The sequence below is a fragment of the Bosea sp. PAMC 26642 genome (assembly GCF_001562255.1).
In the GTDB taxonomy this organism is placed as follows: Bacteria; Pseudomonadota; Alphaproteobacteria; order Rhizobiales; family Beijerinckiaceae; genus Allobosea.
Genome location: NZ_CP014301.1, coordinates 730,476 through 841,070, shown reverse-complemented (window position 1 = coordinate 841,070; position 110,595 = coordinate 730,476). Strand labels below are relative to the sequence as shown.

Here is a 110,595-nt window from a genome sequence, read left to right as displayed (position 1 = left end):
GTGCATTGCTTTCGCGACATAAAGGCAGATTGCCGAAGCGGCGCCCGACCGGGATGTATTGCGAATCGGCCGGCCGCGTCTCCTGCACGAAGGTCTTGCTCTCCTGCGGGGTCGTCGCCAGCCCTGTCGCCTCGGCCAGGCCCTTGACCGGACCGTCGGAGGCGCAGCCGGCGAGCCCCAGCGCGAGCAGGATCGCGAGGGCGGGAACTAGGGGCGACTTGGGGCGTAACGGATCGAGCGGCATGACCATCTGGTGCGGTCCAGAATTTTCTTTGTCAATCATATCGGCTACGTCGTTAATGGGACCAAAATGGGGAGCCTCCGGCGACCCCGCATAAAATGCCACGGGAGACGCGCCATGAGCCGGAAAGCGGACGACACGCAAAAGGACCCGGCCGGCCCCACCAATGCGGCGGAGGGCCCGATCGCTCCCAATCTCGATCAGTTCGCGCAGAACATGGGACGCCTCGTCGAGGAATACGGCAAGGTCACCGCGGCCTATCTCAAGCCGATCGAGCGCGGCGAGGCCAAGAGCGGCCAGGCCGAGGAGGCGAGCGAGATGGTCAAGACGCTCGGCCGGGTCGCCGAGCGCTGGGTCAGTGATCCGCGCAAGATCATCGAGGCGCAGGCCTCGCTGACGACCGATTTCCTGAGCCTGTGGAGCGCGACGCTGAAGCGCGCCGGCGGCGAGGCGGCCGAGCCCGTGGCCCAGCCCGATACGCGCGACGGCCGCTTCAAAGATCCCGACTGGTCGGAGCACCCCGTCTTCGACTTCGTCAAGCAGGCCTATCTGATCGGCTCGCGCTGGGCCGAGGACATGGTCGACCGGGCCGAGGATCTCGACCCGCATACGCGCGAGAAGGCGCGCTTCTACGTCAAGCAGATTACAGGCGCGCTCTCGCCCTCGAATTTCGTCGCGACGAATCCCGAACTGCTGCGCGAGACGCTGGCGCAGAACGGCGAGAACCTGGTGCGCGGCATGAAGATGCTGGCCGAGGACATCGAGGCCGGCAAGGGCGAGCTGAAGATCCGCCAGTCGGATGCGCGCGCCTTCGAGGTCGGCGTCAACATCGCGATGACGCCGGGCAAGGTGATCTTCCGCAACGAGATCATCGAGCTGATCCAGTACGCTCCGTCGACGCCCGACGTGCTGAAGCGCCCTCTCCTGATCGTACCGCCCTGGATCAACAAGTTCTACATCCTCGACCTCAATGCCGAGAAGAGCTTCATCCGCTGGTGCGTCGCCCAGGGCCTGACGGTGTTCTGCATTTCCTGGGTCAACCCGGACGAGCGCCACGCCGCCAAGGATTTCGAGAGCTACATGCGCGAGGGCATCTTCGCCGCGCTCGACGCGATCGAGCAGGCGACCGGTGAAAAGAAGGTCACCGCGATCGGCTACTGCGTCGGCGGCACGCTTCTGGCGGTGACGCTGGCCTATATGGCGGCGGTGAAGGACAAGCGCATCGAGAGCGCCACCTTCTTCACCACGCAGGTCGATTTCTCCGGGGCGGGCGAACTTTCTGTCTTCGTCGACGAGGAGCAGATCCGCTCGGTCGAGGAACAGATGTCCAAGACCGGCTATCTCGACGGCTCGCGAATGGCGGGCGCCTTCAACATGCTGCGGCCCAACGACCTGATCTGGTCCTATGCGATCAACAACTATCTCAAGGGCAAGGCCCCGACCGCCTTCGACCTTTTGTACTGGAACTCGGATTCGACGCGGATGCCCGCGGCGAACCACTCCTTCTATCTGCGCAACTGCTATCTCGACAACACGCTGTCCAAGGGCGAGATGAAGATCGGCGGCAAGCGGCTGGACCTGAAGAAGGTGACGATCCCGGTCTATAATCTGGCCGCGCGCGAGGACCATATCGCCCCTGCCCCGTCGGTGTTCCTCGGCTCGCAACGCTTCGGCGGCCCTGTCGACTATGTCGTCGCGGGGTCCGGCCACATCGCGGGCGTGGTCAACCCGCCGAGCAAGGTGAAGTACCAGTACTGGACCGGCGGGCCGGTGACGGGCGCCTTCGATGACTGGATCGGCCAGGCGCAGGAGCATCCGGGCTCGTGGTGGCCGCACTGGTTCGCCTGGATCGAAGCCCAGGCGCAAAAGCGCGTGCCGGCGCGCGAGCCCGGCAGCGGCAAGCTGAAGGCGATCGAGGATGCGCCGGGGAGCTATGTGCGGATGAAGGCTTAAGAGGTTTGGGAAGGGAGACGACGGGTTCGGACCTGTTGCGGAAATTGGTGCATTGCTGCTCCCACCCTTTGCAGGGATTGCTCCGGCAGTTGAAGCGGTTAAACCGATCGAACCATGTTCGGTATCACCTTGCGCACAACGTCGGATGCTGGCCCATTTTGGCAGTGGGTCGCTAGAGCTTCTGCGTTCGAGCCGTCGCCTTCGATCCGGTCGCTGGGCTATCACCCGCATATCACGCTTACGCGCTATCCAGATGTTTCTATAGATCTGCTTCTTAGTGTCGCAAGAGCATTTGAGGGCGAAACGCCGATCTCACTTACATTCGATCGAGTCAGCGTCTTTGATACTGATCCACTTGTTCTGTGGTTATCGCCGCGACGGAGTCAGCGCCTGTTAGATCTACATGCGAGGGTTCATAAGATCATTACCCCCCGTCTGTGCGACCCGCACTATCGACTGCGCGAATGGGTGCCTCACCTGACGATTGCGCTGTCTGTTGCGATCGCTCAGCGGAGCCAATCTCTCGAACTTGCCGCGCAGCCGTTCGAGCCATTCGTCATGACCTTCGACGCTATTGACTGTGTATCTTGGCCGCCGGTCCGTGTCCTCAGTACGCAGCGGCTGTGGTGATCGCGCGTCACCCAACGAGGACCTCGTTAGCGTCCACCTCCCGCATCCTCCAACAAAAAAGCCGGCCCTAAGGCCGGCTTTGCGAGCTCTGACTCGTCGTCTCAGTATTTCCGCACTGCCGGCTGGACCATGGGAGCCGTCTCGGCGGGATTGTCCCAGCGATAGGTCACGGCGGCCGATACGACGTGGATATAGGGCTTGGCTTCGGCGGTGTAGAACACGCCGAGCTGTCCCGGATGGGCGCCGCTATAGTTCACAGAGGCCTTGTTCACGGTGATGAAGGTATAGCCGAGATCGAGCTTCAACTTTTCACTGACCTGGTAGCTCGCGCCGGCGCTGAGCCAGAGACGATCATTGTCAGAGATATAAATCTGGCGATTCCGGTCGTTGACCGCCGAAAGCTCGTAGCCGACGCCGGCGCGCAGCGTCAGGTCGCGGTTGTAGCGATACTCCAGACCGGCGGTGAAGAACCAGCTGTCATCGTACTGGAAATTGAGGCTGGTCGCCGGCACGCCGGTGAGTTGGCTGACGATCGGGATGTTGCGGAACCGGCTCCAGTTCGTCCACTCGACACCCAGATGCGCCTGCCACTGGTCGTTGATCACCTGCGAAACGCCCACCACGACCGAATCGGGCAGGTTCAGGTTGGCCTTGACGGGGATGACCCCGCCCGGCGTCCGCAGCGTGCCCTCCAGCGTCTGGCGGATCGACGAGCGATAGCCGATGCCGATCGTGGTGCCGTCGCGCGGCGTCAGCGTCGCGCCGACGCGGTAGCCGAAGTCGATCGTGTCGCCCTCGATGATGTTGGGCGCCGCCGACGGGGCAACACCCGAAGCCGTTTTCAGCTTGGCGTCGAAGTACTGGATCTGCACCGCGCCGCCGATCGACAGCCAGTCGTTGACCTTGTAGCCGACGGTCGGCGAGACGTTGATCGTCGAGACCTTGGCTGAGCGGCCATAGACCTGCGCCGCATGGACCTGATTTTCAGGCTTGGAGCGCAGACCGTAGGGCGCGCCGGTCGTCAGGCCGACCCAGAGCCGGTCGTTGAGCTGCCAGGCCGAATAGGAAGCAGGAATGAAAGAGCCGTCGCCGCCGATATTGCCGGTGCCGTTCTGGACCGGGCTCGCGGGGCCGACGGGCGAGCCCAGACGGGTCACCGAGGTCGGCTCGTAGGAGGCATTGGCGTACAGATAGGTGAAGTTCCACTGGCTGTTGCGGCCGGGGAACATGGTGATGGTCGCCGGGTTCCAGGCCATCGAGCCCATGCCTATGCCGCCCGACGCCGCACCCGCATAGGCCATGCCGAGACCTTCGGCACTCTGGCCGCTGCGGATGGCGAAGGAACTGGCAGACGCAGCGCCCGCCGCCAGCAGGGCGGCGGCGGAAACGGTGGCTGCGGCGGTGTAGCGAGCGACGCTGTTCATCGGGTCCATCCCAGAATTGTTGTTTCTTCAGGACCTGCAACGGCCTGCTTCACGGAAACATGCCGTGGCGGATTTCCGGCGGCAATCCCGCGCCAAAACTTCTTAATTTGAAACCTTTCGGCTGCTTTACCTACCGGAATGGTTAAAATGAGCTCAAAACGCGCCCTTTCCGGAGGCTCTCCCAGCGCCTCTCCGGAAAACGGATCGTTTATATGAGAACTATCGGTATTTTGGGCGAAAGGCTGACGCTGCAGGCCGCCGAGACCGACTCGCGGACGAGTTCCTTTCGTGGTCGCCGTTGCATTCACGCAACAAATTCGTGACGGCCCGAATGCAGGCGCGCCATGCACGCGAACAGACTTGCCTCCCGCCTACGATCCTGTTCAGGATCGCAGCATCAATTTAAAACGATCCAACTGGGGGAAACGACGTGAAACTGGTTCGCTACGGCACGTTCGGCCAAGAGAAGCCTGCTGTTCTGGATTCCAACGGCGTTCTGCGCGACGTCTCCGGCACCGTCCCGGACTTCGCCGGAGCGGCGCTGACTTCGGCCTCGCTGGCCAAATTGAAGGCACTTGATCTGGCCGCGCTGCCCGCGGTTTCAGGGTCGCCGCGCATCGGCGCCTGTGTCGGCGACGTGCGCAACTTCATCGCAGTCGGGCTGAATTTCGCCGACCATGCCGCCGAGACGGGGGCCGAAATCCCGAAGGAGCCGATCCTCTTCAACAAGGCGCCGAACTGCATCGTCGGCCCCAATGACGACGTCATGATCCCGAAGAACTCGGTCAAGACCGACTGGGAGGTCGAGCTGGCGATCGTGATCGGCGATGGTGGCTCCTATATCCCGGAAGACAAGGCGATGGCCGCGATCGCAGGCTTCTGCGTCTGCAACGACGTCTCGGAACGCGAGTTCCAGGCCGAGCGCGGCGGGCAATGGGCCAAGGGCAAGGGTTGCCCGACCTTCGGCCCGCTCGGCCCCTGGCTGGTGACGCCCGACGAAATCGAGGACATCCAGAATCTCGGCATGTGGCTCGAAGTCGACGGCGAGCGCGTCCAGAACGGCTCGACCAAGACGATGATCTTCGGCGCCGCCTATCTGGTGCATTATATCAGCCAGTTCATGCGGCTCGACCCCGGCGACGTGATCACCACCGGCACGCCTCCCGGCGTCGGCCTCGGCTTCAAGCCGCCGCGCTTCCTGAAGGGCGGCGAGGTCGTGAAGCTTGGGATCGAGGGGCTGGGCACGCAGCAGCAGAATTTCGTGCCGTTCCAAGGCTGAGGCGTTTTTCCCTTCTCCCCTCCGGGGGAGAAGGTGTCTGCGCAGCAGACGGATGAGGGAAGGGTCGTGAAAGCGGCCCCTTTCTTGTTTGGGATGAGGCGCTGCCCTCATCCGTCACGGCTTCGCCGTGCCCCCTTTTCCCCCGAGGGGAGAAGGGAGACCGCCCTACCCCTCCGTAAGCCCCAGCATCAGCCGGATGTTCTGGACGGCGGCGCCGGACGCGCCCTTGCCGAGGTTGTCGAGCCTGGCGATCAGAACCGCCTGGCCGAGTGCATCGTCGCCGAAGACGCGCAGTTCCAGCTTGTTGGTCTCGTTCAGCGCCTCGGGCTCAAGCTTGCCACCGGCCTCGGCGCCTTGGACCACGCTGACATAGGTGGAGCCGGCATAGCGGGCGGCGAGCGCGTCATGCAGGTCGGCGACCTTCGGCTTGCCCGGAAGCAAGTCGAGATGCAGCGGGATCGAGACCAGCATGCCCTGCCGGAAATTGCCGACCGAGGGCACGAAGATCGGGCGCCGCGTCAGCCGCGAATAGAGCTGCAGCTCCGGCAGGTGCTTGTGATGCAGGCCCAGGCCATAGAGTTCGAAGGCGGGCGCGGTGCCGGCTTCATAGGCCTCGATCATCGACTTGCCGCCGCCGGAATAGCCCGAGACCGCATTGACCGCGACGGGATGATCGGGCGCGATCAGCCCCGCATCGACCAGCGGCCGCAGCAGCGCGATGCCGCCCGTGGGGTAGCAGCCGGGGTTCGAGACGCGGTTAGCGTTGGCGATCCTGTCGGCATGACCGGGTTCGAGTTCGGCGAAGCCGTAGACCCAGCCGGGCGCGACGCGATGGGCGGTCGCGGCATCGACGATCTTCGGCGAACCAGCGCCGAGTTCGTCGGCCAGCGCGACCGACTCCCGGGCCGCGTCGTCGGGCAGGCAGAGCACGACGAGATCGACCGAGGCCATCATGTCCTTGCGGGCCGCGGGGTCCTTGCGCTTGTCCGCTGCGATGCTCTTGACCGCCACCTCCGGCACGGCCGCGAGCCTGTCGCGGATGCCGAGGCCGGTCGTGCCGGCCTCGCCGTCGATGAAGATGGATTTCAAATTCTGGCTCATCTGGACCCCCGATGGGTGCGAAAGCTGGGTGCTTGCAAGGTCGAAGTACTTGGTCGGCTTCAGGCATAAAAAAACCGCGCTTGGGGCGCGGTCGCGAACGATCGGACTAAAAGCCGAGCGTCATCGCAAGCGCGCCGGGGCGGCCTGTTCGTTGCGACGTCGGGTCGGGTTCGTGATCATGACGCGTATATGTTCGCGGATGGCGCGCCTGTCAATCGGCTGATGCGGCTAGCGCGCATTCAGGCGCGGCGCCGGCTCGTAGCGGCCCTCCAGCCGGTTGGCGTGACGATGCAGCAGGCGCCAGCCGCCCTGCTCGAAGCGGAAGACATGCGTGACCCGGTTGGTCCAGCGCGAGGGCTCGGCGTTTTCCGCCATCACAACCTCGAACATCTCGATGTCGGTGACGAGGGCAAGCTCCGCCCCGACCACGGTGGTGACGTTGTCGTGCCTGACCGTGCCGCCCCTGAACTGCTGCTGTGCCCAGTCCCAGCGGTTCGAGACCGCGTCCCAGCCCTTCTCGTAGCCGCCCCAGCCGTAGAAACTCGTGGCCTCGTCGCTGTGCGAGTACAGCGCCTTGATCGCCGCGACGTCGCCATTGGCGACATCGCCGAGCGCGGCCCGCAACCGTGCGAGCGCGGCGGGGAAACTCTGCTCCGGCGTCAGGTCAGGCATCATCGCGGTACCCTGCCGATAGCGCCGGCGAGCGTTCGAGCTGTAAATTCTGGACCTGGATTAGAGACTTGGCGCGGTTTGTTCGCAAGCCGATTCCGCCCTTTAGCGGATCCGTTCGGTCATCGGTGCACCGAGCATTCAGCGTCAACGGCGCGGGCGCGACAGCCAGACGTAAAGGCACCAGGGCAGGATCAGGGCGAGCGACGAGAGCACGAGCCGCAACGTCGTCCAGACGACGGGATTTTGCAGCGCCCGGCCGTCGAGCTCCGGCACGCCATGGATCAGGCCAAGCGCGATCGCCGGCGTCACGAAGATGATCAGCGCGTCGGCGATGCGGCGGCCGCGGGGCCGGTCGCCGCGCGAGAGCGCCAGCAGGGCCGGCACGGCGATCATGCCGAAGGCGATGAGGATGAGAATGACACGCATGGATCACCGGTATCGCAGTGGCGCGTGCGTGAAAACCCACCGACAATGCGAGGAGCGCAGCGAAGCAATGAGCTAACGCCCGCCGGCGACGCGCAGGACGATGCCCGTCGTGTAGGCCGAGGCGTCGGACATCAGGAACAGGATCGACTCGGCGATCTCGTCGGGCGTCGCGACGCGCTTGAGCGGGATCGTCGGGGCGATGCGGGCGACGCGGCCGGGCTCGCCCGAAGACATCGCGTGAATGTCGGTCTCGGTCATGCCGGGCGCGACCGCGTTGACGCGAATGCCGGCCGGAGCCAGTTCCTTCGCCAGCCCGATGGTGAGGGAATCGATCGCACCCTTGGAGGCGGCATACCAGACGAATTCGCCGGGCGAGCCGAGGGTGACCGCTGCCGAGGAGATGTTGACGATGGCCCGGTTGGGCGCATCGGCGTTGGCGGTAAGCGCGCGCGACGCCTCCCGCGCCACCAGGATCGCGCCGGTGACGTTGACGTCGATGCAGGCGCGGATCACGGCGGTGTCGGCCTCGGCCAGGGAGCTCGCCTTGCCGGTGATGCCGGCATTGTTGACGACATGGGTCAGGGGCCCCAGCCCGGCCTTCGCCTCGGCGAAGACGCGGATGATGTCGGTGGCGCTGGCCATGTCGCCCTGGATCGCGAAGGCTTTCGCGCCTGCCGCCTCGCAGGCGGTCACGACTTCGGCGGCGGCCTGGGCGTTGGCCTGATAGTTGACCGCGACGTCGTAGCCGCGCTTGGCCGCCAGGATGCAGGTGGCGGCACCGATGCCGCGGCTGCCGCCGGTGACGAGGAGGACGGGGCGGGTCATGGGCGGCTCCTTGGGTCGGTCACACTTGCGGTTTGCACGATTCCACTTCCGTCATTCCGGGCGAAGCGGAGACCCGGAATCCATCATAGGGAACGGTGGCTTCTTATGATGGATTCCGGATCGGCGCCGCTTGCGCGGCTTGTCCGGAATGACGGCGGCGGGCCGATCGATCTGACAGAGAATACGAAAAGGGCGGCTCTTGCGAGCCGCCCTGATGCATACCGAAAAAGCGTGAGCCGATCAGCGCTTCGAGAACTGGAAGCTGCGGCGGGCCTTGGCCTTGCCGAACTTCTTGCGCTCGACGACGCGCGAGTCGCGGGTCAGGAAGCCGCCCTTCTTGAGCGGGCTGCGAAGCTCCGGCTCGTAGAAGGTCAGGGCCTTCGAAATGCCGTGACGCACCGCGCCGGCCTGTCCGGAGAGGCCGCCGCCCTTGACCGTGACGACGACGTCGTACTGGGTCAGGCGCTCGACCAGGATCAGCGGCTGCTGGAGAACCATGCGCAGCACGGGGCGCGCAAAGTAGACCTCCTGGTCACGGGTGTTGACCGTGATCTTGCCCGAGCCGGGCTTGATCCAGACGCGGGCGATGGCGTTCTTGCGCTTGCCGGTGGCGTAAGCGCGGCCCTGGGCGTCGATCTTCTTGACGTGGACGGGAGCGTCGGGCTGGGTCGACTTGGCGACCTGGCCGAGCTGCTCGAGAGACTGGAGAACCTCTGCCATGATCAGACCCTCGCATTCTTGCGGTTGAGCGCGGCGACGTCGAGCGTCTCCGGCGACTGGGCGGCATGGGGATGCTCGGCGCCCTTGTAGACGCGCAGATTGCCGAGGATCTGGCGGAACAGCGGACCGCGCGGCAGCATGCGCTCGACGGCCTTCTCGACGATGCGCTCGGGGAAGCGGCCTTCGAGAATGAACTTGGCCGACCGCTCCTTGATGCCGCCGATATAACCGGTGTGGTGGTAATAGATCTTCTGATCGCGCTTGCGCCCGGTCAGAACCACCTTATCGGCGTTGACGATCACGATATTGTCGCCGCAGTCGACGTGCGGGGTGTAATTGGCCTTGTGCTTGCCGCGCAGGCGCAGCGCCACCAGGGTGGCGAGACGGCCGACGACGAGCCCGGAGGCGTCGATCACAACCCACTTCTTTTCGACATCGGCGGGCTTCAGCGACATGGTCTTCATCGCGGCACCCCTTCGGTTGGTTCGAGAAAAAAGGACAAGCCGCCGGAGACCGGCGGCGATGTGAGGCGGTGGATAGGGTGCGGGCCGCGGGCTGTCAAGCCGTCATCATTGCAGTCAGCGGAAAAACCGCAATGTTTTCATGGCAATGACAAAAACGGTACCAAGATACCGCTTAACGATCCGCTGGGATCGAATAAGTGCCGGTGGCGTGGCAGACCATCTCGCTTTCCCCTTGCGAGAACAGGCAGACCTCGCCGACCGCGAGCCGCTTGCCGAGCTTGAGCAGCCTGGCCTCACCGATCAGGGCGGCCTGTCCGGGCTTGCGCAGGAAGTTGAAGTTCAAGCTCGTGGTCACGGCGAGCGCGACCGGGCCGATCTGGGCGAGGATCGCGGCATAGAGCGCCAGATCCGCCAGCGCCATCATCGTCGGGCCCGAGATCGTGCCGCCGGGGCGCAGATGCTTCTCATGGTAGTCGCAGCGCATCCGGGCGGTCATCGGACCGACCTCCTCGACGAAATAGGTCCGCCCGCCATGGTGGAGTTGCGGAAAGGTCTGGTCGAGGAAGGCCTCCAGTTCGGAGACGGTCATGCGGGTGGCCATGCGGGAAACCGGAGAGGATGGAGTTCCTCCCCTTGCAGCATGACGCCCCCGCTCCGACAATAGGGAGGATTGCGAAAGGCGCTGCCATGAATGCCCACACCAAGCCCGAAGCCGCGCCCGTGCTGCTGCGCGAAGACGCAGACGGCGTCGCAATTCTGATGTTGAACCGGCCGCAGGCGCGCAACCCGCTCGGCGAGGCGCTGCTGGCGGCGCTGGGGCAGACGCTTGGCGAGATCGCGGCCGACCGCAGCGTGCGGGCGGTGATCCTGGCGGCTCAGGGGCCGGTGTTCTGCGCCGGGCATGATCTCAAGGAGATGAGCGCGCGCCGCGCCGATCCCGACCGGGGCCGGGCCTATTTCAGCGACATTCTGGGACGCTGCTCGCGCGTGATGCAGCAGATCACCGCCCTGCCCCAGCCGGTGATCGCGGCGGTCGAGGGCACGGCGACGGCTGCCGGTTGCCAGCTCGTGGCGAGCTGCGATCTGGCGGTTGCGGGGACTGATGCCAAATTCTGCACGCCGGGCGTCCATATCGGGCTGTTCTGCTCGACGCCGATGGTGGCGCTGTCGCGCAACCTTGCCGCCAAACACGCGATGGAGATGCTGCTGCTCGGCGAGATGGTGCCGGCCCAAGAGGCTGCGCGGATGGGGCTGCTCAACCGCGTCGTTGCGGCCGGGGATGCGCTGGCGGAAGCGCGCCGGCTTGCCGCCGTCATCGCCTCGAAATCGCCCGCCACGGTCAAGATCGGCAAGCGCGCCTTCTACGAGCAGCGCGAGATGGGGATGGCTGCCGCCTATGACCATGCGAGCGCTGTGATGGTCGAGAACATGCTGGCGCGTGATGCGGAAGAAGGCATCGGCGCGTTCATGGAGAAGCGGGCGCCGGTGTGGGAGGGGTAATGCCGTTTCCACAACCTTCTCGTCATCCCGGGCGACCAACGGGAGACCCGGGATCCATGCCTGAACTTTTATCGGTAAGGCTCAGGCATGGATCCCGGATCTCCGCTTCACTACGTCCGGGATGACGGTGCGTTTTCCATCCCCTTATACCTTCAACCTCCCGATCTCTCTGCAAAGCCTTGGCCCGATGACCCACGACGCCTACCCCGACAGCCAGATCCGCGAGATTCTCAAGAGCGTGAAGCGCATCGCGCTGGTCGGCGCCTCGGCCAGCGAGGCGCGGCCGAGCTGGATCGTGACGAAATACCTGCTCGACCGCGGCTATGACGTGATCCCGGTCAATCCGGGACTCGCCGGCCAGACGCTGCTCGGCAAGACGGTCTATGCCTCGCTGAAGGAGATTCCCGGCACGATCGACATGGTCGAGATCTTCCGCAATTCGGACGCCGCCGGGCCGATCACCGACGAGGCGCTCGCCCTCGACCCGCTGCCGAAGGTGATCTGGATGCAGCTTTCGGTGCGCAATGACGAAGCTGCCGCACGTGCCGAGGCGATGGGGGTCACGGTGATCATGAACCGCTGCCCGAAGATCGAATATGGCCGGCTTTCGGGCGAAATCGGCTGGCAGGGGATCAATTCACGGATATTGTCGTCGAAGAAGCCGGTGCTCGCCGGCAAGGGGTTCCAGAAGCTGACGATCCATCGTCCGGGGACATGAGCCGTCGGGTGTCTTGATATGCAACCACCGCGTCATCCCGGACAAGCGGCGTAGCCGCGCCGATCCGGGATCCATCGTAAGGCGCCATCGTGTCCTGTGATGGATTCCGGGTCTGCGCTCCGCTCCGCCCGGAATGACGTCGCGTTCAAACCAATGGAATAGCGAAAGCGGGACCAGGGGGCCAAGTCGATGCCGGAGATCACCACGACCTGCTGCATCGCCGGCGGCGGCCCGGCGGGGATGATGCTCGGTTTCCTGCTGGCGCGCGCCGGGGTGGATGTCGTCGTGCTGGAAAAGCACGCCGATTTCCTGCGCGATTTTCGCGGCGACACGATCCATCCCTCGACCATGCAGCTGATGCACGAACTCGGCCTGCTCGACGAGTTCCTCAAGCTGCCGCATTCTGCCCTGTCGAGCATCGCGATGCGGTTCGGGAACGAGACGATCCAGTTCGCTGATTTTTCTCACCTGCCCGTGGCCGCGCCCTATGTCGCGATGATGCCGCAATGGGATTTTCTCGACTTCCTGGCCGATCGTGGGCGCGAGCAACGGCGCTTCACGCTGATGATGAATGCCAAGGCGGAGAGGCTGATCGAAGCCAGCGGCAAGGTCGTCGGTCTTTCCGGCACAAGCGAGGACGGACCTTTCTCGATCCGGGCCGATCTCGTCGTCGCGGCCGATGGACGCCGCTCCGACATCCGCGCCGCCTCTGGCCTGAAAGGCATCGATATCGGCGCGCCGATGGATGTGCTCTGGTTCAAACTGCCGCGACAGGAGAGCGACCCCGACCAGACCGGCGGACAAGTCGCGAACGGCCGGCTGCTCGTGACGCTCAACCGCGGCGACTACTGGCAGAGCGCCTTCGTCATTCCCAAGGGCAAGCTAGCCGATCTGCAGACGGCCGGGCTACCGGCCTTCCGAGGCACGATCGTTGCGCTCGCGCCATGGTTCGCCGACCGGATGGACGCGATCGCGAGCTGGGACGACATCAAGCTGCTCACGGTCGCGGTCGACCGACTGGAGAGATGGTGGCGCCCTGGCCTGCTCTGCATCGGCGATGCGGCCCATGCGATGTCGCCGATCGGCGGCGTCGGCGTGAACCTTGCCGTGCAGGACGCAGTGGCCGCTGCCAACCGCCTCGCCGCGCCTTTGCGCGACAGGCGCCTGACCGACGCCGATCTCGCGGCCGTGCAGGAGCGGCGCGAATTCCCGACGCGGGCGACGCAGCGGATCCAGGTGCTGGCGCAGGACCGGATCATCTCGCCGCTTCTGGCGCGCCTAGACAGCGACGTCCCCCTGCGCCCGCCCTTCATGGTCAGACTGTTCGACTGGTTTCCGCTGCTCCGGCGACTTCCGGCGCGGGTCGTCGGGCTCGGTATCAGGCCGGAGCATATCGGGCCGGAGCTGGTGCCGCGTCCCTGAATTGACGCCGCACAGACCGTTCTTTAAAACGAACGCAACGTCTCGCATTCAGAAGATCGCAGGGAGTAGGCCATGACCGACCGCGCACCAGGGTTCCATACGCTCGCCATCCATGCTGGCGCAGCGCCTGACGCGGCGACGGGCGCGCGCGCCACGCCGATCTACCAGACGACATCCTTCGTCTTCGACGATGTCGACCACGCCGCCTCGCTGTTCGGGCTGCAGGCCTTCGGCAACATCTACACCCGCATCGGCAACCCGACGAACGCGGTGCTGGAAGAACGCGTCGCGGCGCTGGAGGGCGGCACTGCGGCGCTCGCCGTCGCGTCGGGCCACGCGGCCGAGTTCCTGTGCTTCCATGCGCTGATGCAGCCGGGCGACGAGTTCGTCGCCGCCAAGAAGCTCTATGGCGGCTCAATCAACCAGTTCAATCATTCCTACAAGAACTTCGGCTGGAGCGTGATCTGGGCCGATTCCGACGATCTGGACGCGTTCGCTGCCGCCGTGACGCCGAAGACCAAGGCGATCTTCATCGAGTCGATCGCCAATCCCGGCGGCGTCGTGGTCGACATCGCCGGCATCGCGGCGATCGCGAAGAAGCACAACATCCCGCTGATCGTCGACAACACGATGGCGAGTCCCTATCTGATCCGCCCCTTCGAGCATGGCGCCGACATCGTCGTGCATTCGATGACGAAGTTCCTGGGCGGGCACGGCAATTCGATCGGCGGGATCATCGTCGATGGCGGCTCGTTCAACTGGGTCGGCGACGATCGCTATCCGATGCTGTCCAAGCCGCGGCCTGAGTATAACGGCATGGTTCTGGGCGAGACCTTCGGCAATTTCGCCTTCGCGATCGCCTGCCGCGTGCTCGGCCTGCGCGACATGGGGCCGGCGCTTGCGCCCTTCAACGCCTTCATGATCCTGACCGGGATCGAGACTTTGCCGTTGCGGATGCAGCGCCATTGCGAGAGCACGCTGGCGGTCGCCCAGCATCTCGCCAAGCATCCGGCAGTCGAATGGGTCAGCTATGCTGGCCTGCCCGACAACAAATACCACGCGCTGGCGCAACGCTACTGCCCCAAGGGCGCGGGCGCCGTCTTCACCTTCGGCCTCAAGGGTGGTTACGACGCCGGCGTCAAGCTTGTGACGGACCTCAAGCTGTTCTCGCATCTGGCCAATATCGGCGACACGCGCTCGCTGGTGATCCACCCGGCCTCGACCACGCACCGCCAGCTCTCCGACGCTCAGAAGACGGCGTCGGGCGCGGGGCCGGAGGTGGTGCGGCTCTCGATCGGGCTCGAAGACGTGCAGGACATCATCGACGATCTGGATCAGGCGCTGGCGTAAGATCGGGACGGCCGTCAGGATTCCGTCCGCGTCAATCGGATCTCGACCTCGCGTTCGACATACTCCCACTCGCGCGTGCTCCGCAGCCGCGCGGTCATCTCATCGAAATCGGCTTCGTGCTCGGGTGCGAACTCGAACCATGTGAGAAAGTCGAACGCTTCTCCGAGATCGCGCGAATGATGCAAACGGCGGGCGATGGCAGGCAGATAATCAAGGCCGATGCGCGTGTGGCGCGACGTCTCCTCGAAAATCGCCCGGCGTTCATCCTGCGCCAAGTCCCACCAAGCCTGCGATTTCAAAATCGGGATGAGCACGGCCGACCTCGCCTCCGGCCGCTCCAGACCGCCCTGGCGCGCGCCGAGCATGGCGACTTCGTCACGCGTGGCATACCGTGTGTTGCTGATGGCGCCGCGCAGCCTCCAGACGGCGTCGCCCTCGACAGCGCTTTCGAGCGCGATCGCGACATGGCTGATGTCGGGCAAACCGTCGCCCCGCACACGCTCGATCGCACGGACGCGCCACTGGCCGGCATCGCCGCCCGAAAACACCACGATCTGGTTCACCTTGACCTCGTCCGTCATGGCCGCAGGGCCGGCATGGTCAAAGCCACGCAAATGCGGTGCCAGTTTGCATCCGGACGAGATGGACGACCACCATCGCGAGCAGCAGGAACGCCAGCGCCTGATGCGCGAGCCCGGCCCAGAGCGGCACGACCAGCAGCAGCGTGACGATGCCCAGCGCGGCCTGCATCACCGTCATCCCCGCAATCGCGGTCGCGCGCTTGGCTGCGCCCGCGCCGGCCGCCGCACGGCGCAGCGACACCGCCTGCCAGAGCGCCAGCGCCAGCAACAGATAGGCGCCGACGCGGTGGTTGAACTGGACCAGCGCGACATTGTCGACGAAGTTCTCCCAGAATGGGGATTTGGCGAAGAGCGTCGCGCCGTCGGGGACGAGCGCGCCGTCCATCAGCGGCCAGGTGTTGTAGGTGAAGCCGGCCTTCGAGCCGGCGACGAGGCCGCCGAGCGCGATCTGCGCGAAGGTCAGCACCAGGAGTGCCCAGGCGCCGACGAGGCCCCTCGCCTGCTCGGCCCGGCGCGGAGGGGTCAGCCACACGGCGAAGGCGACGACCGAGGCGAAGAACAGGCCGGCGAAGGTGAGATGCAGCGTCAGCTTGACCGGCGCGACCGCGACCATGCCGGGCTGGAGACCCGACGCCACCATGATCCAGCCGATGGCGCCCTGCAGGCCGAGCAGCAGGCCCATGCCGAAGAGCAGCGCCGTCTGGCGCCAGGGCAGCAGCCGGCGCAGCGCGACGACGAGGAAGCCCGCGAGATAGACCAGGCCGATGAAGCGGCCGAGCTGGCGATGGCCCCATTCCCACCAGTAGATGAACTGGAATTCGCCCAGGCTCATGCCCTCGTTCAGCAGCCGGTATTGCGGGCTTTCGCGATACTTCGCGAACTCCTCCGCCCAGGCCGCGCCCGAGAGCGGAGGCAGGGCGCCGGTGATCGGCTTCCATTCGGTGATGGAGAGGCCCGAGCCGGTGAGCCGGGTCGCGCCGCCGACCACGACCATCGCGAAGACCAGCGCGGCGACGATCCAGAGCCAGCGGCGGATGCCGGCATGGCGCGACGGCGCCTCGATGAGCGGCTGATTCAGGGCTATCGTCACGGCGGCGGGGCCTTCGGTCGCAGGCTACGCGCTTCACAAGCCGGCGCGCGGGTGACAGATAGACTCAAAGCCCAAGGCCCGACAACGCCCGCATTGCCGCAGCCGACCGGACCGAGCCCAAGGACGCGCTGCCATGACCCAGAGCCACCGCAAGCTGATCGGCACCGTCGTGATCCTGGTCTTCGTCTGCGTGTATGCGCTGGTGGCGATGGCGCTGGCGCAGGGCCGGATCACCGAGGCGCCCAAACTCTGGCAGACGGTCGCCTATGTCGCGCTGGGGCTGGCCTGGGTGCTGCCGCTGCTGCCGCTGATCCGGTGGATGGAGCGGAAGGACGAGGTTTAAAGCACGGGAGAACCCCTCTCCTGTAAGGAGAGGGGCAGGGGTGAGGTGAAGGACGCCAAGTCAGCGAGGCATCCATCCTGACCGGTGCTGCGGACGGGCCGCGCTCGTGCGGCAAGGGGCCGACCCCTCACCCCTGCCCCTCTCCCTCCGGGAGAGGGGTTCCCCGTGCCCAGCCACACCGGCTATTCCACATTCACCCGCCGCCCCCGGTTCCACAACAGGAACGGCAGCCCCGAGAGCAGCGCCCGCGCCGCCTCCTCGGTCTGCTGGTGGCCGTTGAGCGAGACGCGCGGCAGGGCGTGGAGATGGCTCGCATGGGCTGCGAAGAGATGGCCCGGCCGCGTCGTCACCGCGGCAGCGAAACCGGCCTCCCTTGCAAGAGCGAATTCGCGCGGGCCGGCCGATGTCGGATCGCCGACCGGATAGCAGAAATGGCGGACGGGAATGCCGAGTTCGGCTTCGATGCGCGCCTTACTGTTGGCGATCTCTGCGCGGGCGAAGGCATCGTCGTGCCTGGCCAGCATCGGGTGGGTGAGCGTATGGGCGCCGATGGTCACGCCGGGCGCGCCCGACAAGGCCCGCAAGGTGCCCCAGGGCAGGCATTCGCGTTCGGTGATCCCCGGCCCGTCGATGCCGGCCTGGCACGCCAGATCGGAAATCGTCGAGAGCAGAATCGCTTCGGGCTCGGCTCTCAGACGCCAGTAGAGCTTTTCGAAGGCCTGCTGCTTTTCCACGTCGGTGCCGCTGCGTGCGAAGAATCTGCCTGAGGGCAGCTCCACGGCGATCTCCGGAAGGGCTCGGATCGCCTCTTCCAGCTCGATCCACCAGAGCCGCGCGCTGTGGTCGGCGAAGCCTGTGGTGACGAACATCGTCCAGGGCGCGTCGTATTTCGCCAGCACCGGCCAGGCATGGTCGAGGGTGTCGCGATATCCGTCGTCGAAGGTCAGCGCGACGAAGAAGCGGCCTTGCCGCGGGTTCGCCAGGCGCGACGCCGCCTCGTCCAGCGAAACGAGATCGTAGCCCTCCGCCCTGATCAGCCGCAGCACCGTGTCGAGGAAATCGGGCGTGATCTCGAGCAAGCGATTGGGCTGGAAGCCGAAGGCGCGCTCCGGCCTGACCTGATGCAGGGTCAAGATGACGCCTAGCCCCTGAGCGAAGCCCCTGCCCCAACGATCGGCGCGGGTCAGCGCGATCGCCTTGAACACGGCCGAGAAGGCTTTGTGACGCAGGCTCATCGAAATCCGCCGCAACCGCTCGCTAACGCTGTTCGCCGATGCTTCGGCTTGTCTGCATCACTTTGACGGGTCTGTTCACAATGCCGGGTTAAGGCAGTCGTCCCTGTCCGCGCAGAGGCCGCCGCATTGATGTCTGCTCTTGCCGAACGCAACCGCGTGCCGGCTTCGGCCGAAAGCCGGAGCAGCGCCGCGTGGCAGCCGTGGCGGCGCATTACGGTCGATACCGATATAGCGGCGCTCGAAAGCGAGTGGCGCGCGCTGGAAGCACAGGCGCTGGTGACGCCCTATCAGGCTTATGGCTGGGTTTCCGCTTTCGCTGCGACGGTCGGCAAGGCCCATGGCATGGATTTCCGCTATGTTGCTCTGCGCGATGATGAGGACCGGCCTGTCGCGATCCTGCCGCTGGTGATCACGCGGCGGCTGGGCGTGCGGTTCGCCGAGTTCATCGGCGGCAAGCACGCCAACTATCATATGGGGTTGTTCGCGCCGGGTTTTGCGGCGGCGCTGGACGGGCAAGCGGCCGAGGCAATGCTGCACGAGGTCGGCGCGGCGATCGGCGGGCTCGACGCCCTGGTCTTCGTCAACCAGCCGGTGCGCTGGGGCGATGCCTCCAACCCGCTGGTGCTACTTGCCTCCGGCCCGAGCCCGAGCGGCGCCTACAAGCTTGCGCTGGTCCCGGGCGACGCCGAGGGCACGCTGAAGCGCTCGATGAGCAGCCACGCCCGCAAGAAGCTCAAGAACAAGCGCAACCGCTTCGCCGGCTTCGGCGCCTCGGCGCTGGTCAGGGCTCGGAGCGAGATCGAGATCGAGCGCATCACCGAGGCCTTCTTTTCCCAGAAGGCGGCGCGTTTCGCCGCGATGGGCATTCCTGATCCCTTCGCGGAGCCGGCGATGCGGGCCTTCCTGCGCGAAGGCGCTCAGGGCGCAGCGCCGACGCTGGAACTCTATTCGCTCGATGTCGCGGGCCGCTCGGTCGCGACTTATGTCGGCGCAGTCCAAGGCGGCCGCTTCTCGGGGATGGCGACCTCCTTCGCCATGGACGAGGACATCGCAAAGACGAGTCCGGGGGAGATCCTGCTGGTCGATCTGATCGCACTGAAATGCCGCGAAGGTTTTTTAGCGTTCGACCTCGGCGTCGGCGAGGCGCGCTACAAGACGACGATCTGCGACGACCGCGACGATCTGGTCGACACGTTCCTGCCGCTGACGGCAAAGGGCAGGCTCTTCGTCGGGTTCAGCCGCCTGAAGCGCGAGGCCAAGCGCCTGGTGAAGGGCTCGCCGACGGCGCTGAAGCTGGCGCAGCGAGCGTCGGGGTTGATGAAAAGGCAGCGCGCGGTCGAGGAATGATCGGCCGTCAGGCCGGCTCCTGGTCGCGTTCGCGCGACGCGACCAGCCGGCTCGGCACCGGTTCGTTGGCGTCCAGAACCAGCGCGACCGGCGCCTTCGTCAAATCCGCCAGCCTGTAGGCGGCCTCGATCGCATGGCCGTTGCCGACCTGGCCGGCCATGACAAGGCCGCCCTGGGCGCGGCCGACCAGCGGCGCGAGTACGGCCGCCTCGTCGTTGGAGGCGGCTGCGACCAGTACCCAGTCATAGGTCTCGCAGAGCGCGTCGAGCGCGAGTTCGACTAGGTCGGGCGCAGCCAGCACGGCGTCGCGGCCGGCACGGCCGGGGCCGATGCGGTGCAGGCGCGAGCCGGTCTCGCGCGTAATGATGTCGGAGAACAGCGCCTCGCCGGCGAGAAGCTCGGAGAAGCCGGGCTCGGTGCGGTCGCCATCTGCGGCGAGATCGACGATGATGCAGCGGCAGCGCTGCGAGAGCAGTTCGGCGAGGTCGCGCGCGGTCGTCGCACCATGGCCGCCGCCGTCCAGCACAACCACCATGGGCGCCATGCCGCGGGCCGGCTCCTCGATGCGTTCGGCGATGTCGGCGAGCGTCTGCTCGGGTGCGTCGAGGTCGAGCGTCACCTGACCAAGGCGGCCGGCATGGGTCAGGAGACCGGCGACGCGCTCGCGGCGCGGGTCGGAGTTGGTCCGGCCGGGCCCACCGACGACCCAGCCCGGCGCCCGGCGCGGCTTGTCGGCCGGCGCAGGCGCGCCCGACTGGCCGTTGAGCAATTCGCGCGAGACGATGGTGGCGAGCGCGACGAGGAAGGTCGCCAGCGTCGCCACGACCATGGTCGGAACCTTCTTGGGGAAAGAAGGCTCGCTCGGCTCGACGGCGCGCGAGATCACCCGGGCGTCGGCGGGGGTCGCATTCTGGGTGTCGCGGGCGACGGCTTCGCGATAGCGCAGCATGTACTGCTCGAGCTGGTCGCGCAGCGTGCGGGCCTCGCGCTCCAAGGCGCGCAACTGGACCTCGCTATCGTTGGCGGTGGAGACGTTCTTCTTCTGGCCGTCGAGAGCTGCGGTAAAGCTCTCGATGCGCTGGCTGGCGATCTTGGCTTCGTTCTCCAGCATCCGCACGGTCCGTTCGGCCGCGGCACGAAGCTGGCCTTCGAGATCGGTGAGCTGGGCGTTGAGTTCCTTGATCCGGGGATGCTCGGACAGGAGATTGCGCGATTCGAGCGCGAGCTGGGCGCGCAGATTCACGCGCTGTTCGATCAACCGGCGGACGAGTTCGTTGTTGGCGACGTCCGGGATTTCGAAGGTCCGGCCCTGCTTGATGGCATCGCGGATCAGACCGGCCTTGGCCTGCGCCTCGGCCTGCTGGCTGCGGGCCGTCGAGAGCTGCGTCGAGAGATCGCCGAGCTGCTGGGCGGTGATCGTGGTGTTGTTGGCGCCGACCAGAAGGCCGTTGCGCGAGCGGAAATCCTCGACCTTGGCCTCGGCCTCGGCCAGACGCTTGCGCAGAGGTTCGATCGTGGTCGAAAGCCAGGACGAGGCACTGCGCGCCGTGTCCTGCTTGGCCGCCTGCTGCAGTTCCAGATAGACGTCGGCGATGGTGTTGGCGGCCTTCGCCGCCAATGCGGGATCCTGCGATGAGAACTCGACCGAGACGATACGGGAGCGGCCGACGGGATAGACCAACAGCCGGTCGAAATACTTCTCCAGCACCCGGTCTTCCGGCGAACGGTCGGCCGGATGGGCGCCCAGGCCGACCAGGACGCCGACCTTCTTCAGCGTGTTGAGCGCACCGGCGCCCGCGTCGAATTCGGGATTGCCGACGAGGCCGATGCGCTTGATCGCCTCGCGGGCGAGATCGCGGGACATGATGAGCTGGACCTGGCTCTGGACGGCCTCGCTGTCGAATTGCTGCCCCGAGCTTTCCCCCGTCGACTGGCCCGGCCGGGTGTAGAAGCTGTCGCGATTCTCCAGCAGGATGCGGGCCTCGCCGGTGTAGCGGGCGGGTACCAGGTTGATCGCGACGACGGACAGACCGAGCGCGGCCAGGCTCGGACCGATGATCCAGGCCTTCCGGCGCTTGATCGCGGCCCACAGCGCCGCGAGATCGAGCATGTCGCCGCGACCTTCGCCGGCGGCGCGCGTCTGGCTCTCGGTTTGAGCGGTCATGACCCATCCGTTCACGCATAAGGACTGAAGCGCGGCTTTCGGCCGCGCGCCAATCCATGAAAGCCCATTAAGGTTAGTGCGGGGTTAAGGCCGGCCTGCGGGCAGCCTCGGCCGAAGGGGATCGTCAGGCTTTTTTAACCATGTCGACCGTAAGCCTAGGGCAGGTTCCGCATGGGTATAGCCAGTGATGAGTCCCCGCCTCACCTCTCTCGCCTTGGCGCTCGCGCTGACGGCCGGCGCCTGCGCGCCGCGCTATGTCGAGGCCGACTACGCCATGGCGCAGCCGAGCGGGCCCTACCGGCTCGCCAGCGGCGACAAGCTGCGCATCATCGTCTTCGGACAGGACAATCTCTCCAATATCTACGCTGTCGACGGCTCGGGACGCATCTCGATGCCGCTGATCGACACGGTCGAGGCGCAAGGGCGCACGACGCAGCAGCTCGAGCGGGCGATCGAGGGCAAGCTGCGCGGCGGCTTCCTGCGCGAGCCCAAGGTCTCGGTCGAGGTCGATTCGTACCGGCCGTTCTTCGTGCTCGGCGAGGTCACCAATTCCGGCCAGTTTCCCTATGTCAACGGCATGACCGTGCAGACGGCGGTGGCGATCGCCGGGGGCTTCACGCCACGCGGCCAGCGCAGCTTCGCCGAGGTGACGCGCCTGATCGACGGTCAACTCGTCACCGCGGCGGTACCGATCATCTATCCGGTGCAGCCGGGCGACACGATCGTGATCAAGGAACGCTGGTTCTGAGCCTGTTCGCGGAGCTGTCGTCATGACCGAGGCCGCGCCACCGCTGCGCATCCTGCATGTGTTTCGCGCACCGCTTGGCGGGCTGTTCCGCAACGTGCTCGACCTTGCGCGCGGACAGGCGGCGCGCGGACATCATGTCGGGATCTTCTGCGATGCGACGACCGGCGGCACACGTGCCGACGATGTCTTCGCCGAGCTGTCGGACAAGCTCTCGCTCGGTGTGATGCGCGTCGCCATGTCCCGCTATCCGAGCCTGACCGATGCCAAGGCGCAGCTCAGCCAGATCAGGCTGCGCGCCCGGCTGAAGCCCGACATCGTTCATGGCCACGGCTCCAAGGGCGGACTCTATTCGCGGCTGCCGGCGCTGCTGACGCCCGGCCGCCGCTACGCCACGGCCTACACTCCCCATGGCGGCAGCTTCAACTACAAGCCCGGCTCGACCGAACACCGCGTCTATATGGGCGTGGAGCGGTTCCTCGAGCGCGCCACGGACATGTTCATGTTCGAGAGCGCCTTCATCGCCGGTCGGTTCGAGGCTCATATCGGCCATATGCCGCTGACCGACCATCGCATCGTGCTGAACGGCATCTCGGAGCCGGAGTTCGAGCCGATCGACCATAGCCAGGCCGGGTTCGACCTCGTCTATCTCGGCGAGCTGCGTTCGGCGAAGGGCATCGACACGCTGATCGAGGCGCTCGCTTTGCTGAAGAGCCGTGACGGGCTGACGCCGCGCCTGCTGCTGATCGGTTCGGGACCGGACGAGGCGGAGCTGCGGCAGATGACAGTCGATCGCGGCGTTGCGGCACAATGCGTCTTCGAGCCGCCGGGACCGATCCGCCGCGCGCTGTCGCAGGCGCATGTGATGGTGGTGCCGTCGCGGGCGGAATCGCTGCCCTATGTCGTGCTGGAGGCGGCGGCGGCGGCCCAACCGCTGATCGCGACCGATGTCGGCGGCATCAAGGAAATCTACGGGCCGCGCCATAGTCACAGGCTGATCGCCGCAAACGACCCGGTCGTGCTGGCCGACGCGATCGCGCGGACGCTGGCCGCGCCCTATGCCGAAAGGCGGGCCGAGGCGACCGATCTCGCGGCGCATGTCCGGCAGAACTTCCAGCTCGACGCGATGGTCGATGGCGTGATCGCGGCCTATCGCGTCGCATTTGCCGCTCGCCCGTCGCGCTGAGCAGGTTCAGGCCAGCTTCAGCGCGACGACGCCGCAGATCACCAGAACGATGCCGGCCCAGCCGGCCGGGCGGATGGCCTGGCCGAAGGCGAGCGCGCCGACGATCGCCGTCACGACGAGGCCGGCCCCGCCCCAGACGGCATAGGCAACGGAGAGATCCATACCGCGGATCGCCTGCGCCAGCGCGGCGAAAGCGCCGATGACGAGGACGAGGCCCAGCGCGCCGAGGAGACGGCGCTTCAGCCCGTCCGACAGCTTCAGCAGATAAGTTCCCGACACTTCGAGAGCGACCGCAAGCACGAGCCAGAGCAGCGCGAGCGACTGCGGCAGGAGGGGGGCGATCATGCCGGCCTCCTCTGGTCGTTGTGACCACTACCGACTCCGCGTTCGAGCAGGACGATGCCGGCGATGATCGCAGCCAGTGCCAGGATGCGCTGGGGCGTCAAATGCTCGCCGAAGAGCAGGTGGCCAGAGATGGCGATGCCGACGATGCCGAGCCCTTCCCAGACCGCATAGGCGACGGCCATCGGGATGACGCGCAAAGCGACGCTTAGCAGCGCGAAGGAGAGCCCGATCAGGAGCAGAGGCAGAAGCGCCAGGACAGCGGGCGCGGAGATGGAGGATTTCAGCGCAGCCGTCGCAACGATCTCGACGGCGATGGCCGCGAGCAGAATGAACCAGTGGAAAGACATGGGGCACACGGGCCGGGCCGATTCCAGGTACCGCGGGGGCGGTACACAGACAGCCTGGCTATAGCTTGAGTTTCGAGATGAAGTCTTGTTCGAGATCGGGGCGGTGAACCGCCACGAAAAACAGCACGACGGGGCGTCCAAACAACGGCCGAAACCGGGGACATCTTCCGCTCACAATGTGCTTCTCAGACACTCATCAAGGATGCTTGTGAGCGATTTTCTGCTTTATGTCAACCACATAGAACTTCTGATATTAATGATGCCGTCGGCTCGGAACGAGAATCCCGGCATCGAAGCTGTGTCAATACATTGGCAGGCCACGACAAAATCGGCTTTCTTCACACCTCCCAGTCAGGGCCGCGCTTGCGCAAAACCGGCGCCGGACGGTCTTCGCCGAGCGTCTGCCCCGTGGAAAATCGAGTGATATTCTGGGCATCTGCGGGAATCAGACCCTTGCCGTCATTCCGGGCGCAGCGAAGCGGAGACCCGGAATTCATCGTAGGGCGCCGCGGTGCTCGATGATGGATTCCGGATCGGCGCGGCTTGCGCCGCTTGTCCGGAGTGACCGGCAAGTAGCGTTCGAAAACCCAAATCAACAGAATACCGTCCCCCACACCTCCCACCCGATCAAGCCAAAACAGCGACTCGACCGATTAAGCCTTCCGTGAGCATTTTCGGCTAGACGAACGGCACGATCGAGCGGTTCTTCCGTCGGTCCGACCAAGGATGGCTTGCCATGGGTGCGTTCGACGTTCGCGATATGATCAAGGCCGATGCTGCCACGCCTCTCGGTTCCGGGATGCCGGGTTCCGAACGGATTCGACCGACACGCGCCTTTCATCCGCTGGCCGCACGCATCGCCGCCATGCCGGTTCAGCCGACCCTGTCACCGGTGATGATCGAGGGTGCGGTCCGGCTATTCGACGTGCTCGCGATCTGCGCCGTGGGCGGGCTGATCTACTGGCTCTATGTCGCCGGCCACGCCGAGAGCTCGCTGCACTACCAGGTCACGGTGCCGGTGCTGGCGGTCGGGATGCTGGGCGCCTTCCAAGCGCTGCATCTCTATCATGTCGGGGCGCTGCGCAATTACATGGCCATGGCGGCGCGGCTCGTCGCCGGCTGGACCACGCTGTTCCTGATCGCGCTCGCGGTCTTCTTCTTCCTCAAGATCGGGGACCAGGTCTCGCGCGTCTGGCTTGCCGGCTTCTATGTCGGCGGGCTGGCGGCGCTGCTGGCCGAACGGTTTGCCGTCACACTCGCCGTGCGCAGCCTGACGCGGCGGGGGCGGTTCGAACGGCGCACCGCGATCGTCGGCGGCGGCGAGGCCGGCGAGGCGCTGATCCGCGCGCTCGAGGCCCAGCAGGACACCGGCCTGCGCGTCTGCGGCGTGTTCGACGACCGCAACGACGACCGTTCGCCCGATCTGGTCGCCGGCTATCCCAAGCTCGGGACGATCGACGATCTTGTCGAATTCGCCAGGCGCACCCGGCTCGACCTGGTGATCTTCACGCTGCCGATCTCGGCCGAGGCGCGGCTGCTGACGATGCTGCGCAAGCTCTGGGTGCTGCCCATCGACATCCGGCTCTCGGCGCATATGTCGAAGCTCCGGTTCCGGCCGCGCTCCTACTCCTATATCGGCGCCGTGCCGGTGCTCGATGTATTCGACCGGCCGATCGCCGACTGGGACATCGTCGTCAAATGGATCTTCGACAAGGTCGTGGGGACGCTGGCGCTGATCGCGCTCCTGCCGGTGATGCTCGTCATCGCCATCGCGATCAAGCTCGATTCGAAGGGGCCGGTGCTGTTCCGGCAGAAGCGCTACGGCTTCAACAATGATTGCGTCGAGGTGCTGAAGTTCCGCTCGCTGCATCACAACATGAGCGACATGGCCGCCGCCAAGCAGGTGACCAAGAACGATCCGCGCGTGACCCGCGTCGGCCGCGTCATCCGCAAGACCTCACTGGACGAGCTGCCACAATTCTTCAACGTGGTCTTCAAGGGCGATCTCTCGCTGGTGGGTCCGCGCCCGCACGCGATCCATGCCCATACCCAGAACCGGGCCTATGAGCAGGTCGTCGATGGCTATTTCGCGCGTCATAAGGTCAAGCCAGGCATCACCGGCTGGGCGCAGATCCATGGGTGGCGCGGCGAGACCGATACCGACGACAAGATCCAGAAGCGCGTCGAACACGACCTCCACTACATCGAAAACTGGTCGGTGCTGCTGGACCTCTACATCCTGATCAAGACGCCGATCTCGCTGCTGACCAAGAACGAGAACGCCTATTGAGCGCGCTCGCGGACCGGTCCCGGGCGGACGCGCCGCCACGGAGCGGCCTGCGGGTCTCCCATGGCGCGATCAAGCGCGGCGCGTTGTGGCTTCTGACGGCGTCGAGCGGGTTCGCGCTGATCGAGCCTTCGCCCTATGAAGTCGTCTTTCTGCTGGCGGTGCTCGTCTTTGCGCTGACCGGCATCCGCTTCTCGCAGAAGCCGCTGCCGCTGCTCGTGCTTCTGCTGCTCTACAATATCGGCGGGGCCTTCTCCTTGATCCCCTGGATGGACGAGAGCGCCTCGGTCCGGTTCACGGCCGTCTCGGTCTATCTGATGATCACCGCGGTCTTCCTCGCCGCGATCATGGACGACGACACGATGGCGCGGCTGGAGACGCTGCGGCGCGGCTATGTCTTCGCGGCCTGGTGCGCGGGGCTTGCCGGCGTGCTCGGCTATTTCGACGTTGCGGGACTGAGCAGCGTGTTCTCGCTTTATGGGCGCGCCTCAGGCACCTTCAAGGACCCCAACGTGCTGGGGCCCTTCCTGGTGCCGCCGATCGTCTTTGCTCTGCAGCATGTGCTGATCGGCCGGCTCGGTCTGATGCGCGGGTTGTTCCTGATGAGCCTGCCGCTGGCGGCGCTGTTCCTGACCTTCTCGCGCGGCGCCTGGGGCAATCTCGCGGGCTCGGCGATCCTGATGGTGGCGCTGACCTTCCTGACCACGGCGGGAGCCTCGCGGCGGGCGCGCATCGTCGGGCTAACCATGGCCGCTTTCGTGCTGATGGCGGCGGCGCTGCTGGTCGCCCTCTCGTTTGAAAACATCCGCAGCGTCTTCGAGATGCGCGCCAGCCTCGACCAGAGCTACGACCAGGGCGTCACCGGGCGCTTTGGAAACCAGCTTCGCTCGATCCCGCTGCTGCTCGGCGAGCCCAACGGCTTCGGGCCGCTGCGCTTCCGCTGGTTCTTCCCGGAGGACCCGCACAACGTCTACATCAACGCCTTCGCCTCCTATGGCTGGCTCGGCGGCTTCGCCTGGCTCGGGCTGACGGCGGCGACCTGTTATGCCGGCTGGACGCTCGTCTTCCGTCGCTCGCCCTGGCAGAACCACGCCATCGTGCTCTGGTCGGTGCTGTTCGTCACCATCCTGCAGGGCCTCCAGATCGACACCGACCATTGGCGGCACTTCTATCTGATGCTGGGGCTCGTATGGGGGCTGGCCGCGCTGCGGGTGCCCCCGCCTTCCGGGCCGAGCGGCGCGCATTCCGGCTGATTTCAACTTCGTCATCAGTCCGGGGCTCGATCCTGCACGAGCGCCGGATCGCCGACGGGTGTTCCCGATCATTTCGTCAAGCACGTTGCATCCGCGCGAAGGCGACACTATAAGCCGAGCCGTCGGAGCGTAGCGCAGCCCGGTTAGCGCACTTGTCTGGGGGACAAGGGGTCGGAGGTTCGAATCCTCTCGCTCCGACCATAAATCCCAAAAAAATATTAGGGGCCTTGTCATCTGGATCCGCCTGGATCTGGATCGCTGGCATGAGCTGAAGACCGCATAATCGCGCGCAGTCAGGTCAGGTCTCTGTCCGACGCCCCCTTGGATGATGGCTTTCGCGAGCTTGTCCGCTGCCGGAACCCGTCAGGAAAATCTTCGGTCATTTATCCCCGGGGCCAGGGCACCCGTTAAGACAACGTGAACACGTCCATGTCCGAATACGGATCCGACTGCTCGCAAGGCACAGGCACCACATGATCTGGGTCGCCGCTTTTCATCTCTCTTCGCTCATCGTCGTCATCGGGCTTGCCTGGAAGGCGCCCGAACTGCCCTGGCACGACTAGCTCTCGCGCCTGCCAGGCTTCTAAGCTTCGACCGGGGCCGAGCTTGGGAAAGCTCTCGACCGGGCAGCGGCCATCTGCCTGCCCAACACACGCGCTGCGACCAGACTATCGGCCCTCATAGGCGAACTCGAACAGGCTGGATGGACGCTCGGCGATGTTGCATTGCTGGCGCGACCAGATCAACTCCTTGGATTCGTTGCCGCCTTCGAGCACCCAGCCGAAGATGAAAAAGCCCTTTGGGGCTGCCGTATAGGCCGCCTTGATCATCGTGATCAGCAGTGTCCACGACAAACCGCGATTGCCGGGCAGCGAGCCGCCGTCGATATAGAACGTCGATCTGCCGAACTGGACCCCGGAGAACACGCCCACGGTCCGATCGCCGCGGATTACCGCTGCGCTCACCGCATAATGCCGGAAGGAGAGGATCCGGAAGGCGGCACGGGCCAGCACCCGAAGGGTGGAAAACGGTATCCCCTTCGCGTCGTAGACGAGCTTCCTGAGGTTGCTGCATTTGCCGAGCAGCTTGATCGCGGAGGGGCCGCGATAGCTTTCGATATAAATCGCCTCATTTTCCAACGCGGCTTTCTTCAGATTGCGTTGGACGTTCTTGTGAAGCGACTGGGCGTAATGGTCCCAATCCGATGACGCTGCAAAATCGATATACTGCACCCTAAATCGCGTGACATCGACGAGGGTGGTGCCCTCGATCCGCTCCAGCTGGTCGCGGCGGTCTCGATCCATGCTCCACAACGAGCCATAATAGAAGCGCCCGCTTCCGATATGCGTGAGCAGTGCCCGCATACAGGCCGTCCAGTAATCGTCGAAATCAGGAAGGACCTGAAGCCGATCCTCAAAATGGTACGCACCTTTGAAAAAGCGCAGAGCGCACTGGCCGATCTTGGTCTCGAAGCCATCGGTAGACGCATAGAACACAAAGAACATGCGTTTGCCGAACAGCAATTGGACAAGGTTCGACGCAAAATTATAGGCGGAGCACTTGAACGAGGCGTCGCAGGTCTGAGCGAACCCGTCCCATTCGCGCCTGTCCAGTTTAAGGAGGGTGAAGCGCTCGACGCGTATCGTCGTTTCCGCCACGAATGCATTCATCTGCTTGATCCGTCGCCAGCATTGCCTGACATGCAATGAAACGACGGTTAGTCGCCGGACCTTACTTTAGTGTATCCAGCAGTTCGATCGACGATTTACTGGTTAAAACACTACTGAGAGTTTCCGCAGCATTTAGCGCATGTCGACTTGCTCGAAGACGACTGAAAATCGGTCATCCCCCGCTGGCGCCGATTCCCGGCTCGCAACCGCGGCCATTCGCGCGTAAGCTTGCGTCATGATGTTGCGTGACGAACGGGAGAGAGCGATGGCAGGGGAAGACCGTGGACCACGCGCCTGGCACGATGTGCATAGCGTGCAGGAAGCACCGCGCGAAAAGCAGAAGTCGAGCGGGCGCATCGCGGCTGAAGAGGCTGCGGCCCGTAAGAAGATCGAGACCCTGCGCGCGCTCCGGATGGCGAAGATCGCGGCCGAGCCGCCACCTGAGCCTGTCGCACCGAAGGCGAAGTCCAACAAGCGCAAGGTCGCCGTGCAGTAGGACCGTCCTGAAGCAAAGGTCCGGCCGTGGCCGGGGGATTGGAATTTTCTCGTTTGGCTGCTGTTGCTGGCGATCCCGCCAGGACTGGCGCTAGCTGGCTATTGGGCGCGCGGTTTGAGAAAGCCAAAGGCGCCGAAGGTACCGCCCGGCGATCCGGGCAACCCGACCTGAGCGTAGACTCTTCCTAAAAAATGCCCCCGCCAGTTCGCACTGCCGGGGGCATTCGCATCAGGCGGCGGCCTTCTGGTTGACGCCGCCTTCGGCCATTTTCGAAAGCTTGCCGTCAGCGGCGAACTCCTCGTCCAGGTTGTTCTGCAGCAGGGCGGCGCAGTCGTTGCGTCCGAGCTGCTTCGCCCAGGCGGTAAGCGTACCGTACCTTGTGATCTCGTAGTGCTCGACGGCCTGTGCGGCGGCGATGATCGCCGCATCGAGGACCTGCTTATCGGCCACCTCGCCGGCGAGTTCGTCGGCTTCCTTCAGGATGCCGTCGATCGCAGGGCAATTGACGGCCTTGGCTTCGGCGCCATGCTGCTTGAAGACCTGCTCCAGCCGCTCGATATGGCCTTGGGTCTCGGTGCGATGGGCCTCGAGCGCCTGCTTGAGCTGCGTATCCGTCGCCTTCTCGATCATTTTGGGCAGGGATTTGTGAATCTGCTTCTCGGCATAATAGATGTCCTGAAGCGTATGGACGAAAAGATCGTCCATCGTTTTGATGTCCTTGGAAAACAGTCCCATCGTAAGCTCCTGTCGCTGGTTTGGAATGACAGGCCGGCGCCGCTCGCGGCGCGCTTCCCCCGCTCCAGGAACGCCTTTCCCGGGGATTGGGTTCCGGCCTGGAAGCCGGGCCGGTAAATCCCCGTGCGCCGCGCGCTGCGGCAGGGTAAGGATGGCGCCATGGAGATCGTTATCCCCCTGCTGTTGGGCGTCTCACTGATCTGGCTGATTGGCCGCCGCATACCGTGGAACGCCAAGTTGCTGACACTGGCCGTGACGCTGGCGGCCGTGGTGCTCATCGTTCTGCTGGAACGCAGCGGCCATTGGCCCGGCGCCTTCAGAAGGTGACCCATCGCACGGTCTTGCGTCGACCGGCTGAGCCGCGTTCAGGACACCAGCTTGAGGCCGACGATGCCGGCGACGATCAGGCCGATGCAGGCGAGCCGCAGCGCGTGGGACGGTTCGCCGAACAGGACGATGCCGAGTATGGCCGTGCCGATCGTGCCGATGCCGGTCCAGACCGCATAGGCGGTGCCGACCGGAAGGGTCTTCAGCGCCAGGCCAAGCAGGGCGATGCTCGCCACCATGCTCACGAGCGTCAGCGTAGTCGGGACCAGCCGCGTGAAGCCTTGCGTGTATTTAAGCCCGATCGCCCAGCCGATCTCGAACAGCCCTGCGACGAACAGATAGAGCCAGGCCATAGACGTCCTCATTCGCGATGGTGGGACAGCAGCCTCGAATGACACGCTGCTCGTCGGACGCTGCCCCCGTGACGCGTCGAGCCGTCAGGCCGGGTCGGGGGCCGGCTGCAGCGCGCTGCGGAGGATCCTCTGGCACTCCTGCAGCTCGGTGAGGACGGCGCCGAGAACGGTGACGTCGTCGAGCCCGTCGGGGGGGGCGGCAGCCGCCGCTCGTGCACTGTCGAACGATTGAGGCGACATCGCAGCAGCCTGCGGGGCCGGTCCGGCCGACGCCGCGACCGCTCTTTCGCGATCCTGCGGGCCCAACGGGCCGCCGCGGCCGATCGCCTGGACATGGCGGGGGCCCTGCTCCTTGAGGATGCGCTGGAGGCCCTTGATCGTGTAACCTTCGCCGTAGAGCAGCCGGCGGATGCCCTTCAGCAGGGCGACATCGTCAGGCCGATAGTAGCGCCGCCCGCCGCCGCGCTTGAGTGGCTTGATCTGGGTGAAGCGGGTTTCCCAGAAACGCAGGACGTGCTGGGGAATATCAAGGTCCTCAGCGACTTCGCTGATGGTCCTGAAGGCATCTGGGCTCTTGTTGTCCAATTCGGCCTCGGGATTGCCGGTGTGGAACTCCAGAGTCACTCCTCATCGCCCTCGCCGGAATGCCCGTTGATGCGGGCCTTCATCACGTTCGAGGGTTTGAACACCATGACGCGACGCGGCTCGATCGGGACTTCGACACCCGTCTTCGGATTACGCCCGATTCGCTCGCCCTTGTCTCGCACCACGAATGAACCAAAGGACGAGAGCTTGACGTTCTCCCCACGCGCGACCGCATCGCAGATCTCGTCGAGCACCGCCTCGACGAGTTTCGACGACTCCGTCCGCGACAGACCGATCTTCTGATAGACAGCCTCGCACAGATCCGCGCGAGTGACCGTTTGCCCCGCCATTCACATTCTCCAAGGCGTTATCGTGTGCTGGCGGCACCGTCGCCTGCAATTCGCCATTATGGACGCCGCGGACGCTATGCGGAGCGATTGCGCGGGTCAATCCTCGAACGGGGCGAGTCTTGCGACTCTTCTCGCAAAGTCCCTGAATCATGACGGAAATCGTCACAGAGCGACGGATCGGAGACGCCTGGATCACCAGCGGATCAGCGCCGACCCCCAGGTGAAGCCGCCGCCCATGGCTTCGATCAGGACGAGCTGGCCGCGCTTGATGCGGCCGTCGGCATGGGCCTCGGCCAAAGCCAGCGGGATCGAGGCTGCCGAGGTGTTGCCGTGGCGGTCGACCGTGACCACGACGCGCTCATGGCCGATGCCCAGCTTGTCGGCCGTCGCGTCGATGATGCGGCGGTTGGCCTGGTGCGGCACGAACCAGTCGATGTCGGCCCCGGTCAGCCCGGTGACGGCGAAGGTGTGGCGCACGGTCTCGGCGAGATTGACCACGGCATGGCGGAAGACCTCCTTGCCTTCCATGCGCAGCAGGCCGACCGTTCCCGTCGAGCCGGCGCCGCCATCGACATAGAGCTTGTCCTTATGGCGGCCGTCGGAGCGGATATGGGTGGTGAGGATGCCGCGATCGGCGAGCGTACCCTCCCCCGCCTCAGCGGAGATCACCACCGCGCCTGCGCCGTCGCCGAAAAGCACGCAGGTCGTGCGGTCCTCCCAGTCGAGGATGCGCGAGAAGGTTTCGGCGCCGATCACGAGGGCGGCCCTTGCGGCGCCTGTGGTGATGAACTTGTCGGCGGTCGCCAGCGCGAAGACGAAGCCGGAGCAGACGGCCTGGAGATCGAAGGCGGCGCCTGCGCCGATGCCGAGCGCGGCCTGGATCTGGGTCGCGGTGGCGGGAAAGGTGTGGTCGGGCGTCGCGGTCGCGACGATGATCAGATCGATTTCGCTGGCGTCCATGCCCGCGTCGGCCAGCGCGGCCTGCGCGGCCTTCAGGCCGATGGCGGAGGTGGTCTCATCGGCGGCGGCGACATGGCGCTGGCGGATGCCAGTGCGCTGGACGATCCATTCGTCGGTCGTATCGACGCGCGTCGCCAGCTCGGCGTTGGTGACAATGCGCGCCGGCAGATAGGAACCGCAGCCGCGGACGACAGAGCGGAGAATGGACACAGTCCCGTAATCCCTATTTGGCGACGGCGGCGGCCTGCATGGGCACGGCCTGCGGCCGCGCGGTCGCGGCAATCATCTCGCGGACCTTCGCCATCAGGTCCTCGCGGGCCATCTCATAGCCCAGTTCGGTGGCGCTGGCGAAGCCTTCGGCATCGGTGCCGCCATGGCTCTTGATGACGATGCCCTCCAGCCCGAGGAAGACCCCGCCATTGACCTTGCGCGGGTCCATCTTGTCCTTCAGGGCAGCGAAGGCACCGCGCGCGAAGAGATATCCGATCCTGGCCATCAGCGAACGGCTCATCGCCGCCTTCAGATAGGTGCTGATTTGCCGTGCGGTACCCTCGGCGGTCTTGAGCGCGATGTTGCCGGTGAAACCCTCGGTCACGACGACATCGACCGTGCCTTTGCCGAGGTCGTCACCCTCGACGAAGCCGTGATACTCCAGATGCGGCAGGTTGCTCTCGCGCAGGATGCGGCCGGCTTCCTTGACCGCCTCGACGCCCTTGATCTCCTCGACGCCGACATTCAGCAAGCCGACGGTCGGGCGGTCGAGATCGAAGACGACGCGGGCCATGGCGGCGCCCATCACCGCGAGATCGACGAGATGGCGGGCATCGGCGCCGATCGTGGCGCCGACATCGAGCACGACGCTCTCGCCGCGCACCGTGGGCCAGAGGCAGGCGATGGCCGGCCGGTCGACCTGCGGCATCGACTTCAGGCAGAATTTCGACATCGCCATCAGCGCGCCGGTGTTGCCGGCCGAGATCGTGACGTCGGCCTCGCCGGTCTTGGTGGCGTCGATGGCGCGCCACATCGAAGACTTGTAGCGGCCGTAGCGCAGCGCCTGGCTCGGCTTGTCGTCCATCTTCACCGAGACGTCGGTATGGTGGAAGGTCGTGACCGCCTTGAGCTTGGGATGCGCGTCGAGCAGGGGCAGCACCTGCGCCTCGTCGCCGAAGATCACGAAACGCGCGTCGGGACGGCGCTCCAAAGTCAGCGCCGCACCCGGAATGACGACGGAAGGGCCGTGATCTCCGCCCATCGCATCGAGGGCGATTGTAACCGGTCGTGTCATGAGGTGCTGGCTGGTCCCGGGGGCGGCCGCCGTTCGAGCGGGGGCGGTTCGATGCGGGCGGGACAATAGCGACTTGAGCCGCCGCCGCAAGCGCAACCGCAAGCCGGTTCCCGCTTCATTCGCTGCGTTTGAGCCGGGCCAGCGCCGCGAAAGGCGATTCGACGGCGGGGCCCGCTGCCGGCGCGTCGAAGGCCGCCCCCGGCTTGCGCGGATAGGGATCGAGCGCCAGCGCCAGGAACTCCTGCGTGACGGCGCCGAGATCGATCATACCGTCCAGAATGGGCTCCGGGGGATCGTCCTCGTTGAGCCTGACCTCGACATCGACCTTGCCATCCTCGTCGATGCCCTCGCGGGCGGCGGCGGCCGAAATCTCGACCTGGGGCGCAAAATCCAGCCTGACTGGAACGCTGAGCGAGACCGGGAAGGGTTCTAGCGTGACGATGCAGGTCTGGTGCAGCGCGGCTTCGATGGTGCCCTCAAGCTTCACCCGCTCGCCGTTGCGGGTCAGGTCGTAACGTGCGACGACCGACTCGACGGAGGCAAGATCGAGCACCCGCGCCAGGGTCGACAAAGCGGCAGCGTCGGCCTCGACCCGGACGACAGAGCCGCGCGGCTTGATCGTCTCGACCGCGACGGGGTGGCTCAAAGGCAAGGTCGGGTCGGGCGTCATGATGCGACTCCTGGGCTTGAAACCTGGCTTGGGAACTCCGGAAAGGGAGGCTCCGCGAGGATTGCGGCGAGATCCAGCGTAGCCAGCCGCTTTTGCGCCTCCCGCGCATACTCCGCCAAGGCGGCAGCCCCTTCGCCCGAACCGGCATTGCGCGCCAGAGCCTCGACCAGACCGGCAGGGTCGGTATCGAGCACGGCCACCTCATAGGCCTGGACGCGACCATAGAAGCTCTTGGCGATCTTCTTCATGCGCTTGGGCACGGCGATGTCGCTGATGCCGCCATTGCGGAAGCCGATCTCGAGATAGGCGAAGCAGGCATCGACCAGATCTTGCGCGAGGTCAGCCGCCGGCGCCGGCAACTCGCGCAGGCGGCGCAGGACGAGGAAAACATGCAAGGTCAGCGATTCGAAGCGGCCCTCAAAGGTGTCGGGAATGCCGCCCGCCTGATAGAGTGCGGGCTGGCGCGACGCTTCGGCGATGCGCGAGAACAGCGCGTTCACCGGCGCCAGCCGGTCGTTGCGTTTGCCGAACAGACCCAGGATCACGCGTAACGCTCCATCTGACGTCCAAACCAACCGACGTCCGGCCCCGCGGACGCCTCTGCCTTGCCAAAGCCATCCTCGGGCGTTACGCCAACCTCCACCCAATTGACAAGCGGACATGGCAGCGCGCCGTCGTCCGCCCCGCCTCTGGATCGTGTCCGAATGCTCGTCACAACCCGCCGCGCGGCCCTTTTCGGTCTTCTTGCCACCTCGTCGCTCGCGCTCGCCGGCTGCGGCCCCAATGCCGGGGGATTCGTGTTGCCGACATCGGCCGGCATCAACGAGGAATACACCCGGGGCTTTGTCATGGATGACGGGCTGATCGCGCAGATCAAGCCCGGCATGGATGTGCAGACCGTCCTGACGACGCTGGGCACGCCCTCGACGACCTCGACGGTCGGCAACCGGACCTTCTACTACATCAGCCAGACGGTGCGCCGGCGCTTCCAGTTCCAGGATCTGAGCGTGATCGACCAGAAGGTGCTGGTGGTCTATTTCAACAAGGCCTTCAAGGTCGAGCGCATCGCCAATTACGGCCTGCAGGACGGCGTGATCTTCGATTTCATCAGCCGGACCACGGCGACCGGCGGCGAGGAGCAGAGCTTCCTGCGCAACCTCTTCCGCGGCGTGACGAAGTTCACGCCCTTCGGGTCCTAGCCGCCGCGGCAGGCAAGCAGAACGATCAAACCCGCAGCCTCGACTGCGGGTTTTCTTTTGCCGCCCCTTGGAATTTCAGCGCGGCGCCACCGGCCGCCCTGCGGGCAGCGTCATCGCGAGCACCCCACCAACGACAAGGACCAGCCCGGCCCAGGCCGTCGGCGCCAGTGCTTCGCCGAGCACGATCATGCCGATCGCAACGCCGGTGGGTACGCGCAGATAAGCCACCGAGGTGGTCGCGACGGAGCCGAGCCGGGCGATCAACCGGAAATAGATCACGAAGGCGAGCGCGGTCGAGACCAGCGACAGCGCGAGCAGGGCCTGGATCGATGCGGCCGAGGGGGAGATCGTCCAGGGCCGGTCCAGCACGAGGCTGAGCGGGATCAGGATGACCGCCCCGCAGATCAGCGACCCGGCGGCCGGCATGATCGGATCGAGCCCCTTGAAGTTGCGGCCGAACAGTGCCGCACCGCCATAGCAGAGGCTGGCCGCTACAAGCGCGAGCTGGGCCGCGAGATGCTCGCCGAACCCCGCCATCGCCTGCACACCGACGATCAGGACCGTGCCGGCCAGACCGGCCGCGACGCCGGCAAGCTTGAGGGCGCCGAGGCGCTCGCGGCCGACGAGCAGGCCCGACAGCAGGCCCGACAGCAGGACGACGAAGATCGGACTGGTCGAGCTCAGGATCGTGGCGAGGCCGGCATCGACGCTGCGCTCGGCCCAGGCGATCAGCGTGAAGGGCACGACGCTGTTCAGGCAAGCCTGCGCCATGAACAGCCGCCAGTTGTTCATATCGCGAGGCAGACGAAGGCCGCGCAGCCAGATGACGACCGACAGGGCCGCTCCTGCGATCAAGGTGCGCGCCGCGATCAGGGAGATCGGCGGGATCGTCTCGACGCCGATCTTGATGAGGGTATAGGAACCGCCCCAGAGAACGGCGAGGACGAGCAGCAAGGCGAGGTCGGCGAACCGGCTCGTGCCGGCGTCGCGGGTGGTTGTGGCAGGCATCGTCATGGTTTTCTCCAGGGGGCTGGAGAGACCATGGCAGCGGGACGGCGCGCTGGCTTCCTTGAACGCTACGGGGATGGCCGTAGTGTTCGGCGACGACGGAGAAGGTGATTCAAGCCGTTTGGCCAAGCAGCTGTGTCTGAAAAGAAAAACCCGCGGATCGCTCCGCGGGTTCTCGATCTACCAGCCTGGCCGAATGGTCTCAGCTATGCGCGAGGATCGCCAGCAGCAGCAGCGCGATGATGTTGGTGATCTTGATCGCCGGGTTCACGGCGGGGCCGGCCGTGTCCTTGTAGGGGTCGCCGACGGTGTCGCCGGTGACCGAGGCCTTGTGCGCCTCGGAGCCCTTCATGTGGCGCACGCCGTCCTTGTCGACGAAGCCGTCCTCGAAGCTCTTCTTGGCGTTGTCCCAGGCGCCGCCGCCCGAGGTCATCGAGATCGCCACGAAGATGCCGGTGACGATCACGCCCATCAGCATGGCGCCGACGGCCGCGAAAGCCTGGTTCTTGCCGGCGATGGCGTTGATCGCGAAGAAGGTCACGATCGGCGCGAGCACCGGCAGGAGCGAGGGCACGATCATCTCCTTGATCGCGGCCTTGGTCAGCAGGTCGACGGCGCGGGCATAATCGGGCCGCTCGGTCCCGTCCATGATGCCGGGCTTTTCCTTGAACTGGCGCCGGACCTCCTCGACGACGGATCCCGCCGCGCGCCCGACCGCGGTCATACCCATGCCGGCGAAGAGGAACGGGATCAGGCCGCCCAGCAGCAGGCCGACGACGACATAGGGGTTGGACAGGGAGAAATCGACGACTACGCCCTTGAAGTACTGGAACGTCGTGGAGCCCGCCTTGTTGGCCTCTCCGATGAAGAAGTTGAGGTCGGAAGTGTAGGCCGCGAAGAGCACGAGCGCGCCGAGGCCGGCAGAGCCGATCGCATAGCCCTTGGTGATCGCCTTGGTGGTGTTGCCGACGGCGTCGAGCGCGTCGGTGGAATGGCGGACCTCCTTGGGCAGGCCGGCCATCTCGGCGATGCCGCCGGCATTGTCGGTGACAGGCCCGAAGGCATCGAGCGCCACGACCACGCCGGCCAAAGCCAGCATGGCGGTGGTAGCGATGGCGATGCCGAAGAGGCCGGCCAGGCCATAGGAGACGATGATGCCGGCGACGATCACCAGCGTCGGCAAAGCCGTCGATTCCAAGGAGACCGCGAGGCCCTGGATGACGTTGGTGCCGTGGCCGGTGACCGAAGCCTGGGCGATCGAGACGACCGGGCGCTTACCGGTGCCAGTGTAGTATTCGGTGATGACGACGATGAGCAGGGTGACGGCGAGGCCGACCAGCGCGCAGGCAAAGAGCCCGCCCGAGGTGAAGGTCACACCCTGGACCGTCGTGAAGGAGGCCGAGAAGCCGCCGAACATCAGGTGGTTCACCGCCGCGATCGCGCCGACCGAGAGCACGCCGGCGGCGATGAAGCCCTTGTAGAGCGCGCCCATGATCGACTGGTTGGCGCCCAGCTTGACGAAGAAGGTGCCGATGATCGAGGTGACGATGCAGGATGCGCCGATCGCCATCGGGTAGAGCATCATCGTGCCGAGCGTCGCTTGTCCAGCGAAGAAGATAGCGGCGAGCACCATGGTTGCGACGAGCGTCACCGCATAGGTCTCGAACAGGTCGGCGGCCATGCCGGCACAGTCGCCGACATTGTCACCGACATTGTCCGCGATCGTGGCCGGGTTGCGCGGATCGTCCTCGGGGATGCCGGCCTCGACCTTGCCGACGAGGTCGGCGCCGACATCCGCTCCTTTGGTGAAGATGCCGCCGCCCAGGCGCGCGAAGATCGAGATCAGCGAGGCGCCGAAACCGAGCGCGACCAGCGAATCGATCACGACGCGGTCGGAGGGGACGAGACCCTTCACCGAGGTCAGGAAGCCGTAATATCCGGCGACGCCGAGCAGTGCGAGGCCCGCCACCAGCATGCCGGTGACTGCCCCGGCCTTGAAGGCGACGTCGAGGCCGTCGCCGAGCGACTGCATCGCGGCCTGGGCGGTGCGGACATTGGCGCGCACCGAGACGTTCATGCCGATGAAGCCGGCCAGCCCCGAGAGCACTGCGCCGATCAGGAAGCCGATGCCGACCCATGCCCCGAGCAGATAGGTCAGGACGACGAACAGCACCGCGCCGACGATCGCGATCGTGAGGTACTGGCGCTTGAGATAGGCCTGCGCGCCCTCCGCCACCGCCGCGGAAATCTCCTGCATACGCTGGTTGCCGGCGTCGCGCTTCATGACGTCGGCATAGGCCCAGACGCCATAGGCGATCGATAATGCACTTAAGACGATGATGATGAGCAGGGCTGACATTCGGTTTCCTGACCTTGAGCTTCCGACCCGTCGGGAGCGCTGCCGCTCCTCATTTGGCGCTTTGGACGTCAGGCGCAGGAAATACGGGCCAAAAGACTTCTCGGCCCGCTTCGCGTCGCCCGTGTCAGGCGAATTTGTGGCAAGTTTCGCGCGGAAGCGCAAACGCTGCCGCTCCGGCCCGCTGCGTTTTCACAGGCTTTCAGCGCAGCAGCCTCGCGCGTCAGAGCGCCATGTCGCGATTGACGTTCTTGTAGAGCAGATAGGCGGCGTCATCGAAGCCGGTGGGGTAGAACTGCTGCGGGCAGTAGCCGCCCATCCAGATGAAGTCCTGCGCCCAGATCTCGTGCCATTCGGTGCCGAGGAAATAGAGCCCCTGCCCTTCCAGCATGTAGAGGCCATGCTCCATCACATGGGTCTCCACGGCCGGGAAACAGGTGCCCGGCTTGAACCACATCAGGTTCATCTCGAAGTCGAAGCGCATGTCGCCATAGGGCAGCAGAAACTGGAAGCCGCGCCCGTCCATGCCGGTGGGATTGGTGACGGGGACCATATCCTGGTGGGACAGGATCGGCTCAGGCGCAGGCAGCCCCGGCGCCGGCTCGTAGCGTTTGCGCAAGGCCAGCACACGTGCCGGCTCATTGCCCGGATTGGTCAGCGAAAGGATTCCGCCGGGCGGGACATAGGCGAAGCTGCCGGGCCCGAACGGCGCCGCCGCCTCACCCGCCATCGCGAACTGCGCCGCGCCTGACAGCCCATAATAGAAGTGCTGGACACCCTCTTCGCGGAGGGGCTCGCGCATGCCGCCGCCGGGGGCGATTTCGAGCACATACTGCGCAAAACTCGCGCCCAGGACCGGTGCCGCCAGTATGCGCGCGATCGTCTTGCCGTATTGCGGCAGGCGGCTGACCAGCACCCCTTCCGGCGGCATGAAGGCGTAGTTGCGCCGGACCACCCCACGGTTGTGGCCGATCGCACCGGGAGGAATTCGTCCTGCCGGGACGACGAATTGATGGGGATGCATCGGCGAGCTCCGGAGCTTAGGTCTCGGATACTGCAAGTCTCGGACCGACAAGGGAAGCTCAGCCGGAAACCGCCCGCCTCTGCCTTCCCTGCCAGACGACCATCGCCAGCGCGACGGCGACCGGCGGGAAGATCAGCCAGTTGACGCTCGTCCATCCCCCGGCATGGAGCAGGCCGCCGGACGAGAAAGAGGCGATGGCGACCGAGCCGAAGACGAGGAAATCGTTGGCGGTCTGCACCTTCACCCGCTCCTCGGGCCGGTAGCAATCGGTCACGAGAGCAGTCGCGCCGATGAAGCCGAAATTCCAGCCGATGCCGAGCAGGACGAGCGCGATCCAGAAATGGGCGACACTAATGCCCGACAGGCCGACGACGGCCGCCAGCGCCGTCAGCAGCAGTCCCGCCATCGTGACCTGCGCCTTGCCGAATCGGGCGATCAGCCGGCCGGTGAAGAAACTCGGCCCGAACATCGCGAGTACATGCCACTGGATTCCCAGTGCCGCATCGCCCACGGAATGGCCGCAGCCGACCATGGCGAGCGGGGCCGCCGTCATCACGAAGCTCATCAGCCCATAGGCGACGAGCGCCGCCGTGACGGAAGCGATGAATTTCGGTTGCCGGACGATCTCGGCCAAGGGGCGGCCACCGCCCGGCTTGACCGCCGCAACCGGCGGCGCCCGCAATTGCAGGATCACAAGAATGGCGACAAGCGCGAGGCAGCCCTGGGCTAGGAAGCTCGCGGCGAACGGCGCATCAGGGGTAAGATCACGCGTCCAGTAGACCGATTGCGGACCGATGACCCCGGCCGCGATGCCGCCGATCATGACCCATGAGATCGCACGCGGTCTGAAACTCTCGGTCGCGGCATCGGCCGCCGCGAAACGATAGCTCTGGACGAAGGCGCCGTAGAGCCCGCAGGCGAAGGTGCCGAGACAAAAGAGCCAGAACAGACGCGTGCTCGCGCCCGCCGCAGCGATGCTGGCGGCCACCGCGCCGATCAATGCGCCGAGAAGGTAGCCGTTGCGCCGCCCGAAGCGCCGCATCATCATGGCGGCAGGGATGACGCCAACGGCGATGCCGAGCTGCATCAGGCTGACCGGCACGGTCGCGAAGGTCTGGTCCGTGACGAGCTGCGAGCCGACGATACCGCCCAGCGAGATCACGATCGAAGGGCTGGCGCCGCCCAAGGCCTGCGCGCAGGCGAGGACGACGGAATTGCGCCTGGCGAGGGCATCGCCGTCACCGATCGGACTGTGCTGGTTCATGCGTCTGCGCCCTCGGCGAGGCGGCGTTCGATGGCCGCCTTCAAAAATGAGCGAAGGAGCCCTGCGCGAAGCTGCGCGCCCTGCCCTTTTCGCGGTATGTCGCGACTCCGGCCGCGTCGGTCGCGCGACCGATCGGGGTCAGCGCGATTCCGGCGGCCTGCGCCGCTGCGACCAGAGCAGGATATTCTTTTTCAGAGGCCGCGCAGAGAATTTCGTAGTCGTCCCCGCCGGTCCAGGCCAGTTCCGCCAGCACGGGATCGGCCATGATCGCAGCGCGCGCCGCGCTCGACAGCGGCACGGCGTCGAGGTCGATCTCCCCACCGGCGCCCGAGGCCGCCAGCAGCTTGGCGAGGTCGCCGACGAGGCCGTCCGACACATCCATCGCAGCGGAGGCGTGGGCCTGCAATGCCGCCGCCAATGCCAGGCGCGGGCGCGGATGGAGGTAGCGATCGGCGAGATGAGCCCGGTCGGCGTCGGCGAGTTTCGCGACCCAGCCCGGCTTGTCGGGGCCATGCACCTTCAATCCGAGCGCAGCGTCGCCGATCGTTCCGGAAACCAGCAGGAGATCGCCGGGCCTCACGCCCGAGCGCGGCACCATCCGGCCGGCCGGCACGCTGCCGAAGGCGGTGATCGAGAGGATCAGCGGTCCCGGCGTCGAGACCGTGTCGCCGCCGATCAGGGGACAAGCGCTCTCGGCCGCGATCTTGGCCAGTCCTCCCGCGAAGTCGGCCAGCCAGGCCTCCGTCCAGCCCTTCGGCAGGACAAGCGAGAGCACGAAGCCTTCGGGCCTGGCGCCTTTGGCGGCGAGATCCGAGAGGTTCACCGCCAGCGCCTTGCGGGCGATCGACGCAGGAGGATCGTCGGGGAAGAAGTGGACACCGGCGACGAGCGCGTCCGTTGTCACCACGGTCTCGTAGCCGCGCGCCGGCCGCAGTAGACCCGCATCGTCGACGAGGCCCAACCCGCCTGGACCGGCGATCGGTGCGAAATAGCGGGCGATGAGCTGGAATTCGCCGGGTCTGGTCGTGTCGCTCACGGCGTTCCCTACAGTCCCTCGTGTAAACGCCACCCGTCATTGCGAGCGCAGCGAAGCAATCCAGCGTCTCGCGCTACGCCCTCCTGGATTGCTTCGCTGCGCTCGCAATGACGGAAAGGCCGCGGATGCTCACGCCGCCGGCTGGTCGAATTCCTCGGCGCGGAACTCGCGCGCCATCTTGTCGAGGACGGCGTTGATCATGCCGATCTCCTCGCCCTCGTAGAAACCGCGCGCGACCGCGACATATTCGGAGATCACGGCCCGCGCGGGTACGTCCTTGCGGAAGGCGAGCTCGTAGGCGCCCGCGCGCAGCACGGCGCGCACGACCGCCTCGACCCGCTTCAGCGGCCAGCCCGACGCCAGCGTCTCGTCGACCGAACGGTCGACCAGGCGCTGTTCCCGCACGACGCCGCCGAGCAGGTCGCGAAAGAAGGCGATCTCGGCCTTGGGAAGCTCGATGTCCTCGACCTCCTTGCCGATCCAGAAGGCCTCGAACTCGGCCATCGCTTCGACGACGCCGCGCCCGCCGATCTCCATCTCGTAGAGCGCCTGCACGACCGAGAGCCGTGCGCCGCGGCGCATTTCGGCCCGGCTCAACGGGAAAGCTCCCCGAGCTGGCGCTTGTAGCGCAGGACGGCCAGCGCAGCCTCCGCCGCACCGCCGCCCTTGTCCATCTCGGAGCGGTTGGCGCGGGCCCAGGCCTGATCGTCGTTCTCGACGGTCAGGATGCCGTTGCCCAGCGGCAAAGCGAAGGCGACGGAGATGTCCATCAACGCGCGCGAACTCTCACCGGCGACGATGTCGTAATGGCCGGTCTCGCCGCGGATGACGGTGCCGAGCGCCACGACCGCCTCATAGGGATCGACCGACTCGTCGGCCGCACGAAGGCCAATGACGATCGCGGCGGGGATTTCGAGCGCGCCGGGCACGGTGACGACATCGACGCGGCACTCGGCCTTGTCGAGCACGGCGAGCGCGCCTTCGAGAAGCTCGTCGGCCAGATCGTCATAAAAGCGCGCCTCGACGACGAGGACGCGGGCACCGTCCAGCGCGACGGCAGGAGTTGCGGCCTTGTCGGCCGATGTCTGCCGGGGTCCGGCCATGGTTCTTGTCCTTGTGGAGTTGAGGGCGCTGGTTACCCCTGCCCGCGCGCCTCCGCAAGCCGCGCGGCGTAACGCGCCATCAGATCGACCTCGAGATGGATCGGATCGCCGGCCTTTCGCTGGCCCCAGGTGGTGACGCTGAAGGAATGCGGGATCAGGAGCACGGTGAAGACCTCGCCCTCGACGCCGTTGACGGTCAGCGAGGTGCCGTCGAGGCAGATCGAGCCCTTGGTCGCAATGAAGGGCGCCAGTGCTTTCGGCGCGCGGATGTGGAAGCGGGCCGTGGCGCCCCAGGGCTGGTCGGGATCGGCGAGGATGGGCTCGATGGTCTCGATCGTGGCGACGCCGTCGACATGGCCGGTGACGAGATGGCCGCCGAGCTCGTCGCCGACCTTGAGCGAGCGTTCGAGATTGATGAGCGTGCCCGGCGACCAATCCCCAACCAGCGTCTTGGCCAGCGTCTCGGCGGCGGCCTCGGCCTGGAAGACGCAGCCGGGCTTGCCATCGCTGCGTGGGCGGAGCGCCGTCACCGTCAGGCAAACACCGGCGCAGGCGATCGAGGCGCCAATCTCGATGCTGGCCGCCTCATAAGGACTGGCGATGGCCAGACGCTTCAGGCTCGGCCCCAGTCTTTCGGCTTCCACGACCGTGCCGATGGCGGTGACGATACCGGTGAACATCAGCTTATCCTCACGAAATGCTCGAACCGGTCGTGGCCGATCAGGCCGGTCTCGGCAAGGGCGTAGAGATCGGGGTCGGCCAGCATCGCCGCAAGGGCCGGGCGCACGGCGACGATTCCAGGCTCGCCCAGCACGTTGGGCGAGGTCGAGACGATGATTTCGTCGGCCAGGCCAGCCAAAGCGAGCTTTTCGCCGACCGTCGGGCCGCCCTCCGAGAAGACGCGCGTGATGCCACGCGTGCCGAGCAGTTGCAGCGCCTCGGCGAGATCGAGATGGCCGTCCGACCCGGCGGAAACGCGCATGACCTCGACGCCGGCCGCGACCAGCGCCGTCTCGCTCGCAATCGGGGCCGCCTCGGTCGCGACAACCCAGACCGGGACGTCGCGGGCGGTTCGCACGAGATGGCCGTCGAGCGGCAAGCGCAGGTGCGAATCGAGCACCACTCTGACCGGGGAGCGTCCGGCCATTCCGGGCAGGCGCACCGTCAGGAGCGGGTCGTCGGCGAGCACCGAGCCGATGCCGAGCATGATCGCATCGTGATGGGCGCGCTGGAGATGGACCCAGGCCGAAGCCGCCGGGCAGGACACCGCAAGCCGCGCGCCCCCTGCCCCGCCGGCATAGCCGTTGGCGGTGCGCGCGACCTTGAAGGTGACCATCGGCCGCCCTTGCGTGACGCGCAGGACATGGCCGCGATGGGCGCGCTGCGCCTCGGCTTCCATCACGCCTGTCGTGACCCTGATGCCGGTGGTTCGCAGCAACGCGAAGCCGAGCCCGCGAAACAACGGGTTCGGGTCTGCCATCGCGGCGACGACGCGCGTCACGCCGGCCAGAATCGTGCGTTCAACGCAAGGGGTCGCAGCCCTGATCGTGCGCTGCGAGCAGGGTTCGAGCGTGACGTAGAGCGTGCCGCCGGCCGCCGCGTTCGGCCCGACCCGATCGAAGGCGTTCGCTTCGCCATGGGGCCTGCCGCCGGGCTGGGTGTGGCCGCGGGCGACGATGACGGGGCCGTCGGCTGTGTCTTGCGTCACCAGTGCGCCGACACAAGGGTTCGGCCAAGTCGTGCCCTGGCCGCGCGCGCCGAAATCCAGCGCCTGGCGCATGAAGGCGCGGTCGAGCGCCGCCTGATCAGTCATCGTCGCGGGCAGGCGCAATGTCGGTCGTCCGCGAGGGCCCGGTAGCGCCATCGTCGTCGGCGTTGAGCTGGCCCAGGATTTCCTCGAAATCGCGGGCCTCGCGAAAATCCTTGTAGACCGAGGCGAAGCGGACATAGGCGACGTCGTCGAGCGCCTTCAGCCCTTCCATCACCAGTTCGCCGATGGCGGAACTCGCGATCTCGTTCTCGCCGGAGCTTTCGAGCTGGCGCACGATGCCGTTGACCATCCGCTCGATGCGTTCTGGCGCCACCGCGCGCTTGCGCAGCGCAACCGATATCGAGGTCTGCAGTTTGTCGCGGTCGAAGACGGCGCGGCGCCCCGAGCGCTTGACCACGACGAGTTCGCGCAATTGCACGCGCTCGAAGGTGGTGAAGCGGCCGCCGCAATCGGGGCAGACGCGACGGCGGCGGATCGAAGCGGAATCCTCCGTGGGGCGGGAATCCTTCACCTGCGTGTCGAGGGAGCCGCAATAGGGACAGCGCATGGGGCGGCTTTCAGGGGTGCGTGGCGGAGGCTGGCGCCTCTTTGCTCAGGGCTGCGGCGAGGTTGGCGCTCGACCAGGAGGGCCAGCCGGTGCCGGCGAAGTCGCGGTCATGAGACCAGATGTGCGACTCGCAGGTCCAAGCCAGCGCCAGGACATGAGCGTCTGCGGTGCTACCATTGCGTGACGCCACGGCGTTTTGAAGTACAGCTGCTGCATCCGCGATCATGGCCTCATATTTTTCGACGGCGATGACCTCGATGGCGTCTAAAATCTCGAGGAGATCGTCCAGCGCAAAAGGCGTTCTGTTTCGTTGGTTCTGCGCGACCAGCAAGGCTTCCGAAGCCGCCTCGCGAGAGGTCACCAAGGTCCTCTGCAGCCCGACCCTCGCCATCGTGACGCGCGTACGCACCCCCAGAGCCGCGCTGACCAGGATGTTGGCGTCGATCACCAGCACCTCCGTGGGGATGCGCGGATCGCTCAATCGTCCCCCTCGCCTGTCATCCGCTGGAGATACTGCTTTACCTCCGGCGAAAGCTGCTCATAGTGTCGGTCGATCCGTTCGAACAGTGATTTCCACTGCTCGGGATCAGGCCTTTTCAGGGGAACAAGCAGCCCGACCGTGTCGGAGCCGCTCTTGATTGGCACCGTCCGCGGAAGCGCCCGTATCGACGCCGCAGAGAGCTTCTGCATGTCCCGCATTGTAACGCTGCGGCGCTCCATATCGACCTCCATCGCTCGATATGTATGTAACCCCGTAGGGCAGCCCTCGCAAGCCGCCCTTTCGGAGGCGAGACGCTCAATAGATCGGGAAGCGCCCCGTCAACTCATGCGCCTTGGCCTTGACTGCCTCCTCGACGGCGCCGTTGCCCGCCTCGCCGTTCGCCGCCAGCCCGTCGAGGACCTCTGCGATCAGTTCGCCGACGCGCTGGAATTCGGCCACGCCGAAACCGCGCGAGGTCGCCGCCGGAGTGCCGAGCCGGATGCCGGAGGTAACCATCGGCTTTTCCGGATCGAAGGGGATGCCGTTCTTGTTGCAGGTGATGTGGGCGCGGCCGAGCGCGATCTCGGCGGCCTTGCCGGTAACTTTCTTGGAGCGCAGGTCGACCAGCATCAGGTGGTTGTCGGTGCCGCCGGTGACGAGGTCGAAGCCCTTGGTCTTCAGCGTCTCGGCCAGGGCTTTTGCGTTCTCGACCACGGCGCGGGCGTAGATCTTGAATTCTGGCTGCAGCGCCTCCTGGAAGGAGACGGCCTTGGCGGCGATGACATGCATCAGCGGGCCGCCCTGGATGCCGGGGAAGATCGCCGAGTTGAACTTCTTCGCCAGCGCCTCGTCATTGGTCAGGATCATGCCACCGCGCGGACCGCGCAGGGTCTTGTGCGTCGTGGTGGTGACGACATGGGCATGGGGAAAGGGCGAGGGATGCGCGCCGCCGGCGACAAGCCCGGCGAAATGGGCGATGTCGACCATGAAGTATGCACCGACCTCGTCGGCGATCGCCCGGAAGCGGGCGAAATCCCAATGGCGGGCATAGGCCGAGCCGCCGGCGACGATGACCTTGGGCTTGTGCTCGCGGGCCAGGCGCTCCAGCGCGTCGTAGTCGACCATCTGGTCGACGACGCAGACGCCGTAGGAGACGACGTTGAACCATTTGCCGGACTGGTTGACCGGCGCGCCATGGGTCAGATGCCCGCCCGCCGCGAGATCGAGCCCCATGAAGGTGTCGCCCGGCTGCATCAGGGCCATGAACACGCCCTGATTGGCCTGGCTGCCGGAGTTCGGCTGGACGTTGGCGAAGGAGCAGCCGAAGAGCCGGCAGGCGCGCTCGATCGCCAGCTTCTCGGCGATGTCGACGAACTGGCAGCCGCCGTAATAGCGCCGGCCCGGATAGCCCTCGGCGTATTTGTTGGTCATCACCGAGCCCTGCGCTTCGAGCACGGCGCGCGAGACGATGTTCTCCGAGGCGATCAATTCGATCTCGTCGCGCTGGCGACCGAGTTCGAGTTCGATGGCGCGCGCGATCTCGGGGTCGCTGTCGGCGAGCGAGGCCGCGAAGAACGAGTTCGAGAGGTGCTTTTCGGCGGCGGCTTCGGTCATGTCCGGCTCCTGGCGATTCGGCGGCCAATCACGGCCCGTCTCGGTCGCGGCGTCCCTATCACGCGTCAGGGGGCGCTGTCCAAGCGCTAGATGGCGCAGCAACAGGGCGGGCCCTCGTCCCGAACTCAGCGCCGCCGCGCCGGCTTCAGCCTGCTTCCGGCTCCCTTCCGGGATGCATCGTAGACGAGGGTGCCCCGCGTCGCCGCCTTCAGCAGCCCCCGGAAGGTCGGGCATTCCAGATGCGTCGGCGCCGGACAATCGGCAATATGGCGGAGCATGTCGCGCAGGGCGCCCAGATCGAGGATCTGCCGCTGCAGTTCGTCCGCCCTGATGCGGAATTGGGCGCGGGGCAGATCGGGCCGGCCGTTCTCGCCGAACATGCCCGCGATCTCGACCAGCGAGAATCCGGCCGCCTTGCCAAGCCCGATGAGCGACAATTTCAGGAGCACGTCGGCGTCGAACTGCCGGCGCAATCCGCGCCGTCCTAGCGAGCCGATCAGGCCGATCTCCTCGTAATAGCGCAGCGTCGAGGCCGGTACGCCCGAGCGCTCGGCCACCTCCCCGATATCCAGAACCGACATGCTTGACCTCAAGTTGACTTGAACCTGTACGCTCTCCCGAACGCAGGATTTGAGCAAGAGGGCAACCATGGAAAACCAGATCATCAAGACACGCGGCCCGGTATGGCGCGACCGGCGTGCCATCGCTTTGCTGATGGCGGCGTCGCTGACCACGATGGCGAATGCCACGATCAGCCCTGCCCTGCCCGGGCTCGAGCGGTTGTTTGCGGGCGATCCGAACGCGGCGATGCTGACGCGTTTGCTGGTGCCGGCGCCAGCGCTCAGCGTCGCCCTCTGCGCGCCATTCGCGGGGCTCCTAGCCGACCGGTTCGGACGACGCGTGATGCTGCTCTCCGGCATCATCCTGTTCGTAATCGCCGGATGTGCCGGCCTCGTCCTGCCCGACCTGCCGACAATCTTCGCCAGCCGGGTCGCTCTCGGCGTCGCGGTCGCCATGATCATGACGGCGCAGACCGCCCTTATCGGAGATTATTTCACAGGAGCGGACCGAAACGCGATGACGGGGCTACAGATCTCGGCACGCAACTTCGGTGGGCTGGTCTTCATCTCGCTCGCGGGCTGGATCGCGACCATCTCGCCGCGCCTGCCCTTTGCGATCTACGGCCTTGCCGCCGCCTTCCTGCCGCTGATGTGGATTGCGATCGTTGATCCGATCCGGCCGGCTCCGGCGCTCGACGCCAATCCGGTTGACGGCGCTGCAGGACATCATCATTGGCGCGGTCTGCTCGCCTTGCTGGTTCTCCTGCAGGGGCTGACCAACATGGTCTTCTTCGTCATGCCGACGCAATTGTCGTTCTTCTTTGAGGCCAAGGGCTATAACAGCGCGATCATGACCGGCGCGGCGCTTGGCGCCCTGATGCTGTCGGGCGGAGGCTTTGCGCTGCTCTACCCGCGGATCCAACGCATGACCGGCTATGCCGGCATTTTCGCCCTGGCGTATGCCGCGATCGCCCTCGGTTTCCTGATGCTGTCGCTTGCCGCAACTGCGCCGCTTTCGCTTGTGGCGTGCGCGGCGATCGGCGCGGGCTATGCGCTGGCCTCGCCCTGCTTCATCGCGCTGGCACTCGGCCTGGCGCCGCTCCGGCATCGAGGCCTGGCCGGGGGGCTGCTGACCGCCTCCATCTTCGTCGGTCAATTCTGTTCGCCACTGCTGAGCACGCCGATGGTGACCGGCTATGGCTTCGACAGACTGTTTTATGGCATCGCCCTTCTTCTTGCGGCGATGGCGATCACGGCGGGAGCGGCAGGCACCATAGGTTGGCTGCGCCTGCGGTCGGCGCTCGCATCCCAGGACATGCCGGTCTCGCGGTGAGCGGTAGCCCGGCTTCCAAATCGGCTCGACACTCTGCGCACAGGACGCGATGGCGCAACGGGATGCTATCGACACAGGGTTGTTGCACGGTACAGGCGATATGGTCGAGCGACGGGAGGAGCAACGTTTCATGGAAGTCGAAACCGAAATCTGGCCGCCGACGCGCCGTTCGCCGCTCCACGTCTTCTTCGAAAGCGGGGCCGCCGGCGGCGTGTTCCTGTTCTTTGCCGCGGCCAATGCGATGGTGATCGCGAATTCGCCGCTCGGCATCGCTTATTTCGCGGTTCTTTCGGCAAAGATCGCCGGTCTCAGCATCCAGCACTGGATCAATGACGGGCTGATGGCATTGTTTTTTCTGGTCGTCGGGCTGGAGATCAAGCGCGAGTTCATCGAGGGCCAGCTTGCGACATGGTCACGCCGCGCCCTGCCGGCGATCGCGGCGTTGGGCGGCATGATCGCTCCGGCCGCGATCTATATCGCGTTCAATCTCGGCGATGCCGCGACCTTGCGCGGCTGGGCCATTCCGGCTGCGACCGACATCGCCTTCGCGCTCGGTGTGCTGGCGCTGCTGGGCTCGCGCGTGCCGGTCTCGCTCAAGATCTTCCTCACCGCGCTGGCGATTCTCGACGATCTCGGCGCCATCATCATCATCGCGCTGTTCTACACAGCTGATCTCTCGCTTGTGATGCTGGGGGGCGCGGGCGCTTGTCTCGTCGCGCTCGTCGCGCTCAATCTGGGCGGGGTGAAGCGGCTGCTGCCCTATCTCGTGATCGGGGCGGTGCTCTGGGTCTTCGTGCTCAAATCGGGGATTCACGCCACACTCGCCGGCGTTGCGCTGGCCCTGACGATCCCTCTGCACGGGCGCGGCACCGAAAGCGACGAGCCGGAGCACTCGCCGCTCCATCGACTGGAGCACTGGCTCCATCCTTACGTCGCCTATGCCGTCATCCCCATCTTCGGCTTTGCCAATGCAGGCGTGTCGATCGCGGAGATGTCGCCCTCGCTGCTGCTGCAGCCCTTGCCGCTCGGCATCATGCTCGGGCTCTTCCTCGGCAAACAGATCGGCGTGTTCGGCTTCGCCTGGATCGCGGTGAAGGCGGGATTCGGCGCCATGCCGGCCAGGGCGTCCTTCGCCCAGCTCTACGGCGTCTCACTGCTCTGCGGCATCGGCTTCACCATGAGCCTGTTCATCGGCGCGCTGGCGTTTCCCGGCGCGCCGGAACTGGGCGACGCAACCAAGATCGGGGTGCTGGTCGGTTCGGTGGTTTCGGCGCTGGCGGGGGCTGTGGTGTTGTGGATGGCGGGCAGACCAAAGGGAGCCTGAGAAACTCCGACCGCACCGAAACTCCCGACCGGCTCTAGCCCCGGGTTCGTGCCTGTCGATCCAAAGGGAATCCGCGGAGCCGGGCGGCGACGCGAACCCGTCGCGTGCCGATGTCGAGTGTCGATCGGTGTCGATGCGGCGAACCCGTCGGAAGGCCGGGGTTACTGGCCAGCGAGCCGCCAACCCGAGATGGATGCTTTTGGGTGGAGAGATGCACTTGGTTCGCTAAACCCAGAATGCGGCAAACGGGGATATAAAGCTCGAATTCGGCATCAAAACAAAGGACGCGCACATGGCCAAGAACACGATCTGCCTCTGGTTCGACAAGGAGGCCGAGGTTGCTGCCCGCTTTTATGCCGAGACCTTTCCCGACAGCGCGGTGAGCGCCGTCCACCGCGCTCCCAGCGACTACCCGTCAGGCAAGGAGGGCGACGTGCTGACCGTCGAATTCACGGTTTGCGGGGTCGCTTGCCTCGGTCTCAATGGCGGCCCCACGTTCACGCATGACGAAGCCTTCTCGTTCCAGATCGCCACCGACGACCAGGAGGAGACCGACCGCTACTGGAACGCCATCGTCGGCAATGGCGGCCAGGAGAGCGCGTGCGGCTGGTGCAAGGACAGATGGGGCCTGTCCTGGCAGATCACGCCGCGGGTGCTGACCGAGGCCATGGCGGCCGGCGGCGACGAAGCGAAGCGCGCATTCGAGGCGATGATGACCATGAGCAAAATCGACGTCGCCGCGATCGAGGCGGCGCGGCGCGGGTGATGCTGTATCGCGTCATCGGCTGCTGGGTTGCGGTCGGAGAACAGCTGCTTACGACCCATCTCGGGCATTGCCGACGTCCGCTCTCGGGCAGAGGCGGCACGCGCACAACGCGCCTTGTCCCTTACTGTCGCGACGTGGCTGGAAACTTACCTAAGCCGGTCGCCAGTTTCAAAGCATGACGTCTCACGTCGGGCGGCCAAGCGTTCATGCGGTCGGCAAAGTCCTGTTCCTCGCCCGCGAACAACGACCGGATCGCACCCTCGTAACCGGGAAGGTCACCCGCCAACGCGGTCAGAAAGCGATAGGCGGCTTCGCGCGCGGCCTTGGTTTGGGTCTGCCCGCCATCGGAACGGCGAGCCGCGTCAACGAGGCGCCGCAAAGCTTGGGACGCTCCTCCGGGCTGAGCGGAGAGCCATTCCCAGTGTCGAGGCAGCAGCGTGACCTCTCTGGCGACCACACCGAGTTTCGGTCGTCCGCGCCCGCGAGGCTCTGCGTTGGGGTCCAACGCCATTTGTGTCTTGGCCGCCGTTGCCTCCCGCCTGCCCCGCTCGGTGAGGCGAACCACGATTTCGGCGGTCGTGCCGCGTAGGTCCAGATCCAAAACGGACCCCGAAGCATCGTCGAAGACGAGAATAGATGCGTCCAGCCGGTGGCCCTCGGCGGCTTTGACCTCCAGAGCAACGTCGATCAGCGCTCCGGCTGCAAGTTGCTCCGTGCCAACGAAGGCAGTGCATGGCTGGGACAGGTAGTCGGACATATGGCCCTCCGCTCTATTCAAATTACCCGGATAGAAATTCGCAGTCAATATCACCCGGGTTATATTGCGCCTTGGGACTGGATCTGCTAGCCGTCGCCCTCGCAGGAGGCGACTACGTCATGAAGCGCGAAGACCGAAAGGCCGCCGTTGCGGCCTACAAGAAGCGAGAAATCGCGACCGGCATCTACGCCGTTCGCTGTATACCAACCGGCGCGGTCTGGGTGGGCCAAGCTCCCGACCTGTCCACGATCCAGACCCGCCTGTGGTTCACCCTGCGGCTCGGCAACAACACGCATCGTTCGCTCCAAGACGCCTGGCTTGCCCATGGGGCGGAGGCGTTCACGTTCGAGATCGTTGAGCGCCTCGAAGAAGAAGACATCGAGTATGTCCGCGAGCGCCTGCTGCAGGACCGCCTGTTGCATTGGGTGAAAAAGCTTCAGGCTACCCGGATCTGACAGATGAGAACGACGATGAAGCGCATGAACTGCAACGGCATCACACTCGCCTATGACAGCTTCGGCGAGGAGGCGGCGGAAACACTCCTACTCATCTCCGGACTCGGGACGCAGATGATCCGCTGGGCAGATCCCTTTTGCGGGGAACTTGCCGCGCTGGGTTATCGCGTCATCCGGTTCGACAATCGAGATGCTGGCTATTCGACCTCCTTCTCCCAGCACGGAGCCGTGGATTTTAATGCGTTGGCGTCCTCCCTCATGGCGGGGCAGCGGCCACCCGTGCCCTACATGCTCGCCGACATGGCCGGGGATGCAGTTGGGCTGCTCGATGCACTGTCCATCCCGCAGGCCCATGTTGTTGGTCGATCAATGGGTGGGATGATCGCCCAGGTGATGGCGAGCGAGCACCCGTCTCGCGTTCTGTCGCTCACCTCGATCATGTCTGCCACTGGAAACCCGGACATGCCCTCGGCGGAGCCCGACGCCATGGCGATGATGACGCGCCCGGCCCCTGACCCCGTTTCGGACGAGGCGGGCTTCCTTGATCACAGCATTGCCTTCGCACGGCGCATCGCCGGTGCCGCCTATCCGTTCGACGAGGAGGCGGGCCGCACTCTTCTCCGAGAGGAAGTGCGGCGTGGCCCTTCACCCGGTGGGTTCGGGCGGCAACTCGCGGCCATGGCCGTGGCCGGTGACCGCCGTTCGCGGCTGGCAGCGATCAAAGCGCCAACACTCGTCATACACGGGACAGTCGACCCCCTTTTTCCCCCTGCCTGCGGCCAGGACACCGCAGCCTCGATCCCGAATGCCGAACTGATGATGATCGAGGGGATGGGACATGATCTGCCCACATTGCTCTTCCGGACCGTGGCTCAAGCCATCGTGCAAACCGCGCGCCGGTCGCGGTCATCGATATCGGCAGTTTAAGAAACCCCTATACGTCGCGAGAGGGTCGGCGTTCGCTTTCGGGCCCCCTCCCAGCCCCGATGGTGCCCAACGGCCGGAGGTGGAACGTCTGCTTCCGGACCAGTTGATCATGTCCCCTGTTCCACCCTCAGCAGCCGTTGCGGCCACCAGCTATCGCTTTAACGCCAACAAAAAAGGCCCGCCGTCTCCGGCGGGCCTCGTCGTTTCAGCCGAAACGCAGCCGCTCAGATGTCCTGCTCGCCCTGCAGCGAGGCGACCGGCGCGGGGCCGAGGCCATCCTTGTTGTAGATGTCGTCGCGGAACTGGGCGCCGCCGTCGGGCGTCGCCCAGGCCGTGACATAGACCCAGTAGCACGGCACAGGATTGCTGATGCGTGCGTTGATGCGCTCACCGGACGCGATCACTTCGTCGATCTTGGCGCGGTCCCAGCCGGGCGTTTCCTTGAGCAGCCAGGCGACGTAGTCCTTGACGTTCTGGACGCGCATGCAGCCAGAGGAGACGAAGCGGAAATCGTCGCCGAAGACGCCCTTGGCCGGCGTGTCGTGCATGTAGACGCCATGCGGGCTGGGAATGTTGATGCGCACCACGCCGAGCGAGTTGAAATCGCCGCCAGGATCCTGCCGGAAGGTGTAGCGCGTTGCCTCGTCAGAGTTCCAGTTGACGCGCTCGGGCGGAATCTCGCCGCTGGGGCCGATGATCCGGATGCGGCTCTCGGTCAGGTAACCCGGCTCCTTGCGCATCTTCGGGATCAGATCCTTGCGGATGATCGAGGCCGGCACGGTCCAGGTCGGGTTGAAGTTGATCTCGGGGATCTTGGTCTGCAGCAGCGGCGACTGACGGTCGATCTTGCCGACACCGGCGGCATGGCGGGTCGCGACGACGCCGTTTTCGACGGTCTCGACCATCGCAGCGGGGATATTGGCGACGACATAGCGGTTGCCGAGATTGCCCGACCAGGAGCGCAGGCGCACCACATTGGTCTCGAGCTGGCGGATGCGGCGGTCGATCGGCACGTTCATCGCATTGACGGTGGCGCGGTTGATCGCGCCTGTGGTCGAGAGGCCCATGCGCGACTGGAAGCGGCGCACGCCGGCCTCGACATAGGAGTCATAGACGTTGCTGGTGCCGGCATTGGCGTCGAGATCGCCGGTGACGACCAGGCGCTGGCGCAAGGCGACGACGCCGGGACCGCGCGCACCGACGCTCATCTTGTCGCCGAGCTGGACCGTCGGCCAACCACCGCGCGCCGCGAGATCGCGATAGGCGTTGATCGCAGCTTCAGTCGCCTGCAAGGATTCCGGCGAGAGCATCGGGGTGTGGGAGCGGGCAACCGCGTTGCCGGCGCCGGCATCGTAGTTCTGGCGCCACTCCGCCTGCTGGGCGAAGGCCGGAACGCTCGCGACCGTCGCAGCGCCCGAAAGCAGGGCCAGCACGGTCTCGCGGCGGGTCAGGCTGATCGTCGACATCTTATCCTCGTCCTCACATCAAAAGCGGCACGGCTGGGCCTGGCATCGCCGCATTCGCGGGCAGAGCCGGCCGGGTTCAGCCGGGACCATCCGCTAGCACGATTAACGACGCGTGATGAGCAAGGCGATTTTGGGGCGGAACCGGGCGTGCGGCCTCTGCCGGGGCAGCTGTGCCCAAAGCGCAACGGCCCGCTCCTGCCAGAGTCAGGAGCGGGCCGCGAGGGGAAGGCGGGTCCTTTTCTGCGCGTATACGCGCAGATCAGAGCTTGTAGCGGATCTGATCGGTCCAGAAGCGCTCCAGACGCAGTAGCGCGTTGTTCATGCGTTCGAAGTCGTCGGGTGCGATGCCACCGATCTGCTCGACCGTCTGGACGTGCTTGTCGTAGACGCCCTTCACGAGATTGTGCACCTCGCCGCCCTTCTCGGTCAGACTGATGCGGACCGAGCGTCGGTCGATGCGCGAGCGGGCATGGTGGAGATAGCCGAGCTCGACCAGCTTCTTGACGTTGTAGGAAACGTTGGAGCCGAGATAGTAACCCCGGGTGCGCAGTTCGCTGGCACTGAGCTCGGCATCGCCGATATTGTAGAGCAGCAGCGCCTGCACGCTGTTGACGTCGTCGCGGTTGCGACGTTCGAACTCGTCCTTGATGACGTCGAGAAGGCGGCGATGCAGCCGCTCTACCAGCGTCAGCGACTCAAGGTAAAGTGGCTTTACCTTGAGGCTAACCTCCTCCGACTTAGTGACAGCCGAAGTCTTGACACTCGCTTTCATGGTATATCCCGCCTGTTGGATATCGGCCAAGATTTTTCTCCCGGTCCGCTTCTGAGAAACACCATAGGTGTGGCGGATGAAAACGAGTTTAAATATCAGGATGAATCAGAGATTTAGCCGTTTCGGTGAATGCAAGGTGAAACAGGAAATGCTTAAGCTAAAGCGTTTGTTACCATGACTCGGGGCAATCGATGCGGTTCCGCCGCGGGCGGACCGTGAGCGTGCCGGCAACTCTCGTCAGGACGCTTCGTTCTCGGCCGCCCAGGTCGCCAGGAAATAGGCCAGGATCAGGACGACATAGCTGCCGATCAGAATGGGCGTGATCGGCAACAGGCGGGGGAAGAAGAACCCGAGCAGCAACTGGCTGATCGCCGCGAGCAGCCAGAGCACGCCGCCCCAGGTGCTGGTCAGCCACAGGCCGACCGCAGCGACGAGATCGATCACTGCGAAGTAGACGGTGATCGCCTGGAAGCTCAGCAGGCGCTGCTCGAAGGGCGGCTGGCCTTCCATCCCGACTCCGAGAATGACGGCCCAGGCCAGCAGGCCCTTGGCAAGCCAGCCGATCGAGATCAGCCGCAGAAGCCAGACCAGCACAACGCGCCAGCGGGTCGCGCGCCCCTGGCGCTCGTCGATGCCGGGGGCCTCCATGCCGGCCTGGCCGCGCATCTCGCTTTCGCCTGCGATCGGCACGGCTCAAGCCTCCAGCACGAGTTCGGAAGCGCCGAGCGGCGCGAAATAGGCTTCGATCGCGGCCGGATCGACGTCGTCCAGCGTGGCCGGCCGCCAGCGCGGCGCGTTGTCCTTGTCGATCACGACGGCCCGGACGCCCTCGTAGAACTCGTGACCGTGCGCGATGCGCGAGACGATGCGGAACTCGGTGCGCATCGCCTCAGTGAAATCAAGGCCAGTGCCGCGCCGCATCTGCTCGAAGGCGATGGCGATGCTGGTCGGGGATTTCGCGGCGAGCGTCTGCTGCGCCTTCGCGGCAAAGGCATTGCCCCCGGCAGCGGCCGACGCGAGCGCCGAGCGGACGGCTGCAAGGTCGGCCGCGCCGAAACAGGCCGCGATCGTCGCACGCTCGGACCCGAGCCTCACGGGGCCCGGATCGGCGACGAAGCCGGCAAGGATGTCGTCGAGCGCACCGCGCCCGGTCAGCGCGTCGGTGAGCTCGGCCATGCGGGCGCTCGGCACGGCGTGGGTGGCAAGCCCGATCGCCAGGGCGTCAGCAGCGCCGACGCGGTCGCCCGTCAGTGCCAGATAGGTGCCGGTTGCGCCGGGCAGGCGCGGGAGAGCGTAGGTCGCGCCGACATCGGGGAAGAAGCCGATGCCGACCTCGGGCATGGCGAAGAGGTAGCGCTCGCCGACGACGCGGTGGCTGCCATGCAGCGAGATGCCGACGCCGCCGCCCATGACGATGCCGTCGATCAGCGAGAGATAGGGCTTAGGATAGCTCTGAATGCGGGCGTTGAGGATGTATTCCTCGCGCCAGAAGTCCAGCATCTCGTCATGGCGCCCCTCGCGGCCGAGATCGTGCAGGGCGCGGATGTCGCCGCCGGCGCAGAACGCCTTCTCGCTGGTGCTGAGGACGACGACGCGCGTGACCTGCGGATCGTGTTCCCAGGCATCGAGCGCCTTTGCCAACTCGCGGACCATGCCGAGGCTGAGCGCATTCAGCGCCTTCGGGCGATCGAGAATGACGACCCCGGCCGCGCCGCGCACCTCGCAGATGATCTCGGCCTCGGTCGGCATCCGGCGCATATCCCTGACGGTTCGCCGCGGTTCTGGGCCGGAGGGGTCGTGGTTGTCAACGCGCTCCGGCGTCGGGCGCAGGCTCGCCTTGCGACGATCGCCCCTGTTTTGGAATGGTTCCGATGTGCTAATGTCCTGGCGAAAGCGCTTCAGGCGGCTTTCAAGCGGGGGCGGAGGCTTTCATGGCATTTCGGGTTGTGCAGCCGTTTCCGGCGCCCCTGGCGAGAGGCGACGACCAGTCTATCCACGGGACGGAATCGCTGGGCCTGACGCGGCGAATGCGGCGCAACCGCAAGGCGGACTGGTCGCGGCGGCTGGTGCGCGAGAGCGTGCTGACGACCTCGGACCTGATCTGGCCGATCTTCCTGATCGACTCAAGCGAGGCCCGCACGCCGATTGCCTGGATGCCGGGCGTCGACCGGCTCAACATCGACGAGGCGGTGCGCCAGAGCGAACATGCGGCTGCGCTCGGCATTCCTGCGATCGCGCCCTTCCCCTTCGTCGAGAAGGGCCTGCGCGACGCGACCGGATCGGAGGCGCTCAACGGCCGCAACCTGATGTGCCGGGCCGTGCGGGCGATCAAGGCAGCCGTGCCGCAGATCGGCATCATCTGCGATGCCGCACTCGACCCCTATACCTCGCACGGCCATGACGGGGTGATGGCGGGCGAGCGCATCCTGAACGACGCCAGCGTGCGTGTCCTCACTCAGCAGGCCTTGGCGCTCGCCGATGCCGGAACCGACGTGATTGCGCCGTCCGACATGATGGACGGGCGGGTCGGGGCGATCCGCGCCGCGCTCGACGCCTCGGGGCATGACGAGGTGCAGATCATGGCCTATGCCGCGAAATACGCCTCGGCCTTCTACGGGCCGTTCCGTGACGCGATCGGCACCAATGCCACGCTGATCGGCGACAAGCGCACCTACCAGATGGATCCGGGCAATTCCGACGAGGCCATCGCCGAGGTCGCGCTCGACCTTGAGGAGGGCGCCGACATGGTGATGATCAAGCCCGGCCTGCCCTATCTCGACGTCATCGCGCGGGTGAAGGACCAGTTCCGCGTGCCGACCTTCGCCTACCAGGTGTCGGGCGAGTACGCGATGATCATGGCGGCCGCCCAGAACGGCTGGCTCGACGGCGACAAGGCGATGATGGAAAGCCTGATGGCGTTCAAGCGCGCCGGCGCCGACGGGGTGCTGACGTATTTCGCGCCGCGCGTGGCGGAGAGGCTCAAGGCGGAGGCCTGAAGCGCATCCCGTCATTGCGAGCGCAGCGAAGCAATCCAGAGCCGCGCGCTCCACGTCCTCCTGGATTGCTTCGTCGCTGCGCTCCTCGCAATGACGACGGTGTTTCAATGCGTCGTCGCCAGCGCTAGCCTGCGCCGACATGTCCCGCCTCCTGTCGATTCTGGTCGTTCTCGCGCTGGCGTCCTGCAATGCCGCCTTCGACAGCGACCAGCAGCGGCTGTGCCGGCAGGCGATCGTCCCCAACAACGCACCTGATGCCCGGATCGTGGTCGAGGCGCCGGAGCCCGGACTGCGTCCCAACACCCTGCGCATCCCCTATCTGATCGAAAGCTGGGGCGGGCGGCCGCAACGGCGCGTGATCGACTGCCTGTTCGCCGGCGAAGGCGTCGGAGCGCAACGCGGCGCGCTGATCGGGATCGCGCTCGACGGCGAGCCGATGCCCGATGCAAGCTTCTATCTGCTGCGGCGGTTCTATCTGGAAAACCGCCAGGAGCCGCCGCCGGATCCGGGCGCGGCTGCGTCCGAGACGCTGCCCGAGGTTTCCCCGGCGCTCGCCTATGGGCTGCAGCAGGGTTTGAGCGCCCTGCCCTCGGCGGCGATCTACGCCCTGCTCGCCTGCTCCTATGCGCTGATCTACGGGCTGACCGGGCGCATCATCCTGAGCTTCGGCGAGTTTGCGGCGCTCGGGGCGCTGTCCTCGGTCGTCGGGGTGGCGCTGGTGCTGTCGCTGGCGGTCTCGACGCCGGCCTCGGGGTTGTTCATCGCGTTTGGCGTCGCACTCGCGGTGGCGGCGTTCCACGGCTTCGCGATGGGGCGCTTCGTGCTGCGCCCGCTCGCTCGCGCCAACGGCCAGCAGGTGCTGATCGCCACGATCGGGCTCTCGATCGCGCTATCGGAGTATCTGCGGCTGGCGCAGGGGCCCGATCTGCGCTGGCTGCCGCCGGTGTTCAACGAGCCCTGGTCGCTGGCAAGGGCCGGAAGCTTCATCGTGACGACGACGCCGCTGGGCCTGGCGGTCGCGGCGGCGGGGCTTAGCGTCACGCTCGGGATCGTGCTGCTGATTTGGCATTCGGGCTATGGCCGGGCGTGGCGAGCGGTCTCCGACGATGCGCGCACGGCGGCCTTGTTCGGCGTCGATGCGCGGTCCGTGCACGACAAGGCGCTGATCCTGGCCTGCGCCGCCTGCGGCATGGCCGGCGTCATCGTCACCGTGATCTATGGCGGCATGGGATTTGCCGGAGGCTTCACGCTGGGATTGAAGGCGCTGGTGGCGGCGATCCTCGGCGGCATCGGCTCAGTCGGCGGTGCGGCGCTGGGCGGGCTTTGCATTGCTGCCTTCGAGGTGGTCTGGTCTTCGACCATGCCGCTGGAGCAGCGCGACATCGCCGTGTACACGCTGCTCGCGGCGGTGCTGATCCTGCGCCCGGGCGGGTTCTTCGGTGATGGCGCGCTCGCGCCGAGACAGGTCTGAACGGAACACGCCGATGAGCGAGCCCTTCGCGATCACCCCGCAGGACATCGAGGAGGCCGCCGGCCGGATCCAGGGCCATGTGCTGCGCACGCCGCTGGTGCCGGCGCCACGCCTGTCCGACCTCACCGGCGCGACCGTTCTGGTGAAGCACGAGAACATGCAGGCGACGGCCTCGTTCAAGGAGCGCGGCGCGGTCAACAAGCTGCTGACGCTCGACGCGGATGAGAGGGCACGCGGCGTCATTGCCATGTCGGCCGGCAACCACGCCCAGGCGGTGGCTTATCATGCGCGCCGCTTCGGCATCCCGGCGACGATCGTGATGCCCGAGACGACGCCGCTGGTGAAGGTCGAGAATACCCGCAGCCACGGCGCCCGCGTCGTGCTGCATGGCGAGACGCTGTATGAATCCGCCCAGAAGGCGCGCGAACTGGCGCAGGCCGAGGGGCTGGTTTTCGTCCACCCTTACGACGACGCCGCGGTGATGGCGGGACAGGGCACGATCGCCCGCGAGATGCTCGACGACGCGCCCGATCTCGACGTGCTGATCATCCCGCTCGGCGGCGGCGGGCTGATGGCCGGCAATGCGGTCGCGGCGAAGGCGATCAAGCCCGCGATCGAGCTGATCGGGGTCGAGGCCGAGCTTTACCCCTCCTTCTACAATGCGGTGAATGCCGAGGATCTCGACGTCGGCGGAGCGACGCTGGCGGAGGGCATCGCGGTCAAGACGGTGGGCGTGCAGACGCTGCCGATCGTCTCCAGCCTCGTCGCCGACATCGTGCTGGTCGGCGAAGACCTGATCGAGCGTGCGGTCAACGCCTATGCCTGCCTGCAGCATACGCTCGCCGAGGGCGCGGGCGCGACGGGGTTGGCCGCGATGCTGAAGGAGCCCGCGCGCTATGCCGGCCGCAAGGTCGGGCTCGTGCTCTGCGGCGGCAATATCGATACCCGCCTGCTCGCGGCGATCATGGTGCGCGAACTGGAGCGAGAGGACCGCATCATCGCCTTCCGCCTGACGACAAGCGACCGGCCGGGCCTGCTCGGCAAGGTGGCCAGCCTACTCGGGGACGAAGGCGCCAACATCCTGGAGGTCAGCCACGGCCGACTCTTCCTCGACGTGCCGGCCAAGGGCGTGACGCTCGACGTCACCGTGGAGACACGCGGCGCCTCGCATTCGCAGGCGATCGAGGCGGCCTTGCGCACGAACGGCTATGCGCCGCGACGAATTCTGCCGCGGGGTCTTGTGGAACCGGGTCGCTGATCAAACATTGTTGCTGCGGCGCGGGTTTCGCGCCTTCCGGAGCAGATCGTGACCCCGATGAGCGACACCCGTTACAGCGCCTCCCCGATCACCCCGATCGAGCAACGGCCCGTGCAGGACGTCAGCGGCGTGCTGGGCTCGCGCGTTTTCGCCTGGATCGGCGACATCGTCGTGGTCTTCATCCTGAGCTCGCTCCTGATTTTCGCGATCACCGTGCTCGGTGTGCTGACGCTGGGACTTGGTTGGCTGTTGTTCCCGGCGGTTGCTGCGACCGCGTTCGTTTATGCCGCCATCACCATCGGCGGGCGCAGGCAGGCGACCTGGGGCATGCGGATGGCTGGCCTGCGGGTCGAGACGGTCAATGGCGGGCGGCCCGACGCACTGGCCGCCGCCGTGCACGCGCTGCTGTTTTACGTCGCGGCCGGCACGGTCGGGCTGTGGGTCGTCGATATCGCCTGCGGCTTCGTGCGCGCCGACCGGCGGCTGGGGCATGACCTGCTGACAGGCTTGGTCGTGGTAAGGGCCTGACGGGGCGCAATGCGCTTGTTGCAGCGGCCGCAGCGCTTGCTACACTACGCGCAACCACCTTGTCCGGAGCGAGCCGAACGTGACGCGACCGTTGCGGGATGCCCCGCAATTCTATCTGACGTCGCCGACCGCGTGCCCCTACCTGCCCGGGCGCGAGGAGCGGAAGGTGTTCACGCATCTCGTCGGCGCACGGGCGCGCGACCTCAACGACGTGCTGAGTCATGGCGGATTCAGGCGTTCGCAGAGCATCGCTTATCGCCCCGCCTGCGAGATCTGTCGCTCCTGCGTCTCGGTGCGGATCTGCGTCGACGACTTCAAACCCTCGCGCAGTTTCCGGCGCGTTCTCGACCGCAATACCGACCTGATCGGCGAAGCGCTGCCGCCGCAGCCGCGTTCGGAGCATTATTCGCTGTTCCGCTCCTATCTCGACGAGCGCCATCCCGAAGGCGGCATGGCAACGATGTCGGCGCTCGATTTCGCGATGATGGTCGAGGACACCCATGTCACCACGAGCCTGATCGAGTATCGCAGGCGGGGTCCCGACAGCCGCTTCACCGGCCATGGCGTCGGCGACCTCTTCGCCATGGCGCTGACCGACACGCTGAATGACGGGCTGTCGATGGTCTATTCGGTGTTCGATCCGTCGCTGGAGGCACGTTCGCTGGGCACCTTCATGGTGCTCGACCATGTCGCCCGCGCGCGCCAACTCGGCCTGCCTTACGTCTATCTGGGCTACTGGGTCGATGGCTCGCCCAAGATGGCCTACAAGGCGCGCTTCCTGCCGCAGGAGCGGCTGAGCCCGCAGGGATGGGACCGCGTGGACTGAACGCCGCGCCGCGGCGACGGCCTGCCGCATTTCAACCGATTGAAACGCAACGGGGCCGCGCGAAAAACGGGCTTGCGGCCCGGCGGTGATCTTCGCACTCTGGCGGCAACGGTCGAGACAGGCCTGCCCCGGAGGAACCATGAGCCAAGAGCTGACGACTCGCCTGGAGCGCTGCTACACCGGCATCATCCATGACGTGATGCGCGCGATGGGGCTGACCGACTTCACGCTGCCGCCCGCGTTGCGCCCACTGCTGCCGGGCACGAAGCTGGCGGGCCCCGCTTTCACGGTGGAGGGCAAGACCGGCGAATTCGACGCGCATGAGACGCTGCTGGGCTGGACCGGCCTGCTCTCGGCGGCCAAGCCCGGACATGTCTGGGTCTGCCAGCCCAATACCGAGGAGGTCGCGCTGATGGGCGAACTCTCGGCCGAGACACTGAAGAACAAGGGCGTGCTCGGCTGCGTCATCGACGGGCTCTCGCGCGACACCGAATTCATGATCGAGATGGGCTTCCAGGCCTTCTTCAAGGCCTATACGCCGCGCGACATCGTCGGATTCTGGCTGCCCAAGGCGATCGACGAGCCGATCAAGATCGGCGACGTCTGGATCAGGCCGGGCGACTATATCCTCGGCGACCGCGACGGTGTGGTGCGCATCCCCGTCGAGGTGATCGAGGAGGTGCTGGAGAAGGCCGAAACCGCGATCTCGACGGAGAACCAGGTTCGCACCGCGATCCTGTCCGGCATCGATCCGCAGAAGGCCTATCTCGAATTCGGCAAGTTCTGATGGACGCGCACGACCCGCGCCTGATCCTGCTCGACGCGGGCGACAACGTCTTCGTCGCGCGAATGCGGCTCAAAGCCGGCGAAGCCGTGCCGGGCCGACCGTGCTCAACCGGGGAGGCGGCAGGCTGAAAGCGGCCAGCCTACCAGTCGCCCTATAGTAACCTTTGTTCATGCTCTTGTGCGACATTCGTCGCGCGAAAGCGCCTTAAGTCGCCATTAGTCAGGCTTCGGGCAAGCTTCCCGCGCTTCAATGCCGGCTTGGGGGCCAGATGCTGCACGCCTTGTTTCAACTTGCTGCGGAGACGTCGTCGGAAGCGCGCCGGCGCCTGCTGCACGCCGTGACGGATCTGTTCTTCTACGATCCCGAGCCGACGGTGATGTCGAAGCATCATTATGGCGAGATCGCACTTCGGTCGCTGCCCCATCTCGACACCGATGCGCGCCAGACCTATGCCGACGAGGTCGCAGGAGAACCCCATCTGCCGCGCGCCGTCGCCAATGCCCTTGCCGGCGATCCCGAGAGCGGCGTCGCGCGTCTCGTGCTGCGGCTGTCGCCGGTCCTGACCGACGGCGATCTGGCCGCCATCGCCCTCAACCAGTCGCAAGGCCACCTCACCGCGATCGCGGAGCGCGCGCGGATCCCGGAAAGTGTCACGGAAATCCTCGTCGAGCGCGGCGACCACGGCGTGCTCAAGACGGTCGGCGGCAATGAGGGAGCGGCGTTCTCGGATACGGGCTTCGACCGCCTGCTGGAACGCGGCCGGCGGGAACTCGACATCCCCCGCGCCATCGTGGTGCGCTCCGACCTGACGGATGACAGGGCCGAGCGCGTCATGCGGATGCTCGCCGAACTCGGCGAAGTTCAGGACCTCGAGCTCAAACCTGTCAGCGAAGCCGCCTCGATGGCGCGGCAGGCGCGCCAGCAGCGGCTCGAGGTGACGCTTCTCATCGACGATCTGGCGCAGAAGACTCGCGCGCTCGACAGCGTGCTGATCATGCTCGCGGAGGAAGACCGCGCCTATCATCTCGTCCAGGTCATCGCCCAGACGGCCGAGATCCCGGTCGAGCATGTGTTGCGCGCTCTGCTGCGCCGCGATGCCAGCGGCATCGCACTGGCATGTCGGGCCCTGGACGTCAGCGTTCCCGCCTTCGCCGCGATCCTCGAACTGCGGGCCCGACGCCTGATGTTCGCCAAGAACGCGGTCGAGGACAATCTGCGCCATTACGCAAAGATCGACGTTGCGGCGGCCGAACGCGCGATGCGTCACATCCGCATGAAGGCCAAGGCCGGCAGAGCCTAGCGTCGGCTGAGTTTGGCACCATGACCGCATATCGACCGAGCGCGATGATCACAGCCGACGAAGATCAATCCCGATCTTAAAGCTAAATCAAGCAGCGACCACGTAACTTGTTTCACGAATTTGGCCTGGGGGCTTCATGCTGCATTCCCTGACCCGGATGCCCGCCGACATGTCGCCGGATTCGCGCCGGCAACTGCTCAATGCCGTCACCGACCTGTTCCTGCTCGATGACGACCCGACGGTGCTGGCCAAGGAGCACTACGGCGAAATCGCGGTGCATTCGCTGTCGCGCCTCGAAGCCGATGACCGCAAGAGCTATGCCGACCAGGTCGCGGCGGTGCCGAGCCTGCCGCACGAGGTCGCGACGACGCTGGCCAGCGATGCCGATGCCGATGTCGCGCGCCTCGTGCTGAAACTGTCGCCCGTTCTGACCGACATCGATCTCGCGGCGATCGCCGTCAGCCAGTCGCAACGCCATCTCGTCGCCATCGCCGAGCGCGTCCAGCTCTCCGAGAGCCTGACCGAGATCCTGGTCGAGCGCGGCGACAATAACGTTTTGCAGACGGTCAGCTCCAATGAAGGCGCGCTGTTCTCCGACACCGGCTTCGACAGGCTGTTGCAGCGCGGCGGCGACGATGCCGCGGTGGCGTCCGCTCTCGCGGGTCGCTCCGACCTCACGCCGGGCCGGGCGCAGCGCGTGCTGCGCATCGTCGAGCAGATGGGTGACGGCGCCGTGCCGCCGAACTCGCGGATCACCGACGCCCAGGCGCTCGCGCGTCAGGCGCGCCAGCAGCGGCTCGAGGTCAAGCTGCTGCTCTCGGACCTCGCCGCCCGGACGCGGGAGCTCGATGACGTGCTGATCATGCTGGCGGAGGAGGACCGCGCCTATCATCTGGCGCAGGTGCTGGCGCAAGCCGTCGACATCACGACCGAACGCGCCTTGCGCGTGCTGATGCAGCGCGATGCCAGCGGCATAGCGGTCGCCTGCAAATCGCTTGGCGTCGGAATGGATGCGTTCCGTGCCGTCATGGCGCTGCGCGAGCGGCGGCTGCTGTTCTCCTCCAACGATATGGAGGATGCACTGAAAAGCTACGCCAAGCTCGACGCAGCCTTCGCCGACCGCACGCTGCGCTTCCTGAAAGTGAAGACCAAGCTTGGCTGAGGATCGGACCCGGCCACAAATCCGCGACAATCGAGCGCCCATCTGCTAGCCTATTACGAGATGGCGACGAGGATGGCTTCGACGTGAGATTTCCGCTTCTATCCGGTGCGGCCTGCGCCATCGCTTTGAGTGCGAGCGGCGCGCAGGCGCAGCTTGCCCTGCCCTTCTCCGGTTTCGACGCCCTGCCCTCCTTCGCTTGGGCGGAGCCGACGCTGGCACCTGGCGGCGTGAAATGGGACGGCTCCTATGCCCGGATCTCGACGGGTTTCCATGTGACGAGCTCGAAGCGGCTGGGAACGAACGCCGGCCCGACTTTCGGGCTCGAGGCCGGGACGATGCGGCGCGAGGGCAATTTCGTCTATGGCGTGGTCGGTGCGCTCGAATACATGCCGGCCGTCGGCGGCTACGGCACGCCGAGCTTCAACAGCATCGCCCTGACGCGGGACTTCGCCGGTGCCTTCCACATCAAGACGGGCGTGCTGCTGGCCGAGAACCTGCTTCTCTACACCAAGGTTGGGGCGGCAGCGGCCAACGAGACCCTGCGCTTCGGCGCGACTTCGTTCTCGCAGCCCTTCTCGCGCAGCGACATCGCGGTCAGGCCGGAGGCGCGGGCGGGTGTCGAATGGGCGGTGACGAACAATCTGACGCTTGGGCTCGAAGTCGGCGTGGTTGGGCAGGCGATCCGGTGAAGTCGCCCTGACGGCTGGCTTCATGGGCCTCGCAAACTGATTCTGCGGAAGACCGCAACAGCCTGATACATATCGTGGTTCTGGCCGGCCGCCCCTCGGCAGCGCCGCCTTCTTCCCTTCTCCCCTTGCGGGAGAAGGTGCCCCGGCAGGGGCGGATGAGGGGTTTGGATGCGCTTTCGAAGGGTGGAGATGAGACAATTTGAGGTCCGGCTGGCGGCCTGCGACCCCTCATCCGCCAGCGCTTCGCGCTGCCACCTTCCCCCGCAAGGGGGGAAGGAAGAGCCCTACCCGCCGAACCTGTTGTTCTTCGGAAAACCCTTCGGCGGCAGACGGCCGGCTTCGCCGCGATGGCCGAGCCATTCCATCAGTTCTGTCTGCGCCACGGTCCAGGTCCGCCCCGAGGTGTCGCGCCAGGTCAGGCCGTCCGCCAGCTTGAAGACTTTTGCGTCCGAGACGCCGCCATCCTTGTAGCGCTGCAGGCGCACGCCCTTGCCCCGCGCCATCTCTGCTACCTCCGACAGCGGGAAGCAGACCAGCTTGCGGTTCTCGCCGATGATCGCGACATGATCGCCTTCGGCAGGCGCCGCCAGCAGCGCCGCCACCGGCGCCTCGACATTGAGCACCTGCCGACCTTTGCGGGTGTTGGCGACGACGTCGTCGGTCGGGGCGACGAAGCCGCGCCCGTCGGTCGTGACCATCAGCAGCTTCAGGCCGGGGCGATAGGGGAAGGCGGAGACGATCTCGGCGGTCTCCTCCAGCTCGATCAGCAGGCGGATCGGATCGCCGAAGCCGCGCCCGCCCGGCAGTTTCGAGGCCTCCAGCGTGAAGACCTTGCCGTTCGAGGCCAGGACGAGCACCTTCGCGGTCGTCTCGGTGAAGAACGCCGTCTTCAGCGTGTCGTCGCTCTTGAAGGTCAACGTCGACTGGTCCTGGACATGGCCCTTCAACGCCCTGATCCAGCCCTTCTTCGAGATCACCACCGTCACCGGCTCGCGCTCGACCATGGCCTGGGCCAGGTCGATATCGGTGGTGTCGGGCATGTCGGCGAAGGTGGTGCGGCGCTTGCCGATCGCGGTCTCGGGGCCAAAAAGCTTCTTCACCGCGCGGATGTCGTGCGAGATCATCTTCCACTGCGTCGCATCGGAGGCGAGCAGCCCTTCGATCTGGCCCTTCTCGACGGTGAGTTCGTCGAGCTCGGTCTTGAGTGCCATCTCCTCGAGCTTGCGCAAGGCGCGCAGGCGGGTGTCGAGGATCGCGTTGGCCTGGATCTCGGTTAGCTCGAAGAAGCGCATCAGCTCGATCTTCGGCTCGTCCTCCTCGCGGATGATTTTTATGACCCGGTCGAGGTCGAGATAGACGATCAGCAGGCCGCGCAGGATCTCCAGCCGCTTCTCGATCTGCCCCAGCCGGAAGCGCGAGCGGCGCAGCAGCACGTCGCGGCGATGATCAAGCCAGGCCCGCAGCGCCTCGTTCAGGCCGAGCACGCGCGGCACCAGCCCACCGGTCAGCACGTTCATGTTCATCGAGAGGCGCGATTCCAGCTCGGTCAGCCGGAAGAGGGATTCCATCATCAACGTCGCATCGACGTTGCGCGCGCGCGGCTCGATGACGACCCGGATGTCCTCGGCCGATTCGTCGCGGATATCGGCGACAAGTGGGAGCTTCTTCTCGTTGAAGAGTTCGGCGATCTTCTCGATCAGCCGGCCCTTCTGGACCATGTAGGGGATCTCGGTGACGATCACGACCCAGGTGCCGCGGCCGAGATCCTCGACATGCCAGCGCGCCCGGGTGCGGAAGGCGCCGCGCCCGGTGCGGTAGGTCTCGGCCATCGAGGCCTTGGTCTCGACGATGATGCCGCCTGTCGGGAAATCCGGTCCCTGCACGAAGGTCATCAGCTGCTGCGACGTCGTATCGGGGTGCTGGATCAGATAGAGCGCGGCGTCGCAGAGTTCGGCGGCGTTATGCGGCGGGATCGAGGTCGCCATGCCGACCGCGATGCCCTGCGAGCCGTTGGCGAGCAGGTTCGGGAAGGCGGCGGGGAGCACGATCGGCTCCTCGTCCTCGCCATTATAGGTCTCGCGGAAATCGACCGCGTCCTCCTCGATGCCGTCGAGCAGGAGGCGCGCGACCTCGGTCATGCGCGCTTCGGTGTACCGGTACGCGGCGGCGTTATCGCCGTCGATATTGCCGAAATTGCCCTGCCCGTCGACGAGCGGATAGCGCTGGGCGAAGTCCTGCGCGAGGCGGACCAGCGCGTCGTAGACCGACTGGTCGCCATGGGGGTGGAATTTGCCGATGACGTCACCGACGATACGGGCGCATTTCTTGTGGACCTGGCCGGGGTCCAGCCGCAGCAGCCGCATCGCGTGCAGGATGCGGCGATGCACCGGCTTCAGCCCGTCGCGCGCATCCGGCAGAGCGCGGTGCATGATGGTCGATAGCGCATAGGCCAGATAGCGTTCCTCGAGCGCCGTCTTCAGATCGATGCGCTCGGATTCGTCCTCCGGCGGCGGATCGACCGGCTTTCCCATTGCTTGCCTACCTCGCTCACGATTCTTTGCGCCGTCTCTATCGCACGGCGCGAATCACGCGACTACAAGGATGCAGCCCGGTGTCCACACGTAGAATCGACCGATACGGGCCTAAAGCACACCGCGGAGCGACGCCATGCCGAACCACGAACACAGCGCAGGAACCGCGGCATGTGCCCTGACCGGGCGAGCCCTGCCGCGGCAAGAGCTGGTCAGCCTCGATGCGCTGCGGCCGGCGCTCGCCGATGCGATCCGCAGCGACCATCCCGAACTGCCGGCCCATGCGCTGATCGGCCAGGACCAGGTGGCGCTCTACCGCTCGCGCTATGTCAACGCCATGCTGGCGAGCGAACGCGGCGAGATGAGCGAACTCGACAAGCAGGTGGCCGAAAGCCTCGCCCGCTCCGAGCTGATCACCAGCAACACCGATGACGAGATCGATCGCGACCGGACCTTCGGCCAGCGTCTCGCCGACAGCGTCGCGACCTTCGGCGGCAGCTGGGCCTTCCTGATCTCGTTTGGCGTCGTCATCGCCTTCTGGATGGCGATCAATATTCTCGGAGCCACGAGCTTCGACCCCTACCCCTTCATCCTGCTCAATCTGCTGCTGTCATGCCTGGCAGCCGTGCAGGCGCCCGTCATCATGATGAGCCAGCAGCGCCAGGAGGCGAAGGATCGAGCCCGCTCGCGCAACGACTATCAGGTCAACCTCAAGGCCGAGCTCGAAATCCGCCATCTGCACGAGAAGATGGACCATCTGGTGAACCGGCAATGGCAGAGGCTTGCCGAAATCCAGGAGGTCCAGATCGAGTTGCTGCAGGAACTCCGCAGCGCTCAGACCTCGGACGCCAAGGATGCGCGGGCGGCGATCTCGACCAGCCGCGCCCGCTCCGGCGGCTCGCCCAAACCGCGCGGCTCCAAGACGTAGCGACGCAGGAAGAAGCCTGTAAGTGCAAAGCCTGCCGCGATGTCGGCAGCGCCAGGCGCGCGCGCCCCCTGCCCCTCACTGAGAAACGCCGGCAGCGGAAGCAGCCGGTCGAGATAGGGAGCGGCTTCCTTGCGGCTGACCGCCTTGCCCGATTTCGGCGAGACATGGCTGAGATCGTCGGGTGAGCCGGTGACCGCGCATCGCGTCAAATCGAGGCCGAAGCCGAGTTCGGCCAGCATCGCGATCTCGAAGCGCACCACCAGCGCCGGCGCCAGGCCGAGTTCATCGAGATGCTGGATCAGCACCGTCAGCCCCTCGTGCAAAGCGGGATGGGGATCGCGTTCCGGCAGCAGGCGCAGCAGGGCTGCGATCGTCGCCAGGCCATAGAGCGCGACCGGGGCCTCGATCAGCCTTGCCGCATGGGATCGCAACAGCTCGACCTTGTATTCGCCGAGATGCTCGTCGAGGCGCGCCCGCCAAGTCAGCAAGACGGCGTTTCCGGGCTGGAGCACGGGCTGCTGCTTCGAGGAGCGACCGCCGCGCACGAGACCGAGATGGCGGCCGTGGCCGGCCGTCATCACCTCGAGGATCACCGAATTCTCGCCATGCTGGCGCGCGCCGATGATCGTACCCTGGTCGGTCCATTCCATGGCTCGCTAACCGAGCTGGCGCGAGGACGCGCGCCTACCCAACCACCCGCTCCACCCGGCTGATCACGCGCTTCTCGCGCAATTCGCTGATGATGGCGCTGAGATGCTTCAGGTCCCAGACCGTCAGGTCGATGGTGACGTCGGTGAAGTCCGCGTTCGGCCGGTTCATCGCGACGGCGTCGATATTGCCGTCGTGTTCGGCGATCGTCGTGGTGATCTGGGCGAGCGAGCCGGGCTCGTTGATCGACTTCAGCATGATGCGGGCGGGGAAACGCTGCGGCGCCTTGTCGTCGAGATCCCAGCGCACGTCGAGCCAGCGGTCGGGTTCGTTGTCGAAGGCTGCAAGCGCCGTCGACTGGATCGGATAGATCGTGACGCCCTCGCCTGGCGTCAGGATGCCGACGATGCGGTCGCCGGGCACGGCGCCGCCATCGGGCGCGAAGCGCACCGGCAGATCGCCGCCGAGGCCCCTGATCGGAATCGCGTTCGGTTCATCGGACGACTCGTCGGCGAGCTTGAATTTGAGGTTGTCGCCCCTGGGCAGCCCAAACCAGCCCTTGCCGTTGCCGGTTCCGGCGCCGACGGATTTCGGCTCCGGCGCGCCCCGCTTCTCGAGTTCGAGGTCGGGATAGACCGCCTTGACGACGTCGCCGGAATACATCTCGCCACGGCCCACCGCCGCCAGCACGTCGTCGACGGCGGTGCGGGCGAGCCGTCTCAGCGCGGCCTTGAGCTTTTCGTCGGTGAAGGGGCGCTCGGCGCGCTGGAAGGCCCGCTCCAGGATCTGGCGGCCAAGGCCGGCATATTGCCGGCGCACGGCGGTGCGGGTGGCGCGACGGATCGCGGCGCGGGCCTTGCCGGTGACGACGAGCGATTCCCATGCGGCGGGCGGAACCTGGCCCTCGGCGCGGGTGATCTCGACCTCGTCGCCATTCTGGAGTTCGGTCAGCAGCGGCGCGATGCGGCCGTTGATCTTGGCGCCGACGGCGGTATTGCCGACATTGGTGTGGATCGCATAGGCGAAATCGATCGGGGTCGCGCCGCGCGGCAGGGCGATCAGGCGGCCCTTCGGCGTGAAGCAGAAGACCTGGTCGTGGAAGAGTTCGAGCTTGGTGTGCTCCAGGAACTCCTCGGGGCTGTCGCCCTCGGCCAGGAGATCGACCGTGCGCCTGAGCCATTGATAGGCCCGGCTCTCATCGGCGAACTGCGTGAGTTCGGCGGCCCGGCCGTCCTTGTAGTGGGCATGGGCGGCGATGCCGTATTCGGCGATGCGGTCCATCGTGTCGGTACGGATCTGCAGTTCGACGCGGCTGTGGCCCGGCCCGACGACGGTGGTGTGGATCGAGCGATAATCGTTCTGCTTGGGCGTCGAGATGTAGTCCTTGTAGCGGCCGGGCACCATCGGCCAGGTCATGTGGACGATGCCCAGCACGCGGTAGCAATCCTCCGGCTGGGCGACGATGACGCGGAAGCCGAAGATGTCGGAAAGCTGCTCGAAGGAGACCGATTTGCGCTCCATCTTCTTCCAGATCGAATAGGGACGCTTGCGTCGGCCCGAGACATCGGCCTGGATGCCGCGCGCGGCAAGCTTGTCCTTCAGGTCCTTCTCGATCGCGCCGATGACCTTGCCCTCGCGCTCGGTCACCTCCTCCAGCCGTTTGGTCACCGTGGCGTGGGCCTCGGGCTTGATGTGGCGGAACGCCAGTTCCTCAAGCTCCTCGCGCAGCTCCTGCATACCCATGCGGCCGGCGAGCGGGGCGTAGATCTCGGCCGTCTCCTCGGCGATGCGCAGGCGCTTCTCGGGCGCCATGTAGTGCAGCGTGCGCATGTTATGCAGCCGGTCGGCGAGCTTGACCAGCAGGACCCGGACGTCGTCGACGATGGCGAGCAGGAGCTTGCGGAAGTTCTCGCCCTGGGCCGCCTTTTTGGAGACGAGATCGAGCTTCTTGATCTTGGTCAGCCCGTCCACCAGCCGGCGGATATCGGGGCCGAACATGCTCTCGATCTCTTCGAGCGTCGCTGCCGTGTCCTCGACCGTGTCGTGCAGGACGGCCGCGACGATGGTGGCGTCGTCGAGCTTGAGATCGGTGAGGAGTGCCGCGACTTCGAGCGGATGGGCGAAGAACGGATCGCCTGAGGCGCGCTTCTGCGTGCCATGGGCGCGCATGGCATAGACATAGGCCCGGTTGAGCAGGTCTTCGTCGGTGTTGGGGTTGTAGCTCCTGACCCTGTCAACGAGCTCGTATTGCCGCATCATGCCCATACGGGCTCTTGCCTCGCCTGCTTGTTGTCCGCCGCCCTGTCAATATCGGCGCCGCGGCGACCAGCGGCAAGGCGAATATCGGCATTGCCGGCATGAAAAAGCCCGGCAGGGCCGGGCTTTAGCAAATCGAATGAAGATCTTGATTCAATCGCTGCGAATGCAGGATCAATCCTCGTCGTCGGCGCTCTCGGTCGGCGGCACGAGGCCGTCGAGGCCACGCAGCAGGTCGTCCTCGCTCATGCGGTCGAACTGGACTTCCGAATCGGGAGTCGAAGCGCTCTGACCGGGAGCCGCCAGCAGCGGCACGGTCTCGGCCTCGGGCTCGTCGACCTCGACATGCTTCTGCAGCGAATGGATCAGGTCTTCCTTCAGATCCTCGGGCTTAAGCTTCTCGTCGGCAATCTCGCGCAGGGCGACGACCGGGTTCTTGTCGTTGTCGCGGGCGACCAGGATCGCCGAGCCGGACTGGATCATGCGGGCGCGGTGGCTCGCGAGCAGAACCAGCTCGAAGCGGTTATCGACCTTGTCGATGCAGTCCTCAACGGTAACGCGAGCCATGGGGCGGCTCCTTCTGATCTTGGCGATGCAGGGGGATATGGTTGGCCCCGGCCTTACAGGCAAAGCCGGGGGGATGCAAGATTTTGCTGCCCCCGCGGCAGCGACCTCAGCCCGCGCCGCGCATCCGGCCGACCAGTTCCTCCAGAAGGGGCTCGCGCGCGCCGGCGACTTCCGTCCGCAGCCCGGCCATGGCCGGCAGTTCGGCGGGCTCCAGCGTGGCGAAGCGCATCCGCATCGTCGTCGCTACGCCCTCTCCAAAGGCGATCGCTTCGCGATTGCCGATCGAGGAGAGGAAGTTGATGGTCGAGGCCGAGGCGTCGGCGATGGCCGCGCGGATGATCTGCTGGTCGCGCTCATTGGCGAGGCGCATTGCGAAGATCGTCGAGCATTGCGACAGGATGGTCGAATCGAGTTCGCCCGGGCGCTGGGTCACGATGCCGAGATAGGCGCCGTATTTGCGGCCTTCCTTGGCGATGCGGGCGATGGCCTGGCGTGTCGGCGCGAAGCCTTGGGCCGGGTCGGAGGGAACGTAGCGATGCGCCTCCTCGCACAGCAGCAGAATCTCGTAGCCACCGCGGCTCGCCATGGCGAGATCGAAGGCTATGCGAGCCAACACCGAGGCCACGGCGTTGACGACCTCCGCGGGCAGGCCGGCGAGCTGGAACACCGTGATCGGGCGGCCATGCTGGGGAATGCGGAAGATTTGGCCGATGACGGGGGCCATCGTCTCGTTCATGTTGGCGCGAGCGAACATGAAGCCGTAGCGCGGATCGGCATAGAGCGTCTCGACGCGGACCTTGAGCGAGCGCAACGTGGCACGCGGATACCGGATCTCGTGCAGGCCGGTCAGTTCGTCGAGAACCGCGAGCGCATCGGTCATGCGATAGGGCGTCGGTGCGTCGGCCGAGCTTCCGAGCTTGTCCGATGGCCGCCATTCGGCAGCGACATCAAGCGGGCGCTTCAACAGCGACGAGCCGAGGTCGCGCGCCATGTCACGACTGGAGGGCGCGCGATAACGCGCTCGGGCCATGCCGATGACCTCGCGCAGGATATCGGCCTCGTCCTCCAGCGGCGTGCGCCCGCGAAAGACGACATCGGCGAATTCCTCGACGCGGAACATCCAGAACGGCAGATCGAGGCGCTCGGCATCGATCACCACGCTCTTGTCGGGAAAGGCGCTGGCATATTCGTTATGGGGATCGAGTACCAGGACGCGCAGCCGCGGCTTGACCGCGATCGCCCGGCGCAGCAGCAGCGCGACCGCGCTCGACTTGCCGACGCCCGTGGTGCCTAGAATGGCGAAATGGCGCGACAGCATGTCTTCCATGCAGATGGTCGCAGGGATGCCGGCGTCCTGCGTCAGTTCGCCGATGTCGATGCCGGCCCGGTCGCCGAGATCGTGAACGAGGGCGAGGTCGCCGGCGCGGATGCGATGCGCGATCGTGCCGATGGGGGGGTAGGTGCTGATGCCGTTCTGGAAGCGCGTGACACCGGCAGGGCTCTCTGCGACCTCGCCGAGAAGTTCGACGTCGACATGGACCGCATTCTCGGCATCGTCCTGCCAGCGGTTCTCGACGGCGCGCATCTGGAAGACCAGGCCGACCACACGCGTGCGGCCGAGGTTGATCGAGATCATGCGCCCGATCGTCCAGGTGTCGGGCCCGAGACGACCGGCGGCGGAGACTGTCGAGGCGATCGTGGCGCGCGAACCATCGCAGGAGATCACGCGGCCGAGAACGCGATCGGCATCCTGCGCCACATCGCGCCGCTCGACCGTGCTCGTGTTCTCGAAAGCCGCCCTGTTGACTGCCAGCTGCACGATATCGTCCGCCTTTCACCCACCCCGTCGCACCGGCAAGCTAGGCGCAAGCCGTTGATGATTGCCTTCGGCGCATGACGGCGCGAGGAGAGCCTGCCGGCAGGGTTAGCGAACCCCCAAGGCGGACCGGCCAGTTGTCGGCATCCGTCGGCGCGATCCATCAGCGTCCGTGGCCCCAGCGATCACATTCCTTTTCTTGAGCTAGGCGCGCGCTGCGTCTAAGCAGCGCCGACGACGGGGGACATGCGATGACGGCAAAACGCTTGCGGCTGGGTGTCAACATCGACCATGTCGCGACCGTGCGGAATGCGCGCGGCGGCGCCCTGCCCGACCCGGTGCGGGCCGCCCATCTGGCGATCGCGGCCGGCGCCGACGGCATTACCGCGCATCTGCGCGAAGACCGCCGCCACATCCGCGACGCCGACATGGAGCGGCTGGCGGTTGAGCTGACCAAGCCGCTGAATTTCGAGATGGCGGCGACCGACGAGATGATCGCGCTGGCGCGGCGGCTGAAACCCCATGCCGCCTGCCTCGTGCCGGAGAAGCGCGAGGAGCGCACCACCGAGGGCGGTCTTGACGTCGTCGGTCAGGAAAACATGCTCGCCCCGCGCATCGCCCTGCTGCGCGAGGCCGGCTGCCGCGTCTCGCTGTTCATCGAGGCCGACGAGGCACCGATTGCCATGGCGGCGAAGCTCGGCGCGCCGGTCGTCGAACTCCATACCGGCACGTGGTGCCACGCCGTGGCCGATAGGCATGACGGGAAGGCCAAGGCGGAATTCGCGCGCCTGGCGCACGGGGCGGCCTATGCAGCGTCGCTCGGGATCGAGGTCCATGCCGGGCACGGGCTCGACTACGACACGGCGCGGCTGCTCGCCGCCGTGCCGGACTTCGTCGAGTTCAACATCGGCCATTTCCTGATCGGCGAGGCGATCTTCGTCGGATTCGAGGCAGCGATCGCGCAGATGCGCGCGGCGATGGACGCGGGACGCGGAAGTGTCGTTTGACAGCGGCAATCAGCCGATGACATACATGACAACATGAAGGCTGTCCGGGTACACAATGAGAAATTTGTGCTCCCGGACGGTTCGATCGCCGAGCTCGTGATTTGGAAGCTCCCAAAGCCTGTCCTCGGCAGCAAGCATCCATACAAGTATCGTCTGTATTTCGGCCGCAACGGCGTCAGGATCGTCGGCTACGACAACGAACGTGGCAAGGGTGATCATCGCCATCTCGATGGCGTCGAGATGTTCTACGAATTCACGTCGCCCGAGAAACTGATTGAAGACTTTCTCGCCGATGTTCTAGAGAGGTTGGTCGCATGAGGCGCGCCGTCATTCGCATCGAGACAGAACGCAGCGCCGAAGAGGTGCTACGCGAGATGGGCCGCGGTTTCGTCTCGGCCTGGCGCAGCGGCGAGCCCTCCGACCCTGTGACGACATTGACCTTCAGTTCGCCCGCGCAACTCTTTGCGGTCATCACTCCGAAGCGCTGGGAGTTGATCGAGCGGCTTCAGACGATCGGGCCCGCGAGCATTCGCGGGCTTGCCCGCGCGCTAGGCCGCGATATCAGACGCGTGCATGACGATGTGACAGCGATGATAGACTGGGGCATCGTGGAGCGAACCGACGACGGCAAGGTGCTCGTGCCCTTCGACGTGATCCATGCCGGCTTCGATCTGCGGGCAGTCGCTTGACGGTCTGGCCATGATCCTCGGTATCGGCTCCGACCTCTGCGACATCACGCGCATCGAGAAATCGCTTGCCCGCTTCGGCGAGCGCTTCACCCACCGCATCTTCACGGAGGGCGAGCGGGCAAAGTCCGACCGGCGCGCGACGCGGGCGGCCTCCTATGCCCGCCGCTTCGCGGCCAAAGAGGCCTGCTCCAAAGCGCTCGGCACCGGCCTGCGTGCCGGGGTGTTCTGGCGCGACATGGAAGTGATCAATCTGCCGGGCGGGCGGCCGACCTTGAGGCTGACGGGCGGCGCGGCGGAACGGCTGAAGGCGATGACGCCGGCCGGGCACGAAGCCATCGTCCATGTCTCGCTCACCGACGACCCGCCGCTGGCGCAGGCCTTCGTGGTGATCGAGGCCCGGCCGATCGGTTGAGCGACCGCGGAGAGAGTGGCGCCGAGCCCACCTATTCGGCGGGGACTGCCGGCGCCGTGCCCGTGACCTGCCCGCGCGGTTCGTCGCTCAGCCAGCGATAGGCGATGCCGCCCAGAGCGCCGCCGATCAGGGGGGCGACCCAGAACAGCCAGAGCTGCCCGATCGCCGCACCGCCTGCGAACAGGGCGACGCCGGTGCTGCGGGCCGGATTGACCGACGTGTTCGTCACCGGAATGCTGACCAGGTGGATCAGGCAAAGGCCGAGCCCGATGGCGAGCGGAGCGAAACCGGCCGGCGCCTTGCCATGGGTCGAGCCCATGATGATGAAGAGGAACATCGCCGTCATCACGATCTCGGTCAGAAGCGCGGCGAACAGGCTGTATTTGCCCGGCGAGTGATCGCCATAGCCGTTCGAGGCGAAGCCCTTGGCGAGGTCGAAGCCCGGTGCGCCGCTTGCGATCAGATAGAGCACCAGAGCGCCGAGGATGCCGCCGGCGACCTGAGCCGCGACATAGGGTGCGACCTGCCCGCCCGGGAAGCGTCCGCCCGCCGCGAGTCCGACCGTGACGGCCGGGTTGAGATGACAGCCCGAGATGTGGCCGATGGCATAGGCCATAGTGACCACGGTGAGGCCGAAGGCGAGCGAGACGCCCAGCAACCCGATACCGACCTGTGGAAAACCCGCTGCGATCACGGCGCTGCCGCAGCCGGCGAAGGTCAGCCAGAACGTGCCGATCGCCTCGGCGACGTATTTCTTGGTGTTCATGGCGCATTCCCCCCAGATTCGGCCTGCGCGGATGCTGCATCCCGCCGTCATCGCGGTCAATCGCCGTCAGCGGGGCGGGGTAGCGCGCGCCGCGCCGAATTCCTGCCGCACTGCAGCCGCAGATGAACGCGCCCATGCCATCAACGCTTGCATCAGACTGAAGCGCGACAGCCGTGCCTGCAGCGACATTGTCGCGCAGGCAACATTCGGCTAGACCGCGCGATGAAAAGCCGACACAGGAGCGCCCGCGTGGCAAACGACGCCGATATCAAGAGCAAGCGGGCCCAGGACAAGGCCGGCAAGGACGAAGGCGGCGTTCTCGAGACGATCAAGGTCGTCGTCCAGGCGCTGCTCATCGCGCTCGTCATCCGGACACTGCTGTTCCAGCCCTTCAACATCCCGTCGGGATCGCTGATCCCGACCCTGCTGATCGGCGATTACCTGTTCGTGTCGAAATACACCTACGGCTACTCCAAGCATTCGATGCCGTTCAGCCCGGCGCTGTTCCAGGGCCGGGTCTGGGCGGCCGAGCCCAAGCGCGGCGACATCGCCGTGTTCAAGCTGCCGACCGACAATTCGACCGACTACATCAAGCGCGTGATCGGCCTGCCGGGCGACCGGATCCAGATGATCAACGGCATCCTGAACATCAACGGTGTCGCGGTGAAGCGCGAGCGCATCGCCGACTACGTCACCAGCGACAACTGGGGCCGCAGCGCACCGGTGGCGCAGTATCGCGAGACCCTGCCCAACGGCGTCTCGCATGAGATCATCGAACGCGAGGGCGACACCGGCAGCTTCGACAATACGCCGGTCTTCCTGGTGCCGCAGGGCCATTTCTTCATGATGGGCGACAACCGCGACAACTCGCTCGATTCGCGCGATCGCAGCGTCGGTTTCGTGCCGTTCGAGAACTTCGTCGGCCGCGCCGAAATCATCTTCTTCTCGATCGAGGACGGGGCTTCGGCCTGGCGGCTCTGGGAATGGCCGTGGACGGTGCGCTGGAGCCGCCTGTTCAGCGGCATCAAGTGACCAAGACGAGCGACAGCGGGCGCAAGACGCCCGATCTTGCGCGGCTGGAAGCGACGCTCGGCCACGTCTTCGCCGATCGCGGCCTGCTCTCGACCGCGCTGAGCCATATGAGCGCCGAAGGCTCACGCCTGAGCAGCTACCAGCGCCTCGAATTCCTGGGCGACCGGGTGCTCGGGCTCAGCGTCGCCGACATGCTGTTTCGCCGCTATCCGCTTGCCGAAGAAGGCGACATGTCGCGCCGGCTCGCCGATCTCGTTCGCAAGGAGACCTGCGCCGAGGTCGCCCAGGCCTGGGACATCGGATCGTTCCTGCGGCTGGGCGAAGGCGAGATCCTCGGCGGTGCGCGCAAGAACCGGGCGATCCTCGCCGATGCCTGCGAGGCGATCATCGGTGCGGTCTTCATCGACGGCGGCTACGAGGCGGCGCGCGGACTGGTCGAGCGCGCCTTCGGAGAGCGGCTGCTGAAGCCGGTCAAGCCGCTGCGCGACGCCAAGACGGCGCTGCAGGAATGGGCCCAGGGGCATGGCCATCCGACGCCGACCTATAGCGAACGGGGCCGGTCCGGCCCCGACCACGCCCCCCGCTTCGTCGTCGCGGCCCGCATTGCCGGGCTCGACGACGCCGAGGCTCAGGGCCCATCCAAGCGCCTGGCGGAACAGGCGGCGGCGGAAGCCTTCCTTCGCCGCGAGGGGCTCTGGACGCAGACCATGGAGAACGACAATGGCTGAGGCCGAACAAGAAGGCGGCACGACCCTGCCCACACGCTGCGGCTTCGTGGCGCTGATCGGGGCGCCCAATGCCGGCAAGTCGACGCTCTTGAACCAGTTGGTCGGGGCCAAGGTCTCGATCGTCTCGCGCAAGGTGCAGACGACGCGCACGCAGGTGCGCGGCATCGCGCTCTCGGGCCCGGCGCAGGTGATTTTCGTCGATACGCCGGGCATCTTCGCGCCAAAGCGCCGGCTCGACCGCGCCATGGTGACGAGCGCCTGGGGCGGCGCGACCGATGCCGACCTGATCGGCGTGCTTGTTGATGTCGAGCGCTTCGACAACGAGGAGAACACCCGCCTGCTGGAGAAGCTCGCCGAGCTGAGGCAGCCGAAGTTCCTGATCCTCAACAAGATCGACATCGTTGCCAAGGAAAAGCTGCTCGAGATCACCACCAAGGTGAACGCGCAGGGCCAGTTCGAGGCGACCTTCATGATCGCGGCACTGACCGGCTATGGCTGCAAGGACATCATGGGCTGGCTGGAGACGCGCCTGCCCTTCGGTCCCTGGCTTTACCCGGAAGACCAGATCTCGGACGCGCCGCTGCGCTTCCTCGCCGCAGAGATCACGCGCGAAAAGATCTTCGAGCGGCTGCATGACGAGCTGCCCTATCGCTCGACCGTCGAGACCGAGCAGTGGCAGGAGCGGCCCGACGGCTCGGTGCGCATCGAGCAGACGATCTATGTCGAGCGCGAGGGCCAGCGGAAGATCGTGCTCGGCGAAGGCGGGCAGACGATCAAGTCGATCGGCCAGAAGGCGCGCATCGAGATCGGCGAGGCCGCCGAGGCCAAGGTGCATCTCTTCCTGTTCGTGAAGGTCCGCGAGAACTGGAGCGACGACCCGGAGCGCTATCGCGAGATGGGGCTGGAATTCCCAAAGAAGTGATCTGCCTCACCGCCCTGCCCTGAAGGCCGCCGCGAGTTCCCTGACGAAGGCGGTCGCGCGCGGTGTCGCGACGTTGCTGCGCAGCACGACCTGCGATGAGCCCAGCTGCGGCAGGCCCCAGTCCGGGCCGACATCGATGGAACCCGCCGGAGCGAGCCGCGCGGCCAGCGGCGAGACACCGAGGCCGCCCGACACGGCGGCCAGCACAGCAGCCATGCCGCCGCCGATGAAGGCCTCGCGCCAGGCGATTCCGGCACGGTCGAGCGCATCCATCCCGTGCTGCCGAAGCCAGCATTCGGGGATGAGGCTGACAAGTGGAAGAGGTTCGTCTGGTCTGCGTACCAGTCCTTCGGATGCGAACCAGCCGAACGCATCCTCGCACAGGACCTCCCCGGTCCGCCCGGCGCCGAGCCGGCGCGTGATCGCGACATCGAGTTCGCCCTGCTCGAAGGCTCTTTCGAGCCCCCGTGACGGCTCGATCCTGAGATTGATGACGATGCCCGGATCGTGAGCCGAGAGGCGTGCCAGCACGGTCGCGATGTCGGCGCCGACCGCCTGTTCGCTGATGCCGAGGGCTATGCGCTCGGGCGCGACGGTGAAGGTCGACAAAGCCTTGCCATGAGCCGCCAGCAGTTCGCGCGCAGCAGGCAGGAAGCGCTCGCCTTCGGCCGTCAGGCGAACCAGGCGCGGGTGACGTTGCAGCAGCAGCCGGCCGAGCCCGTCCTCCAGACGCTTCACTCGCGTGCTGACCAGCGACTGCGTCGTGCCGAGCGCCTCGGCCGCGCGCGTGAAGCTCCTGAGTTCAGCGGCATGCAGAAAAGAGGCGACGGAGTCGATGTCGAGGACATTCATAGATCATAATTCCGTATCTTTGATATCGTTATAGATATGCTTTTGCGATCAATGAGGCAAGGCTATCTTCACGATCGAAGGCGCGGCAGTCGCGCTTCGCTATGGAGAGACACCATGCCCCTGATCCGCATTTCCATGAGGCGCGGCCGCCCGGCCGCCGAGCCCGCCGCCATCGTCGACGGCGTCTATCGCGCCCTGCGCGACACCTTCGAGGTGCCGGAGAAAGACCTCTTTGCCGTCATCCACCAGCATGACGCCGGCGAATTCATCTTCGACGCCAATTATTTCGGCTTCGAGCGCAGCGCCGGGCTGGTGATCATCCAACTCACCGTCGCCAATACACGCGGCGTGACGCAGAAAAAGAAGCTCTATGCCGCGATCGCTGCGAACCTTCAGCGCGACCCCGGCCTGAAGCCCGACGACATCTTCATCAACCTGGTGGAGGTCAAGCGCGAGGACTGGTCCTTCGGCGGCGGGATTGCGCAGTATGTGGCATAAGCCATGACCTTGCGCCACATCTTGCAACCGCTACGAATCCGACGCAAAACCCGTCGGAAATCGACCACCTTCTAATGCGGATGCGCTTCATGACCGACGACGACGTCCTGGCCGAATTCCGCGATGCCGGCGCACTGCTCGAAGGGCATTTCATCCTGTCGTCGGGACGACGCAGCGCCATGTTCCTGCAGAAGATGTTCATCTTCCAGGATCCGATCAGGACCGAACGCGTTTGCAAGGCACTCGCGGCCAAGATAGAGGCCGCCTTCGGACCGGTCGATTATGTGGTCTCGCCGGCAGTGGGCGGCATCGTGCCGGGCTACGAGACGGCGCGGCACCTGAAAGCCAAGGCGATCTTCGTCGAGCGCGAGGACGGCCAATTTCGCCTGCGCCGGGGCTTTGCGATCCCCAAGGGCGCGCGGGTCGTGATGGTCGAGGACATCGTCACGACGGGGCTGTCCTCGCGCGAATGCCTGGCCTCGATCGCCGACGAGCCCGGCAATATCCTGGGCGCGGCCTGCCTCGTGGACCGCTCTGGCGGCCGCGTCGATATCGGCGTGAAGCTCGTCAGCCTGATGAGCCTGGACGTGCCCGACTATGCGCCCGACGCGCTGCCGCCGGAGCTCGCTGCCATCCCGGCCGTGAAGCCCGGAAGCCGTGGCCTGAGCGCCTGAGATTGTTGCCGCATCGCATGGCCGGCGCGGCGAGACGCCACAGCCAAATTGCTGATTTTTTTGAACAACTGCCCTCGATAGACATTGTTACACCGACATTATTGCTGATTCTTGCATGTCATCGGTATTTTAGGACGGAGTGATTGCCATGGCCGCGGATCCGCGCATCGCGCTTTTCATCGACGGCGCCAACCTCTACGCCACCTCGAAGCAGCTCGGCTTCGACATGGACTATCGCCGGCTGCTCAAGGAATTCCAGGGCCGCGGCAACCTGATCCGGGCGTTCTATTTCACCACCCTGATCGAGAGCGAGGAGTATTCCTCGATCCGGCCGCTGGTCGACTGGCTCGACTACAATGGCTACCGCGTGATCACCAAGGCGGCCAAGGAATTCACCGACGCCACCGGCCGGCGGCGGGTGAAGGGCAACATGGATATCGAGCTCGCCATCGAGATGCTCGAACTCGCCCCACATCTCGACCAGATCTACCTGTTCTCCGGCGACGGCGATTTCCGGCCGCTGGTCGAGGCGGTGCAGCGCAAGGGGGTCAAGGTCTCGGTGGTCTCGACGATCACGACCAACCCGCCGATGGTCTCCGACGAACTGCGCCGGCAATGCGACGATTTCCTCGACCTGGCGCATCTGATGCAGAAGATCGGGCGCGACCCCTCCGAGCGCGCCGCGCGCGGCCCCGGACACGGCCCGGTGACGCCCGGCAATCCTGGGCTGGAGCGGCGCTACGGCATCCGACAGGGCGACGAGACCGTCGAAGGTTGAAGGCCGGCCGCCTGCCGGGTTGCTTCCCGCTATGATAGGTCTTGCTGCGGCGCGTTCCTCGTGCCGCGAAGCCGACGCCGTCATACGTCCGGGAGGAATCCATCATGCATCGCCGCCATTTCATCAGCGGGTTGGCCGCAGGCTCCGTCGGCGCGACCGCGCTCGCGCGCCCTGCTCTCGTGCTGGCTCAAGCCGCCCCGGCGCCCGCGGCTCCGCCCGCCCCGCCGGTCTTCACCCTGCCGCCGCTCGGCTATGGCTATGAGGCGCTGGAGCCCAATATCGACACGGCGACGATGCGCATCCACCATTCGGCGCATCATCAGGCCTTCATCAACAACCTCAACACGCTCGCCGGCCAGTGGGACGGATTAAAGACGATGCCGGTCGAGACGATACTCGCCGACCTCGATGCCGTCCCCGAGGCGCAGCGCGCCGGCGTGCGCAACAATCTCGGCGGGCACTGGAACCACTCCTTCTTCTGGCGCTCGCTGACACCTGGCGGCGCGCAGCAGCCCTCCAGCGAACTGACCAGCGCGATCACGGGCTCCATCGGCTCGACCATCGATCTGGTGACCAAGCTCAACACGGCCGCGCTCACCCGCTTCGGCTCGGGCTGGGCCTGGCTCGTGGTCGACAAGGACAAGAAGCTCGCCATCGTGGCGACGCCCTATCAGGACACCCCGCTCGAACTCGGCGCGCAGGCCGTGCTGGGCGTCGATGTCTGGGAGCACGCCTATTACCTCAAGCACCAGAACCGCCGCGCCGACTACCTCACGGCGTGGTGGAAGGCGGTGAACTGGGACAAGGCGAACGAGAATTTCAAGAAAGCGATGGGGTAGCGCCTGTCCTTCTCCTCTCGGGGGAGAAGGTGGCACGGCGAAGCCGTGAGGGATGAGGGAAGGACCTCATCCCAAACAAGAAAAAGGGCCGCTTGCGCGACCCTTCCCTCATCCGTCTGCTGCGCAGACACCTTCTCCCAGCCATCTCGGGCTCGCCCGAGATGGGCAACCCAAGGGTTCAAAGTCGGCAACAGCCGACTTTGATGGGGAGAAGGATCACCCACCCGCCTTCATGATCCTGGCCTTGTCGCGGTTCCAGTCACGGTTCTTTTCGGTCTCGCGCTTGTCGTGGAGCTTCTTGCCGCGGCCGAGGCCGAGTTCGACCTTGGCGCGGCCTTTCTCGTTGAAATAGACCTTCAGCGGGATCACCGTGTAGCCGTCGCGCTGGATCGCGCCCATCAGCTTGTTGATCTGCTTGCGGTGCAGCAGCAGCTTGCGGGGCCGCTTGACGTTATGGTTGAAGCGGTTGGCTTCGAGATACTCAGGGATATGCGCGTTGAAGAGGAAGAGCTCCGTGCCCATCGGCCCGGCATAGCTCTCGCCGATCGTCGCGCGGCCGCCGCGCAGCGACTTGATCTCGGTGCCCTGCAGGGCGATGCCGGCCTCGAGCGTCTCGATGATCTCGTAATTGTAGCGCGCCTTGCGGTTGTCCGCAGCGAGCTTGAAGCGGTCGGGATCGAGCTTGCTCATGCCCGTTCGCCGAGCGCGTGCGCCTTGACGAGCGAGGCCATGGCCTGCGATTCCGATTCAGGGTCGGCGCTCAAACCATTGAGAACGCTGTGCTTGTCGGCCTCGGGCCGGTTCTGGCTGAGCTTGAATTTGCCGGCCAGCGAGGCGATTTCGATCTCGATGCCGACGATGCCGCGCGAGAGCGCGTTGATGAAAGACTCGGGCGCATCCGACACCGCCCAAGGCTCGTTGCGCGGCCGCTCCTGCTGTGCGGTCAGGGCTTCGAGATGGGTGTGCAGCCAAACGCCGTCCTGGATCGCGCGTGCCGGCCCCCGCGCCTGCACGGTGACGTAGTTCCAGGTCGGCACGACCTTGCCGTGCTCCTGCTTGGAGGCATACCAGGCCGGCGAGACGTAACGCTCGACGCCGGTGAAGATCACCAATGTCTCGGCGCCGGCCGCGATCGCCTTCCATTGCGGATTGGGCCGGGCGAGATGGGCGCGCAGGATGCCCTGCTCACCCTCTTCCGGATGCAGCACGAAAGGCACGGGATTGGCGATCAGGCCACCTTCGCCGACCGTAACCAGCGTGGCGAGCGGATGCGCGCGCATCACCTCGTGAAGGGCGGCGCGGTCCTCGACCTTGAAATGGCTCGGCTCGTACATGGGACACTCCGGCAGTAGGCAGTAGGCAGTTGGCAGTCGGCAATCGGGAGCAGAAGCCAACGACTGCCGACTGCCGACTGCCCTACTTAAGCATTCAACAGGCCGGCGAACACCATCGCCTCGCGGATGACCTTGCCGGTCGGCGGCGTCACCGGCAGCAGCGGCAGGCGGATCTCCTCCTCGATGCGGCCGAGCAGCTTCAGCCCGTGCTTGGCGCCACACAGGCCCGGCTCCTTGAAGATGGCGTCATGCAGCGGCACGAGGCGGTCCTGGATCGTCAAGGCGCCGACAAAATCGCCCTTCAGGACGGCGGCCATCAGTTCGGCGCAGAGCTGCGGCGCGACATTGGCGACGACCGAGATGCAGCCATGGCCGCCGGCCGCCATATAGGCCAGAGCCGTCATGTCCTCGCCCGAGAGCTGGATGAAATCGGGCCCCATAGCATGGCGCTGCTGCGAAACGCGGGCAAGATTGGCGGTCGCGTCCTTGACGCCTGCGATGTTCTTCAGTTCGTAGAGCCGGGCCATGGTCTCGACCGACATGTCGACGACCGAACGCGGCGGGATGTTGTAGATGATGATCGGAAGGCCGACAGCATCGTTTACCGCCTTGAAGTGCTGGTACAGGCCTTCTTGCGTCGGCTTGTTGTAATAGGGCGTGACGACGAGCACGGCGTCGGCGCCGGCCTTCTCGGCATGGACGGCAAGATCGATCGCCTCGGCGGTGTTGTTGGAGCCGGCTCCCGCGATCACGGGCACGCGGCGCTTCGCCTGGGCCACTACGATCTCGACGACGCGCTTGTGCTCGTCATGGCTCAGCGTCGGGCTCTCGCCGGTGGTCCCGACCGGCACGAGACCCCGGCTGCCGCTCTCGACATGCCATTCGACGAGGGCGCGCAGCGCCTCCTCGTCGACCCTGCCGCCCTTGAAGGGCGTCACCAGCGCGGGCATCGAGCCGGTGAAGGCAATATGCTTGGTCATGGTCGCGGCATCCTGACGCGGAAATCAACCCGAACGGGGCGACAGACATAAACCCTCGGCCGACCGAGGCAAAGCCGGCAATGCATCAAAATGCGTGGCCTTATAGTTAAGTCCTCGTAAACCGCCCTCGCCCATCATCGCAGGTCATGCGCCCTCTCGAAGGAGCCTGCGATGGTCTTGTCTTCAGCCTGCAAGCACCGGTCCGGACGATATCTGGCTTGTCTGTTCGTACCCGCGATGCTCGCGGCCATGCCGGCGCTTGCCAGAGACGACGATGATATCCGGGAGCAGCCGCGCGCCAGCGTTGAGGTCGAGACGACAGGCGCCCTGCCGCCCTACCCCGGCGCCTTGGTAAACGGAGAGACCGAGCCCGACCGCGAGACGGTGAAAGCGGCGGTCGCAGCCTATCGGCGCGGCGCGATCGGTGAAGGCGATGCCCTGGCCCGGAGCATCGACAACCGCTCGGCGCGGGCGCTGCTCGAATGGGTGGCGATGCGGTCGGGCGCCGGACCGATGGCGTTTTCGCGGCTGAACGCCTTCCTCCACACCTATCCGGATTATCCCGGGACAGCGCTGTTTCGCCGCCGTGCCGAAGAGGCGCTGATCTCGGAGAAGCAGAGCCCGGCCGTGATCCGCGCCTTCTTCCAGGTCCAGCGCCCGGTCAGCCCGGCCGGGCGGGTGGCGCTTGCGCTTGCGCTCAAGGCTGAGGGCCAGAGCGACGAGGCCAATGTCCTGATCCGGCAGAGCTGGCGGCAGGACCATCTCGGCCAGCCTCTGGAAAAGGCCGTGCTCGCCGCATTCGGCGACATTCTCGGCCGCGACGACCATCGCCTGCGCACCGAGCGCTATCTCTTCCGCGAGAATGTCTCCGCGGCGCTACGCAATGCCGCGCGCGTCTCGGCCGACTATGTGGTCCTCGCGAAGGCTCGGATCGCCAGCGCCAAGGCGCGGCGCCCGATCGCGGCCTCGCTGATTTCGGCCGTGCCGGCCGCGCTGAAGAGTGACATCTCGTTTTCCTTCCTGCTGGCGCAGCAGGCCAGGCGCGAGAACAAGGCAAGCGACGCCGCCAAGGCGCTGGCGAACGTGCCGCGCGACCCGGCCCTGCTCGGCGATGGCGACGAGTGGTGGGTGGAGCGCCGGCTGATCGCACGCAAGCTGCTGGACGCGGGCGATGCCGAGAAAGCCTATGAGGTCGTGGCCGGCCATGGCGCCGAGGACACGCCCGAGCGGATCGATGCCGAGTGGCATTCCGGCTTCATCGCGCTGCGTTTCCGTAACGACCCAGAGCGCGCGCTCGGCCATTTCGACGCGGCGGCCGCGCTGGCGGTAACCCCGATCTCGGTCGCGCGTGCGGCCTATTGGCAAGGCCGCGCCGCCGAGGCGCTGGGCCGCGAGGAGGTCGCGACGGCCGCCTATGAGCGCGCCGCCGCGCACCCGGTCGCCTATTACGGCCAACTCGCCCGGGCGCGGCTGGGGCTGCCCGACCTGCCCTTGCGGCGCTCGGTTTCGGCCGGGCTCTCGCATCTGCCGGGCCATCAGGGCGTGCTCCTTCTCTACCAGATCGGGGCGCGCGACCTCGCAGCGCTGATGCTGGCGGATCTGGCGCAGAGCCTTCACACCACGCCGGCGCTGGAGGCGGTCGCGGCGATTGCCCGGCGCGAGGGGGATATCCGGACACTGCTCTCGATCGGCAAGCAGTCGCTGCAGCGCGGCTTTCCGCTCGACACCGCCGCCTTCCCGACCACGGGCGTTCCGGATTTTCCGACACTGGGCGACCCGATGGAGCGCGCCATCGTCCATGCCATCGCAAGGCAGGAGAGCGCTTTCGACCCGACCGCGACATCGCCCGTCGGCGCCCGCGGACTGATGCAGATGATGCCGGCGACGGCGCGCGAGACGGCCCGGCGCGCCAACCTGCCCTTCGACTGGCCGAGGCTCGGCCGCGACGCGCTCTATTCAGCGCAGATGGGCGCGGCCCATCTCAACGACCTGCTTAAGGACTGGCGCGGCTCCTACATCCTGACCTTCGCGGCCTATAATGCCGGGGGAGGCAATGTGAAGAAGTGGATCGAAGCCTATGGCGATCCGCGCGCGCCCGAGGTCGATGCCATCGACTGGGTCGAGCGCATCCCGTTCTACGAGACGCGCAACTATGTGCAGCGGGTGATGGAGAACCTGCAGGTCTACCGGCAATTCCTTGACCAGCGCACCGCCTATCTGATCGACCACGACTTGAAGCGCGGCGGGCGGCGGGAGTAGATCGGATAGAGATCGCTTCAATGCGCAGCCCTCATCCTGAGGAGCCGCAAAGCGGCGTCTCGAAGGATGCTCAAGAGCGCACTGGAGCATCCTTCGAGACGCGATCTTCCAGATCGCTCCTCAGGATGAGGCTGAAGTGACTGACACCACCGATACCGGATTCGCCTCGCTTTTCGTCACGGCCCGCGACGGGCTGAAGCTGCATGCGCGCGACTACGGCCCCCTCGCGTCGCAGGCGCTGCCGATCGTCTGCCTGCCGGGCTTTGCGCGGACGGCCGCCGATTTCCATGAGCTGGCGCTGGCGCTCGCACAGGATGGGACGAGGCCGCGCCGCGTGCTGGGGCTGGATTATCGCGGGCGGGGACGCTCGGGCTATGACAAGACCTGGGCGAACTACGACATCCGCGTCGAACTCGACGATATGATGCAGCTGCTGACCGCGGCGGGCATCGAGGAGGCGGTGTTCGTCGCCACCTCCCGCGGGGGGCTCTTGACCATGGCGCTGGCGGCGGCGCGGCCAGCGATGATCAAGGGCGTGGTGCTGAACGATATCGGCCCGGTGATCGATGCGCGCGGGCTTTTGCGGATCAGAGGCTATGTCGGCAAGCTGCCGCTGCCGCGCAGCTATGGCGAGGGCGCGGAAATCCTGAAGCGGCTTTCGGACCAGCAGTTCCCGCTTTTCGACGATGTCCAATGGGAGATGATGGCGCGGCGGACCTGGACCGAGCGCGACGGCAAGCTTGTTACCGACTACGACCCGAAGCTGATGAAGGTCTTGGAGGAGCTCGATCTCGAGGCGCCGCTGCCGGTGCTGTGGAGCTATTTCGCCGGGCTGAACGGGGTTCCCGTATTGGCGATACGCGGCGCGAATTCCGATCTGCTGGCCGAGAAGACGCTGATCGAAATGGGCGAGCGCCATCCCGATTGCCAGACATTCGTCGCACCGGGACAGGGCCATGCGCCCTTGCTCGGCAGCAACGACATGGTGCGGCGGATCGGCAAGCTGATCGGCAGGGCGGAGAAGAAGGCGGCCTGAATTCGACGATCTCAGGGCTCTGGGTTCATTCCTCGCGCTGTCATTCCGGGCGCAGCGAAGCGGAGACCCGGAATCCATGCCGGGACGCTGGTTTTAAGGTCAGGCATGGATTCCGGATCGGCGCCGCTTCGCGGCTTGTCCGGAATGACGACCATATTTGAAGAGCCGACGCGCCCTCAGTCTTTCGCCTCGTCCCTCTCCGCCTTGACCGCGCGCGAATGGGCCGTCTCGCCGCCATGCTTGAGGATGTCGGCCTCCTCGCTCCATTTCTCGGTGATGCCCCGGCCGGGGAAGCCGGCGAAGGCCGAGACGTAGCGAATTTCGGCCTCGCGCAGGTCGGCCAGCTGATCGAAATGCCAGATGCCGAGGCGGTTGAGATCGGCGGCAGTGGCCGGGCCGATGCCCTTGATCAGTTCGAGATCGTCGGGCTTGCCGTCGCGGGCGGTCTCCAGCAGATTTCCCGGGCGCTCGCCGTCCAGACCGTCCGTGGCCATGTCGACGACATTGGCCTGACCTTGCGTTCCGTCATCGCGTGACGAGGAGACCAGGCCGGCTTTCGCGCGCCGGGCGAAGTCCGTCTGTTCGCCGGCGGCCAGCGTCTTTGCCTGCGAGACCCAGGCCTCGCGCTCGATCCGGCCCGGGAATGCGAGATAGCCGCCGACCCATTCGATATTCTGCGCATCCCAGGCCGCTATCTGGTCGAAATGCCAGATGCCGAGCCCATGCAATCGGCCTTCATTCTGCCGGCCGACACCCTTGATCAGCTTGAGGTCGTCGGCCTTGCCATCGCGCGCCAACTGGATTCCGGCCGGCCGGACACCGGGCAGGTCGTCTTCGCCCTCGACTTTCGGCATCGCATCGACCGGCGCGACGACGGCTGTCGGCGCAGCTGCCGGCTCGACACTGGCGACCGCCTCCGACACAGCAGGCGCTTCGATGGCGGCTTCGCGCGTCGCCGTGCCGGCAGGCAGGAGACTGACCAGCAGCCAGCCGACGACATAGGCAGCCACGAAAAGCAGGCCGGTTTCGAGCCAGAGCGCGACCTTGCCGTTGACGGTCTGCGACCAGGTCGATGCCGCCACCACGGCCCAGATCAAAGCGAGGACCGTCAAGGCGCGGCTCCAGCGCCGGGCAGGACCGGGCCGGGCGAGCCAACCCATGACGACGCCCATCGCGAAGGCAGCGAGCAGGAACCAGACGAATTTGGAGGCGAGATACAGCATGAGCGCGCGCCTTACTTCGCCACGGTGAACTGGACGCGGCGGTTCGCGACGCGCGCCTCGGCCGTGCCGTGCGGCGAGAGCGGCCGCTCGGAGCCGTACCCGGTCGCGGCCAACTGGCCGGCATCGACACCGCGCCTGACGAGTTCGTCGCGGACACGCATGGCGCGGCGGTTCGACAGGTCGCGATTGTCGAAGCCATAGCGCTCGCCATCGACATTGGTGTGGCCTTCGATGGTGATGCGCGAATTCGGGCATTGCTTCAGGATATCGAAGACTTCGCCGATGACGCGATCCGTCGGGGCGTCGAGCGCCACCGTAGAGGCGCCCTGCGCGAAGAGGACCGTGTTGCGTTTGGTCAGGGCATCGAGATCGGCCTGGCAGGTGTTGGGCGGATCGATAAGGCAGCCCGTCTGGCGCAATCCGATCTCGGCACGCCCCGTCATGCCCGCCGGCAGGCGCGAGGCCAGGCTTGTCTCGACCTCGGCCTTGATGAGGTCACGGCAGGTCAGGCCCTGTATCACCAGTCCATCCTCGCTGAGCCGCGCCGTACCGAGATCGAGCCGCAACAGGTTCGTCACCGCTTCGCGGGCGGCGACGGAAAAGCCCGCCGGCGCGCCGGGAACGATCTGCGTCTCGTCGGTGAGCTTGCCCTCGAGCGGAGACGCCTCGACCAGAGTCAGGAGCGCAGCGCGTGCGGCATCGTCCGGCAATGCGCCCGACAGGGTCAAGCCCGAGCGATCGACGGAGGCCGTGAGCACATAGGGGCGCAGCGCGATCTGGGCCAGTCCACCGCTCAGTTCCACCCCGCCCGGAAGCGGCCTCTGCGCCAGCGCCGTCGTCAACCGACGCAGGGCCTCGCTGTCCGCTACCGCGCCCGAGAGGCTGGCCCGCGGTCCCTGGATCGAAGCCGCTCCTTGCGTCATACGGCCCAGAGATTCGAGTAAAAAGCGAATCGCGCCAGATGGACCCGGCGCTTCGCTCAGATTGGGCTCGAGCGTCAGGCCGTCCGCGATCGTCGCGCCTGGAACCATCTGCCGAGCCAAATCGAGCATGACGGCACGCGCGGCTTCGTCACGGACGGTACCCGACAGCGCCAGCCGTCCGCCTTCCAGCGTCGCGCTCCAGCGTAGCGGTACCGCCGGCGCGGGCAATGAGGCTGGCGGGGCCGGCATGGACAGGTCGAGCGGCGGAATGTCCGGCAGCGCCGGCATCTCCGGGAGCGGAGGCGGTGGCGGCGGCGCTGGCGGACAGGCGATGCTTGCCTGCGCGACGGAATCGGGGCCGTCGGCCTGCGCGATCTGGAGTCGAAGCGCCTGACAGGAGTCGTAGTCGGCCGGCCCCTCGCCGCTCAGGCGGTAGCTCTCGCCGCCGATCTCGACCTTGCCGCTGCGCAATCTGGCGAGATCGGCGATGGCGCGGGTCGCCTTGAGCAGAAAGGCGCTCGGCTCCCCGAGAGCCGGCAGGGTCGCATCGGAAATGCGGATCGGATCGGGGAAGCTGCGGCGCAACAGCGTTGCGATCTGCTGCCTGACAGCGTCAGAGGGGTAGAACCCGGTCACGTCGATCGCGCCGTCGGCGCCGCGCTCGGCACTCCAGCGGAAGTCGGCAATGCGCGGCGGTTCGAGCGCGCAATCGACAGCCTGGAAGCCGTCTTGGGCGAGCGCGGCGCTGGCTTGCTTCAACGCCAGAAACTGCTCTGGGGTCGCGGCCTGCCCTTCGATGCAGAAACGTTGGTCGTCGAGCGCGACCTTGCCGGCCGAGAGTTTGGCGAGTTCGGCGATGATAGAGCGGGTGATCGCGGCGAAGCCCTGAGGCGCTCCGAAGGCAAGACTTTGCCGGTCGTCGATGCGCAGGTTCGGCAGCGCTTCGCGCGCGGCCGCGACGTTGGCCATCGCGGTTGCCTCGTCCGGTGTGAAACCGCTTATAACAACGGCCTCCGTCAGGCGCGTCGCCGACCAGCTATAGGGTTTTTGGGCTACGGCCTGCGAGAGACCGCCGAGCGCGCGGCGGACGCCGAATTCTGCCCGCAGCCGCGACATCGCGGCACCGGCGCCCTCGGTCGACAGCGTTTCGCCGCCGACATCGATATCGCGTCCGACGACGCGGACCGTGACCGGCCGCGCGCCGGGCACCTCGCCGCCGGCAGCGACGGCCGCGACCGTGGACCGATGGCCGACATCGCGCTCGATGGCATCGCCGAGCATGGCGTTCCCGGCAAACCAGAGCACGGCCAGCGGCACCAGCCCCCACAACCACCCAGCCGGCTTGACCATTCCCCACTCCGAGCACCGCGCAAGGCTTCGAGCCAGCCACGCCATCGCGGCCGGCTCAACGGAAGCGCAACCGCCGCATCATGATATCTAAGGCGAAAATCCGCCTGTCTTCAATAGCTTGCCCAAACGTAACGACGATCTTCCACAGCCGCCGCAGGCATAAAAAAAGCCCCGGGTTTCCCCGGGGCTTTCTGACGAGATCGGGAGACCGATCAGAAGTCGCGCTGGATGCGCAGACGACCAGCAATCGCATCTTCGCTCTTGATGCCGAGAAGGGCATTGCGACCGCCAAAGTTGTTGACGGTCGTAACCGGCGAACGAACATCGAGGTGCGAGTAGAGCACTTCCACGCCGATATCCAGGCCCGACACAGGCGACCAAATCAGGTTGCCGGCGATGATGAATTCCTTCGGATCAAGCGAACGAACGTCGAGCGGGTTGAAGTAAACGCCGCCACCGTTCAGGTAGCCGAGCTTCAGCTCCGAATACGAAGCCGAGATCTCGGTACGCAGTTCCGGGGTCCAGAAGTGCTTCAGAGCAGCCACGATCGAGAAGCCGGTCGTGGTCTTGACGTTGTTGCCAATACCCGAGAAGGCGGCATCAGCAAGAGCCAGAGCACCCAAACGGCCGAGGCCGAACGTGCCCGAGTTCCAGCCGAGATAGCCAATCGCGCCATCGGCGTAAGCAGCCTGCAGAACGAAGGTGTCGCCAGCGGCGATCATCGGCAGGTTGAACTTGACACCTGCCTGAACGGCGTAGCCCATCTCGTCGCCTTCGACAGCGCCTGCGATGTTGCCGGTGGTCAGCTTACGCTGGGTCAAAGCACCCGACAACTGCGCAGCGCCCCAGCCCTGCTCGACACGGAGCGAAGCCACGACATCCGGGAAGTCCTGGCCCTGATAGGTCGAGCCGGGGAAGTTGACCTCGCGGCCGCCGGTTCCCGAAACGCGATCTTCAAGCGAAACCGTCGCCGAGAAGCCCGAACCGAAGGTCGCGGTGTAGGCCAACAGGTTCAGACGGCTGTCAGCCGTACGGACCGAGTTGAAGTTGAAATCGTTCGGGTAGAAGTCGAAGAACGACTGCGCACGACCGGCCGTGATCGGGCCGAACTGGACGAACGCCATGTCGAGCAGCGAGCCGGTCGTGCCGACGCCGCGGCCGAAGCCGGCGGTGGGGACGGACGCACCAGCGTTGAACGGCGAGATGCCGGCAGTGCTGTAGAGACCCGAGTTGTTGGTCAGCTCGTAGCGGATGTAGGTACGCAGCGTGCCGTAGGCGGTGGCCGTGCGGGCGTCGATGTTCAAACGGCCACGAGCGCGGGTGCCGTAGGCGTCCTGGTTGTCGCCGAAGCGCTCACCGACCAGATACTCTGCACGAACACGTCCGCTGACGCGCAGGCAGGTCTCGGTGCCGGGGATGTAGAAGAAGCCTGCGCCATAGGCGGAGCAGACGCGAACGTATTCGACCGGAGCGGCCTTCCGCGAGGGAAGGTCGGCGGCCTGAGCCCCGGCAACCGCGGCGATGCCGGCGGCGGAACCGAGGAGGAGGCTCTTAACGAGCTTCATTGGTAACCTCCAAAAAAAGTTTCGAGACCCTCGGGTTTTGGTCTGTTCTGTTGTCGGCCAGCCCCAGGAGACCCAACCGACGAACTCGCCTATTCCCGGCCTTTCCCCCTTGTCCCTGAACCATTCAGAGGCGAGGAAGAAAAACAGCGACCGGGAGTGTCCCGACGCACAATCACCATACGAATGCGTGATCGCCGATCAACCTCGATCATGGTCGCGCACCCCGTCTGGGGGTGCTTTGCCCCCCGGTGTTGCAGGCGCGCCACGCTTTAAGGCGCCGAATTTAGGTTTGGTTAACCAATCGGGCCTGGACACGTCGAGAAACCGACCCGTTTTCGATGGAATCCGTCGGAGCAGGCCGGTTGCAGGCAGGGAATCGGTCGGGCGCTCGGGCGTGAATCACGACCCACGCATCTACCCAATAGCCCCCACCCTGAGGACCGTGGGTTGGTCCAACTACGCTAATATTCCCATTCCGCGCCGACACCGACCGCGGCGCTGCCGTCGGCTCCAGTTTCGGCCTGGATCTTGAGGCGGCGCGTCACGTCGATGCCGATCGAGACGCCGCTATCCTCGGGCTTGGCGCCGGCTTTCACGCCGACGGAGACGTTGTTGCCGATATAGCGGGAGACGCCGATGGTCGGGCCGCCGGCTCCGACGGAGATGTCGAGATTGTCGACGCCGAGCGACTTGCGCAGCCGCTCGAAGGAATCGTCGCCCCCGCCACCGGCGAACTGCGCCGCCGTCTGGGCGAGCTGCAGCGCCTGGAACGGCGAGAGCGAGCCGGATGCCCGCGCAAACAGGATGCGCGATAAGACCTCGTCCTGCGGCAGCTGCGGCTGCGAGGTGAAGGCGAATTGCGGCTGGTCGGCCGGGCCGGTCACGATGATCTGCGCCGTCACATCGGACGCGCGGGTTTCGGCAACGAAGTCGAGCTCGGGAATCGTGCCGCCGGTGAAGCTGAGCCGGCCGCGGCTGAAATCGAGGCGCTGGCTGAGAACGCTGAGGCGGCCGCGCCGCAGGTCGAAGCCGCCGTCGATGCTCGGGGCGGCAAGCGTGCCGCCGACGCGAATCGCGCCGCCGAGCTCGGCGTCGATGCCGCGTCCGCGGATGAAGACGCGATTGGGCGCCGAGACGGTGAGGGCAAGCGCCGCATCGAAGGCCGGCGCCGGGCGGCCCCGCCCCTTCCCGGCAGGGCGCGCCTTGCGGTCGGCCGCCAGGCGCGCAGCGGCCGTGCCGGTGGCTTTGACGTGCCTGATTCCATCGACCGGCCGAAGCGAGGCCGGGAGACGGTCCGGCACCGCCACATCCAGCGAGGCGATATCGACGCGGCCGGAGATGCTGGGACGCTGGGCGAGCGGCCCGGACAGGTCGAGCGCGAGATCGGCGACGGCGGTGACGATGCCGTTAGAGACCAGTTGCGCGCGGTTGCCCTGCAGCCGGATCGTGCCCGGGAACCCTGCTGCCGGATCGAGCCGTACCTGGCCGCTCGCCGACAGCGTGCCGCCATTGGCCGTCCGGGCGCCGGCGCGCTCGATCGTCAGATTGTCGCCATTGGCGGCGATGCGGGCCTCGATCGCGGTCAGGCGCAGCCCCTGCAGCGCGTCGGTGAAACTGCCGTTGGCGAAGGTGGCGGTGCCGCTGAGGCGCGGCTCAGTCGTCGTCCCCGCAGCGCGAAAATCGAGCGCGACTGCACCAGTGAGGCGCTGGCCATTCGCGGCGATCATCGGATTGACCAGGGCGGCATCGATCCGGCCTTTGGCAATCAGGTCGAGGGCGCCGGTGGCATTCAAGGGAGCCGAACCGCGCAGCGTCAGATCGGCGTTCTTGCCAGCGTTCAAGGTCGCGTCGACGCTGGTCCGGTTGCCGTCGAGCTGGCCCTTTCCGGCGATCTCGACCGGTGGCAGGCCGGCCTGGCGCGTCTCGGGCGTGACGAGACGAGCGATGCGGAGCTGCCAGGGGCCGGTCGGAGCATCCTGCCGTCCGCCGATCTGGGCCTGGGCATCGAGCGTCCCGACGAGATCGAGCTTCGGCGCAAGGATGCGCGCGGCGGAGAGCGGGACGTCGCGGGCGGCAAAGCGCAAATCCAGCGTCTCGCCGGCGCGGCCATCGAGCGTGACGCGGCCGGCGTCGATGGCCAGCGCCAGACCCGCGATCTCGACGCCGCCAGCCGGGAAGCTCAACGAAGCAGGATTGGCGAGCGCGATGCGCCGGCCGTCGCGGCGTGCCTCGAAGGAGGCGAGTTCCAGCTTCAGCGGCGCGCCGGGCACGAGCCGGCCGGCGCCGTTCAGGGCAAAGCCGCGCGCCGCCGCGCTCAGCGTGAAGGCGCTGGCATCGGGGGCGCCTTTCGAATCGAAGCGGATCGCGCTGATGGGCTCGCCGGAGACCACGGCGCGGTCGATCGCGATGGCGGCATCGAGCGCCGGCCGGCCGTAGACGTCGCTCGCAGCCAGGTTCGCATCGAGCCGGTCGATCGCCACGGAGGGGCCGGAGAGCTTGGTGCCGCGTGCGGCGAGCGTCGCATTCTGCCGGCCCTCGACGACCGACAGGCCGATATCGGCGTCGATCTGGCCGCCGAGCTTGGTCAGCGCCAGCGCCGAGAGATCGTCGAGATTGCGGGCGGCGAGGGTGACGCGGCCGGCGGCGCGGCTCGCCTGATCGAGCGTCAGCGCGCCGTTCAGCCTGACAGAGCCGATGGCAAGATCGAGCGCCGAGAGGTTCCAGCCGTCGCCGGGCAGGCGCGCGAAGCGGACATTTCCCTTCGCCGGCTTGGCCTCGATCTCGCCGTCGAGCGTCACCTGCGAATCGAGCGCGCCTTGCAGGTCGCGGATGACGGCATCGATCGCGAGACGCGGGATCGGCCGGCCGAGCGCGCTGGCATTGGCGACGGCGATGCGGGCGGTGGCATCAAGGCGGTCGCGCGGGCCGGTGATCCGCGCGGCGACATCGCCGCGGCCCGAGAGCCGCGCATCGGCGCGCTTCAGATCGGGCACGGCGATGGCGAGGCGCAGATCGGAGGCGACCTGAGCGATGCTGCCATCTCCGGTGAAGGCGGCGTGCTGGCCAGCCAGGCGCAGGCCCGTGACGGTGACGTCGCCGGCGAGCGCCCGGATCTGGCCGGCCAAGGTGAGATTGCCGGCGAGCAGGCGGTCCAAAGCGGGCTCGCCGGTGACGAGGCGGTCGCCACGTCCGCTCAGGGTCGCGCCATAGGCTGCGGTCTTCGGCGTCGCATCGAGATCGGCCGCAAGTTCGGCCCGGCCGGCGAGTGCGCGACCGGCGAGCGTGCTCATGCGCGAGAGATCGGGCAGCACCGCACGGGCCTGGCCTAGGATGCGGGCCTGGCCGAGCTTGCCCTTGTAGTCGAGTTCGACGCCGGACATGGCGAGCCGAAGAGCCTCGAAATCGGCGGTGGCATCGTCGTTGCCAGTGCCGCGCAGGGTGAAGACGACGCGGTCTCCGACGACGCGGGCGAGCGCGGGATCGGCAAGGGCGACGCCCGTCGCCTCGCCATCGGCGACGAGCGCGACGCGCGTGCCCGCCTGGTTGAGCGCGCCGCTGGGTGTCGCGGTGAAGCGCGCGGCGATCTTGTCGAAGCTGCCGGTCGGCAGGCGCGCTTCGGCCGCATCCAGCGTAGCGACGATGGCGGGGCCGGCGACAGGACCCTTGATGGTCGCCTCGAAGGCGAGTTTGGCGATCTCGGTTCCGGCCGCCTTGGTGCGCCCTTCGGCATTAGGACGGGCGGCCGCGGTGACGCGCAGATCGACGGTCTTGTCGGGATTGTAGCGTCCCAGGATGTCCAGCCGCGCCAGCGCCGAAACCATTGCGAGCGTGCGGATGTCGACCGCGCCGTCGTCGAGGAAGCCGACCGTGCCGTCGAGCCGCGTCGAGCCGGCGAAGACGGGGGCGACCGGCGCCGGCATCAGCCCTTCGATACGGGCATCGAGCGCCAGCGCGAGCTGGCGACCGGCGCCGACACGGGCGAGATTGGCCGAGCCCTGCGCGCCGATGGTGTCGCCGGCGGTGAAATTCAGCGTCGAGCGGAAGGAATCGAGCGGGCCGTCGCCGTTGATGTCGAGCTTCACCGGCGCCTCGCCCGGCAGGCCCGCCATGCGGGAGATCAGGCCGCCGGGCGCCTCGTCGAGCTTGGCGGCGATCTGCAGGCGAGTCGTCTGCGGCACGAAGCCGAGGCGGAGAGTGAACTCGCCCTGCCGGTCGAGACGACGGGCATCGAGACGAAGGTCGAGCCCTTCTGCGGGCGGCCCCAACGTCGCGGCGCCATTGGCGCTCAGGCGCGCGGCCGTTCCCACGACAGGTTCGCCGAGTGCGAGTTCGCCGAGCTGGAAAGCCGTGACGACGACCTTGAGCGGCAGTTCGGGCAGGATCGGCGCGTCGTTGACGGGCGCGCCCGGCGGTTGGGGAGCGGGTTTGCGCAGGATTTCGAGCTTGCCGATCTCGAGGCGGTTGACCTCCAGCCGGCGCAGCAGCAGCGCTGTGCGGGTCCAGATCAGCCGGGCGCGGTCGAGCCGCAGCCAGGGGCCGTCACGATCCGAAAGCACGATGTCGCGAATGGTCACGTCGGAGGACAATGCGCCCTCGACCGCGCCGATCGAGACCTGGCTGGCGTCACTGGACAGTGCCCGCGAGATCAGATCGGCGATGACGCCGCGATCGGTCTGGGCGTTCTGGGCAAAGCCGCCGAAGCGCGACGAGACGACGAGGCCGGCCAGCAGGAGCACGGCGAGGAGCGCGAGACGCGGAAGGGTGAGGCGCATCCGCATCAGAAGGCCTGCCCGATGCTGACATAGACTGCGACAGGCTTGTCGCCCTTGCGGGGATTGAGGGGAGCTGCGACGTCGAGGCGGATCGGGCCGATCGGGGTGTAGTAGCGCAGGCCGAGGCCGGCGGCGAGCTGGAGCGTTTCCTTGAAGTTCGGGATGCTCGATTCGAATGCCGCGCCTGCGTCGAAGAAGGGCACGATGCCGATCGTCTCCGTGATCTTGATGCGGGCCTCTACCGAGCCCTCGAACAGGCTGCGGCCGCCGGTCAACTGACCGAACGGGCCGAGCGGCGAGAGCGTGCGATAGGCGTAGCCGCGGACGGAGCCGCCGCCGCCGGCATAGAAGCGGCGCGTGGCGGGGATGTCGGCGAGCCCCTCGCCCGCGATCGAGCCCAGGCCGATGCGGCCGGCGAGGACGTAGCGCGCGTCCTCGTCGAGCGCGTAATAGGCCGAGATCGCCGCCTTGCTCTGGACGATGCCGACGGTCGAGCCGAGGAAGGTCGGATACGGCGTCACCGAGGCCGTGGCCCGGATGCCGCGTTTGGGATCGAGCAGGCTGTCGGTCGAGTCGTATTTCGACGAAAGCGGTATGCCGACCAGTGTGTAGTCGACCTGTCCGAGCACATCGCTGGTCTGGCCGTGTTCGACCTCGATTCCGGCCTGGACCGAGAAGGTATCGCTGAAGCGGCGCTGGATCGCGGTGGTGACATTGCCGTAGCGGGCCGTGTAGCCGCCATAGCGAGTGGTGCCGACGCGCTGCCGCGTCGCCATGCCGTCGAGCAGCCAGTCGTAGCGGCTGCCGTTCAGGGCCGGCTTGAGGAAGCTGAAGCCGAAGCGGCCGCCGAGATCGGAGCGCTCGAAATCGCCGAAGCGCTGGATCTTGCTGCCGTCGATGCGCGGAGCGAGGAAGAGATCGGCCTCCAGCCGAAGCCTTTCCGCACCGCCGAAGAGGTTGCGGTGCTCCCAATAGGTCTTCACGGCAGGGCCGTCGATGGTCGAGTAACGCGCCGAGAAGCCGATCAGACGCTTGGGCCGTTCCGTCGTCTCGACGAAGATCGGCAGGTTGCCGGCGGCATCGAGCCGGTCGGCCTCGCGGATACGCACCGAGCCGATGGCGGGAATGGTGTTGATCGATTTGCGCGTGTCGGCCAGCGCCTTCGGCGAATAGGGGTCGCCGGGCTCGAGATAGATGAAGGAGCGGATTACGGCCGGCGGTACGTCGCCAGTCTCGCCGATGGTGACGTCGCCGAAGCCTGCCAACGGACCGGGATCGACGACGTAGGTCACGTCCATGATGCGTGCGGCGTGATCGACCACCGGGCGCAACTCGACGATCTTTGCCAGCGGCCGCGACTGCGCGCGCAGGTAATCCACCAGCGCGGCCTGGGCGGCCCGCAGCGAGGCAGAGGTCGCGGGATCGCCGGCCTTCAGCCGAGAGACCCTGCCGGGATCGGCGATCGCCGGCTCGGCGCCCGTGCCGCGCTCGTCGACCGCGATGCTGCGCAGCGCGAAGACCGGGCCGGGGCTGACGCGAACGACGATGGGCGCGGGTGCGCGGTTGCGATAGGCATCGAGCGCACGCACGAGCGCAGCATCCGGCTCGGCGCCGGGCTTAAGCGCCGCGCCATCGACGGTAAGCGCGACCTCGGCGTTGAAATAGCCCTGCGACCAGAGCGCATCGACGACCGGATTGAGATCGGCCGCCATGCGACGTGCCAGGGTCTCGCCATCGGGCGGAGAGTCCTGACGTAGGCGGTAAAGCAGCGAGGCGTCCTGCAGCGAGCGGGTCAGGACCTTCGCATCCGGCGCGTCACCCAGATCGAACTGCAGCTGGTACGGCAAAGTCGTCGCGCTTGGAGCGGGGGGCTCTTCTTTCGAGCCGAACCAGCCAAAGATATCGAGCGACGACAGGTCGAACGCCTGAGCCGGCAGCGCCTGGACCACCAGAAGGGTCGCCACCGCGCCCCCACCCGCAAGAATGCGGGTCGTGATCCGCCGCAACCGCATTCGTCCTCCAGGCAACGCCACTGCTCGTCCAACAGGTATCGTCTAAATTTGTTCCGATCGTGATCGCGGCAGGCGCGGAGCCACGACGCCCGATCAGCGCAGGGTCAAGGATACATCCGCCAGGGGGCTGAGACGGGTTAAGATTTCGCCCTTGCCCGGTGAGAGGACGCCACCGCACAGGCTGCCGGTGGTGACGATCTGGCCGGCGCGAAGTCCGCCCATAAACTCGTCCTTGCAGTTGGCCCATGCAAGAAATGGCGTCATCGGATCGCCGTTGGCGTGCACGGCCGGCTGGTCGTAGAGCGTTACGCCATTGAGGGCGATGAAGCAGGTCAGCCCGCTGACGTCATCGAGCACCTTGATGTCGAGATCGGGGCCGATGACGTAGCCGCCATGGCCCATCGCATCGCCCAGCCAGAGCGGGAAGGCGACATTGCCGGACCAATCGGCGAGGCGGCTCTCGACGATCTCGATGCCGAGGAAGGCCTTGTCGCAGCAGGCCAGCAATTCGGCGCGGCTGTAGGGCTGACCGGGACGCCGCGGCACGTCGCGGCCGAGCCGCAGGCCGAGCTCGATCTCGACGCGCAGTTCGGCGCCGATGGCGCCGTGATAGGTGTCGCCGGGTTTCAGCCAGGGCCCCGGCATGAGCCCGGCCACCGCCGTGCCGTCCGCCGCGATCGCGACCTTCCAGCCGGCCTCGACATGACCCAGATTCCGGGCAACGGCGGCCTGTACGTCGAAACCTTCCCGCAGCGAAGCGGGAATGGGCAGGCTCGCCAGAGGCAACAGCGACTTGTCGCGTCGGGCGGCGACCAGCGCGTCGCGCAGGGTTTCGGTCGTGGTCGGCATGCGTTTCGCCCCTGTCATTTCATGTCGTTGCGCGGAGCATGCGCGGAACGCCCTGCCCTTGCCAACCCGCTACAGGGCCGAGCAGGATCGAACAAGGCGGGTCTGTGCCTGCTCGACCACACACTCCAGCCAAGGATCAGCGGCGGGATCGGGCTTATCGTCGAGACAAAAGAAGGGGAACACGACATGACCGCTTCGGCCAACAACCGGCGCATCGACTATATCGAATTCGTCGTCGCCGACCTGGCGCGGGCGCGCGACTTCTACGCTGCGGCCTTCGGCTGGACGATGACGGATTACGGTCCGGAGTATTGCGCTTTCGCCGACGGGCGGCTGGAGGGCGGCTTCACGACACAAGGCGTGCCGCAGCCCGGCGGGCCGCTGGTGATCCTCTATGCCGACGATCTCGCCGTGACGCAGGCAGCGATCGAGGCGGCCGGCGGCACCATCGTCAAGCCGGTCTTCGACTTCCCGGGCGGCCGGCGGTTCCATTTCTCCGACCCTGACGGGTACGAGCTGGCCGTGTGGTCGAAGGCTTGAGCCATTCTGCCAAAAGCCGGAGAGCACGGATCTTTTTTGTGATAGCATCGGGCTTCGGAACGATGGAGGCTACCATGCGTGTCATCGCACTGCTGCTCCCGGCCTACCTCAACTGGCTCTGCGACGCGTTCAGAGTGAATCCGGATTCACTGACGAAAGGCCGACGGGGCAACCTGCCGCCGCCATCGGGCGGCATCGGATCATACTGAAGGACGGTCTTCGGCCCGAAGAACCGCGCAATGCGGCAGCTCTTCGGGCCAGTCGAGGGAAAACGCGGCTATTCCGGCTTCGGTGCGGTCGGGCGAGCGGCGCAAGCGCATGGGCGCGACCCATGACGGTGCCGCGTCCTCTGAGGAGTTAAGCGTCAGCCCCGCAGCATATCCATCGGCGCGGCATAATAGCGGAAGCCATCGCCTGCCTTGGCGAGATTGCCGAAACCCGGCCAGGCGAAGTGATAGGACATCACCGGCGTCTTGTTCTCGGCCAGCGAGGTCAGCAGGCGCACACGCGACTGCACCGCCTGTTTGGGATCGCTGTCATAGGCGAATTCGAGGCGTGGATTTTCGGTGAGCAGCACTGCGTGATGGGTCAGATCGCCGAGGAAGGCGAAGGATTTCCCGCCTGAACTGACGTTGAAGATGTGATGGCCGGCCGTGTGCCCGGGCGCGGCGATCGCGGTAACGCCCGGCAAGAACTCCTGCTCGTCTTTGAAGAACACGATCCTGTCGCGCACCGGCATCAGGTTTTTGCGGGCGTGCTCGACAAAAGCCTTGAGCGGCCCGCCGAGCTTGCTCTCATCGGTCCAGAAGTCGAGATCGGTCTGGCTGAGATAGATCTGCGCGTTCGGGAAGTTCGCCTTGCCCTCGGCACTGCAGATGCCGCCGATATGATCGATATGGGCATGGCTGCAAACGATGGCGTCGATGTCGGCAGGCGCGATTCCGGCCTCTTTCATGCTCGCGAGCAGGCGCCCCGTCGTCGGGCCGAAGGCCTTCGAGAAGCCCATGCCGGTGTCGAACATGACGAGCCGGTCACCGAAATTCACGATCGGGATGTTCTGCTCCAGAACGACGTTGTCCTTCGGCAGGAAGCTCGTCTCGAGCATCTTGTAGACGGTCTCCTTCGGCACGCCGACGAAATTTGTGCCGGGATCGCCGAGCGGAAGCGGCCCGTCGGAGACGACGGTGACCTCGGCCTGGCCGAGGCCGAAGCGGTAGAAATACGGCGCCTGATCCTTCGCGAGCGGAGCCTTGGCGAACGCCTGCGAACCGAGCGGGAGGGCCGCGCCGGCAGCGAGCGCGGCGGCACCGCCCAGAAAGCCGCGGCGGCTGGACCCGGGTACGACGATCGAATGGCTGGGCATGGCAATTCCTCCTGAGGGATGGGTCCGGCGTTGCCCGCCGGTCGTCTTGTCGATGGGGCGGGCCGACCGCCTGCTACGGTCCTGCGATGAGCCCGGCCTTCCCAAAGATGCACCTGCCTGAAGGACCGGGGCAATCCCCCTTCGCTCGATCGGAGATCGATAAAGCCGGGCGGCCGGCATGATCCTGCCCGCATCTTCGGCGTGTCATGAGCCTGCCGCAGTGCTAGCGTTTTAGCAGCGCTATCCGCATGATCAGGAGCCCATACGATGGCAGGCGACACGCAGTTCAACCGCCGCGACACGCTGAAGGCGGGCGCCGTCATCGCGGCCAGTGCCGCCCTGCCCTCCGGGCTCGCAGCGCAGGCGCCGGCGCGGATGAAACTGCGATTGCTGGAAACCACCGATCTGCACGTCAATGTCGTGCCTTATGATTATTTCCGCGATGCGGCCGACGATACGGTCGGGCTCGCCAAGACCGCGACGCTGATCAAGGCGGCACAGGCCGAGGCGAAGAACAGCCTGCTGTTCGACAATGGCGACTTCCTGCAGGGCTCCTCGCTGGGCGACTACATCGCCTACAAGAAGGGGCTGAAGGCCAGCGAGACGCACCCGATCATCGCCGCGATGAACGCCCTGCCCTATGCCTGCGGCACGCTCGGCAACCACGAATTCAACTACGGGCTGGAGTTCCTCGAAAACGGCCTGGCCAAGGCCGAGTTCCCGCTGGTCTGCGCCAATGTCGAGCGGGTCGGCGGGGCGCCGCTGGTCGATCCCTGGCGGCTGTTCGAGCAGAGCTTCGAGGACGAGGCCGGCCAGAAGCACATCCTCAAGATCGGCGTGATCGGCTTCGTGCCGCCGCAGATCATGCAATGGGACAAGGCCAATCTCGACGGCAAGCTGGTCGCCACCGACATCGTCGATGCGGCGAGCAAGCATCTGCCAGAGCTGATGAAATCGACGCCCGACATCGTCATCGCCTTGTGCCATTCCGGCATCGCCGGCGGCGAGCGCAAGGGCATGGAGGAGAATGCGGCGCTGTATCTGGCGAAGCTCGACGGAATCGACGTCATCCTGACCGGACACCAGCATCTCGTCTTCCCCGGCGGCAAGGCCTTCGACGGGATTGCCGGGGTCGACAACGTCAGGGGCTCGCTGCATGGCAAGCCGGCCTGCCAGCCCGGCTTCTGGGGCTCGCATCTCGGCATCCTCGACCTCGACCTGGAGAAGCACGGCGAGCGCTGGCGCATCGCCGATTTCAAGGTCGAGCCGAAGCCGATCTACGAGCGCACGCCCGACCGAAAGATCGTGCCGAAAGCGGCGGCCGAGCCCTCGGTGCTGGCCGCCGTCAAGGCCGACCACGAGGCGACGCTGATCTATATGCGCGAGCCGGTCGGCGCGACCGCCTCGCCGATCAACAGCTTCTTCGCGCTGGTGGCCGACGATCCGTCAGTGCAGATCGTCGCCGAGGCGCAGATTGCCTATGGTAAGGGGCTGATGGCGCAGACGCAGTGGAAGGCGCTGCCGGTGCTATCGGCGGCGGCGCCGTTCAAATCGGGCGGTCGGGCGGGGCCGGCTTTCTTCACCGATATTCCGGCGGGACCGCTGGCGCTGAAGAACATCGCCGACATCTATCTCTACCCGAATACCGTGCAGATCGTGAAGGTGACGGGCGCGCAGCTGCGTGAATGGCTGGAGCGATCGGCGGGCATCTTCAACCGCATCGATCCGGCCAAAACCGATGAACAGCCGCTGATCAATCCCGGCTTCCCGGCCTTCAACTTCGACGTGATCGACGGCGTGACCTACCATATCGATGTGACGCAAGCCTCGCGCTATGATAGCGACGGCAAGCTGATTGCTCCGCAAGCGCACAGGATCATCGATCTCGCCTTCGAGGGCCAGCCGATCGACGAGAGCGCGCAATTCATCGTCGTGACCAACAATTATCGCGCCTCGGGCGGCGGCAATTTCCCCGGCACCAAGACGACGGTGGTGTTGGAAGCGCCCGATCTCAACCGCGACGTGATCGTGCGCTACATCCTCGACAAGAAGACGATCGAGCCGAAGGCCGACGGCAACTGGTCGCTTGCCCCCCTGCCGGCTGGGGTAAACGTGACCTTCGTGACCTCGCCTGCCGCGGCCGGCAAGCTGCCGGAAGGATTGAAGGCAGAGGCCGTGGGCGATGGCGGCGAGGGATTTGCCAAGTATCGGCTGAAGGGATGACGAGACGCGCAGCGGCCTAGCCGACCGGCGTACTGCGCTGCGCCTCAAGAAGGCCATGCGCGGTCTCGACGATGCGTTCGACGCTGACAATCTCACCCGCTTCAGGATCGAAACAGACGCCGTCATGGCCGGCGACCAGGGCTGCGGCGAACACGAATGCGAAAGCGCCTTCGAGGAAGCTGCCGCCCCAGGAGAACGCGACGATGCGTGCGATCGAGCCCGCGCGCTCGCCGAAGGCCTCGGCCATGTCCGGGTCGCGCAAGGGATCGACGATCTGGATTTCGGCGCCTGCCCGCTCGCCGGCGAGGCCGCTCGGGAGAAAGCCGTCGAGATCGTCGAACTCCATCGCGTCGGGCAGATCGAGCTCGAAGCCCAGGCTTCGCGCCCCGGTCACAATCCCCGCTGCCGTGACGACCTCTCCGGCCGGCAGCGCAACCCAAAGCTCCATCGACATTTTCACCTCCCCAGGATCATAATCTGTTCATTATTTGTTCTCCGACACCCCGTGTCAATAGGGTGTTGCTAGGCCTACCCTGCCTCCCCAGGCCTCAAAGCCGTGGCCGGAGGACGACGCTTACAAACCTGCGGGCCAATGGTTCTAAACTCGCCGTTAACCTTGATCGGTCATTCGGATCAGTAGTGGCTTCGCGCGGGCTGTACCTGCTGCGGCGCAAGAGTGGCAAACCATGCGGCTGATCGTCGGCACAATCATCGTCTTCGTCTGCGTCTTCGGCAGCTACGCGGCTATGGGTGGCCACCTCGAGGTCCTTTGGCAGCCGTACGAGTATGTTATCATTCTCGGTGCAGCGATCGGTGCCTTCATCATCGGCAACCCCGCGCCGGTGCTCAAGGCCGTGCCCTCCATGCTCGGCATGCTCGTGAAGGGCCCCAAGTACAAGCAGAAATGCTATGTCGAACTGCTGGGGATGCAGTATTCATTGTACAAGCTTGTGAGGCAGAAGGGCCTGCTCGCGATCGAGCAGCACATTGAAAGTCCGAGCGAGTCGACGCTGTTCAACGCCTTCCCGACTTTTGCAGCGAACCATCATGCGGTCGAGTTCGTCTGCGACTACATGCGCATGGTGTCGCTTGGCGCCAACAACGTTCACGAGATAGACGCGCTCATGGACGAGGAACTGGAAACGCACCACCAGGAGCAGGAGCGTCTCGTTTCGGCCATGCAGTCGCTCGCCGACGGAACACCGGCGCTCGGCATCGTCGCCGCCGTGCTCGGCGTGATCAAGACGATGGGGGCGATCAAAGAGCCGCCGGAGGTGCTGGGACATCTGATCGGCGGCGCGCTCGTAGGCACCTTCTTCGGCGTCTTCGTCGCCTACGGCTTCTTCGGGCCCATGGCGCAGTCGCTCAAGGGCCTCTTCGAGGCGGAATCCAAGTACTACCTTTCACTCAAGGCGGGCCTCCTCGCCCATATCAGCGGCCAGCCGCCGGTGATGGCGGTAGAATTTGCCCGCAAGGCTCTGATGAGCGACGTCCGCCCGACCTTCAGCGAAGTGGAAGCGGCAACCGCCGCTCTGCCCGCCTAGATCTGATCCAACCTCCAGTAGGAACTCGATGGACAAGCCTATCCAGCCGATTATCATCAAGAAGGTCAAGAAGGCCGCTCATGCGCACCACGGCGGGGCCTGGAAGATCGCCTATGCGGACTTCGTGACCGCCATGATGGCGTTCTTTCTGCTGATGTGGCTGATCAGCATGACGACGCAGGAGCAGAAGAACGGCCTTGCGGAATACTTCGCGCCGACGACTGCTCTGAGTCCCAGCGCCAGTGGCGCTGGCGGCATGCTGATGGGCACCGCCCTGGACACGTCAGGCAAAAAGTCTTCGGCGCCCCGCGACACGGCGAAGGGCACCACCAAGCAGGAGGACGGAGCGCAACGGACCAGCTTGGGCCGCGCCAACGACCGCGAGGTCAGCCGCCCGGCTGCCAACGAGCAGGCCAACCACAGCGCCATAGCCAGCATCCGTCAGGCGCTCCAGAAGATGCCCGAAATTGCCGAGCTGTCGCGCAACATCGTGATCGAGCCGACCAAGGATGGGGTAGACGTTTCCCTCGTGGACCAGGACGGCCGCTCCATGTTCCCCGAGGGCTCGGTCCAGCCCTACGAGCGCACCCGTCTCGTGCTGGAGGCGATCGCGCCCACCCTGCGCCGGCTGCCCAACCGCCTGTCCGTCACCGGCCATACGGCCGCCGCGCGCCCGGGCTCGGTGCGGGCCGTCGAACCCTGGAGCCTCACCACCGGGCGCGCGCTCGCCGTGTTCGAGATCCTGTCGGGTGCCGGGCTCCCCAGCGACGGCTTCGTTTCCGTGGCGGGACGCGCCGACACCGAGCCGGTCTCCCCCGAC

At 66.1% G+C, this 110,595-nt stretch carries 112 protein-coding genes and 1 tRNA gene (2 of these 113 running past the window's edge); 51 read left to right on the top strand and 62 right to left on the bottom strand.

The features are described from left to right. Positions 1-250 carry the 5' portion of a hypothetical protein gene (locus AXW83_RS03995; protein ID WP_066610842.1) on the bottom strand. Its footprint begins 218 nt before the window's first position, so 250 of the gene's 468 nt are visible here — the first part of the coding sequence; the start codon lies at positions 248-250; its stop codon lies off the left edge, out of view. A gap of 108 nt (positions 251-358) precedes the next feature. Here AXW83_RS03995 and phaC point away from each other — a divergent pair, with 108 nt between their 5' ends. Further along, a complete protein-coding gene (phaC, locus tag AXW83_RS03990; RefSeq protein WP_082766928.1) occupies positions 359-2,194 on the top strand; it encodes a class I poly(R)-hydroxyalkanoic acid synthase in 1,836 nt (611 codons plus the stop codon). 114 nt (positions 2,195-2,308) lie between these two features. Further along, complete coding sequence (locus AXW83_RS28195; protein ID WP_082766927.1) at positions 2,309-2,824, top strand: 2'-5' RNA ligase family protein; 516 nt, start codon at positions 2,309-2,311, stop codon at positions 2,822-2,824. A gap of 101 nt (positions 2,825-2,925) precedes the next feature. On the opposite strand, the gene AXW83_RS03985 is transcribed toward AXW83_RS28195, so the two are convergent. Both AXW83_RS03985 and AXW83_RS26950 read right to left on the bottom strand, forming a co-directional pair. Continuing rightward, a complete protein-coding gene (locus AXW83_RS03985) occupies positions 2,926-4,248 on the bottom strand; it encodes an OmpP1/FadL family transporter (protein WP_168166050.1) in 1,323 nt (440 codons plus the stop codon). After that, positions 4,245-4,556 carry a hypothetical protein gene (locus AXW83_RS26950; protein WP_156639778.1) on the bottom strand — a complete coding sequence of 104 codons (312 nt, stop codon included), beginning with the start codon at positions 4,554-4,556 and terminating at the stop codon, positions 4,245-4,247. The genes AXW83_RS03985 and AXW83_RS26950 overlap by 4 nt, the downstream gene beginning before the upstream one ends. 122 nt (positions 4,557-4,678) lie before the next feature. Between AXW83_RS26950 and AXW83_RS03980 the strand changes: the two genes are divergently transcribed. Next, positions 4,679-5,527 carry a fumarylacetoacetate hydrolase family protein gene (locus AXW83_RS03980; RefSeq protein ID WP_066610840.1) on the top strand — a complete coding sequence of 283 codons (849 nt, stop codon included), beginning with the start codon at positions 4,679-4,681 and terminating at the stop codon, positions 5,525-5,527. 165 nt (positions 5,528-5,692) lie between these two features. Here AXW83_RS03980 and argC read toward each other — a convergent pair whose 3' ends face one another. From argC to AXW83_RS03945, 7 genes are all read right to left on the bottom strand, one after another. Further along, entirely contained in the window at positions 5,693-6,628 is a 936-nt protein-coding gene (gene argC / locus AXW83_RS03975) for an N-acetyl-gamma-glutamyl-phosphate reductase (RefSeq protein ID WP_066610839.1), read from the bottom strand. 228 nt (positions 6,629-6,856) lie between these two features. Further along, entirely contained in the window at positions 6,857-7,303 is a 447-nt protein-coding gene (locus AXW83_RS03970) for a YybH family protein (RefSeq protein WP_066610838.1), read from the bottom strand. 141 nt (positions 7,304-7,444) lie between these two features. Then, positions 7,445-7,726, bottom strand: coding sequence for a hypothetical protein (locus AXW83_RS03965; RefSeq protein WP_066610837.1), 282 nt, complete (start codon positions 7,724-7,726; stop codon positions 7,445-7,447). Between the two features lie 72 nt (positions 7,727-7,798). Beyond that, the gene (locus AXW83_RS03960; protein WP_066610835.1) at positions 7,799-8,551 is read right to left on the bottom strand and encodes an SDR family oxidoreductase; all 753 of its coding nucleotides are present in this window, start codon (positions 8,549-8,551) and stop codon (positions 7,799-7,801) included. Between the two features lie 240 nt (positions 8,552-8,791). Further along, the gene (gene rpsI / locus AXW83_RS03955) at positions 8,792-9,271 is read right to left on the bottom strand and encodes a 30S ribosomal protein S9 (RefSeq protein WP_066610833.1); all 480 of its coding nucleotides are present in this window, start codon (positions 9,269-9,271) and stop codon (positions 8,792-8,794) included. A 2-nt stretch (positions 9,272-9,273) separates the two neighbouring features. Next, a complete protein-coding gene (rplM, locus tag AXW83_RS03950) occupies positions 9,274-9,735 on the bottom strand; it encodes a 50S ribosomal protein L13 (RefSeq protein ID WP_066610831.1) in 462 nt (153 codons plus the stop codon). A gap of 172 nt (positions 9,736-9,907) precedes the next feature. Beyond that, a complete protein-coding gene (locus AXW83_RS03945; protein ID WP_066610828.1) occupies positions 9,908-10,336 on the bottom strand; it encodes a PaaI family thioesterase in 429 nt (142 codons plus the stop codon). An 86-nt stretch (positions 10,337-10,422) separates the two neighbouring features. Between AXW83_RS03945 and AXW83_RS03940 the strand changes: the two genes are divergently transcribed. The 4 genes from AXW83_RS03940 to AXW83_RS03925 all read left to right on the top strand — a co-directional run bounded on the left by AXW83_RS03940 (position 10,423) and on the right by AXW83_RS03925 (position 14,725). Next, positions 10,423-11,235 carry an enoyl-CoA hydratase gene (locus tag AXW83_RS03940; protein WP_066610827.1) on the top strand — a complete coding sequence of 271 codons (813 nt, stop codon included), beginning with the start codon at positions 10,423-10,425 and terminating at the stop codon, positions 11,233-11,235. 187 nt (positions 11,236-11,422) lie between these two features. After that, positions 11,423-11,953, top strand: coding sequence for a CoA-binding protein (locus tag AXW83_RS03935; protein ID WP_066619777.1), 531 nt, complete (start codon positions 11,423-11,425; stop codon positions 11,951-11,953). 189 nt (positions 11,954-12,142) lie between these two features. Then, the gene (locus tag AXW83_RS03930) at positions 12,143-13,375 is read left to right on the top strand and encodes an FAD-dependent oxidoreductase (RefSeq protein WP_066610823.1); all 1,233 of its coding nucleotides are present in this window, start codon (positions 12,143-12,145) and stop codon (positions 13,373-13,375) included. Positions 13,376-13,447: 72 nt separating this feature from the next. Further along, positions 13,448-14,725, top strand: a complete 1,278-nt coding sequence (locus tag AXW83_RS03925) for an O-acetylhomoserine aminocarboxypropyltransferase (RefSeq protein ID WP_066610822.1) — start codon at positions 13,448-13,450, stop codon at positions 14,723-14,725. 14 nt (positions 14,726-14,739) lie between these two features. Here the strand turns inward: AXW83_RS03925 and AXW83_RS03920 are convergent, their stop codons facing one another. Together AXW83_RS03920 and AXW83_RS03915 are read right to left on the bottom strand one after the other, a co-directional pair. Beyond that, the gene (locus AXW83_RS03920; protein WP_066610820.1) at positions 14,740-15,306 is read right to left on the bottom strand and encodes a chlorite dismutase family protein; all 567 of its coding nucleotides are present in this window, start codon (positions 15,304-15,306) and stop codon (positions 14,740-14,742) included. A 19-nt stretch (positions 15,307-15,325) separates the two neighbouring features. After that, a complete protein-coding gene (locus AXW83_RS03915; RefSeq protein ID WP_066610818.1) occupies positions 15,326-16,396 on the bottom strand; it encodes a COX15/CtaA family protein in 1,071 nt (356 codons plus the stop codon). Positions 16,397-16,529: 133 nt separating this feature from the next. On the opposite strand from AXW83_RS03915, the gene AXW83_RS03910 reads away from it, so the two are divergent. Next, positions 16,530-16,739: a DUF2842 domain-containing protein gene (locus AXW83_RS03910; RefSeq protein ID WP_066610815.1), complete on the top strand. Its 210-nt coding sequence runs from the start codon at positions 16,530-16,532 to the stop codon at positions 16,737-16,739. A gap of 182 nt (positions 16,740-16,921) precedes the next feature. On the opposite strand, the gene AXW83_RS03905 is transcribed toward AXW83_RS03910, so the two are convergent. Continuing rightward, positions 16,922-17,974, bottom strand: a complete 1,053-nt coding sequence (locus AXW83_RS03905; RefSeq protein WP_066610813.1) for a polysaccharide deacetylase family protein — start codon at positions 17,972-17,974, stop codon at positions 16,922-16,924. Positions 17,975-18,103: 129 nt separating this feature from the next. On the opposite strand from AXW83_RS03905, the gene AXW83_RS03900 reads away from it, so the two are divergent. Then, entirely contained in the window at positions 18,104-19,321 is a 1,218-nt protein-coding gene (locus AXW83_RS03900) for a GNAT family N-acetyltransferase (protein WP_066610810.1), read from the top strand. A gap of 7 nt (positions 19,322-19,328) precedes the next feature. On the opposite strand, the gene AXW83_RS03895 is transcribed toward AXW83_RS03900, so the two are convergent. Beyond that, positions 19,329-21,485, bottom strand: coding sequence for a GumC family protein (locus tag AXW83_RS03895; protein ID WP_066610808.1), 2,157 nt, complete (start codon positions 21,483-21,485; stop codon positions 19,329-19,331). Between the two features lie 187 nt (positions 21,486-21,672). Between AXW83_RS03895 and AXW83_RS03890 the strand changes: the two genes are divergently transcribed. Together AXW83_RS03890 and AXW83_RS03885 are read left to right on the top strand one after the other, a co-directional pair. After that, positions 21,673-22,233, top strand: a complete 561-nt coding sequence (locus AXW83_RS03890; protein WP_066610807.1) for a polysaccharide biosynthesis/export family protein — start codon at positions 21,673-21,675, stop codon at positions 22,231-22,233. 22 nt (positions 22,234-22,255) lie between these two features. Beyond that, on the top strand, positions 22,256-23,416 hold the full coding sequence (locus tag AXW83_RS03885; RefSeq protein WP_066610806.1) for a glycosyltransferase family 4 protein: 1,161 nt from the start codon (positions 22,256-22,258) through the stop codon (positions 23,414-23,416). A gap of 6 nt (positions 23,417-23,422) precedes the next feature. On the opposite strand, the gene mdtI is transcribed toward AXW83_RS03885, so the two are convergent. Together mdtI and AXW83_RS03875 are read right to left on the bottom strand one after the other, a co-directional pair. After that, positions 23,423-23,761 (bottom strand): multidrug/spermidine efflux SMR transporter subunit MdtI, encoded by a 339-nt coding sequence (mdtI, locus tag AXW83_RS03880; RefSeq protein ID WP_066610804.1) that lies wholly within the window; start codon positions 23,759-23,761, stop codon positions 23,423-23,425. After that, on the bottom strand, positions 23,758-24,108 hold the full coding sequence (locus tag AXW83_RS03875; protein WP_066610800.1) for a DMT family transporter: 351 nt from the start codon (positions 24,106-24,108) through the stop codon (positions 23,758-23,760). The genes mdtI and AXW83_RS03875 overlap by 4 nt, the downstream gene beginning before the upstream one ends. Positions 24,109-24,844: 736 nt before the next feature. Between AXW83_RS03875 and AXW83_RS03870 the strand changes: the two genes are divergently transcribed. From AXW83_RS03870 to AXW83_RS03860, 3 genes are all read left to right on the top strand, one after another. After that, complete coding sequence (locus AXW83_RS03870) at positions 24,845-26,398, top strand: undecaprenyl-phosphate glucose phosphotransferase (protein WP_066610798.1); 1,554 nt, start codon at positions 24,845-24,847, stop codon at positions 26,396-26,398. After that, positions 26,395-27,648: an O-antigen ligase family protein gene (locus AXW83_RS03865; RefSeq protein WP_066610796.1), complete on the top strand. Its 1,254-nt coding sequence runs from the start codon at positions 26,395-26,397 to the stop codon at positions 27,646-27,648. Before AXW83_RS03870 ends, AXW83_RS03865 begins: the two co-directional genes overlap by 4 nt. A gap of 123 nt (positions 27,649-27,771) precedes the next feature. Further along, positions 27,772-27,849: transfer RNA gene (locus AXW83_RS03860), tRNA-Pro, on the top strand. Positions 27,850-28,316: 467 nt separating this feature from the next. Here the strand turns inward: AXW83_RS03860 and AXW83_RS03855 are convergent. Next, positions 28,317-29,318, bottom strand: coding sequence for a hypothetical protein (locus AXW83_RS03855; protein ID WP_066610794.1), 1,002 nt, complete (start codon positions 29,316-29,318; stop codon positions 28,317-28,319). Between the two features lie 265 nt (positions 29,319-29,583). On the opposite strand from AXW83_RS03855, the gene AXW83_RS03850 reads away from it, so the two are divergent. Continuing rightward, positions 29,584-29,814, top strand: a complete 231-nt coding sequence (locus AXW83_RS03850) for a hypothetical protein (RefSeq protein ID WP_156639776.1) — start codon at positions 29,584-29,586, stop codon at positions 29,812-29,814. 228 nt (positions 29,815-30,042) lie between these two features. Here the strand turns inward: AXW83_RS03850 and AXW83_RS03845 are convergent, their stop codons facing one another. Beyond that, on the bottom strand, positions 30,043-30,549 hold the full coding sequence (locus AXW83_RS03845) for a YciE/YciF ferroxidase family protein (protein ID WP_066610791.1): 507 nt from the start codon (positions 30,547-30,549) through the stop codon (positions 30,043-30,045). 159 nt (positions 30,550-30,708) lie between these two features. Between AXW83_RS03845 and AXW83_RS26945 the strand changes: the two genes are divergently transcribed. Further along, the gene (locus AXW83_RS26945; protein WP_156639774.1) at positions 30,709-30,876 is read left to right on the top strand and encodes a hypothetical protein; all 168 of its coding nucleotides are present in this window, start codon (positions 30,709-30,711) and stop codon (positions 30,874-30,876) included. Between the two features lie 38 nt (positions 30,877-30,914). Here AXW83_RS26945 and sugE read toward each other — a convergent pair whose 3' ends face one another. The 7 genes from sugE to AXW83_RS03810 form a co-directional block, all read right to left on the bottom strand. After that, complete coding sequence (gene sugE / locus AXW83_RS03840; RefSeq protein ID WP_066610788.1) at positions 30,915-31,229, bottom strand: quaternary ammonium compound efflux SMR transporter SugE; 315 nt, start codon at positions 31,227-31,229, stop codon at positions 30,915-30,917. Between the two features lie 84 nt (positions 31,230-31,313). After that, a complete protein-coding gene (locus AXW83_RS03835; protein ID WP_236841807.1) occupies positions 31,314-31,853 on the bottom strand; it encodes a MerR family transcriptional regulator in 540 nt (179 codons plus the stop codon). Then, positions 31,850-32,164: an integration host factor subunit alpha gene (locus AXW83_RS03830; protein WP_066610786.1), complete on the bottom strand. Its 315-nt coding sequence runs from the start codon at positions 32,162-32,164 to the stop codon at positions 31,850-31,852. The genes AXW83_RS03835 and AXW83_RS03830 overlap by 4 nt, the downstream gene beginning before the upstream one ends. A gap of 192 nt (positions 32,165-32,356) precedes the next feature. Then, a complete protein-coding gene (locus AXW83_RS03825; RefSeq protein WP_066610784.1) occupies positions 32,357-33,334 on the bottom strand; it encodes a beta-ketoacyl-ACP synthase III in 978 nt (325 codons plus the stop codon). 13 nt (positions 33,335-33,347) lie between these two features. Next, complete coding sequence (gene plsX, locus AXW83_RS03820; protein ID WP_066610782.1) at positions 33,348-34,409, bottom strand: phosphate acyltransferase PlsX; 1,062 nt, start codon at positions 34,407-34,409, stop codon at positions 33,348-33,350. 115 nt (positions 34,410-34,524) lie between these two features. Further along, on the bottom strand, positions 34,525-35,079 hold the full coding sequence (locus AXW83_RS03815) for a YceD family protein (RefSeq protein WP_066610780.1): 555 nt from the start codon (positions 35,077-35,079) through the stop codon (positions 34,525-34,527). Continuing rightward, positions 35,076-35,624, bottom strand: a complete 549-nt coding sequence (locus tag AXW83_RS03810) for a ubiquinol-cytochrome C chaperone family protein (RefSeq protein WP_066610779.1) — start codon at positions 35,622-35,624, stop codon at positions 35,076-35,078. Before AXW83_RS03810 ends, AXW83_RS03815 begins: the two co-directional genes overlap by 4 nt. A 159-nt stretch (positions 35,625-35,783) precedes the next feature. Here AXW83_RS03810 and AXW83_RS03805 point away from each other — a divergent pair, with 159 nt between their 5' ends. Continuing rightward, positions 35,784-36,278 carry an outer membrane protein assembly factor BamE gene (locus tag AXW83_RS03805; protein WP_082766925.1) on the top strand — a complete coding sequence of 165 codons (495 nt, stop codon included), beginning with the start codon at positions 35,784-35,786 and terminating at the stop codon, positions 36,276-36,278. Positions 36,279-36,353: 75 nt separating this feature from the next. On the opposite strand, the gene AXW83_RS03800 is transcribed toward AXW83_RS03805, so the two are convergent. The 14 genes from AXW83_RS03800 to AXW83_RS03735 form a co-directional block, all read right to left on the bottom strand. Then, positions 36,354-37,286, bottom strand: coding sequence for a DMT family transporter (locus tag AXW83_RS03800; RefSeq protein ID WP_066619769.1), 933 nt, complete (start codon positions 37,284-37,286; stop codon positions 36,354-36,356). 202 nt (positions 37,287-37,488) lie between these two features. Beyond that, positions 37,489-39,645: a sodium-translocating pyrophosphatase gene (locus AXW83_RS03795; protein ID WP_066610778.1), complete on the bottom strand. Its 2,157-nt coding sequence runs from the start codon at positions 39,643-39,645 to the stop codon at positions 37,489-37,491. 220 nt (positions 39,646-39,865) lie between these two features. Continuing rightward, positions 39,866-40,666: a (S)-ureidoglycine aminohydrolase gene (gene allE / locus AXW83_RS03790; protein WP_066610776.1), complete on the bottom strand. Its 801-nt coding sequence runs from the start codon at positions 40,664-40,666 to the stop codon at positions 39,866-39,868. Positions 40,667-40,724: 58 nt separating this feature from the next. After that, complete coding sequence (locus AXW83_RS03785) at positions 40,725-41,930, bottom strand: MFS transporter (RefSeq protein WP_066610775.1); 1,206 nt, start codon at positions 41,928-41,930, stop codon at positions 40,725-40,727. A 40-nt stretch (positions 41,931-41,970) separates the two neighbouring features. Further along, on the bottom strand, positions 41,971-42,966 hold the full coding sequence (thiL, locus tag AXW83_RS03780; RefSeq protein WP_066610774.1) for a thiamine-phosphate kinase: 996 nt from the start codon (positions 42,964-42,966) through the stop codon (positions 41,971-41,973). Between the two features lie 129 nt (positions 42,967-43,095). Continuing rightward, positions 43,096-43,548: a transcription antitermination factor NusB gene (gene nusB, locus AXW83_RS03775; protein ID WP_066610772.1), complete on the bottom strand. Its 453-nt coding sequence runs from the start codon at positions 43,546-43,548 to the stop codon at positions 43,096-43,098. Between the two features lie 11 nt (positions 43,549-43,559). Further along, on the bottom strand, positions 43,560-44,069 hold the full coding sequence (ribH, locus tag AXW83_RS03770) for a 6,7-dimethyl-8-ribityllumazine synthase (protein ID WP_066610770.1): 510 nt from the start codon (positions 44,067-44,069) through the stop codon (positions 43,560-43,562). Between the two features lie 32 nt (positions 44,070-44,101). Next, the gene (locus tag AXW83_RS03765; protein ID WP_066610768.1) at positions 44,102-44,749 is read right to left on the bottom strand and encodes a riboflavin synthase; all 648 of its coding nucleotides are present in this window, start codon (positions 44,747-44,749) and stop codon (positions 44,102-44,104) included. Beyond that, on the bottom strand, positions 44,749-45,882 hold the full coding sequence (gene ribD, locus AXW83_RS03760) for a bifunctional diaminohydroxyphosphoribosylaminopyrimidine deaminase/5-amino-6-(5-phosphoribosylamino)uracil reductase RibD (protein WP_066610766.1): 1,134 nt from the start codon (positions 45,880-45,882) through the stop codon (positions 44,749-44,751). Before ribD ends, AXW83_RS03765 begins: the two co-directional genes overlap by 1 nt. Beyond that, entirely contained in the window at positions 45,875-46,387 is a 513-nt protein-coding gene (gene nrdR / locus AXW83_RS03755) for a transcriptional regulator NrdR (protein ID WP_066610765.1), read from the bottom strand. The genes ribD and nrdR overlap by 8 nt, the downstream gene beginning before the upstream one ends. Before the next feature lie 10 nt (positions 46,388-46,397). After that, entirely contained in the window at positions 46,398-46,868 is a 471-nt protein-coding gene (locus tag AXW83_RS03750; protein WP_066610763.1) for a PIN domain-containing protein, read from the bottom strand. Beyond that, positions 46,865-47,107 carry a hypothetical protein gene (locus AXW83_RS03745; protein WP_156639768.1) on the bottom strand — a complete coding sequence of 81 codons (243 nt, stop codon included), beginning with the start codon at positions 47,105-47,107 and terminating at the stop codon, positions 46,865-46,867. The genes AXW83_RS03750 and AXW83_RS03745 overlap by 4 nt, the downstream gene beginning before the upstream one ends. 76 nt (positions 47,108-47,183) lie before the next feature. After that, positions 47,184-48,482 (bottom strand): serine hydroxymethyltransferase, encoded by a 1,299-nt coding sequence (glyA, locus tag AXW83_RS03740; protein ID WP_066610759.1) that lies wholly within the window; start codon positions 48,480-48,482, stop codon positions 47,184-47,186. Between the two features lie 125 nt (positions 48,483-48,607). Beyond that, on the bottom strand, positions 48,608-49,063 hold the full coding sequence (locus tag AXW83_RS03735; protein WP_066610757.1) for a helix-turn-helix domain-containing protein: 456 nt from the start codon (positions 49,061-49,063) through the stop codon (positions 48,608-48,610). A 67-nt stretch (positions 49,064-49,130) separates the two neighbouring features. Between AXW83_RS03735 and AXW83_RS03730 the strand changes: the two genes are divergently transcribed. From AXW83_RS03730 to AXW83_RS03720, 3 genes are all read left to right on the top strand, one after another. Continuing rightward, on the top strand, positions 49,131-50,375 hold the full coding sequence (locus AXW83_RS03730; RefSeq protein WP_082766924.1) for an MFS transporter: 1,245 nt from the start codon (positions 49,131-49,133) through the stop codon (positions 50,373-50,375). A gap of 130 nt (positions 50,376-50,505) precedes the next feature. Continuing rightward, entirely contained in the window at positions 50,506-51,699 is a 1,194-nt protein-coding gene (gene nhaA, locus AXW83_RS03725; protein WP_066610756.1) for a Na+/H+ antiporter NhaA, read from the top strand. A 292-nt stretch (positions 51,700-51,991) separates the two neighbouring features. Next, positions 51,992-52,465, top strand: a complete 474-nt coding sequence (locus AXW83_RS03720) for a VOC family protein (protein ID WP_066610755.1) — start codon at positions 51,992-51,994, stop codon at positions 52,463-52,465. Positions 52,466-52,586: 121 nt separating this feature from the next. On the opposite strand, the gene AXW83_RS03715 is transcribed toward AXW83_RS03720, so the two are convergent. Continuing rightward, positions 52,587-53,222: a DUF2239 family protein gene (locus tag AXW83_RS03715; RefSeq protein WP_066610753.1), complete on the bottom strand. Its 636-nt coding sequence runs from the start codon at positions 53,220-53,222 to the stop codon at positions 52,587-52,589. 119 nt (positions 53,223-53,341) lie between these two features. Here AXW83_RS03715 and AXW83_RS03710 point away from each other — a divergent pair, with 119 nt between their 5' ends. Together AXW83_RS03710 and AXW83_RS03705 are read left to right on the top strand one after the other, a co-directional pair. Beyond that, the gene (locus tag AXW83_RS03710; protein WP_066610751.1) at positions 53,342-53,677 is read left to right on the top strand and encodes a GIY-YIG nuclease family protein; all 336 of its coding nucleotides are present in this window, start codon (positions 53,342-53,344) and stop codon (positions 53,675-53,677) included. A 15-nt stretch (positions 53,678-53,692) separates the two neighbouring features. Continuing rightward, positions 53,693-54,604 carry an alpha/beta fold hydrolase gene (locus AXW83_RS03705; RefSeq protein ID WP_066610749.1) on the top strand — a complete coding sequence of 304 codons (912 nt, stop codon included), beginning with the start codon at positions 53,693-53,695 and terminating at the stop codon, positions 54,602-54,604. Between the two features lie 224 nt (positions 54,605-54,828). Here the strand turns inward: AXW83_RS03705 and AXW83_RS03700 are convergent, their stop codons facing one another. From AXW83_RS03700 to AXW83_RS03685, 4 genes are all read right to left on the bottom strand, one after another. After that, positions 54,829-56,070 (bottom strand): L,D-transpeptidase family protein, encoded by a 1,242-nt coding sequence (locus AXW83_RS03700; protein ID WP_082766923.1) that lies wholly within the window; start codon positions 56,068-56,070, stop codon positions 54,829-54,831. Between the two features lie 259 nt (positions 56,071-56,329). Beyond that, on the bottom strand, positions 56,330-56,842 hold the full coding sequence (gene ldtR / locus AXW83_RS03695) for a transcriptional regulator LdtR (RefSeq protein WP_066610748.1): 513 nt from the start codon (positions 56,840-56,842) through the stop codon (positions 56,330-56,332). Between the two features lie 237 nt (positions 56,843-57,079). Next, complete coding sequence (locus tag AXW83_RS03690) at positions 57,080-57,532, bottom strand: DUF6163 family protein (RefSeq protein WP_156639766.1); 453 nt, start codon at positions 57,530-57,532, stop codon at positions 57,080-57,082. Between the two features lie 3 nt (positions 57,533-57,535). Further along, positions 57,536-58,591 carry an enoyl-CoA hydratase/isomerase family protein gene (locus AXW83_RS03685; protein ID WP_066610745.1) on the bottom strand — a complete coding sequence of 352 codons (1,056 nt, stop codon included), beginning with the start codon at positions 58,589-58,591 and terminating at the stop codon, positions 57,536-57,538. A gap of 182 nt (positions 58,592-58,773) precedes the next feature. Between AXW83_RS03685 and hemB the strand changes: the two genes are divergently transcribed. The 10 genes from hemB (at position 58,774) to AXW83_RS03640 (ending at position 67,859) form a co-directional block, all read left to right on the top strand. Then, complete coding sequence (hemB, locus tag AXW83_RS03680; RefSeq protein ID WP_082766922.1) at positions 58,774-59,838, top strand: porphobilinogen synthase; 1,065 nt, start codon at positions 58,774-58,776, stop codon at positions 59,836-59,838. A 139-nt stretch (positions 59,839-59,977) separates the two neighbouring features. Continuing rightward, entirely contained in the window at positions 59,978-61,309 is a 1,332-nt protein-coding gene (locus tag AXW83_RS03675; RefSeq protein WP_066610743.1) for a branched-chain amino acid ABC transporter permease, read from the top strand. 13 nt (positions 61,310-61,322) lie between these two features. Beyond that, entirely contained in the window at positions 61,323-62,567 is a 1,245-nt protein-coding gene (locus tag AXW83_RS03670; RefSeq protein WP_066610741.1) for a threonine ammonia-lyase, read from the top strand. Between the two features lie 57 nt (positions 62,568-62,624). Continuing rightward, positions 62,625-63,095: an RDD family protein gene (locus tag AXW83_RS03665; RefSeq protein WP_066610739.1), complete on the top strand. Its 471-nt coding sequence runs from the start codon at positions 62,625-62,627 to the stop codon at positions 63,093-63,095. A gap of 79 nt (positions 63,096-63,174) precedes the next feature. Further along, positions 63,175-63,921 carry an arginyltransferase gene (locus tag AXW83_RS03660; protein WP_066610737.1) on the top strand — a complete coding sequence of 249 codons (747 nt, stop codon included), beginning with the start codon at positions 63,175-63,177 and terminating at the stop codon, positions 63,919-63,921. A 139-nt stretch (positions 63,922-64,060) separates the two neighbouring features. Continuing rightward, positions 64,061-64,708, top strand: coding sequence for an RraA family protein (locus tag AXW83_RS03655; protein WP_066610735.1), 648 nt, complete (start codon positions 64,061-64,063; stop codon positions 64,706-64,708). Then, on the top strand, positions 64,708-64,836 hold the full coding sequence (locus AXW83_RS28010; RefSeq protein WP_257722112.1) for a hypothetical protein: 129 nt from the start codon (positions 64,708-64,710) through the stop codon (positions 64,834-64,836). The genes AXW83_RS03655 and AXW83_RS28010 overlap by 1 nt, the downstream gene beginning before the upstream one ends. Before the next feature lie 140 nt (positions 64,837-64,976). After that, positions 64,977-66,008 carry a DUF2336 domain-containing protein gene (locus AXW83_RS03650; RefSeq protein ID WP_066610732.1) on the top strand — a complete coding sequence of 344 codons (1,032 nt, stop codon included), beginning with the start codon at positions 64,977-64,979 and terminating at the stop codon, positions 66,006-66,008. Positions 66,009-66,144: 136 nt separating this feature from the next. After that, positions 66,145-67,170, top strand: coding sequence for a DUF2336 domain-containing protein (locus tag AXW83_RS03645; protein ID WP_066610729.1), 1,026 nt, complete (start codon positions 66,145-66,147; stop codon positions 67,168-67,170). Positions 67,171-67,253: 83 nt separating this feature from the next. Then, positions 67,254-67,859, top strand: a complete 606-nt coding sequence (locus AXW83_RS03640; RefSeq protein WP_066610727.1) for an outer membrane protein — start codon at positions 67,254-67,256, stop codon at positions 67,857-67,859. A 284-nt stretch (positions 67,860-68,143) separates the two neighbouring features. On the opposite strand, the gene parC is transcribed toward AXW83_RS03640, so the two are convergent. Then, complete coding sequence (gene parC, locus AXW83_RS03635; RefSeq protein WP_066610726.1) at positions 68,144-70,390, bottom strand: DNA topoisomerase IV subunit A; 2,247 nt, start codon at positions 70,388-70,390, stop codon at positions 68,144-68,146. Between the two features lie 136 nt (positions 70,391-70,526). Between parC and AXW83_RS03630 the strand changes: the two genes are divergently transcribed. Next, on the top strand, positions 70,527-71,318 hold the full coding sequence (locus AXW83_RS03630; protein WP_082766921.1) for a DUF1003 domain-containing protein: 792 nt from the start codon (positions 70,527-70,529) through the stop codon (positions 71,316-71,318). Here AXW83_RS03630 and recO read toward each other — a convergent pair. From recO to AXW83_RS03610, 4 genes are all read right to left on the bottom strand, one after another. After that, positions 71,225-71,968, bottom strand: coding sequence for a DNA repair protein RecO (recO, locus tag AXW83_RS03625; protein ID WP_066610724.1), 744 nt, complete (start codon positions 71,966-71,968; stop codon positions 71,225-71,227). The two genes, AXW83_RS03630 and recO, sit on opposite strands and share 94 nt — an antisense overlap. 34 nt (positions 71,969-72,002) lie before the next feature. Next, complete coding sequence (locus tag AXW83_RS03620; RefSeq protein WP_066619759.1) at positions 72,003-74,225, bottom strand: RelA/SpoT family protein; 2,223 nt, start codon at positions 74,223-74,225, stop codon at positions 72,003-72,005. A gap of 171 nt (positions 74,226-74,396) precedes the next feature. Beyond that, the gene (gene rpoZ / locus AXW83_RS03615) at positions 74,397-74,789 is read right to left on the bottom strand and encodes a DNA-directed RNA polymerase subunit omega (protein WP_066610723.1); all 393 of its coding nucleotides are present in this window, start codon (positions 74,787-74,789) and stop codon (positions 74,397-74,399) included. 106 nt (positions 74,790-74,895) lie between these two features. Then, the gene (locus tag AXW83_RS03610) at positions 74,896-76,608 is read right to left on the bottom strand and encodes an ATP-binding protein (protein WP_066610722.1); all 1,713 of its coding nucleotides are present in this window, start codon (positions 76,606-76,608) and stop codon (positions 74,896-74,898) included. Between the two features lie 248 nt (positions 76,609-76,856). Here AXW83_RS03610 and AXW83_RS03605 point away from each other — a divergent pair, with 248 nt between their 5' ends. From AXW83_RS03605 to acpS, 4 genes are read left to right on the top strand one after another with little or no spacing between them, the layout of a single operon-like run. Continuing rightward, positions 76,857-77,612: a pyridoxine 5'-phosphate synthase gene (locus AXW83_RS03605; protein ID WP_066610721.1), complete on the top strand. Its 756-nt coding sequence runs from the start codon at positions 76,857-76,859 to the stop codon at positions 77,610-77,612. Between the two features lie 33 nt (positions 77,613-77,645). After that, entirely contained in the window at positions 77,646-77,930 is a 285-nt protein-coding gene (locus tag AXW83_RS03600) for a toxin-antitoxin system TumE family protein (RefSeq protein ID WP_066610719.1), read from the top strand. Further along, positions 77,927-78,301 (top strand): HVO_A0114 family putative DNA-binding protein, encoded by a 375-nt coding sequence (locus AXW83_RS03595; RefSeq protein WP_066610718.1) that lies wholly within the window; start codon positions 77,927-77,929, stop codon positions 78,299-78,301. The genes AXW83_RS03600 and AXW83_RS03595 overlap by 4 nt, the downstream gene beginning before the upstream one ends. Before the next feature lie 10 nt (positions 78,302-78,311). Beyond that, positions 78,312-78,713: a holo-ACP synthase gene (acpS, locus tag AXW83_RS03590; protein ID WP_066619756.1), complete on the top strand. Its 402-nt coding sequence runs from the start codon at positions 78,312-78,314 to the stop codon at positions 78,711-78,713. Between the two features lie 31 nt (positions 78,714-78,744). Here acpS and aqpZ read toward each other — a convergent pair whose 3' ends face one another. Then, the gene (gene aqpZ, locus AXW83_RS03585) at positions 78,745-79,479 is read right to left on the bottom strand and encodes an aquaporin Z (RefSeq protein WP_066610716.1); all 735 of its coding nucleotides are present in this window, start codon (positions 79,477-79,479) and stop codon (positions 78,745-78,747) included. 249 nt (positions 79,480-79,728) lie between these two features. Between aqpZ and lepB the strand changes: the two genes are divergently transcribed. From lepB to era, 3 genes are read left to right on the top strand one after another with little or no spacing between them, the layout of a single operon-like run. Continuing rightward, positions 79,729-80,511 (top strand): signal peptidase I, encoded by a 783-nt coding sequence (gene lepB, locus AXW83_RS03575; protein WP_442855218.1) that lies wholly within the window; start codon positions 79,729-79,731, stop codon positions 80,509-80,511. Next, a complete protein-coding gene (gene rnc, locus AXW83_RS03570; protein WP_066619752.1) occupies positions 80,508-81,239 on the top strand; it encodes a ribonuclease III in 732 nt (243 codons plus the stop codon). Before lepB ends, rnc begins: the two co-directional genes overlap by 4 nt. Next, on the top strand, positions 81,232-82,161 hold the full coding sequence (gene era / locus AXW83_RS03565) for a GTPase Era (RefSeq protein ID WP_066610710.1): 930 nt from the start codon (positions 81,232-81,234) through the stop codon (positions 82,159-82,161). Before rnc ends, era begins: the two co-directional genes overlap by 8 nt. 6 nt (positions 82,162-82,167) lie before the next feature. Here era and AXW83_RS03560 read toward each other — a convergent pair whose 3' ends face one another. Next, on the bottom strand, positions 82,168-83,013 hold the full coding sequence (locus tag AXW83_RS03560) for a LysR substrate-binding domain-containing protein (RefSeq protein ID WP_066610709.1): 846 nt from the start codon (positions 83,011-83,013) through the stop codon (positions 82,168-82,170). A 114-nt stretch (positions 83,014-83,127) separates the two neighbouring features. Here AXW83_RS03560 and AXW83_RS03555 point away from each other — a divergent pair, with 114 nt between their 5' ends. The 4 genes from AXW83_RS03555 to AXW83_RS03540 all read left to right on the top strand — a co-directional run bounded on the left by AXW83_RS03555 (position 83,128) and on the right by AXW83_RS03540 (position 85,802). Next, on the top strand, positions 83,128-83,511 hold the full coding sequence (locus tag AXW83_RS03555; RefSeq protein ID WP_066610707.1) for a tautomerase family protein: 384 nt from the start codon (positions 83,128-83,130) through the stop codon (positions 83,509-83,511). An 89-nt stretch (positions 83,512-83,600) separates the two neighbouring features. Next, entirely contained in the window at positions 83,601-84,185 is a 585-nt protein-coding gene (gene pyrE / locus AXW83_RS03550) for an orotate phosphoribosyltransferase (protein WP_066619751.1), read from the top strand. A 148-nt stretch (positions 84,186-84,333) separates the two neighbouring features. Continuing rightward, positions 84,334-84,963 carry a LabA-like NYN domain-containing protein gene (locus tag AXW83_RS03545; protein ID WP_066610703.1) on the top strand — a complete coding sequence of 210 codons (630 nt, stop codon included), beginning with the start codon at positions 84,334-84,336 and terminating at the stop codon, positions 84,961-84,963. 104 nt (positions 84,964-85,067) lie between these two features. Then, entirely contained in the window at positions 85,068-85,802 is a 735-nt protein-coding gene (locus AXW83_RS03540) for a superoxide dismutase (protein WP_066610700.1), read from the top strand. 216 nt (positions 85,803-86,018) lie between these two features. Here the strand turns inward: AXW83_RS03540 and smpB are convergent, their stop codons facing one another. The 3 genes from smpB to dapA form a co-directional block, all read right to left on the bottom strand. Beyond that, positions 86,019-86,492, bottom strand: coding sequence for an SsrA-binding protein SmpB (smpB, locus tag AXW83_RS03535; RefSeq protein ID WP_066610698.1), 474 nt, complete (start codon positions 86,490-86,492; stop codon positions 86,019-86,021). After that, entirely contained in the window at positions 86,489-87,136 is a 648-nt protein-coding gene (locus AXW83_RS03530; protein ID WP_066610696.1) for an FMN-binding negative transcriptional regulator, read from the bottom strand. Before AXW83_RS03530 ends, smpB begins: the two co-directional genes overlap by 4 nt. Positions 87,137-87,222: 86 nt before the next feature. Beyond that, positions 87,223-88,116, bottom strand: a complete 894-nt coding sequence (dapA, locus tag AXW83_RS03525) for a 4-hydroxy-tetrahydrodipicolinate synthase (RefSeq protein ID WP_066610695.1) — start codon at positions 88,114-88,116, stop codon at positions 87,223-87,225. Positions 88,117-88,287: 171 nt separating this feature from the next. Between dapA and AXW83_RS03520 the strand changes: the two genes are divergently transcribed. Both AXW83_RS03520 and AXW83_RS03515 read left to right on the top strand, forming a co-directional pair. Then, the gene (locus tag AXW83_RS03520) at positions 88,288-90,375 is read left to right on the top strand and encodes a lytic transglycosylase domain-containing protein (protein ID WP_082766918.1); all 2,088 of its coding nucleotides are present in this window, start codon (positions 88,288-88,290) and stop codon (positions 90,373-90,375) included. A 136-nt stretch (positions 90,376-90,511) separates the two neighbouring features. Continuing rightward, a complete protein-coding gene (locus AXW83_RS03515) occupies positions 90,512-91,411 on the top strand; it encodes an alpha/beta fold hydrolase (RefSeq protein ID WP_066610689.1) in 900 nt (299 codons plus the stop codon). A gap of 176 nt (positions 91,412-91,587) precedes the next feature. Here the strand turns inward: AXW83_RS03515 and AXW83_RS03510 are convergent, their stop codons facing one another. The 6 genes from AXW83_RS03510 to AXW83_RS03485 form a co-directional block, all read right to left on the bottom strand. After that, entirely contained in the window at positions 91,588-92,634 is a 1,047-nt protein-coding gene (locus AXW83_RS03510; protein ID WP_066610687.1) for a hypothetical protein, read from the bottom strand. Positions 92,635-92,645: 11 nt separating this feature from the next. Then, positions 92,646-94,907 carry an OmpA family protein gene (locus tag AXW83_RS03505; protein ID WP_066610685.1) on the bottom strand — a complete coding sequence of 754 codons (2,262 nt, stop codon included), beginning with the start codon at positions 94,905-94,907 and terminating at the stop codon, positions 92,646-92,648. A gap of 212 nt (positions 94,908-95,119) precedes the next feature. Beyond that, on the bottom strand, positions 95,120-96,472 hold the full coding sequence (locus tag AXW83_RS03500) for a porin (RefSeq protein ID WP_066610680.1): 1,353 nt from the start codon (positions 96,470-96,472) through the stop codon (positions 95,120-95,122). A gap of 461 nt (positions 96,473-96,933) precedes the next feature. Next, positions 96,934-101,250: a translocation/assembly module TamB domain-containing protein gene (locus tag AXW83_RS03495; RefSeq protein WP_082766916.1), complete on the bottom strand. Its 4,317-nt coding sequence runs from the start codon at positions 101,248-101,250 to the stop codon at positions 96,934-96,936. Then, positions 101,250-103,256: an autotransporter assembly complex protein TamA gene (locus AXW83_RS03490; protein ID WP_066610678.1), complete on the bottom strand. Its 2,007-nt coding sequence runs from the start codon at positions 103,254-103,256 to the stop codon at positions 101,250-101,252. Before AXW83_RS03490 ends, AXW83_RS03495 begins: the two co-directional genes overlap by 1 nt. 93 nt (positions 103,257-103,349) lie before the next feature. Continuing rightward, on the bottom strand, positions 103,350-104,105 hold the full coding sequence (locus AXW83_RS03485) for a hypothetical protein (protein WP_066610677.1): 756 nt from the start codon (positions 104,103-104,105) through the stop codon (positions 103,350-103,352). Between the two features lie 186 nt (positions 104,106-104,291). Between AXW83_RS03485 and AXW83_RS03480 the strand changes: the two genes are divergently transcribed. Together AXW83_RS03480 and AXW83_RS28005 are read left to right on the top strand one after the other, a co-directional pair. Beyond that, positions 104,292-104,645, top strand: coding sequence for a VOC family protein (locus AXW83_RS03480; protein WP_066610676.1), 354 nt, complete (start codon positions 104,292-104,294; stop codon positions 104,643-104,645). Between the two features lie 74 nt (positions 104,646-104,719). Beyond that, entirely contained in the window at positions 104,720-104,854 is a 135-nt protein-coding gene (locus AXW83_RS28005) for a hypothetical protein (protein ID WP_257722111.1), read from the top strand. A gap of 155 nt (positions 104,855-105,009) precedes the next feature. Here AXW83_RS28005 and AXW83_RS03475 read toward each other — a convergent pair whose 3' ends face one another. Further along, positions 105,010-106,008, bottom strand: coding sequence for an MBL fold metallo-hydrolase (locus AXW83_RS03475; protein WP_066610674.1), 999 nt, complete (start codon positions 106,006-106,008; stop codon positions 105,010-105,012). 267 nt (positions 106,009-106,275) lie between these two features. Here AXW83_RS03475 and AXW83_RS03470 point away from each other — a divergent pair, with 267 nt between their 5' ends. Then, entirely contained in the window at positions 106,276-108,231 is a 1,956-nt protein-coding gene (locus AXW83_RS03470; protein ID WP_066610672.1) for a bifunctional 2',3'-cyclic-nucleotide 2'-phosphodiesterase/3'-nucleotidase, read from the top strand. A gap of 16 nt (positions 108,232-108,247) precedes the next feature. On the opposite strand, the gene AXW83_RS03465 is transcribed toward AXW83_RS03470, so the two are convergent. Next, complete coding sequence (locus AXW83_RS03465; protein WP_066610670.1) at positions 108,248-108,685, bottom strand: hypothetical protein; 438 nt, start codon at positions 108,683-108,685, stop codon at positions 108,248-108,250. 232 nt (positions 108,686-108,917) lie between these two features. Between AXW83_RS03465 and motA the strand changes: the two genes are divergently transcribed. Together motA and AXW83_RS03455 are read left to right on the top strand one after the other, a co-directional pair. Continuing rightward, complete coding sequence (motA, locus tag AXW83_RS03460) at positions 108,918-109,775, top strand: flagellar motor stator protein MotA (protein WP_066610668.1); 858 nt, start codon at positions 108,918-108,920, stop codon at positions 109,773-109,775. A gap of 28 nt (positions 109,776-109,803) precedes the next feature. Continuing rightward, positions 109,804-110,595: the 5' portion of a flagellar motor protein MotB gene (locus tag AXW83_RS03455; protein WP_066610666.1), read on the top strand. 84 nt of this gene lie beyond the right edge of the window; 792 of the gene's 876 nt are visible here — the first part of the coding sequence; its start codon is at positions 109,804-109,806; the stop codon falls past the right edge of the window.

What these genes read in the sequence shown, in the direction of transcription:
- phaC (WP_082766928.1), top strand. Translation starts at nt 359, where the DNA reads ATGAGCCGGAAAGCGGACGACACGCAAAAGGACCCGGCCGGCCCCACC.
- AXW83_RS28195 (WP_082766927.1), top strand. Translation starts at nt 2,309, where the DNA reads ATGTTCGGTATCACCTTGCGCACAACGTCGGATGCTGGCCCATTTTGG.
- AXW83_RS03985 (WP_168166050.1), bottom strand. Translation starts at nt 4,248, where the DNA reads ATGAACAGCGTCGCTCGCTACACCGCCGCAGCCACCGTTTCCGCCGCC.
- argC (WP_066610839.1), bottom strand. Translation starts at nt 6,628, where the DNA reads ATGAGCCAGAATTTGAAATCCATCTTCATCGACGGCGAGGCCGGCACG.
- AXW83_RS03970 (WP_066610838.1), bottom strand. Translation starts at nt 7,303, where the DNA reads ATGATGCCTGACCTGACGCCGGAGCAGAGTTTCCCCGCCGCGCTCGCA.
- AXW83_RS03965 (WP_066610837.1), bottom strand. Translation starts at nt 7,726, where the DNA reads ATGCGTGTCATTCTCATCCTCATCGCCTTCGGCATGATCGCCGTGCCG.
- AXW83_RS03960 (WP_066610835.1), bottom strand. Translation starts at nt 8,551, where the DNA reads ATGACCCGCCCCGTCCTCCTCGTCACCGGCGGCAGCCGCGGCATCGGT.
- rpsI (WP_066610833.1), bottom strand. Translation starts at nt 9,271, where the DNA reads ATGGCAGAGGTTCTCCAGTCTCTCGAGCAGCTCGGCCAGGTCGCCAAG.
- rplM (WP_066610831.1), bottom strand. Translation starts at nt 9,735, where the DNA reads ATGAAGACCATGTCGCTGAAGCCCGCCGATGTCGAAAAGAAGTGGGTT.
- AXW83_RS03945 (WP_066610828.1), bottom strand. Translation starts at nt 10,336, where the DNA reads ATGGCCACCCGCATGACCGTCTCCGAACTGGAGGCCTTCCTCGACCAG.
- AXW83_RS03940 (WP_066610827.1), top strand. Translation starts at nt 10,423, where the DNA reads ATGAATGCCCACACCAAGCCCGAAGCCGCGCCCGTGCTGCTGCGCGAA.
- AXW83_RS03935 (WP_066619777.1), top strand. Translation starts at nt 11,423, where the DNA reads ATGACCCACGACGCCTACCCCGACAGCCAGATCCGCGAGATTCTCAAG.
- AXW83_RS03930 (WP_066610823.1), top strand. Translation starts at nt 12,143, where the DNA reads ATGCCGGAGATCACCACGACCTGCTGCATCGCCGGCGGCGGCCCGGCG.
- AXW83_RS03925 (WP_066610822.1), top strand. Translation starts at nt 13,448, where the DNA reads ATGACCGACCGCGCACCAGGGTTCCATACGCTCGCCATCCATGCTGGC.
- AXW83_RS03920 (WP_066610820.1), bottom strand. Translation starts at nt 15,306, where the DNA reads ATGACGGACGAGGTCAAGGTGAACCAGATCGTGGTGTTTTCGGGCGGC.
- AXW83_RS03910 (WP_066610815.1), top strand. Translation starts at nt 16,530, where the DNA reads ATGACCCAGAGCCACCGCAAGCTGATCGGCACCGTCGTGATCCTGGTC.
- AXW83_RS03905 (WP_066610813.1), bottom strand. Translation starts at nt 17,974, where the DNA reads ATGAGCCTGCGTCACAAAGCCTTCTCGGCCGTGTTCAAGGCGATCGCG.
- AXW83_RS03900 (WP_066610810.1), top strand. Translation starts at nt 18,104, where the DNA reads ATGTCTGCTCTTGCCGAACGCAACCGCGTGCCGGCTTCGGCCGAAAGC.
- AXW83_RS03895 (WP_066610808.1), bottom strand. Translation starts at nt 21,485, where the DNA reads ATGACCGCTCAAACCGAGAGCCAGACGCGCGCCGCCGGCGAAGGTCGC.
- AXW83_RS03890 (WP_066610807.1), top strand. Translation starts at nt 21,673, where the DNA reads ATGAGTCCCCGCCTCACCTCTCTCGCCTTGGCGCTCGCGCTGACGGCC.
- AXW83_RS03885 (WP_066610806.1), top strand. Translation starts at nt 22,256, where the DNA reads ATGACCGAGGCCGCGCCACCGCTGCGCATCCTGCATGTGTTTCGCGCA.
- mdtI (WP_066610804.1), bottom strand. Translation starts at nt 23,761, where the DNA reads ATGATCGCCCCCCTCCTGCCGCAGTCGCTCGCGCTGCTCTGGCTCGTG.
- AXW83_RS03875 (WP_066610800.1), bottom strand. Translation starts at nt 24,108, where the DNA reads ATGTCTTTCCACTGGTTCATTCTGCTCGCGGCCATCGCCGTCGAGATC.
- AXW83_RS03870 (WP_066610798.1), top strand. Translation starts at nt 24,845, where the DNA reads ATGGGTGCGTTCGACGTTCGCGATATGATCAAGGCCGATGCTGCCACG.
- AXW83_RS03855 (WP_066610794.1), bottom strand. Translation starts at nt 29,318, where the DNA reads ATGAATGCATTCGTGGCGGAAACGACGATACGCGTCGAGCGCTTCACC.
- AXW83_RS03850 (WP_156639776.1), top strand. Translation starts at nt 29,584, where the DNA reads ATGGCAGGGGAAGACCGTGGACCACGCGCCTGGCACGATGTGCATAGC.
- AXW83_RS03845 (WP_066610791.1), bottom strand. Translation starts at nt 30,549, where the DNA reads ATGGGACTGTTTTCCAAGGACATCAAAACGATGGACGATCTTTTCGTC.
- AXW83_RS26945 (WP_156639774.1), top strand. Translation starts at nt 30,709, where the DNA reads ATGGAGATCGTTATCCCCCTGCTGTTGGGCGTCTCACTGATCTGGCTG.
- sugE (WP_066610788.1), bottom strand. Translation starts at nt 31,229, where the DNA reads ATGGCCTGGCTCTATCTGTTCGTCGCAGGGCTGTTCGAGATCGGCTGG.
- AXW83_RS03830 (WP_066610786.1), bottom strand. Translation starts at nt 32,164, where the DNA reads ATGGCGGGGCAAACGGTCACTCGCGCGGATCTGTGCGAGGCTGTCTAT.
- plsX (WP_066610782.1), bottom strand. Translation starts at nt 34,409, where the DNA reads ATGACACGACCGGTTACAATCGCCCTCGATGCGATGGGCGGAGATCAC.
- AXW83_RS03815 (WP_066610780.1), bottom strand. Translation starts at nt 35,079, where the DNA reads ATGACGCCCGACCCGACCTTGCCTTTGAGCCACCCCGTCGCGGTCGAG.
- AXW83_RS03805 (WP_082766925.1), top strand. Translation starts at nt 35,784, where the DNA reads ATGCTCGTCACAACCCGCCGCGCGGCCCTTTTCGGTCTTCTTGCCACC.
- AXW83_RS03800 (WP_066619769.1), bottom strand. Translation starts at nt 37,286, where the DNA reads ATGCCTGCCACAACCACCCGCGACGCCGGCACGAGCCGGTTCGCCGAC.
- AXW83_RS03795 (WP_066610778.1), bottom strand. Translation starts at nt 39,645, where the DNA reads ATGTCAGCCCTGCTCATCATCATCGTCTTAAGTGCATTATCGATCGCC.
- allE (WP_066610776.1), bottom strand. Translation starts at nt 40,666, where the DNA reads ATGCATCCCCATCAATTCGTCGTCCCGGCAGGACGAATTCCTCCCGGT.
- AXW83_RS03785 (WP_066610775.1), bottom strand. Translation starts at nt 41,930, where the DNA reads ATGAACCAGCACAGTCCGATCGGTGACGGCGATGCCCTCGCCAGGCGC.
- nusB (WP_066610772.1), bottom strand. Translation starts at nt 43,548, where the DNA reads ATGCGCCGCGGCGCACGGCTCTCGGTCGTGCAGGCGCTCTACGAGATG.
- ribH (WP_066610770.1), bottom strand. Translation starts at nt 44,069, where the DNA reads ATGGCCGGACCCCGGCAGACATCGGCCGACAAGGCCGCAACTCCTGCC.
- AXW83_RS03765 (WP_066610768.1), bottom strand. Translation starts at nt 44,749, where the DNA reads ATGTTCACCGGTATCGTCACCGCCATCGGCACGGTCGTGGAAGCCGAA.
- ribD (WP_066610766.1), bottom strand. Translation starts at nt 45,882, where the DNA reads ATGACTGATCAGGCGGCGCTCGACCGCGCCTTCATGCGCCAGGCGCTG.
- nrdR (WP_066610765.1), bottom strand. Translation starts at nt 46,387, where the DNA reads ATGCGCTGTCCCTATTGCGGCTCCCTCGACACGCAGGTGAAGGATTCC.
- AXW83_RS03745 (WP_156639768.1), bottom strand. Translation starts at nt 47,107, where the DNA reads ATGGAGCGCCGCAGCGTTACAATGCGGGACATGCAGAAGCTCTCTGCG.
- glyA (WP_066610759.1), bottom strand. Translation starts at nt 48,482, where the DNA reads ATGACCGAAGCCGCCGCCGAAAAGCACCTCTCGAACTCGTTCTTCGCG.
- AXW83_RS03735 (WP_066610757.1), bottom strand. Translation starts at nt 49,063, where the DNA reads ATGTCGGTTCTGGATATCGGGGAGGTGGCCGAGCGCTCGGGCGTACCG.
- AXW83_RS03730 (WP_082766924.1), top strand. Translation starts at nt 49,131, where the DNA reads ATGGAAAACCAGATCATCAAGACACGCGGCCCGGTATGGCGCGACCGG.
- nhaA (WP_066610756.1), top strand. Translation starts at nt 50,506, where the DNA reads ATGGAAGTCGAAACCGAAATCTGGCCGCCGACGCGCCGTTCGCCGCTC.
- AXW83_RS03720 (WP_066610755.1), top strand. Translation starts at nt 51,992, where the DNA reads ATGGCCAAGAACACGATCTGCCTCTGGTTCGACAAGGAGGCCGAGGTT.
- AXW83_RS03715 (WP_066610753.1), bottom strand. Translation starts at nt 53,222, where the DNA reads ATGTCCGACTACCTGTCCCAGCCATGCACTGCCTTCGTTGGCACGGAG.
- AXW83_RS03710 (WP_066610751.1), top strand. Translation starts at nt 53,342, where the DNA reads ATGAAGCGCGAAGACCGAAAGGCCGCCGTTGCGGCCTACAAGAAGCGA.
- AXW83_RS03705 (WP_066610749.1), top strand. Translation starts at nt 53,693, where the DNA reads ATGAAGCGCATGAACTGCAACGGCATCACACTCGCCTATGACAGCTTC.
- AXW83_RS03700 (WP_082766923.1), bottom strand. Translation starts at nt 56,070, where the DNA reads ATGTCGACGATCAGCCTGACCCGCCGCGAGACCGTGCTGGCCCTGCTT.
- ldtR (WP_066610748.1), bottom strand. Translation starts at nt 56,842, where the DNA reads ATGAAAGCGAGTGTCAAGACTTCGGCTGTCACTAAGTCGGAGGAGGTT.
- AXW83_RS03685 (WP_066610745.1), bottom strand. Translation starts at nt 58,591, where the DNA reads ATGCCGACCGAGGCCGAGATCATCTGCGAGGTGCGCGGCGCGGCCGGG.
- hemB (WP_082766922.1), top strand. Translation starts at nt 58,774, where the DNA reads ATGGCATTTCGGGTTGTGCAGCCGTTTCCGGCGCCCCTGGCGAGAGGC.
- AXW83_RS03675 (WP_066610743.1), top strand. Translation starts at nt 59,978, where the DNA reads ATGTCCCGCCTCCTGTCGATTCTGGTCGTTCTCGCGCTGGCGTCCTGC.
- AXW83_RS03670 (WP_066610741.1), top strand. Translation starts at nt 61,323, where the DNA reads ATGAGCGAGCCCTTCGCGATCACCCCGCAGGACATCGAGGAGGCCGCC.
- AXW83_RS03665 (WP_066610739.1), top strand. Translation starts at nt 62,625, where the DNA reads ATGAGCGACACCCGTTACAGCGCCTCCCCGATCACCCCGATCGAGCAA.
- AXW83_RS03655 (WP_066610735.1), top strand. Translation starts at nt 64,061, where the DNA reads ATGAGCCAAGAGCTGACGACTCGCCTGGAGCGCTGCTACACCGGCATC.
- AXW83_RS28010 (WP_257722112.1), top strand. Translation starts at nt 64,708, where the DNA reads ATGGACGCGCACGACCCGCGCCTGATCCTGCTCGACGCGGGCGACAAC.
- AXW83_RS03650 (WP_066610732.1), top strand. Translation starts at nt 64,977, where the DNA reads ATGCTGCACGCCTTGTTTCAACTTGCTGCGGAGACGTCGTCGGAAGCG.
- AXW83_RS03645 (WP_066610729.1), top strand. Translation starts at nt 66,145, where the DNA reads ATGCTGCATTCCCTGACCCGGATGCCCGCCGACATGTCGCCGGATTCG.
- parC (WP_066610726.1), bottom strand. Translation starts at nt 70,390, where the DNA reads ATGGGAAAGCCGGTCGATCCGCCGCCGGAGGACGAATCCGAGCGCATC.
- AXW83_RS03630 (WP_082766921.1), top strand. Translation starts at nt 70,527, where the DNA reads ATGCCGAACCACGAACACAGCGCAGGAACCGCGGCATGTGCCCTGACC.
- recO (WP_066610724.1), bottom strand. Translation starts at nt 71,968, where the DNA reads ATGGAATGGACCGACCAGGGTACGATCATCGGCGCGCGCCAGCATGGC.
- AXW83_RS03620 (WP_066619759.1), bottom strand. Translation starts at nt 74,225, where the DNA reads ATGATGCGGCAATACGAGCTCGTTGACAGGGTCAGGAGCTACAACCCC.
- rpoZ (WP_066610723.1), bottom strand. Translation starts at nt 74,789, where the DNA reads ATGGCTCGCGTTACCGTTGAGGACTGCATCGACAAGGTCGATAACCGC.
- AXW83_RS03605 (WP_066610721.1), top strand. Translation starts at nt 76,857, where the DNA reads ATGACGGCAAAACGCTTGCGGCTGGGTGTCAACATCGACCATGTCGCG.
- AXW83_RS03600 (WP_066610719.1), top strand. Translation starts at nt 77,646, where the DNA reads ATGAAGGCTGTCCGGGTACACAATGAGAAATTTGTGCTCCCGGACGGT.
- AXW83_RS03595 (WP_066610718.1), top strand. Translation starts at nt 77,927, where the DNA reads ATGAGGCGCGCCGTCATTCGCATCGAGACAGAACGCAGCGCCGAAGAG.
- acpS (WP_066619756.1), top strand. Translation starts at nt 78,312, where the DNA reads ATGATCCTCGGTATCGGCTCCGACCTCTGCGACATCACGCGCATCGAG.
- aqpZ (WP_066610716.1), bottom strand. Translation starts at nt 79,479, where the DNA reads ATGAACACCAAGAAATACGTCGCCGAGGCGATCGGCACGTTCTGGCTG.
- era (WP_066610710.1), top strand. Translation starts at nt 81,232, where the DNA reads ATGGCTGAGGCCGAACAAGAAGGCGGCACGACCCTGCCCACACGCTGC.
- AXW83_RS03560 (WP_066610709.1), bottom strand. Translation starts at nt 83,013, where the DNA reads ATGAATGTCCTCGACATCGACTCCGTCGCCTCTTTTCTGCATGCCGCT.
- AXW83_RS03555 (WP_066610707.1), top strand. Translation starts at nt 83,128, where the DNA reads ATGCCCCTGATCCGCATTTCCATGAGGCGCGGCCGCCCGGCCGCCGAG.
- pyrE (WP_066619751.1), top strand. Translation starts at nt 83,601, where the DNA reads ATGACCGACGACGACGTCCTGGCCGAATTCCGCGATGCCGGCGCACTG.
- AXW83_RS03545 (WP_066610703.1), top strand. Translation starts at nt 84,334, where the DNA reads ATGGCCGCGGATCCGCGCATCGCGCTTTTCATCGACGGCGCCAACCTC.
- AXW83_RS03540 (WP_066610700.1), top strand. Translation starts at nt 85,068, where the DNA reads ATGCATCGCCGCCATTTCATCAGCGGGTTGGCCGCAGGCTCCGTCGGC.
- smpB (WP_066610698.1), bottom strand. Translation starts at nt 86,492, where the DNA reads ATGAGCAAGCTCGATCCCGACCGCTTCAAGCTCGCTGCGGACAACCGC.
- AXW83_RS03530 (WP_066610696.1), bottom strand. Translation starts at nt 87,136, where the DNA reads ATGTACGAGCCGAGCCATTTCAAGGTCGAGGACCGCGCCGCCCTTCAC.
- dapA (WP_066610695.1), bottom strand. Translation starts at nt 88,116, where the DNA reads ATGACCAAGCATATTGCCTTCACCGGCTCGATGCCCGCGCTGGTGACG.
- AXW83_RS03520 (WP_082766918.1), top strand. Translation starts at nt 88,288, where the DNA reads ATGGTCTTGTCTTCAGCCTGCAAGCACCGGTCCGGACGATATCTGGCT.
- AXW83_RS03510 (WP_066610687.1), bottom strand. Translation starts at nt 92,634, where the DNA reads ATGCTGTATCTCGCCTCCAAATTCGTCTGGTTCCTGCTCGCTGCCTTC.
- AXW83_RS03505 (WP_066610685.1), bottom strand. Translation starts at nt 94,907, where the DNA reads ATGGTCAAGCCGGCTGGGTGGTTGTGGGGGCTGGTGCCGCTGGCCGTG.
- AXW83_RS03500 (WP_066610680.1), bottom strand. Translation starts at nt 96,472, where the DNA reads ATGAAGCTCGTTAAGAGCCTCCTCCTCGGTTCCGCCGCCGGCATCGCC.
- AXW83_RS03495 (WP_082766916.1), bottom strand. Translation starts at nt 101,250, where the DNA reads ATGCGGATGCGCCTCACCCTTCCGCGTCTCGCGCTCCTCGCCGTGCTC.
- AXW83_RS03490 (WP_066610678.1), bottom strand. Translation starts at nt 103,256, where the DNA reads ATGCGGTTGCGGCGGATCACGACCCGCATTCTTGCGGGTGGGGGCGCG.
- AXW83_RS03485 (WP_066610677.1), bottom strand. Translation starts at nt 104,105, where the DNA reads ATGCCGACCACGACCGAAACCCTGCGCGACGCGCTGGTCGCCGCCCGA.
- AXW83_RS03480 (WP_066610676.1), top strand. Translation starts at nt 104,292, where the DNA reads ATGACCGCTTCGGCCAACAACCGGCGCATCGACTATATCGAATTCGTC.
- AXW83_RS28005 (WP_257722111.1), top strand. Translation starts at nt 104,720, where the DNA reads ATGCGTGTCATCGCACTGCTGCTCCCGGCCTACCTCAACTGGCTCTGC.
- AXW83_RS03475 (WP_066610674.1), bottom strand. Translation starts at nt 106,008, where the DNA reads ATGCCCAGCCATTCGATCGTCGTACCCGGGTCCAGCCGCCGCGGCTTT.
- AXW83_RS03470 (WP_066610672.1), top strand. Translation starts at nt 106,276, where the DNA reads ATGGCAGGCGACACGCAGTTCAACCGCCGCGACACGCTGAAGGCGGGC.
- AXW83_RS03465 (WP_066610670.1), bottom strand. Translation starts at nt 108,685, where the DNA reads ATGTCGATGGAGCTTTGGGTTGCGCTGCCGGCCGGAGAGGTCGTCACG.
- motA (WP_066610668.1), top strand. Translation starts at nt 108,918, where the DNA reads ATGCGGCTGATCGTCGGCACAATCATCGTCTTCGTCTGCGTCTTCGGC.